At 69.7% G+C, this 82594-nt stretch carries 87 protein-coding genes and 1 other RNA gene (1 of these 88 only partly in view); 42 read left to right on the top strand and 46 right to left on the bottom strand.

Annotated elements, in window-relative coordinates; genetic code table 11:
* Window positions 1-69: 69 nt before the first annotated feature.
* Both ASD59_RS03820 and ASD59_RS03815 read right to left on the bottom strand, forming a co-directional pair.
* The gene (locus ASD59_RS03820; RefSeq protein WP_055828549.1) at window positions 70-498 is read right to left on the bottom strand and encodes a CBS domain-containing protein; all 429 of its coding nucleotides are present in this window, start codon (window positions 496-498) and stop codon (window positions 70-72) included.
* Window positions 499-545: 47 nt separating this feature from the next.
* Window positions 546-1196: a rhomboid family intramembrane serine protease gene (locus ASD59_RS03815; protein ID WP_055828546.1), complete on the bottom strand. Its 651-nt coding sequence runs from the start codon at window positions 1194-1196 to the stop codon at window positions 546-548.
* Window positions 1197-1364: 168 nt separating this feature from the next.
* On the opposite strand from ASD59_RS03815, the gene hfaA reads away from it, so the two are divergent.
* The 4 genes from hfaA to ASD59_RS03795 all read left to right on the top strand — a co-directional run bounded on the left by hfaA (window position 1365) and on the right by ASD59_RS03795 (window position 6998).
* The gene (gene hfaA / locus ASD59_RS03810; protein WP_055828542.1) at window positions 1365-1796 is read left to right on the top strand and encodes a holdfast anchoring protein HfaA; all 432 of its coding nucleotides are present in this window, start codon (window positions 1365-1367) and stop codon (window positions 1794-1796) included.
* The gene (gene hfaB, locus ASD59_RS03805) at window positions 1793-2809 is read left to right on the top strand and encodes a holdfast anchoring protein HfaB (protein WP_055828539.1); all 1017 of its coding nucleotides are present in this window, start codon (window positions 1793-1795) and stop codon (window positions 2807-2809) included. Before hfaA ends, hfaB begins: the two co-directional genes overlap by 4 nt.
* Window positions 2736-3992: a holdfast anchor protein HfaD gene (gene hfaD, locus ASD59_RS03800; protein WP_055828534.1), complete on the top strand. Its 1257-nt coding sequence runs from the start codon at window positions 2736-2738 to the stop codon at window positions 3990-3992. The genes hfaB and hfaD overlap by 74 nt, the downstream gene beginning before the upstream one ends.
* Window positions 3993-4118: 126 nt before the next feature.
* On the top strand, window positions 4119-6998 hold the full coding sequence (locus ASD59_RS03795; protein WP_055828533.1) for a M16 family metallopeptidase: 2880 nt from the start codon (window positions 4119-4121) through the stop codon (window positions 6996-6998).
* Between the two features lie 127 nt (window positions 6999-7125).
* Here the strand turns inward: ASD59_RS03795 and ASD59_RS03790 are convergent, their stop codons facing one another.
* Window positions 7126-7998 (bottom strand): hypothetical protein, encoded by an 873-nt coding sequence (locus tag ASD59_RS03790; RefSeq protein WP_200943726.1) that lies wholly within the window; start codon window positions 7996-7998, stop codon window positions 7126-7128.
* A gap of 142 nt (window positions 7999-8140) precedes the next feature.
* Here ASD59_RS03790 and ASD59_RS03785 point away from each other — a divergent pair, with 142 nt between their 5' ends.
* A complete protein-coding gene (locus ASD59_RS03785; RefSeq protein WP_055828530.1) occupies window positions 8141-8680 on the top strand; it encodes a PAS domain-containing protein in 540 nt (179 codons plus the stop codon).
* Here ASD59_RS03785 and ASD59_RS03780 read toward each other — a convergent pair.
* On the bottom strand, window positions 8643-9203 hold the full coding sequence (locus ASD59_RS03780) for a gamma carbonic anhydrase family protein (RefSeq protein ID WP_055828527.1): 561 nt from the start codon (window positions 9201-9203) through the stop codon (window positions 8643-8645). The two genes, ASD59_RS03785 and ASD59_RS03780, sit on opposite strands and share 38 nt — an antisense overlap.
* Window positions 9204-9506: 303 nt before the next feature.
* Between ASD59_RS03780 and ASD59_RS03775 the strand changes: the two genes are divergently transcribed.
* Window positions 9507-10307 carry a PhoH family protein gene (locus tag ASD59_RS03775; protein WP_156376944.1) on the top strand — a complete coding sequence of 267 codons (801 nt, stop codon included), beginning with the start codon at window positions 9507-9509 and terminating at the stop codon, window positions 10305-10307.
* Window positions 10308-10460: 153 nt separating this feature from the next.
* Here the strand turns inward: ASD59_RS03775 and ASD59_RS03770 are convergent, their stop codons facing one another.
* Window positions 10461-11699, bottom strand: coding sequence for a cation:proton antiporter domain-containing protein (locus ASD59_RS03770; protein WP_055828521.1), 1239 nt, complete (start codon window positions 11697-11699; stop codon window positions 10461-10463).
* A 172-nt stretch (window positions 11700-11871) separates the two neighbouring features.
* Here ASD59_RS03770 and lspA point away from each other — a divergent pair, with 172 nt between their 5' ends.
* Entirely contained in the window at window positions 11872-12378 is a 507-nt protein-coding gene (gene lspA, locus ASD59_RS03765; RefSeq protein WP_055828518.1) for a signal peptidase II, read from the top strand.
* A gap of 73 nt (window positions 12379-12451) precedes the next feature.
* Window positions 12452-13015, top strand: coding sequence for a DUF3035 domain-containing protein (locus tag ASD59_RS03760; protein WP_055828514.1), 564 nt, complete (start codon window positions 12452-12454; stop codon window positions 13013-13015).
* Window positions 13016-13073: 58 nt separating this feature from the next.
* Here ASD59_RS03760 and ASD59_RS03755 read toward each other — a convergent pair whose 3' ends face one another.
* From ASD59_RS03755 to ASD59_RS03685, 16 genes are all read right to left on the bottom strand, one after another.
* Complete coding sequence (locus ASD59_RS03755; protein WP_055828511.1) at window positions 13074-13982, bottom strand: DMT family transporter; 909 nt, start codon at window positions 13980-13982, stop codon at window positions 13074-13076.
* An 87-nt stretch (window positions 13983-14069) separates the two neighbouring features.
* Complete coding sequence (ssb, locus tag ASD59_RS03750) at window positions 14070-14552, bottom strand: single-stranded DNA-binding protein (RefSeq protein ID WP_055828508.1); 483 nt, start codon at window positions 14550-14552, stop codon at window positions 14070-14072.
* A gap of 153 nt (window positions 14553-14705) precedes the next feature.
* A complete protein-coding gene (locus ASD59_RS03745) occupies window positions 14706-15146 on the bottom strand; it encodes a hypothetical protein (RefSeq protein ID WP_055828505.1) in 441 nt (146 codons plus the stop codon).
* Window positions 15146-15814: a hypothetical protein gene (locus ASD59_RS03740; RefSeq protein WP_055828502.1), complete on the bottom strand. Its 669-nt coding sequence runs from the start codon at window positions 15812-15814 to the stop codon at window positions 15146-15148. The genes ASD59_RS03745 and ASD59_RS03740 overlap by 1 nt, the downstream gene beginning before the upstream one ends.
* Window positions 15815-15889: 75 nt before the next feature.
* Window positions 15890-18643 carry a hypothetical protein gene (locus tag ASD59_RS03735; RefSeq protein WP_055828496.1) on the bottom strand — a complete coding sequence of 918 codons (2754 nt, stop codon included), beginning with the start codon at window positions 18641-18643 and terminating at the stop codon, window positions 15890-15892.
* Window positions 18644-18912: 269 nt separating this feature from the next.
* Entirely contained in the window at window positions 18913-19749 is an 837-nt protein-coding gene (locus tag ASD59_RS03730) for a flagellin (RefSeq protein ID WP_055828491.1), read from the bottom strand.
* A gap of 130 nt (window positions 19750-19879) precedes the next feature.
* Window positions 19880-20170: a hypothetical protein gene (locus ASD59_RS14410; RefSeq protein ID WP_055828488.1), complete on the bottom strand. Its 291-nt coding sequence runs from the start codon at window positions 20168-20170 to the stop codon at window positions 19880-19882.
* A gap of 96 nt (window positions 20171-20266) precedes the next feature.
* Window positions 20267-21100, bottom strand: a complete 834-nt coding sequence (locus ASD59_RS03720; RefSeq protein ID WP_055828485.1) for a flagellin — start codon at window positions 21098-21100, stop codon at window positions 20267-20269.
* 399 nt (window positions 21101-21499) lie between these two features.
* Window positions 21500-21952 carry a hypothetical protein gene (locus tag ASD59_RS03715; RefSeq protein WP_055828481.1) on the bottom strand — a complete coding sequence of 151 codons (453 nt, stop codon included), beginning with the start codon at window positions 21950-21952 and terminating at the stop codon, window positions 21500-21502.
* Between the two features lie 5 nt (window positions 21953-21957).
* Entirely contained in the window at window positions 21958-22341 is a 384-nt protein-coding gene (locus tag ASD59_RS03710) for a M15 family metallopeptidase (protein WP_055828478.1), read from the bottom strand.
* On the bottom strand, window positions 22338-22601 hold the full coding sequence (locus ASD59_RS03705; protein WP_055828475.1) for a hypothetical protein: 264 nt from the start codon (window positions 22599-22601) through the stop codon (window positions 22338-22340). The genes ASD59_RS03710 and ASD59_RS03705 overlap by 4 nt, the downstream gene beginning before the upstream one ends.
* The gene (locus ASD59_RS14165) at window positions 22598-22765 is read right to left on the bottom strand and encodes a hypothetical protein (protein WP_156376914.1); all 168 of its coding nucleotides are present in this window, start codon (window positions 22763-22765) and stop codon (window positions 22598-22600) included. The genes ASD59_RS03705 and ASD59_RS14165 overlap by 4 nt, the downstream gene beginning before the upstream one ends.
* A complete protein-coding gene (locus tag ASD59_RS03700; protein ID WP_055828472.1) occupies window positions 22762-24216 on the bottom strand; it encodes a DUF2793 domain-containing protein in 1455 nt (484 codons plus the stop codon). The genes ASD59_RS14165 and ASD59_RS03700 overlap by 4 nt, the downstream gene beginning before the upstream one ends.
* A 282-nt stretch (window positions 24217-24498) precedes the next feature.
* Window positions 24499-25230, bottom strand: coding sequence for an anti-sigma factor (locus ASD59_RS03695; RefSeq protein WP_055828469.1), 732 nt, complete (start codon window positions 25228-25230; stop codon window positions 24499-24501).
* Window positions 25227-25784: a sigma-70 family RNA polymerase sigma factor gene (locus ASD59_RS03690; RefSeq protein WP_055828466.1), complete on the bottom strand. Its 558-nt coding sequence runs from the start codon at window positions 25782-25784 to the stop codon at window positions 25227-25229. The genes ASD59_RS03695 and ASD59_RS03690 overlap by 4 nt, the downstream gene beginning before the upstream one ends.
* A 60-nt stretch (window positions 25785-25844) precedes the next feature.
* Complete coding sequence (locus ASD59_RS03685; RefSeq protein WP_055828461.1) at window positions 25845-26318, bottom strand: DUF4112 domain-containing protein; 474 nt, start codon at window positions 26316-26318, stop codon at window positions 25845-25847.
* Between the two features lie 38 nt (window positions 26319-26356).
* On the opposite strand from ASD59_RS03685, the gene ASD59_RS03680 reads away from it, so the two are divergent.
* On the top strand, window positions 26357-27352 hold the full coding sequence (locus tag ASD59_RS03680; RefSeq protein WP_082560030.1) for an endonuclease/exonuclease/phosphatase family protein: 996 nt from the start codon (window positions 26357-26359) through the stop codon (window positions 27350-27352).
* Here the strand turns inward: ASD59_RS03680 and ASD59_RS03675 are convergent.
* Genes ASD59_RS03675 through ASD59_RS03655 form a run of 5 tightly spaced genes read right to left on the bottom strand, consistent with a single transcriptional unit; the run spans window position 27333 to window position 31111 of the window.
* The gene (locus ASD59_RS03675) at window positions 27333-28553 is read right to left on the bottom strand and encodes a CCA tRNA nucleotidyltransferase (protein WP_055828458.1); all 1221 of its coding nucleotides are present in this window, start codon (window positions 28551-28553) and stop codon (window positions 27333-27335) included. The genes ASD59_RS03680 and ASD59_RS03675 overlap by 20 nt on opposite strands.
* On the bottom strand, window positions 28550-29212 hold the full coding sequence (locus tag ASD59_RS03670) for a CoA pyrophosphatase (protein WP_055828455.1): 663 nt from the start codon (window positions 29210-29212) through the stop codon (window positions 28550-28552). The genes ASD59_RS03675 and ASD59_RS03670 overlap by 4 nt, the downstream gene beginning before the upstream one ends.
* Window positions 29209-29775, bottom strand: coding sequence for a DUF1285 domain-containing protein (locus tag ASD59_RS03665; RefSeq protein ID WP_055828452.1), 567 nt, complete (start codon window positions 29773-29775; stop codon window positions 29209-29211). Before ASD59_RS03665 ends, ASD59_RS03670 begins: the two co-directional genes overlap by 4 nt.
* Before the next feature lie 42 nt (window positions 29776-29817).
* Window positions 29818-30303: a GNAT family N-acetyltransferase gene (locus tag ASD59_RS03660; RefSeq protein ID WP_055829681.1), complete on the bottom strand. Its 486-nt coding sequence runs from the start codon at window positions 30301-30303 to the stop codon at window positions 29818-29820.
* A 34-nt stretch (window positions 30304-30337) separates the two neighbouring features.
* Entirely contained in the window at window positions 30338-31111 is a 774-nt protein-coding gene (locus ASD59_RS03655) for an enoyl-CoA hydratase (RefSeq protein WP_055828449.1), read from the bottom strand.
* A gap of 206 nt (window positions 31112-31317) precedes the next feature.
* Here ASD59_RS03655 and ASD59_RS03650 point away from each other — a divergent pair, with 206 nt between their 5' ends.
* Window positions 31318-32316: a hypothetical protein gene (locus ASD59_RS03650; RefSeq protein WP_156376913.1), complete on the top strand. Its 999-nt coding sequence runs from the start codon at window positions 31318-31320 to the stop codon at window positions 32314-32316.
* 40 nt (window positions 32317-32356) lie between these two features.
* On the opposite strand, the gene ASD59_RS03645 is transcribed toward ASD59_RS03650, so the two are convergent.
* On the bottom strand, window positions 32357-33448 hold the full coding sequence (locus tag ASD59_RS03645; protein WP_055828442.1) for an MBL fold metallo-hydrolase: 1092 nt from the start codon (window positions 33446-33448) through the stop codon (window positions 32357-32359).
* 136 nt (window positions 33449-33584) lie between these two features.
* Between ASD59_RS03645 and ASD59_RS03640 the strand changes: the two genes are divergently transcribed.
* The 5 genes from ASD59_RS03640 (at window position 33585) to ASD59_RS03620 (ending at window position 37981) form a co-directional block, all read left to right on the top strand.
* Window positions 33585-34544, top strand: coding sequence for a hypothetical protein (locus ASD59_RS03640; protein ID WP_235561709.1), 960 nt, complete (start codon window positions 33585-33587; stop codon window positions 34542-34544).
* Between the two features lie 109 nt (window positions 34545-34653).
* The gene (xth, locus tag ASD59_RS03635; RefSeq protein ID WP_055828434.1) at window positions 34654-35451 is read left to right on the top strand and encodes an exodeoxyribonuclease III; all 798 of its coding nucleotides are present in this window, start codon (window positions 34654-34656) and stop codon (window positions 35449-35451) included.
* Between the two features lie 3 nt (window positions 35452-35454).
* On the top strand, window positions 35455-35970 hold the full coding sequence (locus ASD59_RS03630) for a hypothetical protein (protein WP_055828431.1): 516 nt from the start codon (window positions 35455-35457) through the stop codon (window positions 35968-35970).
* 130 nt (window positions 35971-36100) lie between these two features.
* Entirely contained in the window at window positions 36101-37009 is a 909-nt protein-coding gene (locus tag ASD59_RS03625; RefSeq protein WP_055828428.1) for a hypothetical protein, read from the top strand.
* Between the two features lie 3 nt (window positions 37010-37012).
* On the top strand, window positions 37013-37981 hold the full coding sequence (locus ASD59_RS03620; protein WP_055828425.1) for a glycerophosphodiester phosphodiesterase family protein: 969 nt from the start codon (window positions 37013-37015) through the stop codon (window positions 37979-37981).
* A 132-nt stretch (window positions 37982-38113) separates the two neighbouring features.
* Here the strand turns inward: ASD59_RS03620 and glyS are convergent, their stop codons facing one another.
* Both glyS and ASD59_RS03610 read right to left on the bottom strand, forming a co-directional pair.
* Window positions 38114-40411, bottom strand: a complete 2298-nt coding sequence (glyS, locus tag ASD59_RS03615) for a glycine--tRNA ligase subunit beta (RefSeq protein ID WP_055828422.1) — start codon at window positions 40409-40411, stop codon at window positions 38114-38116.
* On the bottom strand, window positions 40411-41298 hold the full coding sequence (locus tag ASD59_RS03610) for a glycine--tRNA ligase subunit alpha (RefSeq protein ID WP_055828420.1): 888 nt from the start codon (window positions 41296-41298) through the stop codon (window positions 40411-40413). Before ASD59_RS03610 ends, glyS begins: the two co-directional genes overlap by 1 nt.
* A 242-nt stretch (window positions 41299-41540) precedes the next feature.
* Between ASD59_RS03610 and ASD59_RS03605 the strand changes: the two genes are divergently transcribed.
* A complete protein-coding gene (locus ASD59_RS03605) occupies window positions 41541-42278 on the top strand; it encodes a polysaccharide deacetylase family protein (RefSeq protein WP_055828418.1) in 738 nt (245 codons plus the stop codon).
* Between the two features lie 143 nt (window positions 42279-42421).
* Here the strand turns inward: ASD59_RS03605 and ASD59_RS03600 are convergent, their stop codons facing one another.
* The 5 genes from ASD59_RS03600 to ASD59_RS03580 form a co-directional block, all read right to left on the bottom strand.
* Window positions 42422-43345 carry a hypothetical protein gene (locus ASD59_RS03600; RefSeq protein WP_055828416.1) on the bottom strand — a complete coding sequence of 308 codons (924 nt, stop codon included), beginning with the start codon at window positions 43343-43345 and terminating at the stop codon, window positions 42422-42424.
* A 104-nt stretch (window positions 43346-43449) separates the two neighbouring features.
* A complete protein-coding gene (locus ASD59_RS14675) occupies window positions 43450-44466 on the bottom strand; it encodes a fasciclin domain-containing protein (protein ID WP_156376912.1) in 1017 nt (338 codons plus the stop codon).
* Between the two features lie 149 nt (window positions 44467-44615).
* Window positions 44616-45482, bottom strand: a complete 867-nt coding sequence (locus ASD59_RS03590; RefSeq protein ID WP_055828412.1) for a 4-(cytidine 5'-diphospho)-2-C-methyl-D-erythritol kinase — start codon at window positions 45480-45482, stop codon at window positions 44616-44618.
* 3 nt (window positions 45483-45485) lie between these two features.
* Complete coding sequence (locus ASD59_RS03585; protein WP_055828409.1) at window positions 45486-47312, bottom strand: tetratricopeptide repeat protein; 1827 nt, start codon at window positions 47310-47312, stop codon at window positions 45486-45488.
* A 56-nt stretch (window positions 47313-47368) separates the two neighbouring features.
* Window positions 47369-49120, bottom strand: a complete 1752-nt coding sequence (locus ASD59_RS03580; protein WP_055828406.1) for an electron transfer flavoprotein-ubiquinone oxidoreductase — start codon at window positions 49118-49120, stop codon at window positions 47369-47371.
* 98 nt (window positions 49121-49218) lie between these two features.
* On the opposite strand from ASD59_RS03580, the gene ASD59_RS03575 reads away from it, so the two are divergent.
* Both ASD59_RS03575 and ASD59_RS03570 read left to right on the top strand, forming a co-directional pair.
* Window positions 49219-50004 carry a uracil-DNA glycosylase gene (locus ASD59_RS03575; RefSeq protein WP_055829678.1) on the top strand — a complete coding sequence of 262 codons (786 nt, stop codon included), beginning with the start codon at window positions 49219-49221 and terminating at the stop codon, window positions 50002-50004.
* A 162-nt stretch (window positions 50005-50166) separates the two neighbouring features.
* Window positions 50167-51837, top strand: a complete 1671-nt coding sequence (locus ASD59_RS03570) for a lytic transglycosylase domain-containing protein (protein WP_055828405.1) — start codon at window positions 50167-50169, stop codon at window positions 51835-51837.
* 448 nt (window positions 51838-52285) lie between these two features.
* On the opposite strand, the gene ASD59_RS03565 is transcribed toward ASD59_RS03570, so the two are convergent.
* A complete protein-coding gene (locus ASD59_RS03565; protein ID WP_055828402.1) occupies window positions 52286-52936 on the bottom strand; it encodes a glutathione S-transferase in 651 nt (216 codons plus the stop codon).
* Window positions 52937-53073: 137 nt separating this feature from the next.
* On the opposite strand from ASD59_RS03565, the gene purB reads away from it, so the two are divergent.
* The 3 genes from purB to ASD59_RS03550 all read left to right on the top strand — a co-directional run bounded on the left by purB (window position 53074) and on the right by ASD59_RS03550 (window position 55599).
* Window positions 53074-54375 (top strand): adenylosuccinate lyase, encoded by a 1302-nt coding sequence (gene purB / locus ASD59_RS03560; RefSeq protein WP_055828398.1) that lies wholly within the window; start codon window positions 53074-53076, stop codon window positions 54373-54375.
* On the top strand, window positions 54372-54866 hold the full coding sequence (locus ASD59_RS03555) for a DNA-deoxyinosine glycosylase (protein ID WP_055828395.1): 495 nt from the start codon (window positions 54372-54374) through the stop codon (window positions 54864-54866). The genes purB and ASD59_RS03555 overlap by 4 nt, the downstream gene beginning before the upstream one ends.
* Before the next feature lie 112 nt (window positions 54867-54978).
* Window positions 54979-55599, top strand: a complete 621-nt coding sequence (locus tag ASD59_RS03550; RefSeq protein ID WP_055828392.1) for a fasciclin domain-containing protein — start codon at window positions 54979-54981, stop codon at window positions 55597-55599.
* Between the two features lie 76 nt (window positions 55600-55675).
* On the opposite strand, the gene ASD59_RS03545 is transcribed toward ASD59_RS03550, so the two are convergent.
* A complete protein-coding gene (locus tag ASD59_RS03545) occupies window positions 55676-55999 on the bottom strand; it encodes a DUF1476 domain-containing protein (RefSeq protein ID WP_055828390.1) in 324 nt (107 codons plus the stop codon).
* A gap of 271 nt (window positions 56000-56270) precedes the next feature.
* On the opposite strand from ASD59_RS03545, the gene purC reads away from it, so the two are divergent.
* The 9 genes from purC to ASD59_RS03505 all read left to right on the top strand — a co-directional run bounded on the left by purC (window position 56271) and on the right by ASD59_RS03505 (window position 61201).
* Window positions 56271-57029: a phosphoribosylaminoimidazolesuccinocarboxamide synthase gene (gene purC / locus ASD59_RS03540; RefSeq protein WP_055829677.1), complete on the top strand. Its 759-nt coding sequence runs from the start codon at window positions 56271-56273 to the stop codon at window positions 57027-57029.
* A 1-nt stretch (window position 57030) separates the two neighbouring features.
* Window positions 57031-57267, top strand: coding sequence for a phosphoribosylformylglycinamidine synthase subunit PurS (gene purS, locus ASD59_RS03535; RefSeq protein WP_055828387.1), 237 nt, complete (start codon window positions 57031-57033; stop codon window positions 57265-57267).
* The gene (locus ASD59_RS14670) at window positions 57264-57395 is read left to right on the top strand and encodes a hypothetical protein (RefSeq protein ID WP_255356198.1); all 132 of its coding nucleotides are present in this window, start codon (window positions 57264-57266) and stop codon (window positions 57393-57395) included. Before purS ends, ASD59_RS14670 begins: the two co-directional genes overlap by 4 nt.
* A gap of 7 nt (window positions 57396-57402) precedes the next feature.
* Window positions 57403-57807, top strand: coding sequence for a YkvA family protein (locus ASD59_RS03530; protein ID WP_055828385.1), 405 nt, complete (start codon window positions 57403-57405; stop codon window positions 57805-57807).
* A 52-nt stretch (window positions 57808-57859) separates the two neighbouring features.
* Entirely contained in the window at window positions 57860-58324 is a 465-nt protein-coding gene (locus tag ASD59_RS03525) for a YbhB/YbcL family Raf kinase inhibitor-like protein (RefSeq protein ID WP_055828382.1), read from the top strand.
* A gap of 14 nt (window positions 58325-58338) precedes the next feature.
* Complete coding sequence (locus tag ASD59_RS03520) at window positions 58339-59052, top strand: HD domain-containing protein (RefSeq protein WP_055828380.1); 714 nt, start codon at window positions 58339-58341, stop codon at window positions 59050-59052.
* Window positions 59053-59085: 33 nt separating this feature from the next.
* Complete coding sequence (gene purQ / locus ASD59_RS03515; protein ID WP_055828377.1) at window positions 59086-59748, top strand: phosphoribosylformylglycinamidine synthase subunit PurQ; 663 nt, start codon at window positions 59086-59088, stop codon at window positions 59746-59748.
* Between the two features lie 91 nt (window positions 59749-59839).
* Window positions 59840-60541: a hypothetical protein gene (locus ASD59_RS03510; protein ID WP_156376910.1), complete on the top strand. Its 702-nt coding sequence runs from the start codon at window positions 59840-59842 to the stop codon at window positions 60539-60541.
* A 9-nt stretch (window positions 60542-60550) separates the two neighbouring features.
* Entirely contained in the window at window positions 60551-61201 is a 651-nt protein-coding gene (locus ASD59_RS03505) for a hypothetical protein (RefSeq protein ID WP_055828370.1), read from the top strand.
* A 25-nt stretch (window positions 61202-61226) separates the two neighbouring features.
* Here the strand turns inward: ASD59_RS03505 and ASD59_RS03500 are convergent, their stop codons facing one another.
* Window positions 61227-62261 (bottom strand): aspartyl/asparaginyl beta-hydroxylase domain-containing protein, encoded by a 1035-nt coding sequence (locus ASD59_RS03500; RefSeq protein ID WP_055828367.1) that lies wholly within the window; start codon window positions 62259-62261, stop codon window positions 61227-61229.
* A gap of 158 nt (window positions 62262-62419) precedes the next feature.
* Here ASD59_RS03500 and ASD59_RS03495 point away from each other — a divergent pair, with 158 nt between their 5' ends.
* The gene (locus tag ASD59_RS03495) at window positions 62420-63229 is read left to right on the top strand and encodes a hypothetical protein (RefSeq protein ID WP_055828364.1); all 810 of its coding nucleotides are present in this window, start codon (window positions 62420-62422) and stop codon (window positions 63227-63229) included.
* On the opposite strand, the gene ASD59_RS14160 is transcribed toward ASD59_RS03495, so the two are convergent.
* Complete coding sequence (locus ASD59_RS14160; protein WP_156376909.1) at window positions 63226-63369, bottom strand: hypothetical protein; 144 nt, start codon at window positions 63367-63369, stop codon at window positions 63226-63228. The two genes, ASD59_RS03495 and ASD59_RS14160, sit on opposite strands and share 4 nt — an antisense overlap.
* A gap of 101 nt (window positions 63370-63470) precedes the next feature.
* On the opposite strand from ASD59_RS14160, the gene purL reads away from it, so the two are divergent.
* From purL to ASD59_RS03480, 3 genes are all read left to right on the top strand, one after another.
* Window positions 63471-65681, top strand: a complete 2211-nt coding sequence (purL, locus tag ASD59_RS03490) for a phosphoribosylformylglycinamidine synthase subunit PurL (RefSeq protein ID WP_055828362.1) — start codon at window positions 63471-63473, stop codon at window positions 65679-65681.
* Window positions 65678-66022 (top strand): DUF305 domain-containing protein, encoded by a 345-nt coding sequence (locus tag ASD59_RS03485; RefSeq protein ID WP_055828359.1) that lies wholly within the window; start codon window positions 65678-65680, stop codon window positions 66020-66022. The genes purL and ASD59_RS03485 overlap by 4 nt, the downstream gene beginning before the upstream one ends.
* Before the next feature lie 62 nt (window positions 66023-66084).
* A complete protein-coding gene (locus ASD59_RS03480) occupies window positions 66085-67653 on the top strand; it encodes an alkaline phosphatase D family protein (RefSeq protein WP_055828356.1) in 1569 nt (522 codons plus the stop codon).
* 106 nt (window positions 67654-67759) lie between these two features.
* Here the strand turns inward: ASD59_RS03480 and ASD59_RS03475 are convergent, their stop codons facing one another.
* The 5 genes from ASD59_RS03475 to ASD59_RS03460 form a co-directional block, all read right to left on the bottom strand.
* Window positions 67760-68584 (bottom strand): TIGR00282 family metallophosphoesterase, encoded by an 825-nt coding sequence (locus tag ASD59_RS03475; RefSeq protein WP_055828353.1) that lies wholly within the window; start codon window positions 68582-68584, stop codon window positions 67760-67762.
* Complete coding sequence (locus ASD59_RS03470; protein ID WP_055828350.1) at window positions 68581-69126, bottom strand: 5-formyltetrahydrofolate cyclo-ligase; 546 nt, start codon at window positions 69124-69126, stop codon at window positions 68581-68583. Before ASD59_RS03470 ends, ASD59_RS03475 begins: the two co-directional genes overlap by 4 nt.
* Window positions 69127-69261: 135 nt before the next feature.
* Window positions 69262-69422: non-coding RNA, 6S RNA (gene ssrS, locus ASD59_RS13810), on the bottom strand.
* Between the two features lie 51 nt (window positions 69423-69473).
* Complete coding sequence (locus ASD59_RS03465) at window positions 69474-69785, bottom strand: cell division protein ZapA (RefSeq protein WP_055828342.1); 312 nt, start codon at window positions 69783-69785, stop codon at window positions 69474-69476.
* A complete protein-coding gene (locus tag ASD59_RS03460) occupies window positions 69785-70042 on the bottom strand; it encodes a hypothetical protein (RefSeq protein WP_055828338.1) in 258 nt (85 codons plus the stop codon). Before ASD59_RS03460 ends, ASD59_RS03465 begins: the two co-directional genes overlap by 1 nt.
* 143 nt (window positions 70043-70185) lie before the next feature.
* Between ASD59_RS03460 and tkt the strand changes: the two genes are divergently transcribed.
* The 3 genes from tkt to purT are packed head-to-tail and all read left to right on the top strand — an operon-like array spanning window position 70186 to window position 73729.
* Window positions 70186-72141: a transketolase gene (gene tkt / locus ASD59_RS03455; protein WP_055829675.1), complete on the top strand. Its 1956-nt coding sequence runs from the start codon at window positions 70186-70188 to the stop codon at window positions 72139-72141.
* Complete coding sequence (locus tag ASD59_RS03450) at window positions 72141-72533, top strand: VOC family protein (RefSeq protein WP_055828335.1); 393 nt, start codon at window positions 72141-72143, stop codon at window positions 72531-72533. The genes tkt and ASD59_RS03450 overlap by 1 nt, the downstream gene beginning before the upstream one ends.
* Window positions 72534-72535: 2 nt before the next feature.
* Window positions 72536-73729: a formate-dependent phosphoribosylglycinamide formyltransferase gene (gene purT / locus ASD59_RS03445; protein WP_055828332.1), complete on the top strand. Its 1194-nt coding sequence runs from the start codon at window positions 72536-72538 to the stop codon at window positions 73727-73729.
* On the opposite strand, the gene ASD59_RS03440 is transcribed toward purT, so the two are convergent.
* The 3 genes from ASD59_RS03440 to ASD59_RS03430 are packed head-to-tail and all read right to left on the bottom strand — an operon-like array spanning window position 73726 to window position 76972.
* Window positions 73726-74946 carry a S41 family peptidase gene (locus tag ASD59_RS03440; protein ID WP_055828330.1) on the bottom strand — a complete coding sequence of 407 codons (1221 nt, stop codon included), beginning with the start codon at window positions 74944-74946 and terminating at the stop codon, window positions 73726-73728. The two genes, purT and ASD59_RS03440, sit on opposite strands and share 4 nt — an antisense overlap.
* Window positions 74947-74955: 9 nt before the next feature.
* Window positions 74956-76245: a S41 family peptidase gene (locus ASD59_RS03435; protein ID WP_055828328.1), complete on the bottom strand. Its 1290-nt coding sequence runs from the start codon at window positions 76243-76245 to the stop codon at window positions 74956-74958.
* Between the two features lie 55 nt (window positions 76246-76300).
* Entirely contained in the window at window positions 76301-76972 is a 672-nt protein-coding gene (locus ASD59_RS03430; RefSeq protein WP_055828325.1) for an EF-hand domain-containing protein, read from the bottom strand.
* A gap of 119 nt (window positions 76973-77091) precedes the next feature.
* Between ASD59_RS03430 and ASD59_RS03425 the strand changes: the two genes are divergently transcribed.
* The 5 genes from ASD59_RS03425 to fba form a co-directional block, all read left to right on the top strand.
* Window positions 77092-77832, top strand: a complete 741-nt coding sequence (locus ASD59_RS03425; protein WP_055828322.1) for a response regulator — start codon at window positions 77092-77094, stop codon at window positions 77830-77832.
* The gene (locus ASD59_RS03420; RefSeq protein WP_055828318.1) at window positions 77829-79403 is read left to right on the top strand and encodes an ATP-binding protein; all 1575 of its coding nucleotides are present in this window, start codon (window positions 77829-77831) and stop codon (window positions 79401-79403) included. The genes ASD59_RS03425 and ASD59_RS03420 overlap by 4 nt, the downstream gene beginning before the upstream one ends.
* 184 nt (window positions 79404-79587) lie before the next feature.
* Window positions 79588-80595, top strand: coding sequence for a type I glyceraldehyde-3-phosphate dehydrogenase (gap, locus tag ASD59_RS03415; RefSeq protein ID WP_055828315.1), 1008 nt, complete (start codon window positions 79588-79590; stop codon window positions 80593-80595).
* Between the two features lie 152 nt (window positions 80596-80747).
* Window positions 80748-81944 (top strand): phosphoglycerate kinase, encoded by a 1197-nt coding sequence (locus ASD59_RS03410; RefSeq protein WP_055828312.1) that lies wholly within the window; start codon window positions 80748-80750, stop codon window positions 81942-81944.
* Between the two features lie 83 nt (window positions 81945-82027).
* Window positions 82028-82594: the 5' portion of a class II fructose-bisphosphate aldolase gene (fba, locus tag ASD59_RS03405; RefSeq protein WP_055828309.1), read on the top strand. 519 nt of this gene lie beyond the right edge of the window; the window shows 567 of its 1086 coding nt (coding positions 1-567); the start codon lies at window positions 82028-82030; its stop codon lies off the right edge, out of view.

Raw genomic sequence — 82594 nt, 5'->3', positions numbered from 1 at the left:
CGGAGTCGCGGTCGACGGACCCGGGCCATTTTGGGGCGGGCTGCGATCCGCTCCTGCCCCGCCTGTCCTTCAGCCCGCCGCTATATAGGTGCGCAGGGATTCCGCTTCCCGCGTGGCCTCGGCGATCTGGCATTTCACCACATCGCCGATCGAGATCACGCCGGCCAGCCGGCCGTCACGCAGCACGGGCAGATGCCGGATTCGCCGGTCGGTCATCCGGCCCATCAGAATCGCCACTGTCTCCGCGGGGGCGGCGAACACCACTTCGGAGGTCATGAAGGCGGAAACCGGCTGGCCCAGCGCGGCCTGGCCGTCGCGGGCCACCGCCCTGACCACGTCCCGCTCGGACAGCACGCCCACGACCTTGTCGTTGCTGCAGACCATCAGGGCGCCGACACGCAGCCGGTCCAGTTCGCCACAGGCCTCGCCCAGCGTCAGTTCGGGGCCGATGGCGTAGACGGCGTCGCCCTTGTCCTTCAGAATTTCGGCGACCAGCATCGCGGCTCCTCCCTCTCTAGATAGAGCGCGGCCGCGGATGGACCGCTTCAGGCCTCAGGGTCGCGCAGATCGGGCGGCGAATCAAACGCTTCCGGACGAGGACGGAACGCCCTCGCCCACGGGCCGATCAGCAGGGCGCCGGCGATGAAACCAAAGGCGTGCGCCTCCCAGGCGATCCGGGCGCCTTCCATTCCCGGCGCGAATCCCAGCAGGCCGACGGCCACGTTGACGACCATGATCGCCGCCGCCGGCGTCAGGAAGCGTTTGTCCGTCAGGGATCTCAGGCGCCCCGATTTGCGGCCGAGCAGGCGCAGCGCCGCACCCATCAGGCCGAACACCGCCCCGGACGCGCCCACCAGGGCGTCGTAGCTGGCGGGATGGACGAGGCCGTATCCCGCCGTGGCGAGCAGGCCGCACGCTATATAGAAGGCGAGGAAGCCCGCCGCCCCCCTCGCGCCCGGCATCAGCCGCGCCACCGGCGTGCCGAAGGCGAGCCCCAGGATCGCGTTCATCGCCACGTGGGGCCAGCCGCCGTGAACAAACATGGAAGTCAGGATGCCGGGCCACCAGCCGCCGTCCCAGAGTGAGGACGGACGGAAGGCCAGCGACACTCCGCCATCCGGCAGCCGTGTCTGCAACCAGAACAACACCGGCATGGACACGGCGACGCCCACGGCCACCAGGGGGGCGTTGAACACACGTTCGGACGGCTGCGCGTTCAGGGCGAAAGCTCCGGCGAATCACGAAGACAAACCAATCGGTTGTCGAACGCCATCATGGCAAGCGCTTCTTAATAACCATGACCCAGAGTGGGACGAAGGATCCTTTCCGGTCCGTTGACTCTGTTTGCGTGAGAGGTCGCCGCCATGAGCATGCGCACGAAGCTGGGGTCCGCCGTGGTCCTCCTCGCCCTCGCCGCCCCCGCGGTCGCCTCGGCCCAGTCGGCCGGTTCCTCGAACATGGGCTCCTACCAGGCCGGCTATGGCGGCTCGCGCTACACCACCGCACGGCCCCAGACGGGATCGACGCGAGACGCAAACGGCAACCGGCTGATCGTCAACGGTGTCATCCAGGCCGGCGCCAGCGCCTATTCCAGCGCGAGCGGGGGCGTATCCTCCAGCTTCACCGGCGCCGGGAACAGCGGGGGCACAGCCATCGGCGGGTCGACCGCCATCGGCAACAATCTGAACGTCGTCGTTCAGGGCAACCACAACACCGTCATTGTAAACTCCACCCAGGTGAATAACGGCGCGATCAACGCCGGAACCAGCCTGAACGGCACCCTGAGGCTTCCATGAGCGCTGGCTCCCTTTCGCGACGGCTCCGGGTCGCGGGCGTCGCTTCCGCGGCGGCCGCGCTGCTGAGCGGCTGTATCTCGGCCTCGGCCGGTCCGACCGGGCAATATGCGTCGCCGATCGGCAACGCGCCGGTGACGGCCAACCCGACCCCCTACTCCGCGGCACTCTACTGCATGGCCGACTACGCCCGGCGCTACAGCCTGCCTTCGCCGCGCATCGCGGTCGGCCGGATCAGCGACTACACCGGCACCGTCTCGGCCGATGGCGGCCGCCAGATCACCGGCGGCGCATCGCTGATGGCCAATACCGCCCTGGCCAAGTCCGGCGCCCATATCGTGGAACGTTACGACACCTCGGTGTCCGAGCTTGAGCTGCGCTACGCCAACAACCGGCTGATCGGCGACGACGGCCCCGGCGGCCCCGGGGACACACAGTACCGTCGCATCCTCGCCGGCCAGGTGCCCGGCTCGGACTTCTATATCGTCGGCGGCATCACCGAGGTGAACTACAATATACGCTCGGGCGGCTTCGACATGGCGGCGGGCCAGGCCAGCAGCCAGACGCCCCTGTCGACCGCGTTCTCGGGCAAGGCCTATGTGATGAACATCGCCATCGACCTGCGGCTGGTTCAGACCACGACGCTCGAGGTCGTCGATGTCGTCTCCTACCAGAAGCAGATCATCGGGCGGGAGATCTCGGCCGGGGTGTTCGACTTCCTGAACGGCAACGTCTTCGACATCTCCGCCGGCGAAGGCGGGCTCGAGCCGGTCCAGCTGGCGGTGCGCGCGCTGATCGAGCGGGCCACCGTCGAGTTCATGGCCAATCTGTACGGTGCGCCCGGACCCGAGGTCTGCCTCGGCGCCGGACCCGACCCCCTGGGCGGCACGGTCGGTCCGACCGGCGGCTATTATCCCGCATATCCCAACACGGACACGAACAATGGCGAAACCCGCGCGGACCCGTCTCGCTGGCACGATCGCCGCGACGTTGCTGTGCGCCGCAGCCGCTACTGAGGCCGCAGCGCAGACGCCGCCGCAGGACGGGGCGATCGTCCTCAATGAACAGCTGCAGCTGGGCGACGTCTTCGCCGGCCAGACGCTGAACGTGGTCGACGCCCAGGAGCAGGTGACCGTCGAAACCTCGGCCCAGGGCAACTCCGCCTCGGGCGCCGTCGAGAACGGCGCCATCACGGTCCAGTCGAATCAGGACATGCGCGGCGACGCCGTGGCCCGGACCGACGTCATCCTGGGCGGCGATACCTATGGGGAGGTCAACGCTGCCTCCCAGGCGGGCGGCAACTATCTGGCCGTCAGCGCCTACAACGCCGATCTGACGGTCGATGCGACCCAGTCCAACACCGGCGCTCTGGTCAGCGCCACCACCGAGGTGGGCGACAGCAACGCCCGGCTGCACGGCGGCGTGGCGGTCAACGCCTCGGCCATCTCCAACACCGTCGCCCTGGCGGGCCAGGCCTCGTTCCTTCAGGGCGCGGTCGACCAGTCGTCTTCGGCGGTCGTTCGTTCGTTCGGCCGTATCCAGAGCCAGTACATCCCCGCGCCCGGCAGCGTGGACAGCGAGGCCATCGTCAACGCCGTCGCCGTCAACAGCAACGCCACATCGGGCCAGAACCTGTCGATCACCCAGCGCTCGACCGGCGATTTCGTCGAGGCCGAGGCCAGCTCCAACGCGGGCAACGCCTGGGATCTCGCCGCCCGGGCTCGCGCCAGCGCCAACCAGGCCGTACTCTATAATGAGGGCGGCTCGGTCGTGACCGGGTCGGACCAGACCAACACGAGCTTCGTTCGGGCCTCGGCCCTCACCACCGCCTATGACTTCGGCCAGGCCGAAGCCCGGGCCCGCGGCGTCGCCAACGAGCTGTCGGTCGGCAACAACGACATCTTCGTCGAGATCGACAACACCCAGTTCAACTCGGGCGGCGTGGACGTGACGGCCACCTTCTCGGGTACGAACGGCTATGACGCCTATGTCGGGGCCGAGGCCGTCGGCAACAGCGTGACCGGCTACGCCTGCTCGACCTGCGAAGGCTTCCTCGACGCGAGCAACACCCAGACCAACAGCGGCGACGTCTCCGCAGTGGCCAATACGTCTGTCGCCGGTTCGGGGCGTGCTGTCATTACCGGGGCCACGGCCGTCGGCAATTCCGCCAGCTTCTACGTCTCGCGTCCGACAAATTAATCTTCGGTAACTTGAGCCGACCCCGGCCGTCGCCGAAAGGTTGCAGGGGGCGTCGGCGACCATCGCCACGGCCCCCGTCCCATGTCCGGCGCGGGAGTGATCGCGCCTTTCGGAAAGAGACCGAGAATGCGTTCCGTCCGTCGTCTGTTGTTGCTCGTCGCGGCATCCACCACCGTCCTGATCACAGCCTCGCCGGCCCTGGCCCAGGCGCTGATCCAGCCCTCGGACCCCTGGGCCCATGCCGCCAGCGACATTCCCGCTGACACCAACGTCCGCTTCGGCGTCCTTCCCAACGGCATGCAGTATGCGATCCTGCGCAATGCGACCCCGGCGGGTCAGGCCTCCTTCCGCCTGCGCATCGACGCCGGCTCGCTGATGGAGAACGAGGACCAGCTGGGTCTGGCCCACTTCATGGAGCATATGGCCTTCAACGGAACGACCAATATTCCCGAGAACGACCTGCTGCGCATCCTCGAGCGGCTGGGCCTGGCCTTCGGCGCCGACACCAACGCCTTCACCAGCTTCGACCAGACCGCCTATCTGCTGGAGCTGCCCCGCACCAATGACGAGACGGTCGACGCCGCGCTGCGCATCATGCGCGAACAGGTGTCCGAGGCCCTGATGGCGGCGGACGCGGTTGACGACGAACGCGGCGTGATCGAGGGCGAGGAGCGGATGCGCAACACGCCGCAACTGCGCATCGCCAAGGCCCAGTTCGGCCTGCTCGCGTCGGGTCAGCGCCTTTCGAACCGCCTCCCCATCGGCGATCTCGACATCATCCGCACTGCCCCGCGAGAGCGCTTTATGGAGTTCTACAATGCCTATTACCGGCCAAACCGCGCCACCTTCATCGCGGTCGGCGATTTCGATGTCGAAGTGATGGAAGGCAAGGTCCGGGCCGCGTTCGAAAGCTGGACCCCAAAGGCGGCCGACGGTCCCGACCCGGATCTTGGCCAGGTCGCCGCACGCGGTCCCGAAACCCGCGTCCTGGTCGAGCCGGGCGTCCAGTCCTCTGTCGATATCAACTGGATCCGCCCGCCGGATCTCGATCCGGACACCGTGGCCGAACGCCGGGAGAATCTGATCCAGAATCTAGGCCTGGCCGTGCTGACGCGCCGTCTCGGAGAGCTGGCGCGCGCCGACAATCCCCCGTTCGTGAGCGCAAGCGCTTCGAACGCATCCGTTTTCGACAGCCTGTCGGCCGGTTCGGTCAGCGCCAACTTCAATCCCGGCGGCTTGACGCGCGCCCTGCAGTCGATCGAGCAGGAACAGCGCCGCCTGGTGCAGTTCGGGATCACCGAGGCCGAACTGCAGCGCGAGATCACCGACAACCGCACCCGGCTGCAGAACGCGGTCACGGCCGCCGCAACCCGGTCCACGCCCGCCCTGGCCAACGGCCTGCTCGGGGCGGCCAATGACCGGAACGTCTTTGCTTCGCCGGCGACCAGCCTCGCCCTCTTCAACGCCACCGTCGAGGGCCTGACGCCCGATCAGGTGACTGCGGCCGTCCGCCCGGTCTTCGATGGTCAGGGCCCCGTCGTCATGGTGACCTCCCCCGTCCCGATCGAGGGCGGCGAGGCCGCTGTCACCGCGGCGCTGGAGGCGTCTCGTCAGGTCGCCGTCACGGCCCGCGCCGACGAGGCCGCGCTGGAATGGCCCTATACGGACTTCGGGACGCCCACCCGGCCGAGCGCGCGCACCGAGATCGCCGACCTTGGGGTGACCCGCGTCGACTTCCCCAACGGCGTCCGCCTGTTCGTCAAGCCAACCGAGTTCCGCGACAACCAGATCCTGGTCAACGTCCGCACCGGCATCGGCGAATTGGCCCTGCCCACGGACCGCGTAACCTCGATGGCCCTGGCCAATTCTGTAATGGGACCGGGGGGCACGGCGAAACTGACCGTGGACCAGCTCAATCGGGTGCTCAGCGGCAAGACCTACAACATCAATGCCGGCATGGCGACGGACGCCTACACCCTCGGCGGATCGACCAAACCGGAAGATCTGCAGCTCCAGATGCAAGTGCTGACGGCTTATCTGGTGGATCCCGGCCTTCGCGCCGCTCCCTTCGAGCTGGCCCGCAGTCAGTTTCCCGCCCAACTGGCCCAGCTCCGCGCAACGCCGGGCGGCGTGCTGGGCCGCGATCTCGGCGAACTGATCAGTTCGGGGGACCAGCGCGACGCGATGCCCACGGAGGCGGAGATCGCCGCCATGTCGATCGAGGAGGTCCGCGCCGGCGTGACCGAGGGCCGCGCGCGCGGGCCGATCGACATCGTCATGGTCGGCGACGTGACCGTGGACGCCGCCATCGCCACCGTGGCCAACACCCTCGGCGCCCTCCCCGATCGGGGAGCGCAGGCCGAACCGCTGCCGGGCTCCGACGTCCGCCGCTTCCCGGCTCCCTCGGCCGAACCGGTTCAGCTGAAACACGAGGGGCCGGGCGAGCAGGCGATCGGCCTCATCGGCTGGCCGACCACCGACGCGATCGGCGACCAGCTCGAGGCGCGGCAACTGGCCATCCTCAGCGCCGTGGTCCAGCTGCGGCTGAACGAGGAAGTTCGGGAAAAACTGGGCCTCTCCTACGGTCCCGGCGCGGGTGCGTCGTCGTCGTCAGTGTTCCCCGACTACGGCTACCTCCTGATGCTGGCCGAGACGCGCCCGGAGAGCCTGCCTGCGCTGTTCACGGCCTTCGACTCCATCGCCGCCAGCCTGCGGGATACGCCGATCAGCGACGACGAACTGCTCCGGGCCCGCGCGCCGGTCGTCGAGTCGCTGCGCCGCAGCCGGGCCGATAACGGCTACTGGGTGAGCCAGCTCGCCGATGCGGGGCGCAAGTCCGAGACCTTCGATGAAATCCGCTCGCACGTGACTGACTACGAGTCCGTCACGCCCGCCGACATCCAGCGGCTGGCGCGTCAGTATCTGACCCCGGACAAGGCGTGGCGGCTGACGATCACCTCGGACAACCCGGCCGCCGCCCCCGCGGCTGCAGCCCCGGCCCGGTAGACGAAAAAATGGCCCCGGTCCTTGCGGATCGGGGCCAGTTTGCTTCTCAGGATGTCGACGGAGCCGACAATACCGTTCTAGGCGTCCGCGGCTGACCCGCGGCTGAACGCCGGTGTTCAGACTGGCGTCAGAAAACCCGACCGCCGACGCCGCCGTCCAGGGTGATCATCGCGCCCGACACAGCCATGCCGGCCTCTTCGATCACTTCCTCGCGGTACTCGGTGTAGGTTTCCTCGCGGACCCAGGTCACGATCTTCACACCCGCGCCGTAGCGGCGCAGCAGGGAGCGTTCGTTGCAGTCGCGCTCGTCGCGCTGACGCTTGCACTCGATCTGGCCGCCGCGGCCGTGCCACAGGGCCTCGCCCTTGCGGCAGTCCATGGTTTCACCGTGGCCGAAATCCGTATCGCCCTGATACTCGGCCCAGGTGATCTGCAGCCAGGTGCCCGCCAGGCAGCGGTACAGCTCGCCTTCATAGCTCCCGTCGACCTCGCGGTCGGGGCGAACCTGGGAGGCCGGGTGCGGCACATTGCGGTCGTCGATGCAGAAGGCCCGGATCACGACCCGCTTTTCCCAGCGCCGCCGGGCTTCATAGGGAACGCGGATGGTCCTGCGCACCCGCGCGCCCTCGACGTTCAGGCCGCTGATGGTGGTCGGATAGGGCTGGTCGACCGTGACATAGGCCGAACCGCCGCCGCTGACGAAGACGCTGCCGCCGGCGCGCGCGTTCAGGCCCGCCCGGGCCGCCGCATTGGCGTTGGCGTTGGCGTTGGCGTTGACGTTCACATTGACGTTCAGGTTTCCGCCGCCGCCGCAGCACGGCGGAGGCGGAGGCAGCTCGCAGCACGGCGGGGGCGGGGGCGGGGGCGGCGGCGGCTCGCAGCACGGCGGCGGCGGCGGCGGGCACACCGGTCCGCACTGGGCCGCAGCCGGATCGGCGAACGCCATCAGGGCCGTGAAGCCCCCCAGCGCCAACAGCCAGTTCATGATCCGCACCCGCATGGGCCGACCTCCACATCAAAACTTGCGCGGTCCCGGCAAGGCGCGGGCCGCTCCAGCCTGCATCTGACGCCAGGAAGCCTTTCAATTCCGTTGCTTTCGGCCCGGCCCGGCCCTTGCGACGGGGCGGCCAGAGGCCAAGCCCATGTTTCATCCTGATACGCAGTTCCTGATCGACCACTGGACCAGCCTGTCGCGCCGCACCGGGACGCGGGCCGGCATTCCGGCGCGCGCGGCCGTGGAGCCGGCCGCCCTGGGCCTGCGCCTGCCGCGGGTGTTCATGGCCGAGCGGCCCGGCGAGGACGCCGTCGTGCGGCTGGCGGGCGGCTGGATCGAGGATTTCCACGGCGAATGGCTGAAGGACCAGCCGCTGCTGTCGCTGTGGCGGCCGGCCTCACGCCCCCTGGTCGCGGCCGCCCTGACCCAGACCCTGCGCGAGGCCCGCCCCGTGGTGCTCATCGCCCAGGCCGGCCAGGCCGCCGCCCAGATCGAGATCGCCCTGGTTCCCTTGCGGGGTCCGTCCGGCGAACCGGACCGGGTCCTGGGCCTGTACGCGCCGTCCGCCACCCTGACCCTCGCGTCCGACGAATCGCGCCTGCTGACGGCCCGGGTCTCGATCGGCGTCGGGGAGGCCGCGCGGGCGCCTCTCAGTCTTGCGGCGGCGCACGGCCGGCGTCTGGCGTAAGGGCCGCGAGGTCGCGTCGGTAGCGCCTCCAGTTCTGTACATAATGGGCCGCCGAAGCCCTCAGGGCCTCGATCTGCCCCGGCTCCAGCTCGCGCACCACCTTGCCCGGCTGGCCCATGACCAGCGAGCCGTCGGGAATGACCTTGCCCTCGGTGATCAGGGTGTTGGCGCCGATCAGGCAGTTCTTACCGATCCTCGCGCGGCCCAGCACCACCGCCCCGATGCCGATCAGGGTGTTGTCGCCGATCTCGCAGCTGTGGAGCATGACCATGTGGCCGACGGTGACGCCGTCGCCGATGGTCAGCGGTTCGCCGGGGTCGGAATGCAGCACGCTGCCGTCCTGGATATTGGTGTCCCGGCCGATGGTAATGGGGTCGTTGTCGCCCCGCACCACGGCGCCGAACCAGACGCTGGCGCCGGGTTTGAGAATCACGTCTCCTGTCAGGATCGCGTTCGGAGCCACCCAGTATTCGCCGTCTGGCGGAAGCTGCGGTTTCTTGTCAGCCAACGCATAAATCGTCATGGAAACATCACCTTACCTTGAGTGGTTTCTTGGCTTTAAGGCTTCGTAAACCACGTTAGCATCATTCTGTTGTTGCGATTCGAGGCCGCCATTTCGGCCCCGGATCGGAAGCCGGATCAAGCCCGGTCCGGTCAGACCTCGGGGGACGTGCGTGGTGCGTTCGGTTCGGCGGCTCGCGCCGCTGGGAGATTTCCGGTCCCTGGAAGGGCCCTCCTCCGATCCGGGCGGATGCGTCGCATCCCCTTCTTCTCTCCCTACCTTCGTTCGAGGCGATGCTTTTGCGGCATCGCCTTTTTTCATGCCCTGGAGGCGTCCATGACCAAGCGTGCAGCCATCAAGCGCCAGACCCGCGAGACTTCGCGTGAGCACGGCGTGCTCGATTCCCGTCAGTTCATGGAGGATTCCAAGGTACGTCGCCTGCCGACCCACACCGGCCATGGCGGCTGGTCACCCTATCCGTCCAACGACGACCGGGACCAGGCCTATCTGAAGACGCTGAAGCCCAAGTCGGACGGCCAGGCCGAATTGATGACGGCGATCGACAACCACAACATGGTCCTGGCCCTCGGGCCGGCAGGCACCGGCAAGACCTATCTGGCCGTGGCCAAGGCGGTCGAGGCGCTGGAAGCCGGCAAGATCGGCCGCATCGTCCTGTCGCGCCCCGCCGTCGAAGCGGGCGAGTCGATCGGCTTCCTGCCCGGCGACATGGAGGACAAGCTGGCCCCCTATCTGCGCCCGCTCTACGACGCGCTTTCGGATCGGCTGAGCATGAAGCGGGTCAAGGCGCTGATGGCCGAGGGGCTGATCGAGATCGCGCCCATCGGCTATATGCGCGGCCGCACCCTGAACAACGCCTTCATCGTCGTCGACGAGGCGCAGAACTGCACCTACGTCCAGCTGAAGATGCTGCTCACGCGGCTGGGCTGGCATTCGACCATGGTGGTGACGGGCGATCCGCAGCAGTCCGACCTTCTGCCGGGCATTTCGGGCCTGTCGGACATCGCCGAACGTCTGCTGCCGGTGCCGAACATCGCCGTGGTGAAACTGGCCGAGCAGGACATCGTCCGTCACCCGCTGGTCGCCAGCATGATCGGAGTCCTGTGAAACCCTGATCCGGCAGAGTCCGGATCCGCTCGAAAAGAGAGGACATTGCGGACACATCGGACTCTTCGGGGCTGAAATGTCTGGCGTTCGCGATCATCCAGACAGTCTGACAGACCACTACGTCAGAAACGGTCGCACGCCGTAAGATCGAGATCAGGCCGTCGCGGGATTCTCCGCGGCGGCCTTTTCTTCGACCGAACCACTGGCGGGAGGCTTCGGCCGGGCGCCCATCCGGTCGATCAGGGCGAAGACAAACGGGTTCAGCGATATCGACAGCAGGGCGGCCGCCAGAATCAGATCGTGGGTCTCCTGCCGCATGCCGCCCAGCTGCACGCTGAGGGCGGCGAGGATGAAGGAGAACTCGCCGATCTGGGCCAGGGCCGCTGCGACGGTCAGGCTGGTGGCCTTGTCCAGTTTGAAGGCCGTGGTGATCGCCAGGGCGGCGATCGACTTGCCGACGATGACGATTCCCAGAACGCCCAGCACGGCCAGCGGCTCGCGGACCAGGATGGTCGGATCGAACAGCATGCCGACCGAGACGAAGAACAGCACGGCGAAGGCGTCGCGCAGCGGCAGGGACCGCTCGGCCGCGTTGTGGCCCAGCGGCGAGCTGTTGAGAACCAGTCCGGCGAGGAAGGCGCCGAGGGCGAACGAGTGGAACAGGGCGTAGGCGATCCAGGCGATGCCGAGGGCGATGGCCAGGACGCCGAGGGTGAACAGCTCACGCGACCGGGTGTGGGCGATGCGGACCAGCAGCCACGGCAGCAGCCGCGCGCCGACAACCAGCATCACGCCCGTGAAGGCGGCGACCTTGAACAGGGTCCAGCCGATCGATTGCGCCAGTTCCATGCCGTCCAGCGCCTCCCCCGGCTGGATGATCAGCAGCGGGAGGATGACGAGGGCGATGACGATCACCAGATCCTCGACGATCAGCCAGCCCATGGCGAGGCGGCCGACGGGTCCCTTGACCTGTTTGCGCTCCTCAAGCGCCCGCAGCAGAACGACGGTCGAGGCGACGGACAGGGCGAAACCGGTCAGGGTGGCCTCCAGGTGGCTCATGCCCATCAGTCGGCCGAGCGCCCACCCCAGTCCCGTCGCCGCCGCGATCTGCACCAGCGCCCCGGGGATGGCGATCCTGCGCACCTTCATCAGGTCGGCCAGCGAGAAATGCAGCCCCACGCCGAACATCAGGAGGATGACGCCGATCTCGGCGAGTTGGGGGGCCAGTTCGACATCGGCGACGTAACCGGCCGTGTGAGGCCCGACGATGACGCCCGCCACCAGATAGCCGACCAGGGGCGACAGCTTCAGCCGGTTGGCCAACATGCCGAACACGAACGCCAGCACGAAGCCGCCGACGAGGGTGAGGATCAGGCTGTCGGCATGCGGCATCGGCGCTCCTGGATGCGGGCGGCTCTTTCCTCGAATTGAAGGCGTCACATCTGGGGTCTGGAGCCGTTCGAGGCAACCGCTGATGCGCCGACGCGAGCGCGCGACACGATTGCCCCTTCGCGCTTCGCCCCCGGACTGCTAACCGAACGCCCTTCACATTTCAGCGGCCCGTATGAAAATCTCACGCCTCGCCGTCACGGCCTTCGTCTTCGCCCTTATCGTCGTCGTGCTCGACCAGCTGACCAAGGCCTGGGTCCTGTCCGGCCTGGACCTGCGCGAGGTGGGCCGCGTCGAGGTCTGGCCGCCGATCCTGAACTTCACCTGGGTCGAGAACCGCGGCGTCAGCTTCGGCCTGTTCGGCGACGGCTCGGCGCGCTGGATGCTGAGCCTGTTCTCGGTGGGGGTCGCCGGGATTCTGGGCTGGTGGGCGCTGCGGGCCGACAGGCGATTGCTGATCAGCGCCATCGGCCTCGTCATGGGCGGCGCGATCGGCAATGTGATCGACCGTATCCGCTTCGGCTTCGTCGTCGACTTCATCGATTTTTCGGGCACCCGGATCTTCCCCTGGGTGTTCAACATCGCCGACAGCGCCATCACCGTCGGCGTCATCCTGCTGATTCTCGACAGTCTGCTGTCCGAACGGGCGGCCAAGGTTGGCCTCGCCGCCGAAAAGTCGTAATCAGCCGCATTCATCCAGGCACCACGCGCGCGCCCGTTCGGCGTCCGAACCAGATCGCTACCGAGATCACATAATGCGTCTTCGTACTGTCGCCGTCCTGACCCTCACCACCTCGATGCTCGCGCTCGGCGCCTGCTCGAGCGTTCGGCAGGGGATCGGCCTGACCAAGGTCACGCCCGACGCGTTCCTGACGGTGTCCACCGCTCCCCTGACCGTTCCGCCCGAGTACGGCCTGCGCCCGCCGGCGCCGGGCCAGCCGCGTCCGCAGGAACTGGCGCCCGAATCCGCCGCCCGCCAGATCCTGCTGGGCCAGCGCCAGGCCGTGACCCGCTCCGCCGGCGAACAGCAGCTGGTCGCCCAGGCCGGCGGCGACCGCGCCGACCCCCTCGCCCGCTATGTCGTCGACGACGAGTTCGGTGATCTGGCGCACAAGGAAGAGGGCTGGGCCAACCGACTGCTGTTCTGGCGCCGTGACAATCCGGCCAGCCAGGCCGCGACCACGACCCAGACCTCGGAAGGCGCTGTCACGGTCGACGCCGCCAGCGAATACGCCCGCCTCCAGGAATTGACCGGGGGCCGCACCGGCATCGTTATCACGCCGCGGCGCGACACCGGCTTCAAGCTTCCCGGCCTGTAGGCGCTCCAACCCCTGGGATGAAGGGCCCGGATGCGACAGCGTCCGGGCCCTTTTCGTGTCAGGCCTTCGCCGCTCCGGCCCTCAGCCCGCGCTCGGCCAGGGCCACGATGGCGACCCCGCCCATGGTCAGGGCCGCGCCGGTCAGGATCTGAGGCGTCAGCACGTCGCCCATGAAGCCCCAGCCGATCAGGATGGACACCACCGGGGTGGCGAGCAGATAGGGCGTCACCCGCCCGGCCTCGCGCTTCTGCACCAGCCAGAACACCAGGGTGGTGGCCAGAACCGAGGACACCAGCCCGGCCCAGACGACGCTGGTCCAGACCAGCAGGTCAGCCTGCCGGATCGCGTCCCACTGCCCGCGCTCGAATGTGGCCGAGGCGAAGGCCAGGGTCGGCAGGGCCACGAGGGCCAGCAGCCCCTGCATCTTCAGCGGCGGGATGGATGTGGTGCGCCGGGCGATCACCGTCGTCAGGGCCCAGGCCGAGGCGGCGGCGATGCCGACCAGTATGGCCTTCCAGTCGGCTATGGCGTGCGGATCCAGCGTCATCCAGGCCACGCCCGCGAAGGCCACCGCCATACCGGCTAGGGCGAAGCGCGACAGCTTTTCGCGCAGCAGCAGGAAGGCGAACAGCGCCGTGAACGGCACCCACAGCTGCGCCGCCACCGACACCGGACTGACGTCCTGCGCCAGCCAGAAGGCCAGATAGATCAGGCCGTAGTGGATGGGTCCGCCGAGTACGACGATGATCGCCAGGCTCTTCCAGTTCGGAAACGGCCGCCGCACGAAGGGGATCAGGCAGGCGGCGGCGATCGCGAACCTGAGCGCGCCCACCAGCAGGGGCGGCATGGTTTCCGTGGCCAGCTTGGCCGCGGCGTTGTTGACGCCCCAGATCACCACGATCGCGATGATGGCGAGGATCTCGACCGGCGAGAGCGGGCTGTGGGGCTTGTCGGGGGTAATCACCACCCGGCTATGGCACAGGTCCGCGCCGCCGGGGCCTCAAAGCCGGTAACGGAGCGTTTCGCACGCTCCGTCACCGGCCCGGGTTCGCGCCTAGAACGGAATGTCGTCGTTCAGGTCGTAACTTTCCTTGGGACCGCTGGGCTTGTTGGCGCCGCCGGTCGAGAAGCCCGAGGAATAGTCGTCGTCGCCGCCGCGCGAGGCCCCGCCGCCGGCGCCGCCGTCACGGCCGCCCAGCATGGTCAGCTCGCCCTTGAACTTGTTGACCACAACCTCGGTCGAATATTTCTCGACGCCCTGGGCGTCGGTCCATTTGCGGGTCGCCAGCGTGCCCTCGATGTAAACCGTCGAGCCCTTCTTCAGATAGTTCTCGGCGACCTTGATGATGTTGTCGTTGAAGATCACGACGCGGTGCCACTCGGTCTTTTCCTTGCGCTCGCCGGTGGCCTTGTCGCGCCACTGCTCGGAGGTGGCCAGCGACAGGTTGGCGACCCGCTCGCCCGAGTTCAGCGTGCGGATTTCCGGGTCCTTGCCCAGGTTGCCGACCAGAATGACCTTGTTGACGCTGCCCGCCATCGCCGAGCTCCTTCTTCGTTCTTGGCCCGTCGCGCTTCGCGCTGTTCGGGCCGGGATTATTGTCAGGCCTGACTAGCGCGGTTCCCGGACCCGTAGGTCAGCTTTGTCGCTGTCATCCACAGGCGCGTTTGTTCCACGTTTGTTCCGTTTCGTCTAGGGCGTGGGAGCCGCCGGTTCCGGCGAGGCCGACACCGAAACGGGCGTGCCGTCGATGGCGCGCTGGATGGCGCTGGGAATGGCCAGCCGCCCGTCGCCGGTCCGCGCCAGCAGGATGAAGCGGGAGCCTTCGAGCGTCTTCGAGATCCATACCCCGGCGCGGTCGATGAAGATGAACTGCCCCTGATACGAGCCCACCACCTCGCGCCGGTTGCCGCCCATACGCAGGAAGCGAAGGCGCATCTCCTCGAGGCGCGCCGCGCAGAATTCGATCTGCGGCTGGCTGTCGGCCACCTTGTTGAAGCGCGGCGGCTCGCCCTCGGCCCCCATCTCCACGGCGTAGCAGACGCCCGGATCGAAGGGGGCCTCGGTCGCCTTCTCGCAGGCCGCGAGCGCCAGCACGCTGGCGCCGAGCGCGGCGGTCGTCAGAAGCTTCATCAGCGCAGCCCCGGGAACTGGCAGCCCCGGTCCTGTTCGACCAGGGTGCGGAAACGATTGTTGTCAGGCGACTGTTCGACCCGGCGCGGCACGAGCCTGAGCGTGGTCTCGCCCCAACGGCCGTACAGGGCCTCGCCGGGCCGGACGCAGGTGCCGGCGTACAGCGCCTGGACGCAGGCGTTGAGGCTCATGTTCGAGGACAGCGAGCGCCAGTCCGATCCCGTGTAACGCAGGCATGGGCTGCCGGAGGCGGTCTGGACGGAGGGCTGGGCCGGCTGGTTCTGTTCGATGGCGGGCGCGGGTTCGGCCTCGGTCAGCTCGACCGGCGGAAGGCCGGGCGGCGGGGCGAAGGCGGCCGTCGGGGCCGCGGCCAGGGCGCCCGTCTCGTCGATGCCGACGTCGAGGGCGTCGGTGGCCACGCCGTTGCGGCGCGCGCAATCGGTCAGGGTCGCCATGCCGATGAACTGGCCGTTCACGAAACAGCGCAACTCGCGGGTCGTGCTGAGCTCCGGCGCGTCGGCGACGTCGACCGTCAGCCCGCCCTGTGCAGCCGGGGGCGGACCCGCGTCGCGGCCTCGCCCGCCGCTGAACACGAGGGCCAGCACCACGGCCGCGACGACCGCCAGACCGGCGCCGATCGCGATAAGAAGACGATTGTCCTGGGGCATGAAGGGCTCGCGCGGATGGAGCCCCCAATAACCCCGCCCGGACGTTCCGCGTCAACGTTCTTCGTGGCCGGAGGCCTATCCGCCGAGGCGAGACAGGGCAGCCTGATAGTTGGCCAGCTGGGCGTTGAGATAGGCCGGCACGCGCCCGCCTGCCGCAGCACCGACCGGCGCGGGAGCCAGGGCGCGATAGGCGTCGCGCACGGCCTTCATGGCCCCCTGCAGACGTTCGCCGGCGGTCTTCACCGCGGTCGCGTCGCCGAGGTGGAGGCCGGCGGGAAGGTCGAGGCCGAAGGTCTTGATGATGTCATCGCCTATGGAGGCGCCGATATAGCCCGGCGAAAGACCCAGGCCCGCGAGGGCGTCCCGGCCTGTCTCACCCGAGGTCAGCACGGCGCCGGCCTTGCCGTCGCGGGCTGCGATCGACAGGCGCTGGAAGCCGCCGGTGGTCGTGGTGGTCTCACCGACTGTGCCGGTGACCGCGCCGCCTTCGGACGCGATCGTGACCTTCAACTTGCCCGACGAGGCGATCTCGATCTTTCGGGCCAGGGTGGCGAGCGTGTCCTTGGCCTCGATGGTCACGGAAATGGCCCGGCCGCCCGCCGCGGGGCTGACGTAGAAGCGGTCTCCCACACGGACCGAGGTGGCGTCGATCAGCCGTTTGGAATCGCTCTGGTCGATTTCCCCCTTGGGCAGGCCCAGCCGGTCCAGCACGCTGGCCCCGTCCGCGGCGACCGCGAGGGTCAGGGGCTTGGCCTGATCGCCGTCGCCGGACCAGGTCTTCTCGTACTCGACCGTCCCGCTCAGCGGATCGATCCGGGCCAGATAGCCCGTCGTGGGATCCGTGGCCTTGGCGGCCTCGCCGCGATCGGCGATTCCGGTGATCCAGACCTTGCCGTTGTGGATCTTGACGTCCGCGGCGCTGTCGTCCCCGGTTCCGCCATACCAGGTCATCCGGTCGCCGGGGGCGGCGGCCAGGTCGGCCGACAGGGTGGCGATGAAGACGTCCTTGCCGCCCGAATGGGCCGTCGTCTCCGTGCCCGCCGACAGGCCGCTGTCGCGGCTCGCGCCGGTGACGATGACCTGCCCTCCCGATACCGCGACGCCGGCGATGTCGCCGCTGATCACGCCGAGATCCCGCGTCGAGGCCAGGGTCGGAACGCCGGCCGCGTCGAGGGTGAAGCGGCGCACGACGGCGCGGCCGTTCTCGACGCCTGCGGTGTAGAGGTTCGAGCCGTCGATCGTCATCGCATCGACGCTGTCGTCGCTGACGGTCCCGAACTGGGTCGCGGCGGTCGCCTTGGCGACGATGCCGGCGGTCGGATAGGGCTCGCCCGCCTTGAACGCCTGTACATAGCCGTCCCAGCCGCCGACAGGGGATGCGCCGGTGATCGCCGACCGGGCGCGGCCGGCGATATAGACGGTTCCGTCGGCGCCAAAGCTGACCGAGGTCGCCTCGTCGGCGTCACGGGCCCCGCGGCGCTGGCTCCATTGCTCCTCGCCGTCCTTGTTGAAGACGGTGACGAAGCTGTCGGCGACGGTCGCGGCCTCGCCCGTCCTGCCCGCGTCGGCGGTGGAGGTGTTCAGCGCGCCGGTGACCGAGCCGGCGACGGCCACATTTCCGGCGGCATCGATGGCGATGGCGTAGCCGCTGGCGGTCGAGGCCGCTCCCAGGGTTCGGGTCGCGACCAGACGCCCGGCCGTGTCGTACTTCATCAGGGCGACGTCCTGCACGCCCTTGATCGGCTGGGTGTCGGGCCCCGCGGTGACGTCGGCGACCAGCCACAGCGAGCCGTCGGGGCCGACCGCGCTGGCGCGGACCGTCCTGACCCCGTCAGGCAGGTCATCCTGCGACAGCCGGCCTTCGATCCACAGGGTTTCGCCCACGCCCCCGGCGACGGGCGGCGCCGCCGTACCGCCGTCGCTCTGGAACTTCAGCAGTTGGGGCGTGCCGGCGGTTCCGGCCGCCTGGACGACATAGACGGCGTCCGAGGTCGCCGGCGCGGTGAAACCGACCGTTTCGGTCGACGCGCCGCGGATGGCCAGGGCCCATTTGTCAGGACCGGCGGGCAGGGTCACGGGCTTGCCGTTGACCTGGACCGTCTTCGGCTCCGCCTTGATCTGCTGACGCCCGACGCGCGTCTGGAAGCCGGCGGTCTCCAGCTGGGCGTTGATATGGGCGAGGACATTGTCGAGCGTCCGCGGCGTGGCGCCCATGTCGGCCAGATCGATCGGCACCGCCGTGGTCAGGGAGTCCGTCAGGCCGACCGGCGTCTTGATGGTGATGCTGAATTTCGTATCGCCCTGGAAGGCGGCGACGGGCGTGTCGGTCGAGCCTTCGTGGATCGGTCCGGTGATGGACACGGCGCTGTCTCGCGGCACGGCGGCGGTCGTCTTGCTGGTGGTCCGGGTCGTTCCCTGCACCATGCGGATGTCGTCGAAGCCGGCGGCGGACAGCCATGTCCCGACCTCGCCCACCCCGGCCGTGAACCGCTTGTTGAGCTGGGTCAGTTCCAGCGCGCTGACGCCCTTGGTCGCGGCGCGGTTGGTCAGGGCGTTCAGCGTGTCGAGGCCCTGATAGAGGGCGAACAGCTTGCGATAGTCGACAGAGGCGGACTTCAGATCCAGCTGGGCCGCGCCCTCGTCGATGAATTTGCGCCCGCCCAGGGCCGCCCGCACCAGCGCATCCTGCTTGGGCGCGACGGCGGTCGAGGACCAGGGCGGAGTCGGCTGCTTCTTCGTAGCCTGCTGCAGCGCCGCTGCCGCGTACGGCGACGTGTCGCCGACGGAGGAACCGCCGAAAAGACCCAGAAGATAGCTGTTGTTGATCACGCGCGGCTCCCGGCCCCCACTGTGGGGGGTCGAGCGTAACGAGGCCTTAACGTCCGTAAACGGGACGACGCCGAACGGGACTCGCCGGCCGACTCGGGGAACAATGATCGTCGGCGCCCGTTATTCGCGCGCCGGACAAGAAGGACGCCGCGATGACCGTCTTCTTCAATGCCTTGAGATCGTTGCTTTCCCTGTACGGATTCGGGTCCCGAACCGCCCTGCGCCGCAGGCCGGCCGCGATCCGGATCGGACACGGCCGCGCGGTCTGATCAGCCCCCGCGGAACAGCGACAGGATGATCTGCGGCGCCTGGTTGGCGATCGACAGCGACTGGGCGCCCAGCTGTTGCTGCACCTGCAAAGCCTGAAGCCGTGCGCTTTCCTTGGCGAGGTCGGCGTCGACCAGATTGCCGATGCCCGATTCCAGCGTATCGACCAGCTTGGTGACGAAGTTGTTGTGCGCCTCGATCTGCTTGGCCTGGGCGCCGATCGAACCGAGGGCGGCGTTCAGCTGGGTGATCGAATCGTCCAGCCGGGTCAGGGCCTGGCTCGCGCCCGTCAGCGTCAGGAGGCTGTCCGACAGGGCCAGCTCGATGATGGCGCCGCCCAGCGACAGATCCTTGGCCGTCAGGGTGACGAAGCTGCTGGCGTCGGCGTTGGCCAGGAATTTGATGCCAGTGGTCAGCGATCCGTTCAACAGGTTGCCGCCGTCGAACGAGGCGTTGCTGACCTGGGACGAGAGGGCCCGCAGCAGGGCCTTGAAGTCATTGTCCAGCAACTGGCGGGACTGGGTCTTCAGCGAGCTGTCCTTCGCCGCAACGACCTTCTCCTTCAGCTGGTTCAGCAGGTCCGAGATGGACTCGCCGGCCGAAAGGGCCACATCGGCGACCGAGGTCGCCCGGTCCAGGCTCTGCTTCACGGCGCTGAGCGCGCCGACATCGGCCCGCTGGCCCTGGGCGATGGCCCAGATGGCGGCGTTGTCCTTGGCCCCCTGGACCTTCAGTCCGGTTGAAATCCGGCCCTGGACATCCGCGAGGCGGTCATTCGTCCGCGAGAGGTTCTGCAGCGCGATGGCCGCGGAGTTGTTGGTATGGACGCTATTCGTCATCCGACTCAGCCCTGTGAGGTTTCACCAAGGCTAGAGGCGCAAGCGTGCACACATGGTTAACGACCGCTAACCATGCCGAAATCCGCGCGGATCGCTCCTGCGCGGCGGGTGGATCGATTGTTCGACGCGGTCAGGCGGTGGTGTTGATGACCGAGCCGGAGCTGTATTCCGCGGTCCGCATCAGGTCGACGACCTGTTCGCGGGGCAACTGCCTGACGACCTCGCCGGTGACCCGGTCCAGCGTCTTGTAGATGAACGACCCCGCCGGCCCCTCCTCGATCACCAGGCGGTAGCGCGCGGCGCGCGCAGCCTCTTCGGAGGCCCGGTTGTCATGGAAATCGCCGCCCGCCGTGGAATCGGCGGCGGCGGCTGGCAGGATGGCTGACGCGGTTACTGTTCCTATCTTCGCATTGTCTTGCATGGCTCCGTCCGACGGGGCTGAGCCCGCGGCTTCCTATAAAGGGACTGGATCGGTCGGGCGGGATCCGCGTGGGACCCCGCCCTTCCGGGTCGATCCTTAGCGGAACAGTCCGAGCAGGATGGAGGTCGAGGAGTTGGCGATCGACAGCGCCTGCACACCCAGCTGTTGCTTGGTTTGCAGGGCCTGGAGTCGGGCGCTTTCCTTGGCCAGATCGGCGTCCACCAGGTTGCCCACGCCGGTTTCCAGGGCGTCCTGGAGCTTGCCGACGAAGCCGAGGTGGGTGGTGAACGACTTGGAGCCGGTGCCCAGGCGAGCCAGGGAGGCCGAAACCTTGTCGATCGACGCGTTGACCAGACCCAGGGCGGTCGTGGCCAGGGTCGAGGTGCCGATGGTGGTCGTGGCGGTGACCGTGACGTTCGCGCCGCCCAGCGACAGGTTTTCACCCGCCACCTTCAGAGTCGAACCCGCGGTGTTGGCGAGGGCCTTGTAGCCGCCGGTGCCGGTCGAGTTGTCCAGCAGGTTCACGCCGTTGAACTTGGCGTTGGCGACGACGGTCGCGATCTGGTCGCGGATAGCCTTGAAGTCTTCGTTCAGGGCCGAACGGGCCGAGGTGGTCAGGCTCTTGTCCGTGGCGGACAGGGCCTTTTCCTTCAGCTGGCTCAGCAGATCGGAGACCGATTCGCCGGCGGCCAGGCTGACGTCCACGGCGGAAGAGCCGCGGTTCAGGCTGTCCTTGACGGCGTTCAGGGCGCCGATTTCTGCGCGCTGGCTGGTGGCGATGGCGAAGATGGCGCCGTTGTCCTTGGCGGACGAGACGTTCTTGCCGGTGCTGATGCGATTTTGAACCGTGGCCAGTTCACTGTTCGTGGACTGAAGGTTCTGAAGGGCGATCTGCGCGCCGATGTTCGTGTTAACGCTGTTCAGCGCCATGACGATATTCCTTGTTTCAAGGTGTCCGACGCCATTTTGGCTGCCGGGAGCATTTTGCTCGCAGCTATCGCAGCAAGGACGGGACCAGTCGCCAGACCGGCATGCCGGACGGCCGATCGTTGTTTTTGCTGCGTTAGTTCCTGTTAAGCACGTCGCGGACCCGGCAGAATGTGCCGGGTGGACGGCAAGAACTGCCCGGTCGCCCTGCAGTTTGTGCCTCCGGCGCGTCCCTACCGCCGCATCCACGGCCAGAGGCGACGCGGCGGCTCCGCCCACCGGTCGAGCAGGGCGCGCTCGGCCAGCAGGGTCTCGACCGCCAGGCTGCGGGCGGCGTCGCAAAGAACAAGGGCCCCTCCCCGTGCGGCGTAGGACGCCTCGAGGTCGGATACGTCAGGCGCATCAGGAAGCCGGTCCAGCCGGCAGGGCGTCGTCGCCGCCGCCGGCAGGATCAGCCGGGGCGGCGGCGCAGACGGCGGGGGCGAGATCGCACAGCCGGCGATCATGCTCGCGCAGACGGGCGGCGCGAGCGGGGTCCAGCGGGAGAGAGGCGTCATGGGCGCTCCTGGCATGGTCAGCGGCGCGGCCGGTCGCCCGGGCGACCGAGACGGCCTGTTGATGATGGATGTCGATGCGGCGCGCCTGGTCGGCCGCGCCCTCGACCTCGAGCCGGCGCGCGGCCGCGTCGGAGTCCGCCGCCGCGGCGCGGGCTTCGGCTGCGGCGAGACGATGGTCGGCCAGGCCGAACGGGTCCCAGCGAAGCCCGAGGCCGCGCCCGAACGCCAGGAGGGCGACGACCGCAAGCGCCACGGCCAGACCCCAGCCCGGCGGCGTCAGCGCGCGAAGGATGGCCAAGGCCCTCACGGGAACGCCTTCCGGTCCAGCTCGAAATGAGGGCCGTCGCGCAGGGTCGGCCAGTCGCCGCCCCACACGATCGCCGTGCCCTGGCGCGCGGCGGCCGCCTTGAAGGCCGCGGCGATGCGCGGATACAGCGGCCAGTCCCAGCGCACCTGGCCGTCGACAAGGGCCGCCACGTCGACAGCGTGGCCAGTCAGGTGACGCGACTTGCGGGTGCGGCTGGCCCCGGCGCGCACAAGAGCCGCCTGCCGCTCAGGCGTGCGCAGCCCTTCGGTGACCATGAAATCGACCGGCGTCAGGGCCGAGGCCTCCTTGACCAGGGCCACGAGCCGGGGGTGCACGCCCGCCAGCCGTTTCAGCGAACGTTCGGACAGGCGGAAGCTCATGACCGCCTCCCCGGCAGGGCGCCCAGGCTGGCGATCAGCTGCTGCGCGGTCGGCGCGACGAGGTACAGCACCATGGTCAGGGCCAGCAGCGCCATCAGGCCCCGGGCCAGAGCCGGCGCGGCCTCCGGCGGCGTCGCGGCGATCAGCCGGTCCAGCAGCAGCCAGGCCCCGCCGCTGGTGGCGAAGACATAGAGCCTGCGCCACAGCCAGCGGCCCTCAGCCAGAGTGACGGGCGCCTCTTCGGGCGGGAAATCGGTCATCGGACGTCCTCCGGATCGTCAAGGCTGCAGCCGGCGCGACGCCAGCCGTCGACGCCGTGGGTGAACAGATCGGCGTCGGTCAGGCGGCGGGGGACGTCCCACGCCTCCTCATCCAGCAGCAGGGCGTCACGCCAGTCGTCATGAGAGGTCAGGGAGCGGGTCATCCGAGCGCCGTGATCCAGACCACGCCGGCGGCGCCCGAGCCGCCGACGCCTCCAGCCGTTACGCCGGCCCCGCCGCCGCCGCCGCCCGCGCCGGCTCCTCCGCCCGCGCCCCCGGCATGGCCCGTCCCCGCGGCGACCGCGCCCCCGCCGCCTCCCCCGCCGCCAGCCCAGTGAAGGGCGGGTTGGGGGGCGGCCGCGCCCGCCGTTCCAGCGCCGGATCCGCCCGCGCCGCCGGGAGCCTGAACCGCCAGACCGCCGCCGTCGCCGCCGGCTCCGCCGGCCCGGACGACGCCCGCGCCATCCAGTCCTCCCCCCGCTCCGCCGCCGCCCGGTCCATCCGGCCGGTCCCGGTCCCTGCCCGGCGCGCCGGCTGTCGCGACGCCTGAGGCGCCGCCGGCGTTGGACGCGGGCGCTCCGGCGCCGCCGACGCCTCCTGCCCCGCCCGCGGCTCCGTCCTGACCGCCGCCGCCTCCGGCGCCCTTCAGCAAAACCACGCCGCCCAGGGAGACGACGCTGTCAGCCCCGTCCGCGCCCGATCCGCCCGCCCCGACCTCGATCGTCAGGCCGGCGCCCAGCAGATCCGCCGGCCACGCAGCGCGGCTGACGCCGCCCGCCCCGCCCCCGCCGCCCCCCGGACGCGCGCCCGAGCCGCCGGACGCGCCGCTTCCGCCCCCGCCGCCGCCGCCCACGGCCACCGCCTCGACGCTTCGCGCCCAGACGGGCGGCGTCCAGGTTCCGGATGCGCTGAACACGGTCACGGACCGTCGGACGACGCCGCGGGTGAAGACCGCCCGGCCTGTCGCCCGCTCGACCGAAAAGACGTCGCGCCAGTCCGACCCGTCCGCGCTGACCTTCAGCCTGAGGTCGTCGTCCCCCACCAGCCCCAGCTCCGCCCGGCCGCCGTATCCGCTCTGGAACACCAGCGACAGGACGTCGCCCGCCGTCTCCTTGTTGAGCGTCAGCCGCAGGTCGCCGGTGCCGCCGGACGCCGCCTCCCGGGCGGTCCACAGGGCGTTGTTCAGCCTGGCGAGGAAGGGGTTCCAGCTGTCGGCCGTGGCGCCGAGGCCCAACCGGCCGAGATCCTGGATTTCCCCCAGCCTCCGGCCCAGGGCGACCCAGCCGTCCCAGTGGCGCACCACCAGCTCGGCCGCATCCCCGACCAGGACCACCAGCCCGTCCGGGGCCGCGACCGCCGTCCAGCCGCCGCCCTCGGCCCGCACCAGCGTCCCGGCCGGGCGGGCGCCCCAGTCCGCGCCAGTCGCGCCGGCGGGCAGGATCCACAGGGCGCCGTCCGTCGGCGCGGTCGGCTGGGCTGTCGTCGTTCGGCTGACCACCGCGGTCTGGACCAGGGCGTCCAGCCGGGTCAGGGCCTCGTTCAGGGTCACATGTTTCTGCATCTGCCCGGCCGCCAGATAGGGCAGCTCCAGCCGGGCGCTGTGGTCGTCGCTCATCGTTGTCTCCGCACGGTTTGTCGGAGATCAGTGTGGGGGCGGCGCTTCCTGCGGCTGGCAAATGACGCTGGTTCCGGTCGAAAACCGCGACAAATCAGTGGCCTGACGTCCGAAAGTCGTCTGGTTCAGCGGGAAAGGTTAGCGGGGAAGCCGTAGTGGAAGGGCTGGACGGCCTCCCCGCCTGACGGGCCCGTTGGCTGTCAGGACCATGCGGTGCGCTCGCGCGCGACCGCAACGGACTCGTCGCAGCCAGCTACGGGCCGTCCGCGCGCGCGGATGCGATCAGAGACGCTGAAGTTCGCCCGAAGCGACGACGGGCCCGTCGGGATGATCCGGCGGCGGCGTGTGGCCGGGGGCCTCCATGGAGACGGCGACCGCATTGGCCTGGCCGGCCTTGCCGGACAGGGCCCGGCCGAGGTTGTGGCGCGAGGTGGCCGAACCGTCGATGGCGCCGACCAGCTGGACCCCGCCCTCGGGCATGACCAGCCACAGGTGCGGCACCCGCGTGTCGCCGGCCATCTCGGTGGTCGGCGCCAGATACAGTTCACCGGTGCCGGGGTCATAGGCGATGGTCATGGCCGCCGCCCCGTTCTCGAGCGTCAGGGTGGCGACGCGCGTCACCGCCACGGGCGCCGCCGGCGCGGGAGCCGGCGGAACCGGAGACGGCTGGGCCAGCAGCACGACGACCGCCGCCAGACTGGCGGCCAGCAGGCCGGTGGAGCCCACGGCCCACGTCCGCCAGAAGGCCAGCCGCCGGTTGTCATTGGCGGCGACGGGCGGCAGGCCGGCCTCGACGCGCGGCCAGACGTAGGGGGACGGCGCGACGGGCGCAGTTCCGTCCGCCAGACCGGCGAGATGTTCATTCCACGCCTCGACCTCGGCCGCGAAGCCGGGATCGGCCGCCTCGCGCGCCCGGGCGGCGGCCTCCTCGGCGGGCGACAGGACGCGCAGGGCCAGTTCGCCGGCCAGGGCCCGGTCCTCGTCCATGCCTTCGGTGTCGGTCGGATCGGTCATGAGTCGAGACAGGCCCTCAGCCGCATCAGCCCCCGCCGGATCCAGCTCTTCATCGTCCCCAGCGGCACATTCTCCCGCGAGGCCAGGGCGTCATAGGTGACGCCCTCGAGGAAGGCCGTGCGGATGGCCCCGCCCGTGCGGTCGTCCAGTTCGCCGAGACAATCGTTCAAACGGCGGACGTCGTCGCCGGACTCCAGCGCCTGGGCGGGCGACGGCGCGTCATCGGCCACCTCGAAGGCGTCGTCGATCGGCGTCGCGCCGCGCATCGCCGTTCCGGACCTCAGCCGGTCGATCGCGCGGTTGCGGGCGATGGTCACCAGCCATGTGATCGGGCTCGCGCGGGACGCATCGAAGCTCCCGGCCTTCCTCCACACGGTCAGATAGGTGTCCTGCAAAACGTCCTCGGCCAGTTGGCGGTCAGCCAAGATACGCAGGGTCACGCCCAATAGCTTCGCGGAGGTCGCGTCATAGACGCGGCGGAAGGCGGCGCGGTCGCCCTGGCCTGCCTGGCCGAGGGCCATGGACAGTTCATCGCGGGTGAGGATGGAACTCATACAGGCGTCCGTCGAACCATAGGCGGGACCAGACGTCGCGCGCCGTCTTTCGTCAAGCCGTCAGTCATGCAGATAGACGATGCGGCGAAGCTTCGGGTTCCGGCGCATGTCGGCAAGGTGGCGGTCATGATCCCCCGAAGCCCGGGACTCGCGCTCGCTGGCCTCGACCCAGTGGGTGCTCTCGATGTCCTTCTGCAGCGCCTTCGCCGCCATCAGGTGGCCGGGAAAGAAGAAGTCGACCACGTCGGGGGCGAAGGGGATCACCTCGCCGACGGCCGTGGTGGCGCTGTCGAGGCCCAGATAGCCGATCATGCGCATCAGGGTGGACGGCGTGGCCCTGGCCTTGCCGGCCTGGACCAGCAGCCAGCCGGCGGCCCCGACGCTGTAGACCGTGCCCACAACGGGGATCCAGGTCAGCAGACCGTCAAGACCGATGCCGAACGGGCCGATGCCGACAGCCCGGTCCGACAGCTTCTTCACGCCCTCGACATTGGACCAGATCTTCTCGATATCCGCGACGGACCGTCTGGCCATGCCTGCCCCTCTCCAGTTAAGCGAGACCGTAACGCGCCATGACGACCCCCGTTCACCCTGAAAGACAAGGACCGCACATCAGCGACCTGTGGGCAGGACGACGACGTATCGAAACGCTGTTTCAGCTGGCCCTGACAGCGCCGCTGCTGCTGGGCCTTCTGGCGCTGTCGGGCGTCGGCCACCGCTGGGTGGACATCCTGTTCCAGTTCACCGCGCCGGTCCTGATCCTGACCGTCCTCCTGACGGCCGCCATTGTCGGCGCCCGGATGTGGGCGGCGACCCTGCAGGGGCTGGCTGCGATCGTCGTACTGGCCCTGGCGGTGGCTCCGCAATGGTTTCCCGCCTCGGCCCCGCCCCGTCCGGGCGCTCCGCTCGTGCGCATCTATTCCGCCAATGTGCAGGCCCTGAACACGGATGTGGACGCGATCAGGCTCTCGCTCCTCGCCGCCAGCGCCGATGTCGTCGTGCTGATCGAGGTGGGAGACGCCCCTGCGGCGCGGCTGGACCAGGTTCTGGCGGACTATCCGTACCGGATCGCCAGTCCGCGCATCGACCGTCCCAGCGGCGCGGCCCGGTCCGTTGTCGCCTCGCGCTGGCCCTTGACGGCGATCCGCGACCGGCCGGACGGGCTGCACGCGGTCGGAGCCACGGCCCGGACCCCGTTCGGCCCGCTTAACGTCGTCGGCGTCCACCTGACCCGGCCATGGCCGTTCCAGGAGCAGTGGGGCCAGATCAGCCAGACCATGGCGCTGGACGCCGTCGTGTCGGACCTGAGCGGGCCGGTCGTCGTCGCCGGTGACTTCAACAGCGTGTCCAGCGCCCGCATCGGCCGCCAGATCCGGCGCGAGCTCGGCCTGCACCCTGCCCCCGGCTTCCCCGGCACCTGGCCCAGCGCCGCGCCGTCCGTGTTCGGGGTGACCATCGACCAAGTCTACCGTTCGCCCGATCTCGCCTTCGTCAGCCGCCGCCTCGGCCGTCCCAGCGGCTCGGATCACCGTCCGGTGGTGACCGAAGTCACCCTCGCGGCGGATTGACCAGCGCGGCCAGCCGTTCGGCATGGCCCTCGGAGGGGAAGTCGTCCGCGATCCAGCCTTCCTCGAACGCCTTCAGCAGACGGCCGGTTTCCGGGCCCGGCGGGACGCCCAGCCGCGCGATCTGACGGCCTCCGACGGGCAGGCCGGGCGGGGTCCAATCCCGGGCCAGGGCGATCAGGCGGCGCGCGGCCTCCGCCCGGTCCGGCGTCTCCGTCCAGCGCCGGTACAGGGAGTCGGTGACGGCGCGGGCGCCATGCCGATAAATCGTGGCCCGGGCCGCCGCCTCGCTCATGGACAGGTCCACGGACGGGAGAGCCGTCGCACCCTGCATCAGCCGGTCCCTGACGGCGTTGGCCAGCCTTAGCCGCGCCGAAACGCGCTTCGCCACCTCAACATCGGCGGGCAGCAGGGTCATCAATCTCAACACCGGATCGCCGCTCAGGTCGACGGCGGCCTCGAACAGCGCGCGTGAGGTCGCCTTCGGCAGAACATGGCCCAGCACCCCGGCCGCATCCATCGCCGTCATGGCCGGGCGCGGATCCGGCGCCGCCAGCAGTTTCATCAGCTCCTTGGACACCCGTTCGGCCGACAGGCGGTCCATGCCCGCCGCCCGCTTGCGGCACGCCGCCAGGGCCGCCGCGTCCGGCTCCCCCCGCCCGTACCAGGCGAAGAAGCGGAAGAAGCGCAGGATGCGCAGATAGTCCTCGGTGATCCGCGTCTCCGCATCGCCGACGAAGACGATACGACCCGCCTCCACGTCCGCGACGCCCTGGCCGGTGGGATCGAACACCTGACCGTCGGCGTCGGCATAGAGGGCGTTCAGGCGGAAATCCCGCCGCGCCGCGTCCTCGGCCCAGTCATCGGTGAAGGCCACGGTGGCGTTGCGGCCGTCGGTCGAGACGTCCCGCCGCAGGGTGGTGATCTCGAACGGCGTGCGCTCGCTTATCGCCGTCACCGTCCCATGGGCCATGCCCGTGGGCACGGCCTTCAGTCCGGCGGCGCGGATGGCCCTGTCCGTGTCCTCGGGCTTCAGCGTCGTGGCGATGTCGATGTCGTCGACCGGCACGCCGAGCAGGGCGTTGCGCACGCAGCCGCCGACAAAGCGCGCGCAGCCGGGACCGCCCGCCGCCTCCAGCGCCGCCATCACCGCCCGGGTCGAAGAGGCGGCCAGCCACGGCTGGTCGGTCAGGCGAAGGGTCATGCCGCGTCCTCCGCCGCCGCCGCTTCCGGCGCGGCCTCGTCGTCATACAGCCGCGCGTGCAGGGCGCGGATGATGCCCGCCGTCACGCCCCAGATGTAGCGCTCGCCGAAGGGCATGGCCCAGAAAAAGCGCGGCGGCTGGCCGTCCCGTTCGTACGAATCCTGGCGGTGGTTCGCGATGTCCATCAGGAAATCCCACGGGACCTGGAACACCTCGGCCACCTCGCCCAGGGCGGGCGTGGTCCGGGGCGATCGGCTCAGCCACCCGACGACCGGGGTGACCAGAAAGCCCGTGCCGGTTTCATAGGCCTCGCCCACCCCCAGAACCTCCACCAGCCCCGGGTCCAGCGCCACCTCTTCCATGGCCTCGCGCAGGGCCGCCTCGACGGCGGTCTCGCCGGGGTCCAGCCGACCGCCCGGAAAGGCGATCTGGCCCGTGTGGCTTGCCAGGCTGTCGGACCGGCGCGTCATCAGCACCGTCGCCCCCTCGGGCCCGGCGATAACGGGGATCAGCACCGCGGCGGGCCTCAGCGTCCGCTCGGGCCGGACCGCGCCCGGGTTCAGGTCGAAGTCCGAGCGGGTGGCGGCTCCGTCCGGGCTCCAGTCCGAGGCCGGCTCCAGCCGCTCGATCAGCCGCGCGCGGAGTGTGGACAGGCTCATTCCACCCCCGCCCCGACGGGGCCGAGGGCGAAGGCCGCGCCGTTGGAGCGCACCGTCAGCCGCCCGTCCTCGACCTCGGCCATCTCCACCAGTTCATAGAAGACCGGGCGGGCGATCCGCGCCCACAGATCGGCGCGCACCCGCACCGAGGGCGCGGGCTCGCCCGTCGCCGGATCGGTCTGAACGACGATGGGATGGTCCGGACCGGCCTCGGCCTCGTCGCCGACGTCCGTCGTGAAGACCAGGGCCGCGCCGCGCCGGGTCACGGACACCGCCCGGAACGGCAGATCCTCGACTGTGATCGACAGCTTCTCGCCCGGCGTGACCAGCACATGGCCGTCGTCGTCCTTGCGCAGCACGGTCGAGAACAGCCGCACCAGCTCGGCCCGGCCGATGGGCGAGCCCTCGTGCATCCAGACCCCGTCGCGGCGGATGACGATGTCGATCTCGCCGCAATGCGCCGGATGCCACAGATGCACCGGCGGCAGACCCCGGCCCGGCGCCTGCTTCGCCGCTTCGGCGACGGCGGCCAGTCCGGTGTTGCTGTCGGCGGGAGAAGCCATGGGTCCAGACTTAGGCGTCGCGACGGCGACGGCAAACCCCTTCTATCGGACGGGCCGAACCAACCCCGTGGGCGAACCCGCGCCGCGCCACAGCACGCGGCCACGGTCCACGGGCCCCCGCAGCTGTACGTCTGGCGCGACGGAAAAGCCGAACCGCTCGAAATAGCCCATGTCGCCGACCAGCAGGATGTCGGTTCCGACGCTGGCGGCATGATCGACGCAGGCCTGCACCAGGTCCGCGCCCAGCCCGGCCTTGCGGCTGTCCGAGGCCACCGCGATGGGTCCCAGGAACAGGGCCGGCGTGTCGCCGACCGTGATCCGCCACAGGCGCACCGAGCCGATCACCCGTCCCTCGTCGCGCGCCACGAAGCCGGCGGCGACGCCGGCCCGCTCGCGCAGCCGCTCGGCCGTCTTGGCGAACCGGCCCGGACCGAAGGCGGCCAGCACCAGCGCTTCGACCGCCGCGGCGTCGGCGGGAGTCTCGGCTTCGATGCGCACGGGCGCCGGTTTGGGCAGGGGGTCGAACATCAGGCGGCGCAACTAGGGCCGTCGCCCCGGCGAATCAACCGGCTTTCGAGAAATCGGGTGCGCGCTTCTGGCTGAAGGCCATGAAGGCTTCCATCGCCTCGGGGCTCTTCATCTGGCTGCCGAAGACCTCGCCCTCGCGCTGCATCAGGGCCCAGAGGCGTGCCGAATCCCGCATCAGCGCCTTGGTCTTGCGGATCGAATTGGGCGCGCGCGCCGCCAGCTTGCCGGCCAGCTCGAGAGCCGTCGCCTCGACCTGATCGGCCGGGACCGCGCGATTGGCGAGGCCCCAGGCCAGCGCCGTCCGCCCGTCGATCGGCTCGCCCAGGGCGAAGATCTCGAACGCCCGCTGATGGCCCAGAACCGCCGGCAGAAGCAGGGACGAGGCCGCCTCCGGCGCCAGGGCCAGGTTGATGAAGGGCGCCGACAGCAGGGCGTCCTCGGCCACCACCACCATGTCGCAATGCAGCAGCAGGGTCAGGCCGATGCCGACCGCGCGGCCGCGCACCGCCGCCACCGCCGGCTTGTCCAGCTCGGCCAGGGCCTTCAGGAAGCGGAACACCGACATGTCCAGCGGCTCGCCGGTCTGCGATCCGATGGCGATGAAGTCGGCGATGTCGTTTCCGGCCGAGAAGCTGTCGCCCTCGCTCCGGAACAGGAGCACCCGCACGGCGTCGTCGGTCCGGGCCCGCTCGGTCGCCTCGGACAGGGCGGCGTACATCGCCTGGGTGATGGCGTTCTTCTTCTCGGGACGGGCGAGGGTGACCGTCAGGACGCCGTCGGCGACACTCGTCTGAACGTGCCTATCCATCGACCGTCTCCGTGCTCAGCCGAGGTCCCGCGGATCGCCTCTCTCGTGCTGAAGGTCCTGATAGACCGCCGCAGCCCCCCGACCAACCGGGATAATCGACTGGCGTCCAGCAACCGGAAGGCGATCCAATCAGCTTCAACAGGTATTTTCCTTGCATCACGGCGGTTCGTGAGATGATGTAATGCTGCAACATCAGGGGCACGGTCATGAAGCGCTGGGTTTCTCTTTACTCCATCGCGGCCGGCATGGCGGGGGCGCTGCTGGTCGCATGCGTCGCGACACCCAGCTTCGCACAACTCGGATCCGCCCCGATGGGCGCAGGCGATGGCCGCAGTTCCGGCGTAGCGGAAGCCGCGGGTCCGTACCTTGAAAGCGTCACCGCTCCGATCCGCAGCGTCACGCCGTCGCGCCTGCGCAATCTCGAGCGGCGCGAGTTCGAGGCCGAAGATCTCGAGCGCAGACGTCTGGAAATGGACGACGGCCGGATACGGGCGGACATTGACGCCCAGCTCGAACAGGCGGGGATTGTTTGCGGGGTCCGGGGCTTCAGGCGGGTGGGCACCACGCCCGATGCGCAGTCGATCTACGAGGCCGCCTGCGGGAATGGACCCGGCTATGTGGTGATCAACGGCGTCGAGCCCCGCGCCACCAGCTGTCTGGTGCTGGCCGGCGGCGCCGCCAGCGCCCTCCGCCGCGACCCGAACGCGACCGTCGGGGCCCAGTGCACCCTGCCCGAGAACCAGAACGGTCCGCAGGTGATCGGCGCCTGGGCGAGAGAGGCGGGCGTCGCCTGCCGGGTCGACCAGGCGGAATGGCTCGGACCCAACGAAGCCGGCTTCGACGTCTACGAAGTGGGCTGCGACGGCACCGAAGGCTACTGGCTGGAAAAGGCGGCTTCGGGCTGGTCGCTGGCGGGGTGTCTCCAGGTGAGCGCCGAAGGTCAGAGTTGCCGGTTCACCGCGCCGGGCGAGCAACATGCCTGGATGCGGGCCCGCCTTGCGGGCACCCCGGCCGAGGGCTGCGACGTCGCCGAGATCCGCATGATCGGCGTCTCCGCTCTGGGCCGCCATTACGAGACCCGCTGCCGGGCGCCGGGCCAGGGCTTTGTCGTTCGCATCGAGCGGGAGGGACAGGCGGCTGACGTCACACCCTGCACCGAGGCGGAGGACTGCGCCCTGACCCTCGCCGCAAGGTCAGAGGGTTAGTCGCCCGGCCTTCCGGCCGGTTCGGCGCGAGCCGGATCGGCTACGCCGCCTCGTCCTTGCCGACCAGCGTCCACCAGTCGACGCCGTCCGCGTCGCGCGTGCCGCTGACCCGCCCCCGTCGCCGCAGATAGTTCAGATGCGCCAGGGCCTCGCCGGTCGCCATGCCGCGCACGCCGTCGCCGACCGGTCGCGCGAACAGGGCGCCGAAGACATCGACCGCCCGTTTCGGCTCCCTCAGCGACTTCTCCAGTCGCTTCAGCGCCGTCATATGGCCCCGTATCAGGGCCTCCAGCCGCGTATGGGCGCCGCGGAACGGCTCCCCGTGCGACGGCAGCACGAGCACATCGTCGGGGAACACCGTCTTCATCCGCTCGAGCGACTCGAGCCAGTCGCCCAGCGGGTCCGCGTCCGGCTCGGTCGGCCAGACCGACACGTTCGACGATATCCTCGGCAGTATCTGGTCGCCGCCCAGCACCACCCCGTCCCCCTCGCGCCACAGGCAGGCGTGTTCCGGACTGTGCCCCTCGCCCACCACCACCCGCCAGTCGTGGCCGCCGATGGGCAGGCGATCGCCTTCGCGCATGCGCACATAGCCCGAGGGCAGGGGCGACACCGCCCGTCCGAACTGGCCGTACTCGCGGCGGTATGTCTCGACCTGGGTCTCGTCCCACCCGGCGGCGCGATAGTGGACAGCCCCGGCCTCCGGCGCTGGCTGGCCGGTGTCGGCCAGCAGCATCCGCCCGGTGACATATTCGAGCCGGGTCATGGTCAGGGGGACGCCGAACCGCTCGCACAGCCAGCCCGCGAGCCCGATGTGATCGGGATGCATATGGGTGCAGATCACCTGGGTGACGGGTCGCCCGGCCAGGGGGCCCGCCAGCAGGGCGTTCCATCGTTCGCGCGTGTCCGGGATGTTCAGCCCGGTGTCGATCACGGCCCAGCCGTCACCGTCCTCGATCGCATAGACATTGATGTGGTTCAGGGCGATCGGCATCGACAGCCGCATCCACAGCACGCCCGGCGCGACCTCCACGGCCTCGCCGAAGCCCGGCGGGTCGCCGAACGGGTAGGTCAGGCCGCGCGTCCCCGACGCGGCCTCGCCCGCTTGAGCGTTCAGAGCGCCGTCCGCCAAGTCCGTCTCCAATCAAAACTGAGGCCAGTTAAGCCGAAGCGACGGCACGCGTCCAGCGCCGTCACGGCCGCGCCTTGACCCCGCCACAACAGCCCGCCAAGGGTGCGCCACGGTTTTCCCCATCCGGAGTCTCATCGTGTTCCACAGAATGTTGCCCGTCCTGGCCGGCGGCGCCGTCGCCCTCGCCCTCCTGACGGCCCACCCGGCCCTGGCGCAGGACCCCGCCGCTCCGGCCGGCGGCCAGAGCGACGCGGATCGCGCTGCCGGCGCCATCAACGATCGCAATGAGCGCAACCAGCGCAACCGTCGGCCGCAGCGCCCGGCCGCGCCGGCCGCCCCGACGCCGGAAGAGATCAAGGCCGCGGCCCAGGCCCAGGCCACGGCCGCGGGTCTGACCTGCCAGGTCACCGAGGCTTCGAACCCCGGCGTGACCGCCGAACAGGTGAAGATCTATGAAGCCGCCTGCGCCACCGGCCCGGGCTATATCCTGATCGCCTCGACCCCGCCCCAGAGCTTCGACTGCCTCGAACTGGCCGGCACCGCCTACACCGCCCGGCTGCGCGACCCCGCCGCCGACGTGGGCCAGCAGTGCATTCTGCCCGCCAACCAGAACGGCCTCGCCGTTATCGGCGGCTGGGCCCGCGAGGCCGGCGTGACCTGCACCGTCGACGAGGCCGTCGCCATCGGCAAGAGCGACGACAACAACATCGTCTATGAGGTCGGCTGCGCCGGCGCCGACGGCTACTGGCTGGAGAAGGTCGCCACCGGCTGGAAGCTGCAGGACTGCCTGCAGATCGCCTCGGCCAGCGGGACCTGCCGCTTCACCACCGCCCGGGAACAGGCCGACGGATTCGAGCCCAAGCTGGCCGGCACCGAGGCCTCGGCCTGCGACGTGACCCAGGTGCGCCTGATGGGCTCCAACGCCAACGGCCGCTTCTACGAGGCCAAATGCGCCGCCGAGGGCGAGGGCTTCATCGCCCGTGTCAACAACGAGGGCGTGACCCAGCAGATCTATCCCTGCGCCACCGCCCAGCGCATCGGCGGCGGCTGCACCCTGACTCCGGCTCCCGCCGCGGCTCCGGCGCCCGCCGAGTAAGCCCGGGCCCGGCCCTGACGAAGACGACGCCCCGGGGTCCGCCCCGGGGCGTTTTCGTTTGCACGATCCGGCTTCACAGACCGGGCCGACACGCCGTACTCATGGCGCCATGCGCATCGCCACCTGGAACGTGAACTCGGTCAACGCCCGCCTGCCGACGGTGCTGGCCTGGCTGGAGGCGGCCAAGCCCGACGTGGTCGGCTTCCAGGAGATCAAATGCCTGGACGAGAAATTCCCGCGCGAGGCCTTCGAATCCCTCGGCTACAACGTCGAGACCAACGGCCAGAAGACCTATAATGGCGTCGCCCTGCTCTCGAAATACCCGCTGAGCGACGTGCGCCGCGGCCTGCCCGGCGTCGACGCCTCGGGCTTCGAGGCGGAGTTCGAACAGGCCCGCTATATCGAGGCTGTGATCGAGGCGCCCCGCCCCGTCCGCATCGGCTGCCTCTACCTGCCCAACGGCAACCCGATCGGAACGGAGAAATTCGCCTACAAGCTGGCCTGGATGGACCGGCTTCAGGCCCATGCGAAGGACCTGCTGCGCCAGGAAGAGGCCTTCACCCTGTGCGGCGACTACAACGTCATCCCGACGCCCGATGACGCGAAAAACCCGTCCGCCTGGGTCACGGACGCCCTGTTCCAGCCCGAGAGCCGCGCCGCCTTCCGCGCCCTGAATCACCTCGGCCTGTCCGAGGCCGGCGCGCTCGGCAAACAGCCGCCGGGGACCTACACCTTCTGGGACTATCAGGCCGGGGCCTGGCAGCGCGACCACGGCATCCGCATCGACTTCCACCTGCTGTCGCCCCAGGCCGCGGACCGCTTCGTGGGGATCGAGACCCACCGCGACGCCCGTGACATGGACAAGCCCTCCGACCACGTCCCCGTCGTCGTCGAACTGGAGGACTAGGCCGTGGCCGATGTGCTCCGGGTCATCCTGCTGGTCGCGCTGGCGACGGCGGCGCTGACCACCGCCGCCCTGGTGCTGGCCTGGTGGATGGAGCCGGTGCGGCGGATGAAGCGGGCGCTGCTGAAGTCACTGGGCGCCGTGCCCGAGGCCGAGGCGCTGTCGCCGGCCGAGGGTCGCGCCGCCGGACTCGACTTCGACGGCGCCCAGGTGGCGGTGCTGTGGAACCGGGGCGGCTCGGGCCTCGTCTACGCCTTTGACGAGATCGAGGGCGGCGAAATCATCGTCGACGGCCATGTCGTCGCCCGCGTCCGCCGCGGCGAGACCCGCAAGGCCCTGGACGTGCTGGCTCCGGAGGCCGAGCAGGTCACCCTGCGCCTGTTGTTCGCCGACGCCCGCCATCCCGAGTTCGAACTGGCCCTGTGGGACGCCGCCCTGCCCGTCCAGACCGGCTCGCCCGGCGAGGCCCTGCGGCTGGGCCGCCGCTGGCTGTCGCACCTGGAAGCGCTGCTGAAGGGGTGACCGGAAACCCGGCGCGTCAGCGCGGGAAGGTTCATCGCCGCGGCTGATTTGGGTCCCTGCCATTGCCGCTGCACCGGCCGGACGGGTAGAACCCCCCATCCCTGTTGTCCTGAGTATCCGAGGAGCCTCCGTGGCCCGCCTGTTCGACGCCTATATCATCGCTGACTGGACCGCCGCCGAGGGCAAGAAGCTGGGCGACGGCTCGGTGTGGATCGGCGTGGCCAAGCGCGACGTGCGGTTCCGCCTCTATACCGAGACCCACAACGTCGCCACGCGCGCCGAGGGCGAGAAGCTGCTGGTCTCGCTGCTGGCCGAGCACAGGAAGCGCGGCGATCGGGTGCTGGTCGGGTTCGACTTCAACTTCGGCTATCCCGCCGGCACGGCCGCGCGGCTGAAGCTGACCGGGACGCCCGCATGGTCGGCGATGTGGAAATTCATCGCCTCCAACGTGGTCGACAAGGCCGACAACACCAACAACCGCTATCAGGTCGCCGCCAAGATGAACCGGCTGATGACCGACGAGGCCTGGCCCCTGTGGGGCGCGCCCGCCAATCAGGCGCAGCGCTGGCTGACCACGACGAAGCCGCCCGCGGGCGCCGGCGCCGACATTCCGGAATACCGGGCGACGCAGGACGCCGTGCGCAAGGGCAAGCTGCAGCCCAAGTCGGTGTGGCAGATGCACGGCGCGGGGGCCGTCGGCGGCCAGACCCTGGTCGGCATTCCGGCCGTCCGCCGCCTGCTGGAAAGCCTCGGCCCCTCGGGCGCCGTCTGGCCCTTCGGCACGGGCTGGCGCGCGCTGGACACGGCCGACGTCGAGCCGCTGTCCGCGCTGGTGGTCGAGGTCTATCCTTCGATGTTCGATGCCAGGCCGAACCCCGGCGAGTTCAAGGATCAGGCCCAGGTCCGCGTCACGGCCGAGCATTTCGCGAAGCTGGACGAGGCCGGAACCCTGTCCGCCGCCTTCGCCCCGCCCAAGGGCGCGGACGAGGCCCTGATCGCGAAGGTCGAGCAGGAAGAAGGCTGGATTCTGGGAGCCTGACGGCTGGCCCGGCCCCTGATCATCGCCCATCGCGGGGCCTCGGGCGAACGGCCGGAGCACACCCGCGCGGCCTATGAGCGGGCCATCGAACAGGGCGCGGATTTCATCGAGCCCGATCTGGTGATGAGCCGGGACGGCGTGCTGATCGTGCGCCACGAGAACGAGATCGGCGGCACGACGGATGTCGCCGCCCGGCCAGCGTTCGCGGCCCGCCGGGCTACGAAGACGGTCGACGGGCGAGCCGTGACCGGCTGGTTCGCCGAAGACTTCACCCTCGCCGAGCTGAAGACCCTTCGCGCCCGCGAGCGCCTGCCCGAACTGCGTCCCGCCAACACCGCCTCCGACGGGCGGGAGCCGATCCTGACCTCCGACGAGGTGCTCGACATCGCCGCCGTGGCCGGCGTGGGCGTCGCGCCCGAGCTGAAGCATCCGTCGTATTTCGCCGCCCTCGGCCTGCCGATGGAGGAGGCGTTCGTGGCCGCGCTGGAACGGCGCGGCCTGACTGGCGCGGACGCCCCCGTCATCACCCAGTGTTTCGAGGTCGGCGCCCTGCAGCGCCTCCGGACCCGCATCGCCGCGCCGCTGCTGCAGCTGGTCGCCGCCTCGGGCGGGCCGTTCGACCGGACGGAGCTGGACTACGCCGCCATGACGACGCCCGAGGGCCTCGCCGACGTCGCGGCATACGCCGACTGGATCGGCGCCGACACGGCCCTGATCGAGCCGACGCCCGGCGCCCCGACCCGCCTGATCGCCGAGGCCCACGCCGCGGGCCTGAAGGTCGCCGGCTGGACCTTCCGCGCCGAGAACGCCTTCCTGCCGGAGGGCGACCGGATCGGCGACGCGCCGGCCGGGCACGGGCGACTGCGGGAGCGGCTGGCCCGGTTCGCGGGCTACGGGCTGGACGCGGCCTTCATGGACCAGCCCCGATATTCCCTTCCCCCTTTACGGGGGAAGGTGGCAGGCGAAGCCTGACGGATGGGGGCTGCGGCGCCCCGGTAGTCCGCCAAACCTTCCGACCCGCGCAGCCTGAAGCCAACTGGAGAGCCCCCATCCGTCTCGCTCCGCGAGCCACCTTCCCCCGCAAAGGGAGAAGGAATCGGAGAGTTACCCCGCGATCTGTCCGAAGTCCGCCACCCGGCCCATCACCGCGCGGACCTGTCCCAGCAATTTGAGGCGGTTGTCGCGTTCCGCGGCTACGTCGGAATTGACCATCACCGTGTCGAAGAAGGCGTCCACCGGAGCCCGCAGGCGCGACAGGGCCGTCATGGCGGCGGCGAAGTCCTCGGTCTCCAGCGCCGCGTCGACGGCGGTCGATGCCGCCGCCACGGCGAAGGCCAGGGTCGTTTCGGCCTCGGGCTGGTTCGGCAGGCCGGTGTTGACCATGCCTTCGGGCAGCGGGCCCTTCTTCTCCTCGGCCTTGAGGATGTTGGACGCCCGCTTGTACCCGGCCAGCAGATTGGCCCCGTCCTCGGTGGCGAGGAAGGCGTCCAGCGCCTCGACCCGCCGCACGATGCGGACGAGATCGTCGTCGCCCAGCGCGAAGACGGCGTCGACGAGATCGTGGCGCTTGCCCTGATCGCGGAGAAGGACCTTCAGGCGGTCGGCGAAGAAGGTCAGCCAGCCCGAGAGGATTTCATCCGGCGTCGTGCGCTGTTTGCCAATTCGAAGGGCAAAGCCGTCATCCAGATGCTTCCAAAGGCCTAGAACGTGGCTCTTGACTGCCTCGTTCTGCTTCCGAAAGTCCTCAACAAGCTCGGCTTCAATCGAAGGCGTCAATCGACCGTGCTTTTGAAGGTCGTGAAGGACGTTTTTCAGGACAGAGTCATTCACGAACTTCGTGGGAATTGAGGTCGAAGACTTCTCGTCTCCTTTGGACAGCGATGCCTCGGCTCCCCAGAAAACGATCCAAGGCAAGCTGTTCCGGTAAAGGTCCGTCAATTCGACCCGGATGCCGTTCTCCAAGATCAACCTGATAACGCCCAGCGCTGCCCGGCGGAGAGCGTACGGATCCTTCGAACCCGTAGGCTTCTCGTCGATTGCGAAGAACCCAACCAGCGTGTCCAGCTTCTCCGCAAGCGCCACGGCCACCGTCAGCGGCGCCGTCGGCACCGAGTCTGCGGGCCCCTGCGGCTTGTAGTGGTCGCGCACCGCGTCAGCGACGACGTCGGGATGATCGAAGGCGCGGGCGTAGTAGCCGCCCATGACGCCCTGAAGCTCGGGGAACTCCCCAACCATGCCGGAGGACAGATCGGCCTTGGCCAGACGCGCGGCTTGGTCGGCCTGATCCGGGTCGGCGCCGATCAGCGGCGCGATCCCGCGGGCCAGGGCGGCGATGCGGTCGACACGATCAGACAGCTTGCCCAGCCTGGCGTGGAACGTCACGCCTTCCAGCTTCTTCAACCAGGCGTCGAAGCCGGTCTTCAGGTCCTCGTCCCAGAAGAAGCGGGCGTCGTCCAGGCGGGCCGACAGGACGCGGCTGTTGCCGGCGGACAGGGCCTTGCCGCCGTCGGTCGCCTCCACATTGGCGACCACGACGAAATGCGGGGCCAGGCCGTGGGTCGCGGGGTCGCGGACGGCGAAATATTTCTGGTGGACCTTCATCGACAGCCGGATCACCTCCGGCGGCAGGGTCAGGAATTGCGGGTCCATGTCGCCCAGGATCGGCGTCGGCCACTCGGCCAGCCCCGCCACCTCGTCCAGCAGGCCGTCGTCGTCGACCAGCGCCAGCCCCCGGGCCGCGCAGGCCGCCTGGGCGCCCTCGAGGATGCGAAGCTTGCGGTCGACGACGTCCAGCAGGACGAAATCGCTCTCCAGCTTCGCCCGGTAGTCGGCGAAATCCCTGACCGCGAACGGCCGGCCACAGCCGAGGAAGCGATGCCCCTCGGTCAGGTCGCCGCTTTGGATGCCGTCAATCTCGAACGGGACCACATGGCCGTCGAACAGGGCCGTGATCCGCTTCAGCGGCCGGATCCATCGCAGCGTCCCCGAGCCCCAGCGCATCGACTTGGGCCATGGGAAGCCGCGGACGATGCCGTCGACCATCTCCGGGATCAGCACCGTGGTCGCCCGCCCCTTCTGGCTCAGCACCGCGAACCAGACGCCGTCGCGTTCGCTCAGCTGGTCCTTCGTCAGGCCCGTCTTGCGCAGGAAGCCGTCCAGCGCCTGTTCCGGCGCCGAGGTGCGGGGGCCCTTCAGCTCCTCTTCCCGGTCCGGCGTCGCGGCCGGCAGGCCCTCGACAACCAGCGTCAGCCGCCGCGGCCCGGCGAAGGTCGTCAGCGCCTCATACGTCAGCCCGGCCGCCTTCAGCCGCTCGGCCGCCATGCGTTCGAGGTCGCGCGCGGCGCCCTGCTGCATGCGGGCGGGGATCTCTTCCGAGAACAGTTCGAGAAGGAGCTGGGCCATTACGCGCGCCCCCTTTCCTGCTCGACCCATTCGACAGCGCAGGCCTTACACAGGTCCCGGATACGCCCGATGTAGCTCTGGCGTTCGGCGACGGCGATGGCCCCGCGGGCGTCCATCAGGTTGAACAGATGGCTGGCCTTCAGCACCTGGTCATAGGCCGGCAGCACCAGCGCCTGGTCCTGCGGCCCCTTCATCTCGAGGAAGCGCGACACCTCGACCACCATGTCCTCGAACCGGCGCTTCAGGCCGTCGACGTCATAGCCGTGGAAATTGGCTTCCGACTGCTGGCGCTCGTTCTCGAGGAAGACCTCGCCGTAGGTCAGGCCCTCCCTGGTGAACTTCAGATCATAGACGTTGTCGACGCCCTGGACGTACATGGCCAGACGCTCCAGCCCGTAGGTCAGCTCGCCCGAGACCACGTCGACCTCGATCCCGCCGACGCCCTGGAAATAGGTGAACTGCGTCACCTCCATGCCGTCGCACCAGACCTCCCAGCCCAGACCCCAGGCGCCCACGGTGGGGTTCTCCCAGTCGTCCTCGACGAAGCGGATGTCGTGCAGCTTCGGATCGATGCCGATCGCCGCCAGCGAGCCGAGATACAGCTGCTGCAGGTTCTCGGGGTTCGGTTTCAGGATCACCTGATACTGGTAATAGTGCTGTAATCTATTGGGATTTTCGCCGTAACGGCCGTCACCGGGGCGACGGCTGGGCTGGACATAGGCGGCCTTCCACGGGCGCGGTCCGAGGGCGCGCAGCACCGTCGCGGGGTGCAGGGTCCCGGCGCCGACCTCGATGTCATAGGGCTGCAGGATGGCGCAGCCCTGATCGCCCCAGTATTTGTGGAGCGTCAGGATCAGGTCCTGGAAGGCGAGCGGTTCGGTGGTCACAGGCGGGCTTTTTCGTCCGGGGAAGAAGGCGGCGGACCCTAGACGGCCAGACCCGCACGGAAAAGCCCTCCCCTCGAGGGGGACGGTTGGGAGGGGTGAAGGCACGACGACGCCGATAGGTCCGGGAGACCCGGTCGGAGTCTTCGTGCGCCACAGCGGAAGACGTACGCCCACCCCATCCCCCGCCCCTTCCCCCTCGAGGGGAAGGGGAGTGTTAAGCGGGATTTGGTATCAACCGGGCCATGAAGCTGATCGACCAGATGCGCCGCCGCGCCGCGCGCTATCTCGACATCGACCCGGTGACGATCGCCTCGCCGCGCGGGGTCTTCTCGCTGAGCTTCGACGACATACCCGCCAGCGCCTGGACCGAGGCCGGACCGGTGCTGGCCCAGCACGGCGTCAAGGCGACCTACTATGTCTGCGGCGGTCTGGCCGGCGGGCGCAACATGGACCGCGACCAGTTCACGGCGGCGCACCTGCAGGCGCTGCACGCGGCGGGGCATGAGGTCGGCTGCCATACGTTCGGTCACACCAGCGTGCTGCGCATGGATGCCGAGGCGCTGGGACTGAGTCTGGACGCCAATGCGGCCTGGGTGGCCGAGCGGCTGGACGGCCACCGGATGACGACCTTCGCCTGGCCCTTCGGGGACGCGACGCTCGGGGCCAAGCGGGTGGTGCGCGAACGGTTCGCCATGGCGCGCGGGGTGCGCGACGGGGTCAACGCCGGCCGCGAGGACCGGGCGCTGATCAAGTCGATCGGGCTGGAGAGCCGTCGCCTGCCGCACTACGACCTCGAGGCGCTGATGGCCGAGACGGGGGCGTCGAAAGGCTGGCTGAACGCCTATGGCCATGACGTGTCGGACCGGCCGACGGACTATGGCTGCACCCCGGACGATCTGGACCGGGTGCTGCGCGCGGCGAAGGCGGCGGGGCTGGAGGTGCTGCCGGTCGGGGCGGCCTGGGGCGTGGTGCGCTCATAATCCGTGCATCCCGGCGAAAGCCGGGACCCAGTCCTGTCCAGTTTGACGCTGGCGTTTCAGGATTGGCGGGCGCGGATCACCGGTTCCGCCGCATCACCCAAAGCACCGGGTCCCGGCTGTCGCCGGGATGATCGGAGATAAAATCAGGCCGCTTCCGCCAACCCCTGCGCCTTGCGCGCATCCGCCCACTTGATCAGCGCGGCTCTCGGCCAGGCCACGATCCACGATCGGGCGGTGTATTCGCCCTTCTCGATCAGGGCGGCGCGGGTCGGCGACGATGTCGCGGCGCGCTGGGTGTGGATGTCGCCCGGGCCCTGATGCAGCAGGAAGGCGCCGTGCTTCAGCGGGTTGACGCGCAGATAGGCGAGGCGCGGGCTGATCCGCTCCAGCGGCGGATCGTAGAACCAGCTGGAGCCCAGCATGCCGGCCATCTCGGGCCGGCGCTTGCAGATTTCGGCCGCCGTCGCCCAGGCGCGGTCCCAGCCGGCCTCGTTGAAATCGGACAGTTCGCGGGCCTCGGTGTGCACCTCCAGCCACGGCTTCCAGGCCTTTGCGGCGGCATAGGCCGGGATCACCGACCAGCCCCAGCCCTCGCGGGCGTGGCGCAGCACCTGTCCGGGCCCCATCGGCGACGACAGGTCGATCATCTGGGTGCGGGCCCCGGGCACGCTGAGGACCAGCGAGATGCGCACGTCCTTGGCCCAGTAGTCGCGGTCATAGGGATCGGCGGCGGCGGTGAGGAAGTCGGCCAAACGCTGGATCCATTCCGGATACAGCTCCAGCACGGCGGGCGGCAGGTCGGCGGCGGGCACCCGCGCCGGCAGTTCCAGCGCCCAGACGGCGATCAGGGCGCGGCGGTGATCGTCGGTCAGGGTGGAGCCGAAGGCCTCGGCCAAGGCCGCTTCGGCGCGATGGCCGGGCTGGTCGAAATCCCAGTGCGGGGCGGACGCCTCGGCTGCGGCGGCGGCGGCGGCCTTCAGCGCATGAATCCGGGCGCGGTCTTCCGCCGGGATCCGGTTGAGCACGGCCTCGAAGGCGGCGATCTGGGACCGGGAGAGCGTTTCCATGGCCGCAGGGTAGCAAACACCGGTTGTCCGGCGGTTAAGGCCGGCGGCGCACGGCAAGACGGCGGCGGACGCGGGTCCGCCGCCGTTCGGGGTTCAAGGCCGGATCAGCCGCCGGGCGACGGCGTGGGCGCGGGGGTGTCGTCGTCGTCATCCGCCGGATCGGGCGTATCGACCGGCGGAGTCGGACGCGAGGGGTCCGGCTGGGCGTCCACCTGTCCGTCGGTCGGATTGGGCACCGGCGGGGCGGCGATGGTCGTGGTGGTCGCGGCCGGCTGGCCGTTCGGAGCCACCGTGCCGGGAGCCGCCGGACGCGTCGTGGCTGTAACCCCCGGCGCCGTCGCCGCCGCGGGGGCGGGCGTTGCGGCGGGGGTGGCCGCGGGCGGCGCCGGCGTCGCGGCCGGAGCGGGGGCGGCCGGCGTCGCCATGGACCGGGCCGGGTTCAGGACCTTGTCGATGGCGAAGATCGCGCCGTTGGAGGCATCGATGTCGGCCCGGGTGATGGTCGCGCCGTCGATGCGCAGCGCCTCGCCGGTGCCGTCCAGCAGGACCTGGGTGCGGCTGGCGGTTTCGACGCCGCCCCTGGCGCCGGTGATCTGCGACGAGGAAACGTCGGCGACGATCACATGATAGAGCAGCAGGGTCCGCAGCTCCGCGGCGTTGGCGGGGTCCATCAGCCGCGTACGTTCCGCCTCGGGCACGGCCGCGAAGGCGGCGTCCGTTGGGGCGAAGATGGTGACGGCCGGGCGCGACTTGAGGATTTCAGTGAGCTGAGCCTGATTCAGGGCGGCCAGGAGGGTGGTGAAATCGCCCTGGGCGGTCAGGACATCGATGACATTGCCGGCGGCCGCCGGAGTCGCGGCCTGGGCGGGCGCGGCGGGCGTGGCGGGTGTGGCAGGCCGGGCTGGCGCGGCCTGGGCCGGAGGCGCGGCCTCGTCGGCCGGTTCGGCCGGCCGGGGAGCTGGCGTGGCCGGCGTGGCGGCGACCGCGGGCGTCGCCGGGGTGGCCGGGGTCGCCGGAACCGGCGTGGGGGCGGGCGGTACGGGAGCCGTCTGGGCGAAGGCGGCGGGCGCGGCGAGCAGGGCGGTCGCGGCGGCGGCGGTCAGCAATCGGAGGCGGAGCATGAATTCATCCCTTCTGGTGCGGACGGTCGCAAAGGGAGGGAGGGCGCGGCCGTCCGTAACGGAACCTGCAGCGTGAAAGACCTGGGCGGGGCCTCAGTTCCATTCCGGGGGTCGTCCACGGCCCGCCTGTCGACCTGCCGGCGCCCGATCTAGCGCAGCGTGGTCGACCGCACCCACCAGCCGGGACGGGCCAGGATCGGGCTCCGGGCGGCCGCGGCGGCGGCCTCGGCCGTGTCGAACAGGGCGAAGACCGTGGCCCCGGAGCCTGACATCCGGACCAGACGTACGCCGGGCAGTCGCGCCGCTTCCGTCAGGGCCTCGCCGATGGCGGGTTGCAGTGCGACGGCCGACGCCTCGAGATCGTTTCGTTGCGCCGTCAGCCAGTCGGCGACGGTGGTCGGGCGCCAGTCTGCGGGAGCCGCCGGGCGGTCGGGCGATCCCGCCCCGCGCCCGTCAAAGGCGCGGTAGACAGCCCCCGTCGGCGACGGCTCGCCGGGGTTGATCAGAACGGCCGGCAGCGGCGGCAGGCGCGGCTCGAAGGTCAGCCGGTCCCCCCGCCCCTCGGCCCAGGCGGCGCGGGCGTGCAGGCACATGGGACCGTCGGCACCGATCCCGGCGGCGACCTCGGCCAGGGCGGCATCGTCGAGCGTGAGGCCCAGCGCGTCCCGCGCGCCCTTGAGGGCGGCGCCCGCGTCGGACGAGCCGCCCCCCAGTCCGGCGGCGATCGGCAGCCGCTTGTCCAGGGTCACGGCCACGGGCGGGTCGCCGGCACCCGTCGCCTGGCCCAGAGCCCGCAAAGCCTTGAGGATCAGGTTATCGCCCCCGTCGCCCAGCCCCGCGCCGAACGGGCCGATGACGGTCAGCGACAGCCGCTCCGCCCGTTCGACCGTCACCCCGTCGCCGACGTCGGCGAAGGCGACCAGACTGGAGAGCGGGTGATAGCCGTCGGCGGCCACGGGCCCGACGTGCAGGAACAGATTGACCTTGGCGGGGGCCAGAAGACGAACCGGCGCCATGCCTCAGGGCTGGCCGCCGCTGGACAGGGGCGTCGGCTCGGGCAGTCCCCGGAGCAGCTTCTGCTCCACCCCGGTGCGGCGTTCCGCGTCGGGCTCCAGCGTCAGCACCCGGTTCCATTGCCATTCGGCCTCGCGGCGACGGCCCACCTGCCAGTAGGCGTCGCCGAGATGATCGACGATCTCGGCGTTGCCGGGCTGTTTGCCGACGGCCTCTTCCAGGGTCTGGACCGCAATATCGTACTGGCCCTGGCGGAACTGGGCCCAGCCCAGGGAGTCCTGGATATTGCCGTCCTCGGGCCGGGCGGCATGGGCCCGGGCCAGCATCTCGGCGCCCTCGGACACGCGCCGGCCGCTATCGACCCACAGATAGCCGAGATAGTTCAGAATGGTCGGGTCGTTGGGCTGGGCCTGCAGCGCGGCCCAGAGTTCGGCCTCGGCCTCGTCGATCCGACCCAGTTTCTCCAGCACCGCGCCTCGCAGGAAGCGGAACTGCGGCGGTTGTCCGGAGACGTTGAGCGTGGGCCGGTTCAATATCTCGAGCGCTTCACCCTGCCGGTTCATACCGTCGAGATGGGTGGCGAGCGTGAAGGCGAACGCCGCCTGGTTCGGCGCTGCCGCGTCCGCGCGCCGGAAGGCCTCCAGCGCCGCCTCGTCGTCGCCCTGTGCGCTCAGCGACATCGCCAGGCCGACCTGGGCCCGCGCGTAGGTGATGGGATCGGCCCGGCCGACGCGCGAGAACGCCGCCTGGGCCAGGAGGGGCTGGTTGTTGCTGAGGCTCTGGGCCAGTTGCAGCACGGTCAGATCGTCGGGGTGCAGGCTGTCTGCGAGACGCAGATAGATCGCTGAAACCTCATGGTTCTCGCCCGCGGTGGTCTGCAGGGCGGCGAAGACGAGGGCGTCCGAGGCGCGGCGCGGCGTGCCGGGCGCCGCTGGAGGGCGGCCTCGAGCCAGCACGCGCGCCCGCCCGCTGGCGGCCCTGGACTCCGGATTTCCGCCGGTCAGGGCCGCATCGTAGACGGCCAGCGCCTCGTCGCGCCGTCCCTGCCGCTCAAGAAATTCAGCATAGTCGAGCGCATAAAGCATCGCGCCCGCGGGCGCCGCCATCAGAATCCTGTATTCGGCGTCGGCGTCGGCGACGCGGCCGCGGCTTTCCAGCAGGCTGGCCCGCTGCTGGTGCAGGATGAGGCCGGCGGGATCGGCGGGCGGCGCATCCACGACCTTCAACGCCGTCTCCCAGTCGTCCGCGGCCGCCGCGATGGTCGGGGTCAGATAGCGGGCGGCCGGGGCGAAAATCTCGAACGGGCCGGCGGTCAGCAGGGCGAGGCTCTGGCGGGCGTTTCCGACCCGCAGGGTCTCGACGACCTCGATCAGCCGGCCGACCTCGGCCAGTTGCGGCGTATCGGCGACGGTCGGCGTCAGACGGGCCACAGAGCCCAGATCGCCCGAGAACAGGCCCGACCTGAATGCCTCTTCGCCCAGCACGGGTTGCTCCGGGGCGAGGGCATGGGCTTCCCTCAGCAATTCCGAGCCCGCCGCGCGGTCGCCGCGAATGCTGGCCAGGCGGCCGGCCAGATAGAGGCCGTAGGCCGACTGGCCTGCGGCGTCGATCGGCACCGGGGCCCAGATCGCGGGGATGGGCGGCGCCGGGGATTCCGCCGCCGGCGCGGCTTCCGGTGCGGCTTCGACGATAATCGCCGGGGCCTCCGGAACGGGGGCAGCCTCCACCGGAGCACGGAGTCCGACCGCCGGCGGATCCTGCGCCCAGGCCGGTGAAGCCAGCGCCGTCAGGGCGCAACCGGTCAGCAGAAGGGCGAGGCGAGAAATGCGCATGCCGGAACCCTCACCGCATTATGCGGCGGCGACAAGGCCCCCTCGCCTCCTCGGCGTCACATATTCGGATAGTTCGGCCCGCCGCCGCCCTCGGGCGTGGTCCAGACGATGTTCTGGGACGGGTCCTTGATGTCGCAGGTTTTGCAGTGGACGCAGTTCTGGGCGTTGATCTGGAAGCGCGGATTGTTCCCGGCCTCGTCGTACAGCACCTCATACACCCCCGCCGGACAGTAGAGCCGCGCCGGCTCGCCGTAGAGCGGCAGGTTGACCCGGATCGGCACGGAAGCGTCCAGCAGCTTCAGGTGGGCGGGCTGTTCCTCGGCGTGGTTGGTGTTGGAGACGAAGACCGAGGACAGCTTGTCGAACGACAGCTTTCCGTCCGGCTTCGGATAGGCGATGGGCTTGTGCTTGGCGGCCTTTTCGGTCGAGCCGGCGTCGGTCTTGCCGTGCTTCAGCGTCCACGGAAGGTTCACGCCGAAGAGCGACGAGAACCACATGTCGATCAGGCCCGCCGCCCCGCCCAGCGTCGTACCGAATTTCGACAGATAGGGTTTGGCGTTCCGGACCTGTTTCAGCTCCTTGTAGACCCAGCTCTTCTCGTAGGCGGCCTGGTATTCGACCAGCCGGTCGCCCGAGCGTCCCGCCATGACCGCGTCATAGGCGGCGTCGGCGGCCAGCATGCCGGTCTTCATGGCGTTGTGGCTGCCCTTGATGCGCGGCACGTTCACGAATCCGGCCGAGCAGCCGATCAGGACGCCGCCGGGGAAGCTGAGCTTCGGCACCGACTGGAAGCCGCCCTCGGTGATGGCGCGGGCGCCGTAGGAGATGCGCGTTCCGCCCTCCAGATGCTCGCTGATCGCCGGGTGGTGCTTGAAGCGCTGGAACTCGTCGAACGGCGACAGGAAGGGGTTCTTGTAGTTCAGGTGCACGACATAGCCGATGGCCACGTAGCGGTCGCCGAAATGGTACAGGAAGCTGCCGCCGCCGGTGAATTCGTCCAGCGGCCAGCCGGTGGTGTGCTGGGCCAGGCCGGGGCGGTGCCTGTCGGCCGGGACCTGCCACAGCTCCTTCAGGCCGATGCCGTATTTCTGCGGCTGGGCGTCGTCGCACAGGTTGTGGCGGGCCATGATGGTCTTGGCCAGCGAGCCGCGCACGCCCTCGGCGATGAAGACGTATTTGCCGTGCAGTTCGATGCCGGGCTGGAAGTCGTCGGTCGGCTTGCCGTGGCGGTCGATGCCGAAGACGCCGGCGACCACGCCCTTCACCGTTCCCGACGGCTCGTCCCAGACCACATGGCTGGCGGCCATGCCGGGATAGACCTCGACCCCCAGCGCCTCGGCCTGTTCACCCAGCCAGCGTGCGACATTGCCGAGGGAGGCGATGTAGCAGCCGTCGTTGTGCATCATCGGCGGCAGCAGGGGCATGGGCAGGGAGACCTGGCCCATAGGCCCCAGCACCATGAACCGGTCCTCGGTCACCGGCGTCTCCAGCGGCGCGCCGCGTTCCTTCCAGTCGGGGAAGAGCTCGGTCAGGGCGCGCGGATCGATGACGGCGCCCGACAGGATATGGCCGCCGATCTCGGCGCTCTTTTCCAGCACGGCGACGGTGATGTCCTTGCCGTCCTTTTCCGCCCGCTGCTTAAGGCGGATGGCGGCCGCCAGGCCGGCGGGGCCGCCGCCGACGATGACGACGTCGTACTCCATCACCTCGCGCTCGACCCCGGCCAGGGCCTCGGCAGGCGGCAGCTTGTCGATCACGGCTTCCTGCCAGGCGTCTGTCGCGCCGCCCTCGATCGCGTCCTCGGCCATGCCCTGATTTCCTCGTCGTCGGTGTGGTCTTGGTGTTTTCCGCTTATCGGAAGGTGACGCAAGGGTGGTCAAGGACTATCCCTGTGTGGACCGTCATGATGACCCAGCCCCTCGACGCCGCCGCGACCGAAAGCCTGCTCGCCTTCTGGCGCGACGCGGGGGTCGACGCCTGTTTCGAGGACGCGCCGGTCGACCGCACCCATGTCGTCCCGCCGCCGGCCGTCAAGGCGGTGGCCAGGGCCACGGCCTCGGTCATGGCCGCGCCCGACGCGGGCGACGCCCTGTCCGAAGCGCGCCGACTGGCCAGCGCCGCCTCGACGCTGGAGGAACTGGGTCAGGCCATCGCGGCCTTCGAGGGCTGTCCCCTCAGGGGCATGGGGGCCACGCAGTCGGTGTTCAGCCGGGGCAATCCCGAGGCGCCGGTTCTGGTCATCGGCGAGGGACCCGGCGCGGAAGAGGATCAGCGCGGCCAGCCCTTCATCGGCAAGGCCGGCAAGCTGCTGGACCGGATGCTGGCCGAGGCCGGGCTGGAGGGCCGGGTGTTCATCACCAACACCGTCTTCTGGCGTCCGCCGGGCAACCGTACGCCGACGCCGGCCGAACAGGCCGTGTGCGCGCCGTTCGTCGAGCGAGCCTTCGCGCTGCTGAAGCCGAGGGCGGTGCTGCTGCTGGGCGCGGCGGCGGCCAAATCGGTGCTGGCCACCGACGAGGGCATCATGCGGCTGCGGGGCCAGTGGCGGGAATGGCGGCTGCCCGAGGGCGCGGTTTCGGCGCCGGTGCTGCCCACCCTGCATCCCGCCTTCCTGCTGCGGCAGCCGATGGCGAAACGTCAGGCCTGGGCGGACATGCTGTCCCTCGCCGCGCGGCTGGATACGGTTGAATAACCGGACGCGTTCATTCTTCAGACTCAAAACTGCCCCAAAATGGGGAGAAATCTTGACATGGGCCGGGGGCGGTGGCGCCCTTTACGCCTGACGACCGAATGAACAGCGCGAAACAGCCCGGGTCGAGACGGGCTTGCTGAACGCTTCAAGGGGGCCGCCTCAGTGCCGTTTGATTTCCGCCGCGCGATCATCGCGCCGACGTTGGCCCTGGCGTTGTGCGCCCTGGCGACCGCCGGCCAGGCCGAGGAAGTCCGACGCGCGCCCACGGCCCTGAGCGCCGCGGACCGCCTCAGCTACACCACCGCCTTCGACGCCCTTCGACGTGGGGATCTGGACGCCGCGCGGGATTCCGCGCGTCAGGCCAACGACCGCGTCCTGCTGGGTCAGGTGGAGTTCGAACGTCTGTTCCACGCCGACTACACGGCCACCTATGAGGAACTGTCGGCCTGGCTGGCGGAGTATGCCGACCTGCCGTCCGCGGACCGCGCCTACACCCTCGCCATGCGCCGCCGTCCGGACGGCGCCCCGGAGCCCCGCCAGCCCTCCCGCATGGGCGGCGGCAGGAACTGGAACAGCATCGCCGCCGCCGGCGGCAACACCGAGGGCGATCCGATGAAGGCGGCCCGCGTCGCCCTGAACCGCGACGACCTGACCGGCGCGGTCGCCCTCGGCGACCAGTTGGGCGACTGGTGGACGGTCGGCCTAGCTCAATACCGGCTGGGCGAATTCGGCCAGGCCAAGGTCGCGTTCGAGCGCGTGCTGGACGATCCGACCGAGGACGGATGGGTCCGCTCGGGGGCCGCCTTCTGGGCCGCGCGTTCGGCGGCGCGGTCCGGCCAGCAGGATCGCGTCCAGCCGCTGCTGCGCCGCGCGGGCGCCTGGCCCGCGACCTTCTATGGCCAGATCGCCCTGCGTCAGCTGGGCGAGGAGCCGACGATCGAGAACCTGGGCCCGACGCCCTACGGCGCCGCCCGGGTGGAACGCGCGTCGTATCAGGTCGAGGAACCGATCGGCGTCGACGCCCGCGAGCTGGAGGAGTTCGTCCGGTCCGAGCCCCGCGCCCTGCGCACCGTCGCCTTCTTCGAAGTTGGACGCCGCGGCGACGCGCGCGAGGAATTGAAGACCGGCATTCGCGCCGCCGCCACCGACCGGGGCCGCCAGCTGTGGGCCGCCCTGGGCCGGGCCCTCGGCCCCCGGGTGACCGGGTCGGGCGACGACGTCCGCCGCATCGACGCCGACCGCTATCCCCAGCCGGTGATCGAGCCTGACGGCGGCTTCACCGTCGAACGGTCGCTGGTCTACGCCATCGCCCGCAAGGAAACCGACTTCAACGCCCGCGCCCGGTCCGGCGCCGGGGCCTATGGCCTGATGCAGGTCATGCCGACGACCGCCGCCGAACTGACCGGCGACCGGGGCTTCGTCAGCGAGCCGGAACGGCTGTTCCAGCCCAACGTCAACGCCCGCCTCGGTCAGGCCTATGTGAACCGGGTTCTGGCCCTGCCGGCGATCAACGGCGATCTGCTGCGGGCGGCGGCCTCGTACAACGCCGGCCCCGGCCCGATGGTGATGGCGGTGCGCAAACTGGGTCCCGACGCGGATCCGCTGCTGCTGATCGAGATGATCGACGTGCCCCAGGCGCGCGAATATGTCGAAAAGGTCGTGGCGGCCTACTGGATCTACCAGCGCATGAACGGCCGGCCGCTGCATACGCTGGACGCGGTGGCGTCAGGCGCGTCGCGGGTGCCCATCGCTCTGGATTACGTCGCGCCGCCGCCCGCTCCGGTGCAGGCGATTGATCTGGCGTCCGCCCCGCTAATGGCCGGGACCAACTAGCCGACCCCGGTCAGCGACCTGTCGGAAGCCCTCGGTCGGTCCCTGCGTCCGAATCTGACGCAGGCCCATGCTTCACTGACCGGCGCCTTCCGGTCTTTGACAACCGAATTCAGCGGGATTCCCCCACCCTCACGGACGCGGTGCAGCCGCCGCGCTCCGAGACGCATGAGACGGGTGAGACGGGTGAGACTGTGTTTTCGACCGCCCTGCCGCTCGGCTTGCGGACCCCGCGCCGCAGGAATGCGGAGACCCGCGACCTAGATGACGCTGACCAGCAGCAGGGCCGGCAGGCAACAGGCGATGACGATCATCAGCCCATAGACCATCAGGCTGGGACGGCGCGTTCCGGACTGCTGGACGGGCATGGGCATGAGGGCCTCCGAACGCTTCCGCGCTCTGAACCATCCGGAATACCGCCGTTGTCTTAAGGGCGGGTTCCGCGGATCGGTTAACGCCCGGCCAACGCCTCCGCCGTCCACTCCAGGAAATCGGGCTGGGCCAGCAGCGCGTCCCGGTAGGCGGCTGCGGTCCCGTCGTCGCCATGGGCGGCCAGATCGATCTGGAAATGCCGGAACCGCGCCGCCACCGGAGTGAAGAAGGCGTCGGGCACGGACCATTCACCGAACAGGTAAGGCCCGCCGGCGCCGAAACGTGTCCGCATCTCGCGCCACAGGGCGACGATGCGGCGGATGTCCCTGGCGACGGCCTCGCCGGTCGGCGGCGGCGAGCGGTCCGGGCCGACCATGGTGTGATCCGGCCCCATGCCGCAGTCGGTCCGCAGGCCCATGAAGCCGCCATGCATCTCGCAGGCCGCCGACCGGGCCAGCCAGCGGGGGTGGTCATCGGCGGGCCACAGACGGGCCTCGGGATAACGTTCGGCGCACCAGACCGAGATGGCCATGGAATCCCAGATCGTCTCGCCCTCGACCTTCAGCACGGGCACGAGGCGGGACGGCGAAACGGCCTCCAGCTCCGCGCGGCCGGCGTCGGAATAGATATCCATTTCCCGCACGGTGAAATCCGCCTTGCAGCGCTTCAGCACCAGCCAGGGACGCAGCGACCAGGTCGAGTACAGACGCGGTCCGATGATCAGTTCCATGAAGCCTCTCCCGATATCCGGCTTTCAGCCAATAGAGCCCGGGCGGGCCCGCCGCCAGCGCCGGATGGCCGAGTTCGGGGCCCCCACCCACAAGCGGCGCTTGACTCAACCGGTCGCGGGACCGACACGACCGGCCCATGATCAGCCGCTATTCCCGCCCCGCCGCCGTCGCCATCTGGTCGCAGGAGACCAAATACCGGATCTGGTTCGAGATCGAGGCGCACGCCGCCACCCGGATGGCCGAGCTGGGCGTGATCCCGACCGAGGCCGCCGAGGCGATCTGGGCCAAGGGCAGGGATGTGATCTTCGACGCCGACCGCATCGACGAGATCGAACGCACCACCAAACACGACGTCATCGCCTTCCTAACCCATGTGTCGGAGCTGGTGGGCGAGGAGGCGCGCTTCCTGCACCAGGGCATGACCTCCTCGGACGTGCTGGACACCTGTTTCGCGGTGCAGCTGGCGCGGGCCTCGGACCTGCTGGTTGACGGCGTCGACCGCGTTCTCGCGGCGCTGGAAAAGCGGGCGCAGGAACACAAATTCACGCCCTGCGTCGGCCGCAGCCACGGCATCCACGCCGAGCCTGTGACCTTCGGCCTCAAGCTGGCCGGCTATCACGCCGAATTCCAGCGGGCGAAGCGACGCCTGCTGACCGCCCGGGCAGAAATCGCCACCTGCGCCATCTCCGGCGCGGTCGGCACCTTCGCCAACGTCGATCCCGCGGTCGAGCAATACGTCGCTGACAGGATGGGCCTGGCCGTCGAGCCGGTCTCGACCCAGGTCATCCCGCGCGACCGCCACGCCGCCTTCTTCGCGGCCCTGGGCGTCGTCGCCAGCTCCGTGGAGCGGCTGGCGATCGAGATCCGCCACCTGCAGCGCACCGAGGTGCTGGAGGCGGAAGAGCCGTTCGATCCGGGCCAGAAGGGTTCGTCGGCCATGCCGCACAAGCGCAACCCGATCCTGACGGAGAACCTGACCGGCCTCGCCCGCCTGGTCCGCTCTGCCGTGGTCCCGGCGATGGAGAACGTCGCCCTCTGGCACGAGCGGGACATCAGCCATTCCTCGGTCGAGCGCGGCATCGGGCCGGACGCCACCATCCACCTGGACTTCGCCCTGCATCGTCTGGCGGGGGTGGTCGAGCGGCTGCAGGTCTATCCGGCCAATATGGAGAAGAACCTGAACCTGCTGGGCGGGCTGGTGCATTCCCAGCGCGTCATGCTGGCCCTGACCCAGGCCGGCGTCAGCCGCGAGGACGCCTATGCCGCGGTGCAGGAGAACGCCATGAAGGTCTGGCGCGGCGAGGGCCGGTTCCTCGACTTTCTCAAGGCGGACGCGCGGGTGACCCTTCCCGCCGAACAGCTCGAGGCCCTGTTCGACCTCGGCTATCACACCAAACACGTGGACACGGTGTTCGCGCGGGTGTTCGGCGCGGCGTGAGCCTCAAGCGCGCCTTCGACCCGGTCGTCGATGCGGACACTCGCCTCCTGATCCTCGGCAGCCTGCCCGGCGACGCCTCGCTGAGGGCGGCGCAGTATTACGCCCATCCGCAGAACGCCTTCTGGCGGCTGGTCGGCGGGGTCGTCGAGGTCGATCTGGCGGCCCTGCCCTATCCCGACCGGCTTGTCGCCTTGCAGGCCGCAGGCGTCGGCCTGTGGGACGTCATCGCCCGCGCCGTCCGGCCGGGCAGCCTGGACGGGGCCATCCGTGACGCGGAGGCGGCGGATCTGAACCTGCTGATCGAGCGGCTGCCGCGGCTCCGCGCCGTGGCCTTCAACGGCGCGACGGCCGCCAGAATCGGCCGACGCACCCTGCGCGCCGGACCGCACCTTCGCCTCATCGACCTGCCGTCCTCCAGCCCCGCGCACACCCGATCGCCCGCCTCCAAGGCCGAGGCGTGGAGCGTCCTGAAACCGTTCGTCGCGCCCTGACGCCCTGCGGTCACATGTCGCGCCGGATATCGTGATCACGGCGCATCTTTTCCCGCCCCGGCCAGTACCTGCACCGACGCCGCCGAGGGCGGCGCGTATCAGGAGACGCCCGATGAAACCGACCCGCCTGGCCACGCTCGCCACCGTATCCGCCGCCGCCCTGCTGACGCTGGCCGCCTGCAACAGCGCCGAGGACGCGGCTCCCGCCGAGGCCGCGGCGACCGACGCCTCGGCCACGGCTCCGGCCTCGACCGACCCGATGGTCGGCGGCGCCGCCATGAGCCCGAACGAGACCATCGTCGCCAACGCCGCCAAGGCCTCGAACCTGACCACCCTGGTCAGCGCCGTCACCGCCGCCGGCCTCGGCGAGACCCTGTCCGGCGCGGGTCCGTTCACGGTCTTCGCGCCCGACAACGCCGCCTTCGAGAAGATTCCCGCGGCCACCCGCGGAGCCCTGCTGGCCCCGGCGGGCAAGGCCGACCTGACGAAGATCCTGACCTACCACGTGGTCCCCGGCCGGCTGACCGCCGCCGACATCGCCTCGCAGGCCCAGGCCAATAGCGGCACGGCGACCCTGACCACGGTCCAGGGCGAGGAACTGAAGGTCTCGGCCGGCCCCAACAACACCTGGGTCATCACCGACGCCAAGGGCGGCAAGTCGACCATCAGCCAGGCGGATGTGATGCAATCCAACGGCGTCGTGCACGTCGTCGATACGGTTCTGATGCCGTAATCACGGCGCTGCTGTTGAAACGAGAAGGGCCGCTCCATCGCTGGAGCGGCCCTTTTTCGATCTGGTTGGGAGGACCCTATTCGCCGTTGCGGATCTGGTCGCGGGCCACGGACGACAGCTCGTCCATCTTGCGGCGGATCTCGCCTTCCGACACCGTCAGGCCGGCTCCTTCCAGATCCTGGGCGATCTTGCGGAAGACGTCTTCCTCGCCCGGCTGCTCGAAGTCAGCCTTGACGATAGCGCGGCCATATTCTTCGGCGCCCGCGGCGTTGAGGCCCATTTTCCCGGCCGCCCACAGGCCCAGGAGCTTGTTGCGCCGGGCGACCGCCTTGAATTCCTGTTCCTGATCGAGGGCGAATTTGGACTCGAAGCCCTTTTCCCGATCGTCGAAGGTGGTCATGCGCGTCGCGAGGCTCCGTCTGGCGGCCGAAAGCAGGGCCGCGTCGAGGTGGTCTATATCCACCCCATGCACGAACGCAACCGGAACTGACGGGGTTGCGGCGACACGGCCACGGGGCGCGCCAAAACGCCGCTGGTTTGTATCGCGGCGCCGCATCCGCTAAGGGTTCCGCGACTTTTTCCCGCCCGCCCGCGATTCCGGATCAAGCCGCCCAGACCCCGTCTGGCCGCGCGATTTGCGTTTCCGGCGGGCCCCGCCCGGACCCGTCATGATGAACGTCAAGCGCAAGAAGATTTACGAGGGCAAGGCCAAGATCCTCTACGAGGGTCCCGAGCCGGGCACCCTGATCCAGTATTTCAAGGACGACGCCACCGCCTTCAACGGCGAGAAGAAGGCCCAGCTCGAGGGCAAGGGCGTGATCAACAACCGCATCAGCGAATTCATCATGTCGCGCCTGAACGGCATCGGCGTGACCAACCACTTCATCAAGCGGCTGAATCTGCGCGAGCAGCTGATCCGCGAAGTCGAGATCATCCCGCTTGAGGTCGTCTGCCGCAACGTCGTCGCCGGCTCGATGAGCCAGCGGCTCGGCATCGACGAGGGCACGCCCCTGCCGCGCTCGATCATCGAATTCTACCTCAAGAAGGATGAACTCAACGACCCGATGGTGACCGAGGAGCACATCACCGCCTTCAACTGGGCCACGACCCAGGAGCTGGACGACATCCTCGCCATGACCGTGCGGGTGAACGACTATCTGTCGGGCATGTTCGGCGCCGTCGGCATCACCCTGGTGGACTTCAAGATCGAGTTCGGCCGGGTGTGGGAGAACGACTTCAGCCGGGTCATCCTGGCCGACGAGATCAGCCCCGATTCGTGCCGCCTGTGGGACACCAACACGGGCGAGAAGCTGGACAAGGACCGCTTCCGCCGCGATCTGGGCAATGTCATCGAAAGCTACACCGAGGTGGCCCGCCGCCTCGGCATCATGAAGGACATGCCGACCGTGATTCAGGGTGGATTGCACTAGAATGGCCAAGGTCAAGGTTCACGTGTTTCTCAAGCCCGGCGTCCTGGACGTCCAGGGCAAGGCCGTCGAGCAAGCCCTGCACGGTCTGGGCTGGGCCGGCGTCGCCCACGCCCGCGTCGGCAAGCTGATCGAATTCGATCTGGACGGCGTCGCCGACCCGGCCGCAGAGGCGAAGAAGATGTGCGAGCAGCTGCTGGCCAACACCGTGATCGAAGGCTACCGCATCGAGGTCGCGTGAAGCGGCTGATCCAGTTCTCGGTCGCGGCCTTCGTGCTCGTCTGCGTGCTGATCTTCGCCGCGGCCCTGGCCGGCGGGCTGACGGACGATTCGGCCTTCACCCCGGCGGCGAAGGACGCGGCGCACTGACATCCGGATGATCAACGCCCTGAGACGGTGGGCGAAAGCCTTGAAGCGGGACATCATCGCGCTGTGGCTCGGAGCGCGGGACCGCCGGACTCCGGTGCTGGCCAAGATCGTCGCCGGCTGCGTCGCCGCCTATGCGCTGTCGCCCATTGACCTGATCCCCGATTTCATCCCGGTGCTCGGCTATCTGGACGACCTGCTGCTGGTCCCGCTAGGGATCTGGGTCGCGATCAGGCTGATTCCGCCAGCCCTGATGGCAGAGTTGCGCGAGAGCGCCTCGGCGCAGGCCCGGCCCGCCTCCCCGACCGCCGCGGTAATCGTGGTCGGGCTTTGGCTTCTGGCGGCCGTCCTCGTCGGCGTGCTGATCCGGCGATCGGGCGGGATGGCGCAGATGGTCGCATTGTTCCGAAGCTAGAGACGAACGTGCGGCTTCCGCGTTACGGTCGTCGGCATCACGGAGCTGCGGAATGACCTTCACCCTGACCTCGAACGGCTTCACCGACGGCGGCGCCCTGCCCGACGCCCAGGTCCATGCGAAGGGCAACCGGTCGCCGCATCTGAAATGGTCCGGCGCGCCCGAGGGCGCGAAGAGCTTCGCCGTCACCTGCTACGACCCCGACGCGCCGACCGGCTCCGGCTTCTGGCACTGGACCGTCGCCAACATCCCCGCCGATGTGACTGAACTGGCCGAAGGCGCCGCCGTGCCGGCGGGCGCGGTCGAGGGCCGCACCGACTTCGGCGAGCCCGGCTTCGGCGGCGCCGCGCCGCCTCCGGGACATGGCCCGCACCGCTATATCTTCACCGTCTTCGCCGTGGACGCGGAGCGCTTGGACGTGACGCCCGAAAACTCGGGCGCCGTGTTCGGTTTCAATGTGCATTTCCACACCCTGGCCAAGGCCTCGATCACGGGCGTGTACGAGAACAAGGGCTGATCGGGAGGGGCGGCATGAACACTCTGTTTCTGGCCATCGCGGCGGGCGCGCTGCTGCTGAGCCCCGCGGGCATATCCGCGGCTCAGGACGCTCCGGCCGTCGAGGCGGCCCCGATCGCGACCTCGGCCGGCATCTCGCTGGACAGCCCTTGGCGGCGCGCCGTCTACGCCCAGGCGACGGACCATTTCCAGCACCCGAGCTGGGGCTGGCGTCATTCCGAGCGGAACTACGTGCTGGGCATGGCGCTCGCCGAGGCGGAGGGTCTGACGGTGGACGCCGACGTCCTGTTCGCCGCGGCCTTCCTGCACGACTGGGGCGGGATCGAGCCGTTCGCCGCGGCCGGAGTGGATCACGCCGCCCGCTCGGTCCAGCTGGCCGAGCCCTTCCTGACGGAGGCCGGCTTCCCGATGGAGAAATTCCCCGCCGTCCGCGCCGCCATCCTCGGCCATATGTACGACAAGGAGCCGCAAGGGCCTGAGGCGGTGGTCCTCCACGACGCCGACGCGCTCGATTTTCTGGGTCTGCTTGGCGCGGCGCGGTTGCTGGCGGCGACGGGCGACCGGCCCGACTACGATCAGGCGCTGGGACGAATCGAGCGGTTCTCGACCGACATCCCGCCGCGCCTGAAGACCGCGGCGGCCCGCCGGATGGCCGGGCCTCGCGTGGCGGCGATGAGCGAATTCCTCGCCGGCGTGCGGCGCGAGACGCCGGACCGCGCCAGACCCTGACACGGGCGGCAAACGCTGCTAAAGGCCCGCGCCATGAGCGCAGCCGTCATCGTCTTCCCGGGGTCCAACTGTGACCGCGACTGCAAGGTCGCCGTCGAACGCTCCACGGGCGAACAGGTCCAGATGGTCTGGCACCAGGAGACGGAACTGCCGTCGGGACTGGACCTGATTGTCCTGCCGGGCGGGTTTTCCTACGGCGACTATCTGCGCTGCGGGGCCATGGCGGCGCAGTCGCCGGTCATGCAGGCGGTCAAGAAGGCCGCCGACGACGGCGTGGCCGTCCTGGGCATCTGCAACGGTTTCCAGATCCTGTGCGAGGCCGGAATGCTGCCGGGCGCCCTGCTGCGCAACGCCGGCCTGAAATACGTCTGCAAGCCGATCAGCCTGACCGTGGCCAACGGCCAGACCCGCTTCACCGCCGGCTATCAGGGCCAGCGCGAGGTAATCATGACCCAGGGCAATGGCGACGGAAACTATTTCGCCGGCCCCGAGGACCTGGCCCGGCTCGAGGGCGAGGGCCAGGTCGTATTCCGCTATGTCGACAATCCCAACGGCTCGGTGAACGACATCGCCGCCGTCCAGAACGCGCGCGGCAATGTGATGGGCATGATGCCCCACCCGGATCGTGCCTTCGAGGAAGAGCTCGGCTCCGCTGACGGCGCCGTCCTGTTCCGCAGCGTGTTCGCGGCGGCCTGACCACACGCGCTTTCCGGGAAAATGTCGCACACGGTCGATTGACAAGTGTGGACGGGGTGGGGCCATATCTCCCTGTAATCGGGGGGTTTCCATGTATCGTAAGCTTGCCGGCCTCGTGGCCGCGTTGTCTCTTGGCGCGTGCGCCTCGCCCTATGTGGCGACGCCGTATGACCGCGCCTCGGCGGGGGTGACAGGGGTGGCCCTGGTGGAGGACTCCCTGCCCGAAAAGGCCATCGCCTATGAGGTCGCCTCGGTCGGATCGAATTTCGGCCTGATCGGGGCCCTGATCGACACGGGGATCCAGCTGGAACGGCAGGACGCCGTCAACGACGCCCTCGCCGGCATCCAGTTCGACGCTGAAGGCGAGCTGGAAACCCGGCTGATGTCGGCGCTCAGCGCCGAGGGCTATCGGGTGGCGCCTCTGCCCGGAGAGGCGCGCAAGAAGCGGGACTGGCTGGGAACCTATCCGACCGCGCCGGCGGGCACGGACGCCTGGCTGGACATCGCGGTCGTGCATTACGGCTATATGTCGTCCGGCGCGGGCCAGCCGTTCCGACCGACCGTCGGGGCCAAGGTGAGGCTGGTCAAGGTGTCCGACGGATCGACCCTGATGGAGAACCAGATCGTCTACAATCCGCTGAACACGATGCAGGGGATCATCACCATCGCGCCCAACCCGGAGTACGCTTTCCGCAACCGCAGCGACCTGCTGGCCGACCCGGCCCGGCTGGCGGCCGGCATCGAGGACGCCCTGAACCAGGTGGCCGACACCGCCATCCAGCTGCTGCGCTAGGCGAGCGCGATGGGTGTTCCAAAATCCGCCCTCGCCGTTGTCGCCGGAGCGGCGCTGACGGCGAGCTGCGCCACGACGCCGCCGCCCCTGCCGCCGGTGCTGGACTACGTCCGACAGGATTGTCATGCGTCGCCGGACGTTTCGGCAGCCGTCAGCCTGACGCCGGAGAAGGAGACCAACGGCTATCTGGTGACGACCGTCGTCGGCCCGCAGACTCCCTGCCTGACGCGGGCGGGCATGGCGACGCCCTATGTCGTCTATGCCCTGCCAGCCGACCTCGGCGACAAGACCCTGGCCGTGGGGGGCCTGCTGGAGGCGATGCGCATCCTGTCGCCCGAGGTTTCGGTTCTGGACGCGCGCGGCCGGGTGACGCGCACCTTTGCGCCCTCGGACTATTTCCACCGGGGACCGGTCTATTCCGTGCAGTTCAGGCCCCGCGACGGCGAGGCCTTCGTTCTGGTGACGAGCGATCCTGCCCGGGTGGGGCGCCGCTATGAGGCCATCAACGTGGGCACCAGCACCACCACGGTCTACACCGGCTTCGGCACCGCCAACTTCACCACCGGCGTGGAGGCCTCAACCAGCCGGATGTTCTCCCACGAGGGGGCCATTCAGGTCATCGTCTACGACACGGACACGAAAGAGGACGGCGAACCCTGAGCCGTTCGCTTCGCAGGACGGCGCCCTAGACTCCCCAGGCGTCGCCGCCGGCGCCATAGCCGTCGATGGCCCGGAACATTGCGGACACCAGGGCCCGTTCCTCCTCCGTCAACTCGGGCTTCCAGACGTCGAAGATCAGGATGGTGCGCTCCTGGCCGCTGTCGTTGGCGGCCTCGTGCTCGATGGTGTCGTCGAAAGCCCAGGCCTGCCCTTCCTTCCATTCACGGATGTCGTTTCCGACCCGGAACCGCGATCCGGGCGGCGCGATCAGCGGCAGGTGGCAGATCAGGCGGGTGTTGATCAGGCCATGGTGCGGCGGGATGCGAGCGCCGGCCTTGAGACGGGAGAACAGGATCGACGGCGTCCGGCCCGGGACGCGGCACAGCGGAACCCCGGCCAGGGCCTCGAGCGTCCGGGGACAGCGGCGCGCCATCTCCGGCTGCTCCTCACCGTCCTTCCACAGAAACAGGGCGCTCCAGTCGGCATTCGACGCCATGCCTTTCGCATCGGTGTTGGGCCGGTCGGCGCGCGGCTCGACATAGGGGCGGAACAGGTCCGGCTCGGCCAGAAGCGCCTCGAGCTCGGCCCGGATGTCCGGGGCCGCCGCCTCCACCGCCGCCAGCCAGGGCAGGGTTTCGCGGGGCTGGAACTGGACCTGAGGCAGGCCGGGAAACAGATAGAAGCGCGGTTCCTGCAGATACAACCGCTTGCGGCCCGCCATCAGGTCCAGCGACAGGGCGAAACGGTCGCTGGACGTGGCGACGTCGAATCCGGAGCGGGCGAGGCTGTCGGTCAGATAATTCTGGAAGCGGGCGCTCTGATCCTGAACCGCCGTCTGCGCCCGTCGCAGGTCCTCCACGAGATCGGGGGGGACGGGGACCCCGCCCGCGGCGCCACGCAAGGCCGAGCTGTAGAAGCTGGCCCCGGCCCGCGCATCCCCCAGTCCGACCAGGGCGTCGCCCTTGGCGATCAGGGCGCGGAGATCCCGGGGATTGACGGACAGGGCCCGGTCGGCCTCGGCCAGCCGGGATTCGAACGTTCGCTGATCACCTTCACCCATGCGCTGATCGGAGGTCGGCGAGCGGCCTCCGTCAAGGCGAAACGTCAGGCGGCGGGGATTGTCTGCCTGCGAAACCGCCGGGTCTCCATTCCCGGCCCGCAGTGCAACCTTGGCCGCGTCGTGACGTACCTAGGGGCAAGCGTCCTGAGGAGAACCCGATGTCGTCCATCGTCCGCGCCACCCCCGCCCAGATGACACGTCGCCTGATCGTTCTGGGGGCCGCGCTTTTCGCCGTGATCGTCGGCCAGGCGCAGATGGCCCTCGGCTGGGGCCAGACGGCCGCCGAGTTCTCGGCCGACAGCGATGCGACCCTGAAGGTCGCCGGCTACGCCTTCGCCATCTGGGGTGTCATCTATCTGGGCCTGCTGATCTATGCGGTGCGGCAGGTGCTGCCGCGGACGGGTGAAAGTCTGCTGATCCATCGATTCGGCTGGCCGTCGGCGTTGGCGTTCGCGGGCATCGGCCTGTGGATCGTCGCCGCGGCCCTGGATGCGGAGGTCGCCACCATCGTGCTGATCTTCGGCTCGCTGGCGGTGCTGCTGATTCCGCTGTTGCAGAACGCCGGCGCCATTCGCGCCCTGCCGATCCGCGAGCGTGATCGCTGGATGGTGGTCTGGCCGCTGGCGCTCCTGGCGGGTTGGCTGACGGTTGCGGCGCCCCTGAACCTTATCACCGTGGCCACCGGCAACGGCGACCTGCCAGCGGTCCTGTCGCCGACCGTCTGGGCGGCGACCGCCATCGTAGTGGTCGCCGTCGTCGCCCTTGCCGTGACCCAGCGGGTCCGGACTCTCGCCTACGCCATTCCGATCGCCTGGGGTCTGCTGGGCGCCTTTGTCGCCGAACAGCCGCGCAACGCGCCCCTGGCCTATGTCGCGCTAGGGGCGGCTGTCGCCGTGCTGGTCGGGGCGATCGTGCTGAGCCTTGGCCTGCGTCAAGGCGTCGAACGGCGCGAAGCGCCCCCGGCCTAGTCGCCGTCCGTCTGATCGTCGTTGGCGGCGTTTCTGGAGGCCCGCTCGGCGGCGGCGGAGGCTCCGGCGTCGTCGGCGGCGATCTCCGGCGCGTCGGGATCTTCGGGCGTCGCGGCGGGATCGATCGGTTGGTCGGTCATGGCAGCCTCCTTCGACTTCCCGGGATCAATGGGCGGCCGCGCGCGATGTTCCGCTCGGCGGCGGCTGACACCCGCTCCATGAACGGCTAGAAGGCGCGCCCATGAGCGCTCCGCAGAAGACCATGGCCGAACTGGCCGCCGAATACGGCCTGGCCCCGAACGAATATCAGGTCGTCCTCGACCGCCTGGGGCGAGAGCCCAACAACGTCGAGCTGGGCGTCTTCTCGGTGATGTGGTCCGAGCACTGCTCGTACAAGTCGTCGAAGATCCACCTCGGCAAATTCCCGACCAAGGGGCCGCGCGTCATCTGCGGCCCCGGCGAGAACGCCGGCGTCATCGACATCGACGACGGCGACGCCTGCATCTTCAAGATGGAGAGCCACAACCACCCCTCCTACATCGAGCCCTACCAGGGCGCGGCGACGGGCGTGGGCGGCATCATGCGCGACGTCTTCACCATGGGCGCGCGGCCCGTGGCCCTGCTGAACGCCCTGCGCTTCGGCGACCCGTCGCATGAGAAGACCAAGCGGTTGGTCAAGGGCGTGGTCTCGGGGATCGGCGGCTACGGCAACTGCGTCGGCGTGCCGACGGTGGCGGGCGAGACCAATTTCCACGCCGGCTACAACGGCAACATCCTGGTCAACGCCATGTGCGTGGGCGTGGCCAAGGCCGACGCCCTCTTCTATTCGGCCGCGCCGGCTCCGGGCCTGTCGGTGGTCTATTTCGGATCGAAGACCGGCCGCGACGGCATCCACGGCGCGACCATGGCCTCGGCCGAGTTCGACGAGGACTCGGACGAGAAGCGGCCCACGGTGCAGGTCGGCGATCCGTTCGCCGAGAAGCTGCTGATCGAGGCGACGCTGGAGCTGATGGCCTCGGGCGCCGTGGCGGCGATCCAGGACATGGGCGCGGCGGGCCTGACCTCGTCCTCGGTCGAAATGGCGGGCAAGGGCGCCGTCGGCATCGAGCTGAACATGGACGCCGTGCCCCAGCGCGAAGAGGGCATGACGGCCTATGAGATGATGCTGTCGGAAAGCCAGGAGCGGATGCTGGCGGTGCTGAAGCCCGGCCGCGAGGAAGACGGCCACCGCATCTTCAAGAAGTGGGGACTGGACGCCGCCGTCATCGGGGTGACCACGGACACCGGCCGGCTGGTGCTCAAGCATCACGGCGAGACGGTCTGCGACGTGCCTCTTGCCCCGCTGTTCGATGACGCGCCCCTGTATGACCGGCCCTGGGTCCAGCCCGAGCTGCAGCCGCGGCTGGACGCCAAGACGATCCCGGCGCCGGACAGCTGGGTGGATGCGGTGATCAAAGTGGTGTGCTGCCCGGACATGGCCTCCAAGCGCTGGATCTGGGAGCAGTACGACCGCCACGTCATGGCCGACACCCTGCAGGACTCGGCCACCGCCGCCGACGCCGGCGTGGTGCGGGTGCATGGCACCGACAAGGGTCTGGCCATGACCTCGGACTGCACGCCCCGCTACGTCCAGGCCGATCCCTATGAGGGCGGCAAACAGGCCGTGGCCGAGGCGTGGCGCAACCTGACCGCGGTCGGCAGCCGGCCCATCGCCATCACCGACAACCTCAATTTCGGCAATCCGCAGCGGCCCGAGATCATGGGCCAGATCGTCCGCGCCATCGACGGCATGGCCGAGGCCTGCCGGGTGCTCGATTTCCCGGTCGTGAGCGGCAACGTCAGCCTCTACAACGAGACCAACGGCGCGGCCATTCCGCCGACCCCGACGGTCGGGGCCGTGGGCCTGCTGACCAACTATGACGTCGTCGTCGGCTTCGGCGGCATGGTCGAGGGCGACGTACTGGTCCTGATCGGCGAGACGGTCGGGGAACTGGGCTCCTCGATCTATCTCCGCGAGGTGCTGGGCCGCGAGGACGGCGCGCCGCCGCCGGTCGATCTGGCGCTGGAGCGCAAGACCGGCGACTTCGTGCGCGGTCTGATCGAGGCCGGCGACCTGACCTGCGTGCATGACCTGTCGGACGGCGGCCTGATCGGGGCCGCGGCGGACATCGCCCTGGCCTCGGACTGCGGCATCGAGCTGGACGCCACCTCGGCGACCCACGCCCACATCCTGCTCTTCGGCGAGGACCAGGCGCGCTATCTGGTCGCCACGCCGGACGCGACCGGGATCATCGCGGCGGCCCAGACAGCCGGCTTGCACGCCTCGGTGGTCGGCCGGGCCAAGGGGCGGGACTTCGCTTCCGGAAGTGCGGACGGCGACCTGTTCCGCCTGCCGCTGGAGCACCTGCGCGAGATGCACGAGGGGTGGATGCCGAACTGGATCGAGGGTTGACGCCGCGCCTCCCGATCCTGCTCGCGGCCCTGGCCGTGACCGCCTGCGACGGCGGCGGCGATCCCGTCCAGCAGGCCCTGCGCGAGACGGCGGCGGCGAACCAGTCGGCGACGGTGCGGGAAACCGCGACGACGTCCGCGATCGATCCCGCCCAGATGGACCGGACCTGGGTCGCCGGAGTCATCGAACACCATCGCAACGGCGTGGCCATGGCGGACGCCGCCCTGGTTCGCTCCCGGGACCCGCAGGTCCGGCGAATGGCGCAGGAGATCAAGACGGCCCGGACTCGCGAGATCGCGGAAATGCAGGCGTGGGAGCCCGCCGCCGCACCGCGCCCGTAACGGGGCCGTGACGACCGTCACATTTCCGGGCTAGGTCGGGACAAGCGCGTTCCGGAGGTCTTATGTCGGTATTCGATTCCCTGTCCCGTCGCGGACTGCTGCTGGGCCTCGGGTCCGGCGGCGCCCTGGCCGGCGCCGGCCGTCAGGCCCTCGCCGATCCGGTGTTCTCCGAATATCCGTTCCAGCTCGGAATCGCCGCCGGCGACCCCGCACCGGACGGCTTTGTCATCTGGACCCGGCTCGCGCCCCGACCGCTGGAGATCGGCCATGGCATGCCGTCCCAGCCCGTGGCGGTGAAATGGGAGGTCGCGACGGATCGCGGCTTCTCCGGCGTCGTGCGGAACGGTGAGGCCGTCGCCCGGCCCGAGATGGGCCATGCAGTTCATGTCGAGGTCGAGGGACTGGAGCCCGGCCGGGACTATTTCTATCGCTTCAGCGCCGGAACCGAGCGCACGGCCACGGGCCGGGCCAGAACCGCGCCGGCGGCCGGTTCGGCCGTCGCCCGGGCCCGCTTCGGCGTGCTGGGCTGCCAAGCCTACGAGCAGGGCTTCTACACCGCTCACCGCAAGGCGGCGGCCGAAGATCTCGACTTCGTCTACTGCTATGGCGATTACATCTACGAGGGGCGCGGCAGCCGGACCTATTCGGGGTCGGGCGGGACGATGGAGAACCCGCGCCAGCATTTCGGCGGCGAGACCTACAGCCTGGAGGACTACCGGCGCCGCTACGCCCAGTACAAGATGGACACGGACCTGCAGGCCAGCCACGCGGCGACGGCCTGGTATGTGACCTGGGACGATCACGAGATCGCCAACAACTGGGTTTCGGACATGGACGACGGGGTGCCACCCGAGGTCTTCCTGCTGCGGCGTCAGGCTGCGGCCCAGGCCTTTTACGAGCATATGCCGCTGCGCCGGTCGGCCTTCCCGCGCGGGTCGGAGATGCAGTTGTACCGGCGCTCGTCATGGGGCGACCTGCTCGACCTGAACTTCCTCGACACCCGCTCCCACCGCTCGAACCAGCCCTGCGACGACGCCTGGGCGACGACCTGCGCGGGGGTCGCCGCGCGGGACGCGCAGGTACTGGGCGAGGCCCAGGAGGCCTGGCTGTACCGCAACCTCGACCAGTCGCGGGCGCACTGGAGAGTGCTGGCGCAGCAGATCATGGTGATGGACCTGGACCGCAAGGAAGGCCCCGAGCCGGGCTACAACCTGGACACCTGGGCCGGCTATTCGATCCCGCGCCAGCGGCTGCTGGACCGGCTGCGCGAACGCCGTATCGGCAACACCGTCGTCCTGACCGGCGACGAGCACCAGAACTATGCCGGTGAACTGCACCGCGACAGCCGCAACCCCGAGGGCGCGCCGATCGCCTCGGAGTTCGTCACCACATCGATCAGCTCATCGGGCGACGGTCAGGACCAGCGGGCCGACGGACGCCGCTATCTGGCCGACAATCCGTTCCTGAAATTCAACAACGCCCAGCGCGGCTATGTCGTCTGCGATGTCACGCCCGAGCGCTGGCAGACCGAGTTCAAGGTGCTGGACAAGGTGTCGGAAAAGGGCGGCGTGCTGACGACCCGGGCGAAGTTGGCCGTGGCCAGCGGCGACGCCCGGATCGTCCCGGCCTGAGGCGTCCGCGGACGACGGGGAATTCGACGACGGATTTGGTGGGATTTCGACGACCCGGTTTGAAGACTTGAGCGACTAAGGCGACGGCCGCGGCGGCGTTCTTGCGTCAAGCCAGGACGGGAATCGCCTGACTCAACCGCCCGCCGACCCGGATCGGTTCGACCCGCGTGGCCAGCCCGGTCCTGTCGTCCGTCTCGACATAGACGCCGCAGACCGTGGCCGGGCCATGGGCGGGAACATAGCGCCCCCCCGAGAGGCGGGTGGTGAACCGCCGCAGGGGCTCTTCCTTCTCGTTGCCGATGACGCTGTCGTAGTCGCAGCAGCCGCCGGCGTCGGTCTGGTAGGCCGTGCCGCCGGGCAGTATCTGACAGTCGGCGGTCGGGACATGGGTGTGGGTGCCGACCACCAGCGAGGCGCGGCCGTCACAGAAATGACCCATGGCCATCTTCTCCGAGGTGGCCTCGCAATGCATGTCGACGATGATGGCGTCTGCCGCCATACCCATCGGACAGGCGGCAAGTTCCTTCTCGACGGCGCTGAACGGGCAGTCCATCGGGTCCATGTGGATGCGGCCCAGCACGTTCATGACCAGCACGGTCTTGCCGCTGTGGGTCTCGAACAGATTGGCGCCGGCTCCAGGCGCGTCCATCAGGCGCGGATAGTTCAGCGGGCGGATCAGGCGCGGCTCGCGGACGATGTAGGTCAGCGCCTCGCGCTGATCCCAGCTGTGGTTGCCCAGGGTCAGGCAGTCGGCGCCGGCCATGAACAGATCGCGCGCCGTGTTCTCGGTGATGCCGAAACCGCCGGCGGCGTTCTCGGCGTTGACCACCACGAAATCGAGTTTCAGGTCGCGCTTCAGGCCGGGCAGGTGGTCGCTCAGGCCATCGCGTCCGGACTTGCCGACGACATCACCGAAAAAAGCCAGTCTCATGCGAAGGGTCTATAGCCGGTCTCGGTCAGAACGCCATGCAGACGAATGTCGTGCGCCTCGACCGGCAGACGCTCGACCTCCTGGCCGGCGTAGGCGAAGCCGATGCGCAGGACATCCGGACGCGCGGCGAAGGTCCGGTCATAGTAGCCGCCCCCCTGCCCCAGCCGTCCGCCCTCGGCGTCGAAGGCCAGCAGCGGGGTCAGGATCAGGTCCGGGTCCACGATCTCGGCCAGCGGGAACGGCGCCGGAACGCCGGCCTCGTCGAGCTCGAGCGGTTCGCCCGGCGACCAGCGGCGGAAGATCATGGGGGCGTCCCGCTCCATGACCACCGGCAGGCAGAGTTCCCGCCCCGCCCGGCTGAGGGCGAGGGACAGGGCGTCAACGTCCAGTTCAGAGCCGATGGCGCGGTAGACGGCGACGATCCGTCCCGGCGGCAGGGCGCCGGCCTGTTCGGCGGCGCGGCCGGCCGCGCCCGCGTCCAGTCCGGCCAGACGCTTGCGCGTGGCCCGCATCGCGGCGCGCAGCTGATGCTTGTCGGTCATGGAAGACACCGCCCGGCCGCGTCGAACACGCCCGGCAGCCCTAGCGCGCGGACCCTGGCGGCTCAAGCGTCGCCGCACGCGCTCAGGCAGCGAGGCTCCGCGAGCCGAGAGATGGCGCAAAAAGGAGGAGAGGTTGGCGGCGCCGCAAGAACCGTGAAGGACGTTTAAATCCTCTCGACCTGGGTAGCCAGGTGGGCGCCGTGTGCCCAAGCCCACGAGCCTGGTCAGGGACAGCTCCCTTCGAGTGAATTAAGGTCGCAAGGAAATGTTGCCTTCGACGAGGGCCGCAGCAAGACCCGCCGTCGGACAAGATAGTCGTTCCGCCGGGGCGGAACAATGGCCGGACGTCAAAGGCCCTGGGCGATTTTCTCGAGCCGGGCGGCGACGGCGTTCAACGCCTCGGCCACGCCGTCGGTGTTGGCGGCCCCCGAGGCCGCAGGCGCGGCCCCGCCGTTGGCGCGCGCCTCATGCAGTTCGTCGGCCAGCATCAGGCCGGCCATCAGGAACAGGCGGATGTCGCCGACATGGCCGACCTCGCCCGCCACCTGGCGCACATGGCCGTCGAACTGGCCGGCCAGGGTGCGGACGCGGTCCTCCTGGCCGTCAGCGCAACCGACGGCGTAGGGGCGGCCGTTGATCTCGACGGTCACTGTCGCCATCAGCGGGCCTCCTGTTCGGACAGGCTGGCGCGGATGGCGTCGGCGGCGCGGGACAGGGCCTCGGCGGCGTCGCGGCCGGCGGCTTCCAGATCATGGATGCGGGCGCGGTCGGTTTCGGTCGAGGGCTCGGGCGCGAACAGATCGTCGTCCGGCACGCGGCTGGATCCGGCCGCGCGACCCTTGAGCTCCAGCAGCCGGCGCTCGAGCAGAGCCAGCGCGCGGTCGACACGGTCCTTGGCGGCCGAAGCAGCATCCATTCGGGTCACATCCTCCAGAATCCGTATAGAACCCGCGCGCACGCCGGGGTAAAGCGGCGCGCTTCCTTTTTTCCGCCTCCCGACGAAAGGTCCTCCCCGTGACCGACGCCAAAAACGCATCCGAAAAGGCCACCCCGAGACAGATGGCCGACGCCATCCGGGTGCTTTCCATGGACGGGGTCGAAAAGGCGAAGAGCGGCCACCCCGGCATGCCGATGGGCATGGCCGACGTGGCGACGGTGCTGTTCTCGAAATTTCTGAAGTTCGACGCGAGCCGTCCCGACTGGGCCGACCGCGACCGCTTCATCCTGTCGGCCGGGCACGGGTCGATGCTGATCTACTCCCTGCTTCACCTGACCGGCTACAAGGCCGCGACGAAGGAGGAACTGTCCAACTTCCGCCAGTGGGGCTCGAAGACGGCGGGTCACCCCGAGTTCGGCCATATGCCCGGCGTCGAGACCACCACCGGCCCGCTGGGTCAGGGCCTGGCCAACAGCGTCGGTTTCGCCATGGCCGAGCGCCATCTGGCGGCGCGGTTCGGCGACGATCTGGTCGACCACCGCACCTGGGTCATCGCCGGCGACGGCTGCCTGATGGAAGGCGTGTCGCAGGAGGCGATCGCCCTCGCTGGCCGCTACCGACTGAACAAGCTGACCGTTCTGTGGGACGACAATTCGATCACCATCGACGGCGCGGTGTCGCTGTCTGACGCCACCGACCAGAAGGCGCGCTTCAAGGCCGCGGGCTGGGCCGTGAAGGCCGTCGACGGCCATGACATGAAGGCCATCAAGTCAGCGCTGCAGTGGGCGACGAAACAGGATCGGCCGACCCTGATCGCCTGCAAGACGAAGATCGGCCGCGGCGCCGCCACCATGGAAGGCAGCCACAAGACCCACGGCGCAGCCTTGGGCGCAGCCGAGATCGCCGCCACGCGCCTGGGCCTGTCGTGGACGCATGAGCCGTTCGAACTGCCCGAGGCCGTCGACAAGGCGTGGAAGAAGGTCGGACGCCGCGGCGCCAAGGCGCGCAAGGCGTGGGAAGCCCGCCTGAACGATTCGTCGCAGGCCGCGGACTTCACCCGCGCCATGAAGGGTGACCTGCCCGCCGGCGCCTTCGACAAGTTGCACGCCCGGATCGCCGAACTGGTGGAGACGAAGCCGGCCCAGGCCACGCGCCAGTCCTCGGGCGCCGCACTGGACGAACTGTTCGCCGCCATCCCCGAGCTGATCGGCGGCTCGGCCGACCTGACCGGCTCGAACAACACCTTCGTCAAGGGTACGCCGATCTTTGACGCGCCGACCTATGAGGGTCGCTACGTCAACTGGGGCATCCGCGAGTTCGGCATGGCCGCAGCCATGAACGGCATGGCCCTGCACGGCGGGGTCATTCCCTACGGCGGCACCTTCATGGTGTTCTCGGACTACAGCCGCCCGGCCATCCGCCTCGGCGCCCTGATGGGGGTGCGGGCCATCCACGTCCTGACCCACGACAGCATCGGACTGGGCGAGGACGGCCCCACGCACCAGCCGGTCGAGCATCTGGCCGCCCTGCGCGCCATCCCCAACCTGCTGGTCTTCCGCCCGGCCGATACTGTCGAGGCCATGGAATGCTGGCAGGCGGCGCTGGAGCACAAGGCCGCTCCGTCGGCCATGGCCCTGTCGCGGCAGAAGACGCCGGCGGTCCGCACCGTCTCGGCGTCGGAGAACCTGTCGGCCCGCGGCGCCTATGAAATCCGCGCCGCCAGGGGCGCAGCGAAGGTCACCCTGTTCGGCACGGGCACGGAACTGGCGCTGGCGCTGGCCGCCGCCGATGCACTGGAGGCCGAAGGCACGCCGACGCGGGTCGTCTCCGTCCCGTGCTTCGAGCTCTTCTTCCAGCAGCCGAAGAAATATCAGGACAGCGTCATTGGCCGCGGCACGGTCCGGGTCGCTGTCGAGGCCGCGATCCAGCAAGGCTGGGAGCGGTTCATCGGCGAGGACGGCGGCTTCGTCGGCATGACCGGCTTCGGGGCGAGCGCCCCGGCCGAGGTCCTGTACGAAAAATTCGGCATCACGACCGACGCCGTGGTCGCGGCGGTCAAGGCGCGGCTGCAGGGCTGATGGCCCATCTCGGCGCCGTCACCCTGCTGGTCCGCGACTACGACGAGGCCATCGCCTTCTTTGTCGGCAAACTCGGCTTCGCGCTGAGCGAGGATACGGACATGGGCGGCGGCAAGCGCTGGGTGCGGGTCACGCCCGGCGGCCAGACCTCGCTGCTGCTGGCGCGGGCGACGACCGACGCCCAGCGCGAGGCTGTCGGGCGACAGGCGGGCGATCGCGTCTGGCTGTTTCTCGAGACCGACGACCTGACGCGCGACCACGTGGCCTGGTCGGCCGCGGGCGTCGCCTTCCGCGAGACGCCGCGCCACGAGCCCTATGGCAAGGTGGTGGTGTTCGAGGACCTGTACGGCAACGCCTGGGACCTGATCGAACCCGCCAGCACCGGAGACTGACCATGCGTATCGGAACCCCGCTGTCCGACACCGCCATCCGCGTCATGCTTCTGGGGGCGGGGGAGCTCGGCAAGGAGGTCGCGATCGAACTGCAGCGGCTCGGCGTCGAGGTCATCGCCGTCGATCGCTACGCCAACGCCCCCGCCATGCAGGTGGCGCACCGCAGCCACGTCATTCCGATGACCGACCCGCACATCCTCGCCGGAGTCATCGCGGCGGAGGCGCCCCACATCATCGTGCCCGAGATCGAGGCCATCGCCACCGACGTCCTGGCCGAGATCGAGGCGGCGGGACATGCGGTGGTCATCCCGACGGCTCGCGCCACCCAACTGACCATGAACCGGGAAGGCATCCGGCGGCTGGCGGGGGAAGAATTGGGCCTGCCGACATCGCCCTACGCCTTCGCCTCATCGGCTGACGAGTTGGCGGACGCCGCCGAGCGCATCGGACTGCCGGTCTTCGTCAAGCCCGTGATGTCGTCCTCGGGCAAGGGCCAGTCCTTCGTCGAGTCCCCTGATCAGGTCGCCGACGCCTGGGCCTACGCCCAGTCCGGCGGTCGGGTCGAGACGGCGACGGTCATCGTCGAGGGCCGCATCGACTTCGATTTCGAGATCACCCTGCTGACGGTCCGCTCGATGCGGGACGGCGCCGTGCGGACGGACTTCTGCGCTCCGATCGGCCACCGGCAGGTCAAGGGTGACTATGTCGAGAGCTGGCAGCCGCAGGCGATGACGCCGGCCGCGCTGGCCGCGGCGCAGGACATCGCCGGCAAGGTCACGGATTCGCTGGGCGGCCTGGGCGTGTTCGGGGTCGAGCTGTTCGTGAAGGGCGACCAGGTCTGGTTCTCGGAGGTGTCGCCGCGCCCGCACGACACCGGACTGGTGACGCTGGCGACCCAGACGATGAGCGAGTTCGCGCTGCATGCCCGCGCCATCCTGGGCCTGCCCGTCGACGTCAGCCAGCGCGACATCGGCGCCAGTGCGGTGATCTACGGCGGCATGGACGCCGTCGGCGTCGCCTTCGAGGGTGTCGCCGGGGCCCTGTCCGTGCCGACCGCCGACCTGCGCCTGTTCGGCAAGCCGGAAAGCTATGAGCGCCGCCGCATGGGCGTGGCGACCGCGCGCGGGGCGACGACCGACGAGGCGCGCGAGCGTGCGCGAGAGGCCGCGTCCAGGGTGCGGGTGGTTCCGGCCTAGGGTCGCTGCAACACCTCGACTGCGCGCTCCAGCACGGGATCGCGTCCGGACCTGAGATCAGCATCCGAGGGCTCGACAGGCACGTCCGGCGTCACGCCGACCCGTTCAAGCACAGTCCCCGATCCGGTGCGGAAAGCGACGACGCCGACGCTCAATCGGCCCCCGTCCGGCAGGGCGAAAAGGCGCGACCCCACCACCGCGCCCGCTGTCGCGCCGCCGACGACGGGGCCTCTTCGCTGCTCCTGCACGAAGGCGGCGAACAGCTCCGCCCCGCTCGCGGACTGACGCGAGGTCAGAACCGAAATCGGTCCCTCGAAATGTACGGGCGCGGCGCGCGTGCGAAGGCGTCGGTCCGGCAGCCAGCCGAACTCGGCGACGCCGTACGTCAGGCCGGCGTCAAAGAACGGGGACAACAGACGTCCGACTTCCGAGTCGAGCCCGCCGCCGTTGTAGCGCAGATCAATGATGACCGCGGAGGGGGTGTCGACGAGCTCGGCTTTCAGCCGATCCAGCACGGCCTCGCGCGTGACCCGATCGAACTCGTCGAACTGGACGAGGAGCACTCCATCCGGCCGCCGATGGACCAGGGGCGCGGCCCGCGGCATCGGGCGGGCCGCGAGGGCGAGTTCATGGACGGCGTCATCGGCGTCCGTGAAGCGCCATACGCCGGGAGCCTCGAGATGGGCGCGGCCGGGCTCGAACGCCGCCCCGTCCACTGTCTCGACCCGCCAGCCCAGCCGCACGCCGGCTTCCGCCGCCGGCCCGTCGGGACGAATGCGGGTGACGATGAACCTCTCCCCGGATCGCGTGAGGGTCAGACCAAGCTGCGGCCCCTCCGCCAGCCGGGCCTGTTGCCGGCGCAGGTGAGCCGTCGGGGCGAGGGCGTTGGTGTGCGGATCATCGAGCAACGCAAGAGTCGTATTGAGGGCCCGGTAAAACTCCGTCTCGTCGGGCCGGGCGATCGCCGTCTCGCGGAGCCCGGCCGCCTGCGACGGCCAGTCCAGGCCACCGAAGTCCCGGCGATAGAATCTGCGGGTGACCAGGGCCACGGCTGCGTCATAGACCGCCGTATTGAGCGCGGTTCGCTCGGTCGATCCATCGGCGACCACCACGGGCGAAGGGATCGCGCGGTCGTCCGCATACGGAAGGGACTGGCAGCCGCACAGGACGACGATCAGTAAGACCGCGGGCGTTGTCGCCCGTGGAAAGGAGATCATCCGCCGAGGCTAGAGCGGCGCGGCGCGGATCGACAGGGCCCGTTCTTCAGGGGCCGCGCCGGCCAGCGCCGCCACGGCCGCCTCAAGGACCGGATCGCGTCCCACCCGCCGGTCCTCGGCAGTCCCGGAAGCCGTCACGTCGGGCTTCACCCCGCGCCTCTCAAGCCGCACGCCCCCCGAGGTCACGAAATCGGCCCGGCTGAGCGTCAGCCGGCCGCCGTCGGGCAGTTGCGTCTCCCGCGAGATCAGCACGGCCCCGGCTGTCGGCGCTCCGACGACGACGGCGCGGCGGGCTTCCTGCAGGGCGGCCGGCGTCAGTTCGGCGGCGCTGCGGCTCTGGTTGTCGACCAGCACCGCCACATCGTTGGCGACGGGGGCCGTCAGTTCGCCGCATCCGCCGGTCGTCCTCATTTCGACCCTCCGGCCCGTCCGTGACGTGCGGGTCGCCCACGCCCGGTTTGTCGGCAGGAAGCAGCTCAGCACGGCGTCCGCCTCCATCAACCGTCCGCCGGGATTGCCCCGCAGGTCCAGGACCAGGTCGATGTCCGGCGTCACACCGGCCAGCTGCTCGCCCATCCAGCGGCCCAGGCCCTGCTCGAAGGCCTCGACCTTGAGAACCAGCAAGCCGGGGCGGGTGCGGTCGGCGACGAAGGCCGGGCGCGGCTCCATCACCCGGGGGTTCAGAACGGTCGGGCGGGCGGCTCCGTCAGCGTCGACCAGCGCCAGGACCACGGGTCGGCCCTCGATCACATCCTGTTCAGGGGTCCATCCCGCCACGCCGTCGGCGATCAGCCGCCAGCCGACGCCGACGCCCGCTTCGGCCGCGGGCGATCCCTCGCGGACCTCCTCGACCACATAGATGTCCTGATTGTCCCGGTCAGCGCGCATGGACAGACCGATCGCGGCGCGGCGTCCGCGCAGCTGATCCTGACGCCGGGCCACCGCCGGCGGGGCGGCGCCGGCGTGTTCGTCGTCCAGGAGGTCCAGCATCCCGCGCAACGACCGGTACAGGGTCCGGTCATCCCGCGCCGCCAGCGCCACGGGCCGCCACGTCCGGCGCGCGGCGTTCCAGTCCACCCCGTGCAGGTGCGGGTCATAGTATTCGCGCCGCACCTCGTTCCAGATATGGTCGAAGACCCTCTGGTTCATCCGGACGCGTTCGCGGCTGGGCGTGACAGGGGCGGCGACCGAGGCCGCCGGAGCGATCGCGGGATCGCCCGCGAACGCCGGGGCCGCGAAGAGCGCAAGGCTCATCGCGGCTGACACGGCCAGTCGTTCAAACAGGCGACGGAAGATCATGGCGCCATTAGAGGGCGCCTTCGCCGAGTTTCAAATCACGAAGTCGCTGAACGGATCACTCGTCATCGCCCTGTCGCGTTTCGATCCGGTGGGTGAAGACCTGCATGTCGTGGCCCTGACCGCGTTCGCCTTCCTCGATGAAGCCCGAGTGGTCGGCGTCCATGCGGGCGAAGGCTTCACGAAGCGGCCCGGTGAACTCGGCCTCGCTGATGCGGCCGTCATTGTCGGCGTCCATCCTGTGCTCGCCGTCCGGGCCGCCGAGCCGGCGGACGATGACATTGTGCTCGCCGGGGCCGTCGGCGCCGCGCGGCAGATGGAGGATGTGGGGACCGCCCTCACCGCCGGGACCGCGAATGACGATCTCGTGCTCCATATGCCCGCCCGGCGCTCCGGAGCGCCGGACTTCGACGTGGCGCGCGCCCGGGCTGCCCTCGCCGCCCGGACCGCGCAGGAACATGTGCCCGCCCGCGCCATGGCCGGCCGACATTTCCTCGGTCGACAGGCGGCCGTCGCGGTCCTTGTCCATGCGGGCGAAATGGTCGTTCATCGGCGCGGCGAACTCTTCGCGCGAAACCTGGCCGTCGCCATCCTTGTCCAGGGCGCCGGGCCCGTCGCCCATCATCATGAAGCGGGTGTGGACCTCGGGCGGGGCCGGGGGCGCGGGTGGAGCCGGCGGGGCGGGATGGTCCTGCATCAGGAGGGCGGACAGGGCGATCAGGGTCAGCATGGGCGTTGGTTCCCGTTGTGGAGCGACGCAGTTCGACCATGCCGCCCTTTCGCCCGTGTTTCAGGCCGGCGGAGAAATGTTTCAACGCTGAAATGACGGCGAGCGCCCGGTCCGCCACAATGGCCGTCATGCAAGCCGAGGCCGCCCCCCGCATTCTCGTCGTCGACGACGATCCCGGCATCCGCGAGGTGTTGTGCGACTATCTGAGCCAGCACGGCTATGACGCGACCGGCGCCGCCTCGGCCGCAGAGATGGACCGGGCCGTCGCGCGCCAGGCGCCCGACCTGATCGTGCTGGACCTGATGATGCCCGGCGAGGACGGGCTGTCGGTCTGCCGCCGCCTGTCGGGCAAGGGGGGACCGCCGATCGTGATGCTGTCGGCCATGGGCGAGGACACCGACCGGATCATCGGGCTGGAACTGGGGGCCGACGACTATCTGGCCAAGCCCTGCAATCCGCGCGAACTGCTGGCCCGCGTCCGCGCCGTTCTGCGCCGTCCGCGCGAAGAAACCGCAGCCGAGGGTCCGGCGCTGGCCTTCGCCGGCTGGCGGCTGGATCTGCTGCGGCGGGAGCTGACGCGGCCCGACGGGCGCGCCGTCGCCCTGTCGGCGGGAGAATTCGCCCTGTTGCGGGCCTTCGCCGAGCGGCCGGGCCGGGTGCTGACCCGGGACCAGTTGCTGGAACGGGCGCGCGGAGCGGACGCCGACGTCTTCGACCGGGCCATGGACGTGCAGATCAGCCGGCTGCGGAAGAAGCTGGACGACGGTTCGGGCCTCGAGATGATCCAGACGCTGCGCGGCGAAGGATACATGTTCGACGTCAAGGTCGAGCGGCTGGCCGGCGTCCGGGGCGCCGCGTGAGGCGGCCCTCGTCCTTTCCCGTCCTGGTCCAGGTGGCGGCGCTGGCGGTTCTGGCTGTCGTCATGTCCCAGGCGGTGGCTTTCGGGGTCGTGGTGCTGGCCCCGGAGCCCCGCCCCGCGGGCTTCAGCATCGAGGCCGCGGCCAATGCGCTGAAAGGCGAACCGGCCGAAACCTCGGACGGCCGGGCGCTGCGGCGACGCTTCACCGACAGACCGACCACGGTAGGCCCGGACGAGCAGATCGACCCCATGGCCATGGCCATTACGGCGGGTCTGGCCCAGCGGCTGGGCGTCGAGCAGGAGACCGTGCGGGTCCGGGTCGATCACGACCGGCCGAGGAAACGCGGGGGCGAACCGTCGGACGCCGCCGTAAGGGATCATCTCAACTTCGTCTTCGTGCATGGCCCACGCCGCACGCCGCCTCCGCCGGCCCCTCCGTCTCCGCCCCCGCCGCCCGCCCCGCCCGCTCCGGCTGTGCCGCGCGAGGTGACGGTGATGCGGCAAGGCGCCGAGATCCGGGCCCAGCTGAACATGCGTCACGTCATGCCGCACAGTTCGGGCGGCGCCTTCATCATCGACCGCGAGACACGGCAGTTCACGGTCCTGGCCGACCGATTGACCTTCGCGCCCTTCGCCGCCTCGGTGCTGCAGCCCGACGGGCGCTGGGCCACGGTCGAGCCGCCGCGCGGCCTGTTGTCGCCGTGGCAGCAGCGGGTGCTGCTGGCCTTGGCCATATCCATGCTGCTGCTGGCGCCGCTGGTCTGGTTCATGGCGCGGCGACTGACCCGGCCGATCCGGGTCTTCGCCGATGCCGCCGAGCGACTGGGCGCGGACCCCGACGCCGAGCCGCTGACGCCGTCCGGCCCTTCCGAAGTTCGCACCGCCATCCAGGCATTCAACGACATGCAGGCGTCCCTGCGCGACCACATGCGCCGGCGCACCCAGACCGTCGCCGCCATCGCCCATGATCTGCGCACGCCCCTGACCCGGCTGAGGTTCCGGGCCGAACAGGCCCCCGAGGCGGTGCGAGACCGCATGGCCGCCGATATCGAGGAGATGGACGCCCTGATCGCCCAGGCCATGGCCTATGTCCGCGGCGAGGCGACGCCCGAGCGGCGCGAACGATTCGACCTGGCCGAGCTCGCGAAGGACTGCGCCGGCGGCTTCTCCGAAACCGGCGCGGACGTCACCTTCTCCAACGGGGCCGTCCTGCCCGTCGAGGCCGGTCCCGCCGCCCTGCGCCGCGCCCTCGCCAACCTGATCGCCAACGCCGTCAAATTCGGCGACGCGGCCCGGGTGACGGCGCTGACGGAAGGGGGCCAGGCGGTGATCCGGGTCGAGGACGACGGCCCCGGCCTGCCCGAAAGCGAGCTGGAGACCGTGTTCGAACCCTTCCAGCGCGCCGAACGCTCGCGCAGTCGCGAAACGGGCGGAGCCGGACTGGGCCTGACCGTGGCCCGACAGGCGGCGCGGGCCTTTGGCGGCGACGTGACCCTGACCAGCCGTTCCGGCGGCGGCCTGACCGCTCGGCTGAACCTTCCCCTTGTCAATCCCGCGATTGAGACGCCCTGACGTCGCCGGCCAGGTCGCGACCATGGACTCGCTCGGCCTCGGCGGTCCCGGCCCGCCCGCGCGACGCACCGACTGACCGGAAGCGTTACAGTTGATCACGCCTTGTTACGGGCGCGGGGTTGATCCTCGCGCCCGCCGGTTCCATTGAAGCGCCGACATTCAGCCCTTCTTCGGAGACCGCCCCATGACCGTCCGCGTCGCCATCAATGGTTTCGGCCGCATCGGCCGCCTCGTCCTGCGCTCGATCGTCGAGCACGGCCGTCGCGACATCGAGGTGGTGGCGATCAACGACCTGGGCCCGGTCGAGACCAACGCCCACCTGCTGCGCTACGATTCGGTGCACGGCCGGTTCCCGGGCCCGGTCGAGACCGGCGCGGACTGGATCGACGTCGGCCTCGGCAAGATCAAGGTCACGGCCGAGCGCGATCCGTCCAAGCTCCCGCACAAGGAGCTGAACGTCGACATCGCCTTCGAATGCACCGGCCTGTTCACGACGAAGGAGAAGGCCTCCGCTCACCTGACCGCCGGCGCGAAGCGCGTGCTGGTCTCGGCTCCCTGCGACGGCGCCGACAAGACCATCGTCTTCAAGGTCAATCATGAGACGCTGACGGCCGACGACATCATCGTATCCAACGGCTCGTGCACCACCAACGCGCTGGCCCCCGTCGCCAAGGTCCTGCACGACCTGTTCGGGATCGAGCGCGGCTATATGACCACCATCCACGCCTACACCGGCGACCAGCCGACGCTGGATACAATGCACAAGGACCTCTACCGGGGTCGCGCCGCCGCCCTGTCGATGATCCCGACCTCGACCGGCGCCGCCAAGGCCCTCGGCCTCGTGCTGCCGGCCCTGAAGGGCAAGCTGGACGGCTCCTCGATCCGCGTCCCGACCCCGAACGTCTCGGTCGTCGACCTCAAGGTCGTCGCCGGCCGCGAGGTGACGGTGGAAGAGATCAACGCCGCCCTCCAGGCCGCCGCCGACGGCCCCATGAAGGGCGTGCTGGCGACCACGATCGAGCCGCTGGTGTCCACCGACCTGAACCACATCGCCGCCTCGAGCACCGCCGCCCTGCCCCAGACCCAGGTCGTCGACGGCAAGCTGGCCCGCGTCCTGACCTGGTACGACAACGAATGGGGCTTCGCGACGCGGATGGCCGATACGGCGCTGGTGATGAGCAAGCTGATCTAGCACCAAACGATCCGCTCATCCCGGCGAAAGCCGGGATCCAGTCCTTTGGGCGATGACCGCGTCCAGTTTCGCACCGCTCGTGATCCCGGTCGTTGTGCCTCTCGAAAGCACTGGGTCCCGGCTTTCGCCGGGATGAGCGGAGGAGAAAAAGCATGACCTTCCGCACCCTCGACGACGCCCCCTCCCTCGCCGGCAAGACCGCCCTCGTCCGGGTGGACTTCAACGTTCCGATGGAGGACGGCAAGGTGACCGAGGACACCCGCCTGCGCGTCGCCCTGCCGACCATCAACAGGCTGCGCGATGCGGGGGCCAAGGTCGCCCTGCTGGCCCATTTCGACCGACCCAAGGGCAAGGTCGTCCCGTCGATGAGCCTGCAGCCGGTGGTCGACGACCTCGAGCATCTGCTCGGCGCCCCGGTCCGGTTCGCCACCGACTGCGTCGGCGACGAGGCGAAGGCCATGATCGCCGATGTGCCGCTCGGCGGGGTGGTTCTGCTCGAGAACGTCCGCTTTCACGCCGGCGAGGAAGCCAACGACCCGGCCTTTGCGAAACAACTGGCCGAGCTCGGCGACGTCTATGTCAACGACGCCTTCTCCGCCGCCCACCGCGCCCACGCCTCGACCGAGGGCCTGGCGCATCTGCTGCCGGCCTATGCCGGCGAGTCGATGCGCCGCGAGCTGGACGCCCTCGACGCGGCCCTGGGCAAGCCGCGAAAGCCGGTCATGGGCATTGTCGGCGGGGCCAAAGTCTCGACCAAGCTGGACCTGCTGAAGAACCTGGTCGGCAAGCTGGACCGCCTCGCCATCGGCGGCGGCATGGCCAACACCTTCCTTTTCGCCCAGGGGATCGACATCGGCGGATCGCTGGCCGAGCGCGACATGGCCGACACGGCCCGCGAAATTCTGGCCGAGGCCGAGGCCCGGGGGTGCCAGATACTGCTCCCCGTCGACTTCGTCGTGGCGACCGAGGTCAAGCCCGGCGCGGCCGCCCGCCCCGTTGTCGCCGGCCAGCCGCTGTCGGCCGACGACAAGATCCTCGACGCCGGCCCGGCCAGCGTCGCCCGCCTGGTCGACGCCCTGACCGCCTCGAAGACGCTGATCTGGAACGGGCCGCTGGGCGTGTTCGAAGTGCCGCCGTTCGATGCGGCCACCGTCGCGGTCGCCCACCATGCGGCCGCCCTGGCCAAGGCCGGCGTCCTGACCGCGGTCGGCGGCGGCGGCGACACGGTCGCGGCCCTGCACCACGCAGGCGTGGCCGACGACATGACCTTCGTCTCCACCGCCGGCGGCGCCTTCCTGGAATGGATGGAAGGCAAGCCCCTGCCCGGCGTCGAGGCGCTCCGGACCTGACGGTTTGCGTTGTTACATTGCGTGACTTCAAGGCGCGGTGCGGCTAAACCACCGGCAAAACATACGGGCTCAGGAGACACCCCATGGCGCGCATCACGCTGCGACAGCTTCTCGATCACGCGGCCGAGAATGGCTACGGCCTGCCGGCCTACAACATCAACAACATGGAGCAGGGGCTGGCCATCATGGAGGCGGCCGAGGCGGTCAACGCCCCCGTCATCATCCAGGCCAGCCGCGGCGCCCGGAACTACGCCAACGACATCGTCCTGGCCAAGCTGATCGACGCCCTCGCGGAGCTGTATCCGCACATCCCGGTGTGCATGCACCAGGACCACGGCAACGGCCCGGCGACCTGCGCCACGGCCATCCAGTACGGCTTCACCTCGGTGATGATGGACGGCTCCCTGGAGGAGGACGCCAAGACTCCCGCCAGCTACGAGTACAACGTCGACGTCACCCGTCGGGTGGTCCAGATGGCCCACAGCTGCGGCGTCTCGGTCGAAGGCGAACTGGGCGTGCTGGGTTCGCTGGAAACCGGCATGGGCGAGGCCGAGGACGGCCACGGCTTCGAGGGCAAGCTGGATCACTCGCAGTTGCTGACCGACCCGGATCAGGCCGTGGACTTCGTGCGCGAGACCCAGGTCGACGCC

The sequence above is a fragment of the Brevundimonas sp. Root608 genome, assembly GCF_001427825.1.
GTDB lineage: Bacteria > Pseudomonadota > Alphaproteobacteria > Caulobacterales > Caulobacteraceae > Brevundimonas.
The sequence above is the reverse complement of the archived record's forward strand: the minus strand, read 5'-3'. Positions and strand labels throughout refer to the sequence as shown.

What these genes read in the sequence shown, in the direction of transcription:
- ASD59_RS03740 (WP_055828502.1), bottom strand. Translation starts at nt 15,814, where the DNA reads ATGCCCCAGGACAATCGTCTTCTTATCGCGATCGGCGCCGGTCTGGCG.
- ASD59_RS03430 (WP_055828325.1), bottom strand. Translation starts at nt 76,972, where the DNA reads ATGCTGACCCTGATCGCCCTGTCCGCCCTCCTGATGCAGGACCATCCC.
- ASD59_RS03600 (WP_055828416.1), bottom strand. Translation starts at nt 43,345, where the DNA reads ATGGAAACGCTCTCCCGGTCCCAGATCGCCGCCTTCGAGGCCGTGCTC.
- ASD59_RS03785 (WP_055828530.1), top strand. Translation starts at nt 8,141, where the DNA reads ATGTTTCATCCTGATACGCAGTTCCTGATCGACCACTGGACCAGCCTG.
- ASD59_RS03690 (WP_055828466.1), bottom strand. Translation starts at nt 25,784, where the DNA reads ATGAGTTCCATCCTCACCCGCGATGAACTGTCCATGGCCCTCGGCCAG.
- ASD59_RS03460 (WP_055828338.1), bottom strand. Translation starts at nt 70,042, where the DNA reads ATGGATGCTGCTTCGGCCGCCAAGGACCGTGTCGACCGCGCGCTGGCT.
- ASD59_RS14410 (WP_055828488.1), bottom strand. Translation starts at nt 20,170, where the DNA reads ATGCAAGACAATGCGAAGATAGGAACAGTAACCGCGTCAGCCATCCTG.
- ssb (WP_055828508.1), bottom strand. Translation starts at nt 14,552, where the DNA reads ATGGCGGGCAGCGTCAACAAGGTCATTCTGGTCGGCAACCTGGGCAAG.
- ASD59_RS03790 (WP_200943726.1), bottom strand. Translation starts at nt 7,998, where the DNA reads ATGCGGGTGCGGATCATGAACTGGCTGTTGGCGCTGGGGGGCTTCACG.
- tkt (WP_055829675.1), top strand. Translation starts at nt 70,186, where the DNA reads ATGGCCGACGCCATCCGGGTGCTTTCCATGGACGGGGTCGAAAAGGCG.
- ASD59_RS03520 (WP_055828380.1), top strand. Translation starts at nt 58,339, where the DNA reads ATGAACACTCTGTTTCTGGCCATCGCGGCGGGCGCGCTGCTGCTGAGC.
- ASD59_RS14160 (WP_156376909.1), bottom strand. Translation starts at nt 63,369, where the DNA reads ATGACCGACCAACCGATCGATCCCGCCGCGACGCCCGAAGATCCCGAC.
- ASD59_RS14165 (WP_156376914.1), bottom strand. Translation starts at nt 22,765, where the DNA reads ATGACCCGCTCCCTGACCTCTCATGACGACTGGCGTGACGCCCTGCTG.
- hfaD (WP_055828534.1), top strand. Translation starts at nt 2,736, where the DNA reads ATGGCGAAACCCGCGCGGACCCGTCTCGCTGGCACGATCGCCGCGACG.
- purC (WP_055829677.1), top strand. Translation starts at nt 56,271, where the DNA reads ATGAACGTCAAGCGCAAGAAGATTTACGAGGGCAAGGCCAAGATCCTC.
- ASD59_RS03475 (WP_055828353.1), bottom strand. Translation starts at nt 68,584, where the DNA reads ATGAGACTGGCTTTTTTCGGTGATGTCGTCGGCAAGTCCGGACGCGAT.
- ASD59_RS03675 (WP_055828458.1), bottom strand. Translation starts at nt 28,553, where the DNA reads ATGACCCTTCGCCTGACCGACCAGCCGTGGCTGGCCGCCTCTTCGACC.
- purL (WP_055828362.1), top strand. Translation starts at nt 63,471, where the DNA reads ATGAGCGCTCCGCAGAAGACCATGGCCGAACTGGCCGCCGAATACGGC.
- ASD59_RS03590 (WP_055828412.1), bottom strand. Translation starts at nt 45,482, where the DNA reads ATGGCGCCGGTTCGTCTTCTGGCCCCCGCCAAGGTCAATCTGTTCCTG.
- ASD59_RS03720 (WP_055828485.1), bottom strand. Translation starts at nt 21,100, where the DNA reads ATGGCGCTGAACAGCGTTAACACGAACATCGGCGCGCAGATCGCCCTT.
- ASD59_RS03510 (WP_156376910.1), top strand. Translation starts at nt 59,840, where the DNA reads ATGTATCGTAAGCTTGCCGGCCTCGTGGCCGCGTTGTCTCTTGGCGCG.
- ASD59_RS03820 (WP_055828549.1), bottom strand. Translation starts at nt 498, where the DNA reads ATGCTGGTCGCCGAAATTCTGAAGGACAAGGGCGACGCCGTCTACGCC.
- ASD59_RS03705 (WP_055828475.1), bottom strand. Translation starts at nt 22,601, where the DNA reads ATGACCGATTTCCCGCCCGAAGAGGCGCCCGTCACTCTGGCTGAGGGC.
- ASD59_RS14675 (WP_156376912.1), bottom strand. Translation starts at nt 44,466, where the DNA reads ATGCTCCGCCTCCGATTGCTGACCGCCGCCGCCGCGACCGCCCTGCTC.
- ASD59_RS03605 (WP_055828418.1), top strand. Translation starts at nt 41,541, where the DNA reads ATGAAGCTGATCGACCAGATGCGCCGCCGCGCCGCGCGCTATCTCGAC.
- ASD59_RS03575 (WP_055829678.1), top strand. Translation starts at nt 49,219, where the DNA reads ATGACCCAGCCCCTCGACGCCGCCGCGACCGAAAGCCTGCTCGCCTTC.
- ASD59_RS03685 (WP_055828461.1), bottom strand. Translation starts at nt 26,318, where the DNA reads ATGGCCAGACGGTCCGTCGCGGATATCGAGAAGATCTGGTCCAATGTC.
- ASD59_RS03440 (WP_055828330.1), bottom strand. Translation starts at nt 74,946, where the DNA reads ATGATCTCCTTTCCACGGGCGACAACGCCCGCGGTCTTACTGATCGTC.
- ASD59_RS03450 (WP_055828335.1), top strand. Translation starts at nt 72,141, where the DNA reads ATGGCCCATCTCGGCGCCGTCACCCTGCTGGTCCGCGACTACGACGAG.
- gap (WP_055828315.1), top strand. Translation starts at nt 79,588, where the DNA reads ATGACCGTCCGCGTCGCCATCAATGGTTTCGGCCGCATCGGCCGCCTC.
- ASD59_RS03565 (WP_055828402.1), bottom strand. Translation starts at nt 52,936, where the DNA reads ATGGAACTGATCATCGGACCGCGTCTGTACTCGACCTGGTCGCTGCGT.
- ASD59_RS03470 (WP_055828350.1), bottom strand. Translation starts at nt 69,126, where the DNA reads ATGACCGACAAGCATCAGCTGCGCGCCGCGATGCGGGCCACGCGCAAG.
- ASD59_RS03550 (WP_055828392.1), top strand. Translation starts at nt 54,979, where the DNA reads ATGAAACCGACCCGCCTGGCCACGCTCGCCACCGTATCCGCCGCCGCC.
- glyS (WP_055828422.1), bottom strand. Translation starts at nt 40,411, where the DNA reads ATGGCCCAGCTCCTTCTCGAACTGTTCTCGGAAGAGATCCCCGCCCGC.
- purT (WP_055828332.1), top strand. Translation starts at nt 72,536, where the DNA reads ATGCGTATCGGAACCCCGCTGTCCGACACCGCCATCCGCGTCATGCTT.
- ASD59_RS03650 (WP_156376913.1), top strand. Translation starts at nt 31,318, where the DNA reads ATGAAGCGCTGGGTTTCTCTTTACTCCATCGCGGCCGGCATGGCGGGG.
- ASD59_RS03410 (WP_055828312.1), top strand. Translation starts at nt 80,748, where the DNA reads ATGACCTTCCGCACCCTCGACGACGCCCCCTCCCTCGCCGGCAAGACC.
- purQ (WP_055828377.1), top strand. Translation starts at nt 59,086, where the DNA reads ATGAGCGCAGCCGTCATCGTCTTCCCGGGGTCCAACTGTGACCGCGAC.
- ASD59_RS03655 (WP_055828449.1), bottom strand. Translation starts at nt 31,111, where the DNA reads ATGGATAGGCACGTTCAGACGAGTGTCGCCGACGGCGTCCTGACGGTC.
- purS (WP_055828387.1), top strand. Translation starts at nt 57,031, where the DNA reads ATGGCCAAGGTCAAGGTTCACGTGTTTCTCAAGCCCGGCGTCCTGGAC.
- ASD59_RS03480 (WP_055828356.1), top strand. Translation starts at nt 66,085, where the DNA reads ATGTCGGTATTCGATTCCCTGTCCCGTCGCGGACTGCTGCTGGGCCTC.
- ASD59_RS03795 (WP_055828533.1), top strand. Translation starts at nt 4,119, where the DNA reads ATGCGTTCCGTCCGTCGTCTGTTGTTGCTCGTCGCGGCATCCACCACC.
- ASD59_RS03525 (WP_055828382.1), top strand. Translation starts at nt 57,860, where the DNA reads ATGACCTTCACCCTGACCTCGAACGGCTTCACCGACGGCGGCGCCCTG.
- ASD59_RS03500 (WP_055828367.1), bottom strand. Translation starts at nt 62,261, where the DNA reads ATGGGTGAAGGTGATCAGCGAACGTTCGAATCCCGGCTGGCCGAGGCC.
- hfaA (WP_055828542.1), top strand. Translation starts at nt 1,365, where the DNA reads ATGAGCATGCGCACGAAGCTGGGGTCCGCCGTGGTCCTCCTCGCCCTC.
- ASD59_RS03495 (WP_055828364.1), top strand. Translation starts at nt 62,420, where the DNA reads ATGTCGTCCATCGTCCGCGCCACCCCCGCCCAGATGACACGTCGCCTG.
- hfaB (WP_055828539.1), top strand. Translation starts at nt 1,793, where the DNA reads ATGAGCGCTGGCTCCCTTTCGCGACGGCTCCGGGTCGCGGGCGTCGCT.
- ASD59_RS03670 (WP_055828455.1), bottom strand. Translation starts at nt 29,212, where the DNA reads ATGAGCCTGTCCACACTCCGCGCGCGGCTGATCGAGCGGCTGGAGCCG.
- ASD59_RS03580 (WP_055828406.1), bottom strand. Translation starts at nt 49,120, where the DNA reads ATGGCCGAGGACGCGATCGAGGGCGGCGCGACAGACGCCTGGCAGGAA.
- lspA (WP_055828518.1), top strand. Translation starts at nt 11,872, where the DNA reads ATGAAAATCTCACGCCTCGCCGTCACGGCCTTCGTCTTCGCCCTTATC.
- ASD59_RS03660 (WP_055829681.1), bottom strand. Translation starts at nt 30,303, where the DNA reads ATGTTCGACCCCCTGCCCAAACCGGCGCCCGTGCGCATCGAAGCCGAG.
- ASD59_RS03695 (WP_055828469.1), bottom strand. Translation starts at nt 25,230, where the DNA reads ATGACCGATCCGACCGACACCGAAGGCATGGACGAGGACCGGGCCCTG.
- ASD59_RS03435 (WP_055828328.1), bottom strand. Translation starts at nt 76,245, where the DNA reads ATGATCTTCCGTCGCCTGTTTGAACGACTGGCCGTGTCAGCCGCGATG.
- ASD59_RS03770 (WP_055828521.1), bottom strand. Translation starts at nt 11,699, where the DNA reads ATGCCGCATGCCGACAGCCTGATCCTCACCCTCGTCGGCGGCTTCGTG.
- ASD59_RS03745 (WP_055828505.1), bottom strand. Translation starts at nt 15,146, where the DNA reads ATGAAGCTTCTGACGACCGCCGCGCTCGGCGCCAGCGTGCTGGCGCTC.
- ASD59_RS03710 (WP_055828478.1), bottom strand. Translation starts at nt 22,341, where the DNA reads ATGAGCTTCCGCCTGTCCGAACGTTCGCTGAAACGGCTGGCGGGCGTG.
- ASD59_RS03665 (WP_055828452.1), bottom strand. Translation starts at nt 29,775, where the DNA reads ATGGCTTCTCCCGCCGACAGCAACACCGGACTGGCCGCCGTCGCCGAA.
- ASD59_RS03530 (WP_055828385.1), top strand. Translation starts at nt 57,403, where the DNA reads ATGATCAACGCCCTGAGACGGTGGGCGAAAGCCTTGAAGCGGGACATC.
- ASD59_RS03780 (WP_055828527.1), bottom strand. Translation starts at nt 9,203, where the DNA reads ATGACGATTTATGCGTTGGCTGACAAGAAACCGCAGCTTCCGCCAGAC.
- ASD59_RS03545 (WP_055828390.1), bottom strand. Translation starts at nt 55,999, where the DNA reads ATGACCACCTTCGACGATCGGGAAAAGGGCTTCGAGTCCAAATTCGCC.
- xth (WP_055828434.1), top strand. Translation starts at nt 34,654, where the DNA reads ATGCGCATCGCCACCTGGAACGTGAACTCGGTCAACGCCCGCCTGCCG.
- ASD59_RS03585 (WP_055828409.1), bottom strand. Translation starts at nt 47,312, where the DNA reads ATGCGCATTTCTCGCCTCGCCCTTCTGCTGACCGGTTGCGCCCTGACG.
- purB (WP_055828398.1), top strand. Translation starts at nt 53,074, where the DNA reads ATGATCAGCCGCTATTCCCGCCCCGCCGCCGTCGCCATCTGGTCGCAG.
- ASD59_RS03465 (WP_055828342.1), bottom strand. Translation starts at nt 69,785, where the DNA reads ATGGCGACAGTGACCGTCGAGATCAACGGCCGCCCCTACGCCGTCGGT.
- ASD59_RS03505 (WP_055828370.1), top strand. Translation starts at nt 60,551, where the DNA reads ATGGGTGTTCCAAAATCCGCCCTCGCCGTTGTCGCCGGAGCGGCGCTG.
- ASD59_RS03425 (WP_055828322.1), top strand. Translation starts at nt 77,092, where the DNA reads ATGGCCGTCATGCAAGCCGAGGCCGCCCCCCGCATTCTCGTCGTCGAC.
- ASD59_RS03730 (WP_055828491.1), bottom strand. Translation starts at nt 19,749, where the DNA reads ATGACGAATAGCGTCCATACCAACAACTCCGCGGCCATCGCGCTGCAG.
- ASD59_RS03680 (WP_082560030.1), top strand. Translation starts at nt 26,357, where the DNA reads ATGACGACCCCCGTTCACCCTGAAAGACAAGGACCGCACATCAGCGAC.
- ASD59_RS03700 (WP_055828472.1), bottom strand. Translation starts at nt 24,216, where the DNA reads ATGAGCGACGACCACAGCGCCCGGCTGGAGCTGCCCTATCTGGCGGCC.
- ASD59_RS03760 (WP_055828514.1), top strand. Translation starts at nt 12,452, where the DNA reads ATGCGTCTTCGTACTGTCGCCGTCCTGACCCTCACCACCTCGATGCTC.